Genomic DNA, 113,152 nt, shown 5'->3' on the forward strand with positions numbered 1-113,152 from the left:
CCACCAGGGTTCCGCGACCGGCACCCCCGCCACATCGCCCACCGGGCCAGACCTCGCATCCACCGATCGGTGGATGCGGCCATCATCCTCAGCCGGTGGCTACACGGCTGCCCGCAGCAGCCCCGGCAGCTTCCGCATGTCCTCGAACACCACGGTGCCGGCTCCCGCCAGCCACGCTGCCGGGGTCAGCCCGCCCGCGTACCCGAAGGACCGCATCCCGGCCGACCGCGCCGCCCGCACCCCGTACTGGCTGTCCTCCACCACCACGCAGCGCGCCGGATCCACCCCCAGCCGCGCCGCCGCGTGCAGGAACAGATCCGGCTCCGGCTTGCCCCGCGCCACCTCGGAGGCGCTGAAGATCCGCCCCTCGAACCGCTCCCACAGCCCGGTACAGCCCAGCGTGCGCCGCATCTTCTCGTGCGAGCCGCTGGAGGCGACGCAGGACGGCAGGACGATCCCGTCCAGGGCCTCCCGGACGCCCGGCACCGCCGTCAGCTCCGCGTCGATCGACTCCGTCAGCCGGGACCGGTACAGCGCGTTCCACCGCGCCGCCGCCTCCTCGCCAAGACGCTCCGCGACCTGTGCCGACACCGAGCGCTCCGAACGCCCCAGGAACCGGTCGATGATCTCCCGCTCGGTCAGCGGCCAGCCCAGCTCCGCGCCGAGCGCGACACACACCCGCAGCGCCAGCGGCTCGCTGTCCACCAGCACCCCGTCGCAGTCGAAAATCACCAGTTCGATATCAGAAGACACCCCCGCACCCTAACCCCGCGCACCACGGCGGCCCCCGGCCCCGGCCGCGTCCGGTAGGTTACGCACCGTGGAGGAACTGGATCGCCGGATCGTGGAGTTGCTCGTCAAGGACGGGCGGATGAGCTATACCGACCTCGGAAAGGCCACCGGGCTTTCCACCTCGGCGGTGCACCAGCGGGTACGGCGCCTGGAGCAGCGCGGCGTCATCCGCGGCTACAGCGCCATCGTCGACCCGCAGGCCATCGATCTGGCGCTGACCGCGTTCATCTCCGTCAAACCGTTCGACCCCAGCGCCCCCGACGACATCGCCGAACGGCTCGCCGAGGTCCCCGAGATCGAGGCGTGCCACAGCGTCGCCGGCGACGAGAACTACATCCTGAAGGTCCGGGTGGCCACCCCCATCGAGCTGGAGCACCTGCTGGCCCGGGTCCGTTCGCTGGCCGGCGTCTCCACCCGCACCACCGTCGTACTGTCCACCCCGTACGAGGCCCGCCCGCCCCGGATCTGAACCGGCCCCCCGCACCGGGGAGACTGGGCCCATGACCGACAGCACCACCGGCTTCACCGACGCCACCGGCACCACCCCCGGCCGGCCCCGTACCGTCCTGCTGCGCCGCGGCGAGGTGCACAGCCCCGCCGACCCCTTCGCGACCGCGATGGCCGTGGAGGGCGACCGCATCGCCTGGGTCGGCTCCGAGGGTGCCGCCGACTCGCTCGCCGCCACCGCCGACGAGGTGATCGACCTCGACGGGGCCCTCGTCACCCCCGCCTTCACCGACGCCCATGTGCACACCACCGCCACCGGGCTCACCCTCACCGGCCTCGACCTCACCGGGTCCGCCACTCCCGCCGAGGCGCTGGGCCGGATCCGCGCGTACGTCGAGGGCCGCCCGGCCGGGGCGGCGCTGCTCGGCCACGGCTGGGACGCGTCGATCTGGCCCGGCGGACGCCCGCCCACCCGCGCCGAACTCGACGCCGCCGCCGGCCACCGCCCGCTCTACCTCAGCCGCGTCGACGCGCACTCGGCGCTGGCCACCACCGCCCTGCTCGACCTGGTGCCCGGGGTCACCGCCCTGACCGGCTACCGGCCGGACGGCCCGCTCACCGGCGACGCCCACCACGCGGTGCGGCACGCCGCCGACGACGCCCTCACCGCCGCGCAGCGCGCCGACGCCCAGCGCGCCACGCTGGCCCGCGCCGCCGCGCTCGGCATCGGCACCCTCCACGAGTGCGCGGGCCCCGACATCTCCAGCGAGGACGACCTCACCGCGCTGCTCGCGCTCGCCGCCGCCGAGCCCGGGCCGCGCGTCGTCGGCTACTGGGGCGAACTGGTCACCGGCGCCAAGGACGCCGCCCGGGTGCGCGAACTCGGCGCGATCGGCGCCGGCGGCGATCTCTTCGCCGACGGCTCGCTCGGCTCCCACACCGCCCACCTGCACGCCCCTTACCACGACGCGGAGCACACCGGCACCGCCCACCTCGACGCGCACACCATCGCCACCCATGTGGCCGCCTGCACCGAGGCCGGCCTCCAGGCGGGCTTCCACGCCATCGGTGACGCCGCGATCGGCTCGGTGACGCGGGGGATGCGCGCCGCCGCCGAGCAGGTCGGCCGCACGCGGGTACGGGCCATGCGGCACCGCGTCGAACACGCCATGGTGCTGACGGACGAGCACATCGCGGCCTTCGCGGAGTTCGCGCTGACCGCCTCCGTACAGCCCGCCTTCGACGCCGCGTGGGGCGGCGAAGAGGGCATGTACGCGCAGCGGCTGGGCGCCGCCCGGGCCCGCACCCTCAACCCCTACGCCGCCCTGCTGCGCGCCGGGGTGCCGCTGGCACTCGGGTCCGACGCCCCGGTCACCCCGCTCGACCCGTGGGGCACGCTGCGCGCCGCCGCCTTCCACCGCACCCCCGAGCACCGGATCTCGGTGCGGGCCGCCTTCGCCGCGCACACCCGGGGCGGCTGGCGGGCGATCGGCCGGGACGACGCGGGCGCCCTGGTGCCCGGCGCGCCCGCCGACTACGCGCTGTGGCGCACCGGGGAGCTGATCGTGCAGACGCCGGACGACCGCATCGCGCGCTGGTCCACCGATCCGCGGGCCGCCACGCCGGGGCTGCCGGATCTGACCCCGGGCGGCCCGGTACCCGAATGTCTGCGCACGGTGGTGGCCGGACGGACGGTGTATGACCGGCTGAACGAGTGATACCGGGCCCCGGGCATACCGCCGAACGATGTGTGCTGGGTCTGTCGGGTCAGCCTGCCGGGTTGGCACTGACCTGGAGTTTTGATCAGAAAGCCCAGGTCAGAAGAGTGTTGACAGGCGGCGGGCGGCGGGCGGTAGGTTCGGCCGGGTCCACCACAGGACGTCCGGCCGACGCTCTTTCCGCGCAGTCGTCGAACGCTGCTGGGCCAGAGGGTGGGGCGCCGCTGAACCGGTGCCCCGTCACTGGGAGCCAGGTCCAGCGCCCGCGGCACGGGGGCGGATGGTTCGTCCGGCCGGCTGGTGCGACCCGGGTGGGGCCCGGATGCTCAGTAGACAACGGCTCTCGGTCGACCCGCAGCCAGCGGGTCCCAGGTCGGCCCGAAGGGCACCCGGGCCCCGATCCCGCAGCGTGATGAGGTCCGCCGGGGGTGCCGTCGAAGCAGCGGCGTCCGCCGTGCGATGTACCGCACCACAGGCCCCGGGCCCAACGGGCGCTATCCATCGGACAGGCACTCGGCACCCTGTCGGGCGGGGTATTCGAGGTACCGTCACCTCAGTACCGCTCGATTCCAGGAAGGCCACGACTGTGCCATCGGGCCCTGAGACCACCGCCGCCGTGACTGTTCCCCGGCCCTCGGGCAGTGGGCGCGCCCAGGACGGCGAAGACCTCACCCCGCGCCCCGGGGTGCCCGCCCGGCGCCCGGGGAGGCTGCGCAGACTGGCCGCGGCCGGGCGCGCGCTGTGGCCGGCCTCGCTGGCCGCGGCGATCGCCGGGGTGGCGCTCGCGCTGGCCTTCCCGCCGTACGACCTGTGGCCGCTGTCGGTCCTGGCGGTCGCCACGCTGTCGCTGCTCACCCGGGGGCGCACCGGCCGGCAGGGCGGGTGGCTGGGGTTCGCGTTCGGCTTCCCGTTCTTCCTGGTGCTGCTGAAGTGGCTCAACACCATCGGCTGGGACGTGGTCGTCGGCCTGTCCCTGTTCCAGGCGCTGTACGTGACGCTGATGGGCGCCGGTCTCGCCGTCACCTCCCGGCTGCGGCTGTGGCCGCTGTGGGCCGCCTGCCTGTGGGTGGCCCAGGAACTGGTCCGGGACCGGCTGCCGCTGGGCGGCTTCCCGTGGGGGCGGCTCGCGTTCGCCAACACCCAGACCCCGTACACCCCGCTGGCGGCGCTCGGTGGGGCGCCGCTGGTGACGTTCGCGGTGGCGCTCAGCGGCGCGCTGCTGGCCTGGGCCGCGTGGACGGGCCGGCGGCTGGTCGCCGAGCACCGCGCGCGGCGGGCCGGTACGGAGCAGGCCGCCGCCCCGCTCGCCCGGCGCGCGCTGCCGGCCGCCGGGGCCGCCGCCCTGGCCGCCGCCGTGGGTCTGTCCGGCTACGCCGTGCCGGTGGGCACCGACGCCGCCGACACCGTCAGGATCGCCGTGGTGCAGGGCAATGTGCAGCAGCCCGGCATGGACTTCCTGGGCCGCCCGATGCTGATCCTCAACAACCATGTCGAGGCCACCGAGCAGCTCGCGGCCGATGTCGCGGCCGGCCGGGTCGAGCAGCCCGACCTGGTGATCTGGCCGGAGAACGCCTCCGACCTCGACCCGTACAAGTACCCCGAGGCGCGGCAGGCCATCGAGCGCGCGGTGGCGGCGGTCGGGGTGCCGGTCCTGGTGGGCGCGCTGGTCGACCACCCCACCAAGGAGGGGTACGTCGAGAACCAGGGCATCGTGTGGGACCCGGTCACCGGCCCCGGTGCCTCGTACACCAAGCAGCACCCGGTGCCGTTCGGCGAGTACGTGCCCTTCCGGGACCAGCTGAGCACCTTCATCTCCCGGCTGGAGCGGGTGCCCCGGGACTTCTACCCCGGCGACCACACCGGGGTGCTTGAGGTCGGCCCGGCCCGGCTCGGCGATGTGATCTGCTTCGAGGTCGCCTACGACGGGATCGTCCGGGACACGGTCAACGCGGGCGCCCGGGCGCTGGTCATCCAGACCAACAACGCCACCTATGGCAACACCGGGCAGCCCGAGCAGCAGCTGGCGATGTCCTCGCTGCGCGCGGTCGAGCACGGCCGGGCGATCGTCACCGCCGCGCCGAGCGGGCTGAGCGCGATCGTGGCCCCGGACGGGACGGTGGAGCAGGTGACCAAGGAGTTCACCCAGGATGTGCTGGTCGGCGAGCTGCCGCTGCGGGACGCCCGTACGGTCGCGGACCGGGTCGGCGCGGCCCCCGAGTGGGCGCTGGCCGGGCTGGGGGCGCTGGCGTGGCTGGCGGTCCCGGTACGGGCCAGGTGGCGCCGCCGGGAGGGCGCGGCCGGTGCCGTGGTGGAGCGTGACCGGGGGGACGGAGCGGCGGCAGCCGGGGCGACCCCGTGACCGGGGGCCCGGCGGACGGCCGGGTGCTGGTGATCATCCCGACGTACAACGAGGCGGACAGTCTCCCGCCGCTGCTGGAGCGGCTGCGGGCCGCCGTCCCGGACTGCGACATCCTGGTCGCCGATGACAACAGCCCGGACGGCACCGGCAGGATCGCCGACGCCGCCGCCGCCCGGGACGAGCGGATCCGGGTGCTGCACCGGGCCGGCAAGGAGGGCCTGGGCGCCGCCTATCTGGCGGGCTTCCAGTGGGGCCTGGCGCGCGGCTACGGCGTGCTGGTGGAGATGGACGGGGACGGCTCGCACCAGCCGGAGGAGCTGCCCCGGCTGCTGCGGGCGGTACGGGCCGGCGCGGATGTGGTGATCGGCTCGCGGTGGGTGCCGGGCGGCCGGATCGTGCACTGGCCCAAGTACCGGGAGCTGCTGTCCCGGGGCGGCAGTACGTACTCGCGGCTGCTGCTGGGGCTGCCGATCCGGGATGTCACCGGGGGTTTCCGGGCGTTCCGTGCCCATGTGCTGGATGCCGGGCTGCTGGCGGACGTGGCCTCGCAGGGGTACTGCTTCCAGGTGGACCTCGCCCATCGGGCGGTGCGGGCCGGGCACCGGGTGGCCGAGGTGCCCATCACCTTCGTGGAGCGGTCGCACGGTGACAGCAAGATGAGCCGGGACATCGTGGTGGAGGCGCTGTGGCGGGTGACGGCGTGGGGGGTGGCGTCCAGGTTCAGGAAACTGACCGGGACCGGCACACTGGAAGCATGACGAGCGGTATCCCGAACCCGTACGAAGGCGCCCGTGGGCGTCCCGCAGGCGCGCACTCGGTGGCCACCCGGCGCCGGTCCCGGCCTCTGCTGCCCTTGGGGGTGGCGGTCTGGGCGGTGCTGGAGATCTGGCTGCTGACGCTGGTCGGGCAGGCGTGGGGCGGGCTCACCGTCTTTCTGCTGCTGGCCGGCGGGCTGCTGGTGGGCGCCCTGATGATCAAGGGGGCCGGCCGGCGGGCCTGGCAGCAGCTGACGGCGAGCGTGCGGGCCGCGCAGCAGCCCGGGGCGGAGCAGCGGCCGGAGTCCGGGCCGGGCCGGCGGCGCAGCAACGCGCTGACCATGCTCGGCGGTCTGATGATCATGGTGCCGGGGTTGCTCTCGGACGTCCTGGGGCTGCTGCTGGTCTTTCCGCCGACGGCCGCGCTGCTCACCCGGCTCGGCGGGCGCTGGCTGCGGCGCAGCACGGGGCCGGTGGGCTCGGTGTTCCAGGACTTCCAGGCCGCGAACCAGCAGATGCGGATGCGGCGCCCGGACGGCAAGGTGGTCCAGGGCGAGGTCATCGACGACGACGATGACGACGGGCGTCGCCCGTAGCCGGCTCGGCCCGCCGGCGGCCCGCCGGCGCCGTACCCAGCGCGAGGGCCCGGGTCACCGATCAGGTGACCCGGGCCCTTCCGCGATCTGTGCGTCGGTCCGTCAGGCGGACTTGCGGCTGTCGCGCGGATGCACGGCGATGTTCATGGCGCCGGAGCGCAGGACCGCCAGCCGTTCGGCCAGCACCTCCTCCAACTCCTCACGCGTGCGCCGTTCCATCAGCATGTCCCAGTGCGTACGCGCGGGCTTGCCCTTCTTCTCCTCGGGGCTTTCGCCGTCCACGAGCAGGGCCTGCGCGCCACAGACCTTGCACTCCCACTCCGGCGGGATCTCTGCCTCGACCGAGAACGGCATCTCGAATTGATGTCCGTTCTGGCATGCGTACTCCACGGCCTGGCGAGGTGCCAGGTCGATGCCGCGGTCGGTCTCGTAGCTGGTCACCACGAGCCGCGTGCCGCGAAGAGCTCGCTCACTCATGAATCGTGCCTCCCGGGCTCATCGCCCACAGGACAGGTGTCGCTGTCGTCATCGGTCAGGTCAACGTCCGGTCGGCGGTAAAGATTCCCGTGTGGGTCATGCGTCGCCCGTCGTGCCGCCTCTTCTTGTACCCACCGACGTCCGGTTTGTCACATCAGGGCTGAGATGTCACCCGGCGTCCGCACGGGATGGCTCGCGGTTACGGTCCGCCCGATGGGATCGAACGCGTAGAATACCCGCCCGCCGCCCCTGCGTCGAAATCCGGTCGGACATCCGCTCGGATGGCGACGGGAACATTCTGCCGAAAAGCCGCAGGAAATACTGTGCCACCGGGCCGATGGTCAGCGCGAAAACCGCCGTGCCGACCCCGACCGTGCCGCCCAGTACGAAGCCGGCCGCCAGCACCGCCAGCTCGATGCAGGTCCGCACCAGCCGCACCGAGCGGCCGGTACGCCGGTGCAGCCCCGTCATCAGGCCGTCCCGGGGCCCGGGGCCGAGCCGCGCGGTGATGTACAGGCCGGTCGCCGCCCCCAGCGCGACGATCCCGCCGGCCAGCAGCCCCACCCGGGCCGGCCACCCGGCCACCTCCGGGATGACCGCCAGCGCGGCGTCCAGGGACAGCCCGACCAGCACCACATTGGCCACCGTGCCCACCCCGGGCCGCTCCCGCAGCGGAATCCACAGCAGCAGCACCGCCGCGCCCACGGTGATCGACACCGTTCCCATGGTCGCCCCGGTCTGCCGGGAAATGCCCTGATGGAGTACGTCCCAGGGGCTGGTGCCCAGCTCGGAGCGGACCAGCAGGGCGCACGCCGTGCCGTACAGCACGAGTCCCACCAGTAGTTGGAGGAGGCGGCGGGCCCGGTGCATCTGGACTCCTGGGGTGGGTGCGGGATTCCGGAAGTGGACTGACTCGTGGCATTGTGGAGGCCGGTTGGATCACCGAACCATGGCCAATCGAGGAAAGGTGGCCCGCTCGCGATGCCTCAGTGGACCTCAACCGTGGGCGCCGCCCAGCTGGCCCGGCTGCTCGGCTCCCAGCACGACACCCCCGCCGCCGCACCGGGCCGCCGGCCCCCCGCGTACCGCACCCTGGCCGACGGCGTACGCCTGCTGGTGCTGGAGGGCCGGGTGCCGGTCGCCGCCCGGCTGCCCGCCGAGCGGGAGCTGGCCGCCGCGCTGTCGGTCAGCCGCACCACCGTGGCCGCCGCCTTCGACGCGCTGCGCACCGACGGCTTCCTCCAGTCCCGGCGCGGGGCCGGCAGTTGGACGGCGGTGCCGCCCGGCAAGCCACTGCCCACCCGCTCCCTCGATCCGCTGCCGCCCGAATCGGCGGCCGGGATCATCGACCTGGGGTTCGCCGCGCTGCCCGCCCCCGAGCCGTGGCTGACCCGCGGTTTCCAGCGCGCGCTCGCCGCGCTCGGGCCGGCCGCGGGCACCCACGGCGACTTCCCGGCCGGGCTGCCCGCGCTGCGGCAGGCGCTGGCCGACCGGTACACCGCGCGCGGAGTGCCGACGATGTCCGAGCAGATCATGGTGACCACCGGGGCGATGGGCGCGGTCGCCGCGATCTGCCGGATGTTCACCCCGGCCGGCGAACGGGTCGCGGTGGAACACCCCAGCTACTCCAACGTCCTTCAGCTGATGCGGGAGGCCGGGGCGCGGCTCGTACCGGTGCCCATGCGGGACAACGGCCTCGGCGGCTGGGACCTGCCCGGCTGGCGCCGGGTGCTGCGCGAGGCGGCCCCCCGGATGGCGTACGTGGTGGCCGACTTCCACAACCCGACCGGCGCGCTGGCGAGCGAGGAACAGCGCCGCGAGCTGGTGGCTGCGGCGCGGGCGGCCGGCACCGTGCTGGTGGTCGACGAGACCATGGCGGAGCTGGCCCTGGACCGGCCGGCCGGCGAGCCGGGCCCGCGCCCGGTGAGCGGCTTCGACCCGGGCGGCTCGACGGTGATCACGGTCGGCTCGGCCAGCAAGTCGTTCTGGGCCGGCATGCGGATCGGCTGGGTACGGGCCACCCCCGATGTGATCCGCGAGCTGGTGGCACGGCGCGCCTACGCCGATCTGGGCACACCCGTGCTGGAGCAGCTGGCGATCGCCGCGCTGATGACGGAGGGCGGCTGGGAGGCGGCCGTCGAGCAGCGCCGGGAGATGATCCGCGCGCACCGGGCGGCGATCGTACCGGCGCTGCGGGAGCGGCTGCCGCAGTGGGAGTTCGCGGTGCCCGGCGGCGGGCTGACCCTGTGGGTGCGTACCGGGGGGCTGTCCGGATCGCGGATCGCCGACGCGGGGGAGCGGTTCGGGGTGCGAGTGGCGTCCGGGCCGCGGTTCGGGGTGGACGGGGCGTTCGAGGGCTATGTGCGGATCCCCTTTACGGTGGGGGAGCCCACCGCCTCGGAGGCGGCGGCGCGACTGGCCGCGGCGGCGCGGTTCGTGGCCGAGGGGGCGCCGCAGGGCGCGCAGACACCGAGGGGGTACATCGCATGACGGATGCCGTGCGGATCAGGGCCGGCGCGGCGGGAGAGCTGGCGCGGCTGCGGGAGATCGAACGGGCGGCGGGCGAGGGGTTCCGCGCCCTGGGCATGGCGGCGATCGCGGACGACGAGCCACCGTCGCTCGCCGCGCTCGACGGGTACCGCCGCGCGGGCCGGCTGTGGGTGGCGGTGCCGGAGGGTGGCGGGGAGGTGGCCGGGTATCTGCTGGCCGACGCGGTGGACGGCGCCGTGCATGTGGAGCAGGTGTCGGTGCACCCCGACTGGTCGCGGCGCGGCATCGGCCGCGCCCTGATCGACGCGGCGGCCACCCCCGGCGTCCCGCAGACCCTGACCACCTTCGCGGACGTCCCGTGGAACGCCCCGTACTACGCCCGGCTCGGCTTCCAGCAGCTGCCGGAAGCGGACCTCACCCCGGGTCTGCGGGCGATCCGCGCGCACGAACACGAACTGGGCCTGGACCGCTGGCCACGGGTGTGCATGCGGCGACCTGCCGGCGGGCCGGCGGCCATGACGGACGGCGCGGCCGACCGGGCGGCCCGGTAGCCGGCCCCCGCGGACTACTTGGCGTCCGCGTAGCACTGGGCCACCGCCGTGGTGAAGGGAAAGCGGACCGGGGTGGGGCCGAAGGTGGTGGTGGCCGCGGTGGCCGATGCCTGGATCAGGGCGGCGCGGACCCGTTCCGTTTCCTCTTCGGGGCAGTGCACGATCACCTCGTCGTGCTGGAAGAACACCAGCTCGGCCCGCATGCCGCGCAGCGCCCCGCGCAGTGCGGCGAGCAGCAGCAGGGCCCAGTCGGCGGCGCTGCCCTGCACCACGAAGTTGCGGGTGAAGCGGCCCCGGGCGCGGGCCGCGGGTGAGGTGTCGGACCAGTCGTCGGTGTTCAGCTCCGGCGGGCAGGTGCGGCCCAGCCAGGTACGGACCAGGCCGCCGCTCTCCCCGGTGCGGGCCGCCTCGTCCACATAGGCGACCGCCGCGGGGAAGCGTCGCCGCAGATCCGCCAGGTGTTTCAGGCCGTCTCCCGAGGTCTGGCCGTAGATCGCGCCCAGCAGGGCCAGTTTGGCCTGTTCCCGGTCGCCGGAGAACGCCCGGTGCGACAGCGCCGTGTACAGGTCCGTCGCGCCGCTCGCCGCTTCCATCAGGCCCCGGTCGCCGGAGATCACCGCCAGTACCCGCGGCTCCAGCTGGTCGGCGTCCGCCACCACCAGCCGCCACCCGGGGTCGGCGACCACCGCGCGGCGCACCACCCGGGGGATCTGGAGCGCGCCGCCGCCGTTGGAGGTCCAGCGCCCGGAGGGGGCGCCGCCGGGGATGTACTCGGTGCGGAAGCGGCCGTCCCGTACCCAGGTGCGCAGCCAGGACCAGCCGTGCGCGGTGTGGATGCGGTACAGCTTCTTGTACTCCAGCAGCGGGGCCACCGCCGGATGGTCGATCTCCCGCAGCTGCCAGGCCCGGGTGGAGGTGAGTTTGATGCCGGCCTGTCCGAAGGCGCGGATGATGTCGGCCGGCAGGTCGGGCCTCACCCGCTGCCCGGGGCCGAACGCGCGCGAGATCTCCTCGGCCAGCTCGGCGAGCCGCCGGGTCTCCTGGCCGCCGGGGTAGCGCTCGCCCAGGAGTTCGTCGAGCATCGCCCGGTGGATGTCGGCGCGCCAGGGCAGTCCGGCGCGGGTCAGTTCGGCCGCGACGAGGGCGCCGGCCGATTCGGCGGCCAGCAGCAGCCGCATCCGGCCCGGGTGTCCGGCCTGCCCGGTGCGCTCCAGCTGGTCCGCGTACACCTCCACCAGCGCGGTGAGCGGGTCGGTGTCCGGCGGCAGTGGTGGTGGTCCGGTGTCGAAGAGGGAGGGCTGGCCCGAGTCGGCGGCGGCCGTCCTGGGGTCCTCGGGGACGGGGCGGCCGTGCAGCCGTGCCCAGGCGGCGGGCAGGGAACGCGGCAGCCCGTAGCCGCCGTCGTGTCCGAGCAGCAGCGCCTCGGCCACCTCCACGTCGTAGCAGCGCTCCACCCGCACCCCGGCGGCCAGCAGTCGTGGGTACAGCGCCGCCGTGGAGCGCCACACCCAGCGGGTGACGCGCGGCCGGGCGGTGATCGCGGTGGCCGGGTCCGGCTCGTGTGCCACCGGCCCGGCGATCCGCCCGCGCTCGTCGAGGGCGCACACCAGGGCCGAACCGTCCGGCTGCTCCGCCAGGGCCCAGCGACCCCCGTATTCGTACACGCTCTCGATTCTGGCAGGTGGTACCGACAACGGCCGCCGGACTCGCCGTGCCCGGCGCGGATCCGTGCGGCCTATGATCGCGGCGTGAACAGCAGCGCGCCGACCGGGGACACCGACCGCACCGACCCGGCGTACCGGGCCTGGCTCAAGGAAGCCGTGCGCAAGGTCCAGGCGGACGCCAACCGCAGCGCCGACACCCATCTGCTGCGCTTCCCGCTGCCCGAGTCCTGGGGCATCGACCTCTACCTGAAGGACGAGTCCACCCACCCCACCGGCTCCCTCAAGCACCGGCTGGCCCGCTCGCTGTTCCTCTACGGCCTGTGCAACGGCTGGATCCGCCCCGGCCGGCCGGTGATCGAGGCGTCCAGCGGCTCGACCGCCGTCTCCGAGGCATACTTCGCGAGCCTGATCGGCGTGCCGTTCATCGCCGTCATGCCGCGCACCACCAGCCGGGCCAAGACGGAACTCATCGAGTTCCACGGCGGGCGATGTCATCTGGTGGACGACCCGGCCACCGTGTACGAGGTCTCCGCCGCGCTCGCCGCCGAGCACGGCGGGCACTACATGGACCAGTTCACCTATGCCGAGCGGGCCACCGACTGGCGCGGCAACAACAACATCGCCGAGTCGATCTACCAGCAACTGCGCCTGGAGCGCTACCCCGAACCGGCCTGGATCGTGGCCACCGCCGGCACCGGCGGCACCTCGGCGACGCTGGCCCGCTACGTCCACTACATGCAGTACGACACCCGGATCTGTGTCGCCGACCCGGAGAACTCCTGCTTCTACGACGGCTGGCTGACCGGCGACCCGGACGCGGTCAGCGACTGCGCCTCCCGCATCGAGGGCATCGGCCGGCCCCGGATGGAGCCCAGCTTCCTGCCCGGCGCCATCGACCGGATGATGAAGGTGCCGGACGCCGCCAGCGTGGCCGCCGTACGGGCCCTGGAGGCGGCGATCGGCCGCAAGGCGGGCGGCTCCACCGGCACCGGACTGTGGAGCGCGCTGAAGATCATCGCCGAGATGGTGGCGGAGGGCCGCACCGGCTCGGTGGTCACCCTGCTCTGCGACCCGGGCGACCGCTACCTCGACAAGTACTACTCGGACGACTGGCTGGCCCGGCAGGGACTTGACGTGACCCCGTACCGGCGCGCCATCGACGGCTTTCTGCGCACCGGCCGCTGGACCTGCTGAGCGGGCGGGACGACCGGATCAGCCCGCGCCGCCCGGCGCCTCCGGGCCCGCGATGATCAGCTCGGCGAACTGCTCCTCGATCTCCTCCCGGTCCGCCGCCGCGAGACCCGCGTCCATCACCAGGGTGTCCACCTCGTCCAGCGAGGCGAAGGAACTCAGCCCCGTGGTACCCCACTTGGTGTGGTCCGCGACCACCACCACCCGGCGCGCCGAGCGGATGAAGTGCCGGTTGGTCTCCGCCTCGGCCAGATTGGGCGTGGAACACCCCGCCTCCACCGAGATGCCGTGCGTGCCCAGGAAGAGCACATCGAAGTGCAGCGAGCTGATCGCCGCGTCCGCCACCGGGCCGACCAGCGTCTCCGAGGGCGTACGCACCCCGCCGGTCAGCACCACGGTGGCCGCGCCGCTCTCCACGCCGCGCCCCTCCGCCGGGCGGCGTGCCGCGTGGAAGACGTCCGCGACCCGTACCGAGTTGGTGACCACGGTGAGATCGGGGATGTCGACCAGCTGCTGGGCCACGGCGAAGGTGGTGGTGCCGCCGGCGAGCGCGACCGCCGTACCCGGGACCACCAGGGCCGCCGCCGCGCGGGCGATGTCGCTCTTCGCGGTCAGCTCCAGCTCGGACTTCGCCTCGAAGCCCGGCTCGTGGGCGCGGGCCTGATCGACCGGCACCGCCCCGCCGTGCACCTTCTCCAGGGTGCCCTGCCGGGCGAGTACGTCCAGGTCACGCCGCACCGTCATGTCCGAGACCTGGAGCATCCGCGTCAACTCGCTGACCCGGATTCCGCCTCGGCGGCGAACTTCCTCCAGGATCAGGGCGCGTCGCTGCCCAGCCAGCAGATTCTGGTTGTCGGCCACGGGATCCTCTCCGAAGTGGCGGGGTGCCGGGGGCGTCCGCGGGTGCGCGGGGAGCGTTTCACCGGCGTTCGCCCCATTGGCTGATGAAGGAGTCATCTTCGCATGTTCGAACCACCGCCGATGCGGAGAAGCCTCTAGTCATGAGCACCTCACCGGAACCCGCGGTGGAGCTGCTGGTACACGGGGTCGGCGGAACCACGCCCCAGAAGATGCTCGAAGACCCCCGTACCACCCGCATCACCGGCGACAACACCGCCTGCGTGCACCGGCGTACCGACGACGCGGCCGACCGGCCCTGGGACGACGCCACCCCGCTCCGCGAGGCGTACACCTGGTCCAACCTGACCTCGGGCAACGGCGCCCGGGCCCTGTGGCTGCTGTTATTGCCCTTCATGGTCGTCAACCTCGCGCACTGGATGCGGCCCGACGTACGGGGCACCCGGCGCACCCAGCGGCTCTACGACATCCTGGTGCGCCTCATCGCGCTCTCGCTGACCGTGCTGCTGGTCGCCGGGGCCTGCTCGGTGGCGCTCGACCTGCTCGCCTGGCAGTGCGGCGCCTCACCGGCCTGCACCGCCGGGGTCTCCTGGCTGGGCTTCTGGGGCCCGGACGGCGGCTGGTGGGCGCAGCCCGGCCGCCGGCTCGCGCTGGCCACCGCGCTGCCGCTGGCGCTGACCGCGCTGCTGTGGTGGCTCTCGCACCGCACCTGGAGCGCGTACGAGTCGGCCTCGCCCCCGGTACGCACCCTGCCGGACGGCCCGGGCCGCCCGCTGCTGAGCCTGCCCGGCTTCTGGTACGGGCGCACCCTGGTCAGCCGGCTGCGGGCGGCGCACACCTCGGTCGCGCTGCTGACGATCGCGGCGCTGCTGCTGACCGCGACGGGAACCTATGAACGCACGGTGTGGTGGTGGGCGCTGACCGCGGCGACCGCCGCCGGCTGGGTGGCGGTGGCGGCGATGGAGGCGGGGCACGGCCGCAGCGAGGAGGAGCCGGACGAGTCGGGGGCGCCGGCCGTGGTGAGCGGGCTGCCGTGGGCGGCGCTGGCGCTGCTGGCGGTGACGGTGGTGCACACCGGGTGGAGCCGCCCGGAGTGGCGGGCGGAGGGCGCGCTGCCGGCCGGGGACGCCTTCTATCCGGTGCTGGCCATCGTTCAGGGGGCGCTGGTCCTGGGCCTGGCGCTGACCGCGTTCTGGCTGCACCGGCACGCGCCACGGATGGACCGGGGCGCGCTGCTGGGGCTCGGCGGGGCGTCGGTGGCGATGATCGCCTGCGCGCTGGCCGGGATGCTGACGGGGGCGGTGGTGCAGTGGCTGGGCGCCTGGCTGGAGCCCGGGTCCGCCTCGACAGGCGCGCCGGAGGCGGTGATTCCGGGGCCGCCGGTGCAGCTGAGCTGGCAGTCCAGCGCGATTCCGGCACTGCTGGTGGTGCTGCTGGTGCTGGCCGTGGCGGCGGTACGGACGGTGCTGCGGCGGCGCGGCGAACTGGAACCGGGTATCCGGGAGCGCTACCCGGACGAGAGCTGCGCGCCGGACCACGAACGCAGCCGGGCCATCGCCGGGGCGATCGCCCGGGCCGGCCTCACCGACGCGGCGCCGAAGCTGGTCGGCGCGCTGACGGCGGCCTCCGTGGTGCTGGGGCTCGCGGTGATCGCCGGGACGCTGAGCGGGGACCCGCCGGCGGTCGCGGCGGCCCACGGCCCGGCGGCGGTGGCGGCGTTCGCGGAGTTCTCCCAGACCCTGGGGTCGTGGCTGGCGGGGATACTCGTGGTGGCGCTGCTGGCGGTGGGCCGGCGCGCGTACCGGGACGCGGGGGCGCGGCGCACCATCGGCATCCTGTGGGACGTGGGCACCTTCTGGCCGCGCGCGGCACATCCGTTCGCGCCGCCCTGTTACGCCGAGCGGGCGGTGCCCGATCTGTCGTGGCGGATGGGCACCTGGATCGACGCGACCGGCGGCCGGGTGATCATCTCCGGGCATTCGCAGGGCAGTGTGCTGGCGGCGGCGGCCGTGTGGCAGCTGGACCCGGCGACCCGCAGCAGGGTGGCGCTGCTCACGTACGGCTCGCCGCTGGAGCGGCTGTACAGCCGCTGGTTCCCGGCGTACTTCGGGGCCCGCCGGCTGGCCGCGCTGCGGGCCGAGGTGCCGTGCTGGGGCAATCTGTGGCGGGAGACGGACCCGATCGGCGGCCCCGTGGGGCAGCGGCCGGTGGACGTGGGCCCGCTGCCCGACCCGTTGTACTACGGCCGCAATCTGCGCCGGCCGCTGCCGGAGCCGATCCTGGGCCACGCCGACTACGCCGAGGACCCGGCGTTCGCACGGACCAGGGCGGCGCTCTTCGCCCGGCTGACGGGCGGCCGGGCGAGTCAGCGGCTGCCGCGTCAGCAGCCGGGGGAGGGCGCCGTGGAACTGGAGAAGTAGCGGGCGGCGGGAGGGGCACCGCCCTCGGTCAAGACGCGCCCTCCCCGGTCAGGGCGGCCCGGGGGCCCCGGCCGTCCGCCGGGTGGGGCATCCGGGCGACCGGGTCGCGACCCCGGGCCGGGGCGGGCTACTGCGCGGGCAGGTCCTCCGGGTAGAGCAGGGTCAGGTCCTCGGTGCTGGGGTCGGTCAGCTGGGCCACCCGGCCCGCGTGGCGTTCCACCATGGCCTCGAAGGTCTGCCGCGCCGTGCGGCCGTTGCCGAAGGTGGGGCCCTTGGGGAGGTCCGTGAAGTGCTTGAGCAGCGCCTCCCGGGTCCCCTCGCCCAGTTCGTACTCCTGGTCGCCCGCCTGCCGGCCGACGATGCTCAGCAGTTCCTCCGCGTTGTAGTCGCCGAAGGTGATGGTGCGGGAGAAGCGGGAAGCCACCCCGGGGTTGACGGCCAGGAAGCGGTCCATCTCCGCCGTGTAGCCGGCGACGATGACCACGACCGCCTCCCGGTGGTCCTCCATGAGCTTCACCAGGGTGTCGATCGCCTCCCGGCCGAAGTCGCGCCCGGCGTCCTCGGGGGACAGGGCGTACGCCTCGTCGATGAACAGCACCCCGCCGCGCGCCCGGTCGAACGCCTCCTGGGTACGGATCGCCGTGGAGCCGATGTGCTCGCCCACCAGATCCACCCGGGAGACCTCCACCAGATGGCCGCGCTCCAGCACGCCGAGCGAGTGCAGGATCTCGCCGTACAGCCGGGCCACCGTGGTCTTCCCGGTGCCGGGCGATCCGGTGAACACCAGATGGCGGCGGACCGAGGCGGCTTTGAGCCCGGCCGCCTGGCGGCGCCGGCCCACCTCGATCATGTCGATGAGCGCCTTGACCTCCAGCTTGACGCTGTCCAGGCCGACCAGGGACTCCAGTTCGGCCAGTACTTCGTCCGAGGGACGGCTCTCGGTGGCCGGTTCGGCCTGCGCAGCGGTCGCCGTGTCGGTGGCGGCCGGCCGCTCCTTGGCCTTCGCCGTCGCGGTGGCCCTGACCTCCACGGGCGGCGTCACCACCGCCGGCTCCGGCACCGCGCTCTCGCCCGGGGCGACCGCCTCATCGCTGTGACAGTCCGTCAGCACCGGGCCGTTCTCCGCGAACACATAGCCGCCGCGCGAACACCGCTCGGTGCGGCAGCGGATGAGTTCGCTGCGGCAGCCGTCGATGATGTGGAAGCCGTAGCCGCGCGAACCGGTCACCCGGCACCGGGTGAAGGTGCCCTTGCCGCGCGCCGAGACATAGAACCCGGCCTGGGCGGGCGAGGTGATCACACAGTCCTCGACCGCGGGGTCGGCGTCCTTGCTGACGATGACCCCGGTGGTGGCCTGGTCGATGGTGCAGCCGGTGACCGTACCGCCGCTGCCCCGGTCCCGGAACCACGCGCCGGTGCCCACCCGGTGCATCCGGGTGGCGTCCACCCGGGCGGTGGCGCCGTCGCTCACCGAGATCGCCGAGCCGCGCACGTGCTCGATCTCGCTGTCCACCACGTCCGCGCGCGAGCCCGCGTCCAGCACGAACAGCGCGTCGGGCACATGGTCGACGGTGCAGGACTCCAGTACGGTCGTGGCGCCGTCGCTGACCCACACCGCCGGATACTCCCCGGTCGACTCGTGAATCCGGGTGTGATGGGCGTCCACATGGGTGCCCGGGTCCCACACCGACACCCCGTTGCGGCCGAACCGCCGCACCGTGGAGCGCACCAGGGTCAGCACCGAACGCGACCGCAGATCAAGGGCGTTCTCCGGGATGTCGTGGATCTCGGAGTCGGTCAGGGTCAGGACGGCGTCCGACTCCAGGGTGATGCCGTCGCCGGTGGTGGCGCTCACCCGGCAGTCCGTCAGATGGGCCGTGGCCCGCTCGGACAGCCGTACCCCCGCGCCCTTGATGTCATGGAAGTCGCAGTCCACCGCGTCCACCGCGCTGTCCCCGCCCACCACCGAGAGGCCGGCGCCCTGGCCGCGCCGTACCCGGCAGCGTTCGAGCCGCAGATGGGCCGGACCGCGTACCGAGACTCCGCTCTGCCCCGACTCCTCGATCTCGCACTCCTCGAACAGACCGCCCGCACCGTCGGAGATGCCGATCCCGGTGCCGGTCGGGTTGCTGACCGCGCAGCGTCGCACGGTGGGCCGGGCGCCGCCGCGCACCTCTATGCCCGAGGCGGAGGAGGTGCGGATGAGCAATTCGGTCAGTTCGGGGGTGCTGTTCTCGATGAGGACGGCGGGGGCGGCGATGTCCTGGCCCTCGATGCGCAGGCGCTGCACGATGGCGGAGCCGCGTACGGTCAGCGCCACACCCTCGGCCGGCGCGATCCGGGCCGCGCCCTCCTTCTCCTCGGGGCCGCGTACCGTGACGGACTGTTCGATCACCAGGTTCTCGCGGTAGGTGCCGGGGCCCAGGACCAGGATGTCGCCGTCCGCGGCGGCGGCCAGGGCTTCGGTGACGGTGCCATAGACGGCGGTCCGGCGCCGCCAGCGGGAAGTTCCGGTGTGCGTGACCTGGACCGAGCCTTCTGCCATGGACTTGTGTGCCCCAACCTGATGCGATGACGGAGCGCGTTGACACGCGTACGAGGACCCACCGTAGCGTGCTGCGGGCTGATGGGATGACCGCAGCGGCCTGCGCAAACCCTATCTCGCACATCCGATCGCCCCCACCCGGACAGGTGACGGATTGTGGCGGTAACGGGGCTCAGGGTAATCGGCGAGGTGGAATTGCCGACCGGATACCCCTGATGATTTTACGAGAATCCTCAAATGGCCCTCTCTTTTGAGTGATTGCCGTTGGTCTTTCCTTCCTCTTACCGTCTCGCACCATGACGACTTCGACGGAACCGTCCTCCGCCAACAACCCCGCCCACCCCCAGCTCAGCCTGGCGACAGCGGCGGCCCGCAATCTCGCCACCACCACCAAGACGCCCCCGCAGATGCAGGGCATCACCTCCCGCTGGCTTCTCAAAGTCCTGCCCTGGGTACAGGTTTCCGGCGGTACGTTCCGCGTCAACCGCCGGCTCAGCCACACCCTGGGAAACGGCCGGGTGGAATTCATCTCCACCGGCGCCGAGGTACGGGTCATCCCCGCCGAACTCGGCGAACTCCCCACCCTGGCCGGCTTCACCGACCCCGACACCCTCGCGGAACTCGCCGACGCCTGCGTACAGCGGGACTTCTCTCCCGGAGAAACGATCCTTGAACCCGGCGCCCCCGCCGACACCGTGGTCCTCATCGCGCACGGCAAACTCAGCGAACGCGGCGCCGGACTCTACGACGCCGAAACCGAGTTCCGGGTGCTCGCCGACGGCGACTTCTACGGCGACGCCGCCCTCGCCGACGACGACCCCGGCGTCCTCGAACACGGCCTCAAGGCACTCACCAGCGGCACCGTACTCACCCTGGACCGGGCCGCGTTCGAACGAGTGAGGGAGCGTTCCGCCGCCCTGCGCACCCACCTCGCCGAAGCCGGAACCCGCGAGGCCGCCGCCCGGCAGCACAACGCCCACGGCGAATCCGCCATCGAACTCGCCTCGGGACACGAGGGCGAACCCGAACTCCCCGGCACCTTCGCCGACTACGACCTCAGCCCGCGCGAGTACGAACTGAGCGTCGCCCAGACCGTGCTGCGCGTCCACTCCCGGGTCGCCGACCTCTACAACGAACCCATGAACCAGGTCGAGGAACAACTCCGGCTCACCATCGAGGCACTGCGCGAACGACAGGAGCACGAACTGGTCAACAACCGCGAGTTCGGCCTCCTCCACAACGCCGACCTGCGCCAGCGCATCCACACCCGCTCGGGACCGCCCACCCCCGACGACCTCGACGAACTCCTCGCCTCCGTCTGGAAGGAACCCAGCGTCATCCTGGCCCACCCCAAGGCCATCGCCGCCTTCGGCCGGGAACTCAGCCACCGCGGCCTCTACCCCGGCAACGCCGACCTCGACGGCCACGCCGTACCCGCCTGGCGCGGCGTCCCCGTGCTGCCCTGCGACAAGATCCCGGTCAGCGAACAGGGCACCACCTCCATTCTCGCCCTGCGCACCGGCGAGAAGTCCCAGGGCGTCGTCGGGCTGCACCGCACCGGCATTCCCGACGAGTACCAGCCCAGCCTCTCCGTGCGCTTCATGGGCATCAACGACAAGGCCGTCATCTCCTATCTGGTGAGCGCCTACTACTCGGTGGCCGTGCTGGTGCCCGACGCGCTCGGCATCCTTGAGGACGTGGAGATCGGGCACTGACCATGACGACCTCCCTCGATCCGGCCGCCGCCGTACCACCCGCCGCCGGGCCCTCCAGCCTCGACACCGCCGCCGCCCGCAACCTCGCCGGCACCACCAAGACGCCCCCGCAGATGCAGGGCATCACCTCGCGGTGGCTGCTCAAAGTGCTGCCCTGGGTCCAGGTCTCGGCCGGCACCTTCCGCGTCAACCGCCGGCTCAGCCACACCGTCGGCAACGGCCGGGTGGAGTTCATCAGCTCCGGCGCCCAGGTCCGGGTGATTCCCGCCCAGCTCACCGAACTGCCCGCGCTGCACGGCATCACCGACCACGAACTGCTCACCACCCTGGCCGGCCACTGCGAACAGCGCGAGTACGGGCCCGGCGACACCATCGCCACCCTCGGCGAACCCGTCGCCGAAGTCCTGCTCATCGCCCACGGCAAGATCAGAAGACTCGGCCCCGCCGCCTACGACGACGCCGCCGAACTCGGCACCCTCGCCGACGGCGACTACACCGGTGACCAGGCCCTGGCCGCCACCGAACCCGGCGCCTGGCCGCACACCCTCAAGGCCGTCACCCGCGCCACCGTCCTCGCCCTCCCCCTCGCCCGGGTCCGGGCCGTCGCCGACGTGGCACCCGCGCTCCGGGCCCACCTCGACGAGGTGGCCGCCGCCGCGCGCACCGCACCCGCCCGCAACAAACGCGGCGAGGCCGACATCGCGCTGGCCGCCGGCCACGTGGGCGAACCCGAACTGCCCGGCACCTTCGCCGAATACGACCTGCACCCGCGCGAGTACGAACTGAGCGTCGCCCAGACCGTGCTGCGCGTCCACACCCGGGTCGCCGACCTCTACAGCGAACCTATGGACCAGGTCGAGCAGCAGCTGCGGCTCACCGTGCAGGCGCTGCGCGAACGGCAGGAGCACGAACTGGTCAACAACCGCGAGTTCGGCCTCCTCCACAACGCCGACCTGCGCCAGCGCATCCACACCCGCACCGGCCCGCCCACCCCCGACGACCTCGACGACCTCATCTCACGGCGCCGCAAGACCCAGTACCTGCTGGCCCATCCGCGCACCATCGCCGCCTTCGGGCGCCAGTGCAGCGCCCGCGGCATCTATCCGCAGGACACCCACATCGACGGGGTACGGCTGCGGTCCTGGCGCGGCATCCCGCTGCTGCCCTGCGACAAGATCCCGGTCACCGCGGCCGGCACCAGCTCCGTACTGGCGCTGCGCACCGGCCAGGAGAACCAGGGCGTCGTCGGACTGCACCAGACCGGAATTCCCGATGAATACGAACCCAGCCTCAACGTCCGCTTCATGGGCATCAACGACAAGGCGGTGATCTCCTACCTCGTCAGCGCCTACTACTCCGCCGCCGTTCTGGTGCCCGACGCCCTCGGCATTCTGGAGGACGTCGAAATCTGACCGCTTTCCACCGCCGCTTTTCGGACAGCTGCCCGAGTGCCGCCCGCCGCGGGGGTTTCGCCCTGAGCCCCCGCGGACCGGCCGGAAAACGGAAAAGCACGACCGGATGAACGGCCGGGATGACCGAATCCTCCCGCCCCTCCCTACTGTTCACTCCAGTAGCCGCCCTGATAACCCTGCCCCTGCGGCTGCCCCTGCTGCCCCTGCTGCCCGGCACCGGGATACGGGTGCTGCTGCTGATGCTGCTGCTGCGCCGCGGGGTACTGACCCTGGTACCCCTGACCCTGGCCCTGCTGGGCGGCCTGCGCGTAGTTCTGGCCCTGCCCCTGACTGTGCCCCTGGTTCGGATAGCCGTACCCGCCGGGCTGCGCCGGGCGCGGCGCGGCGGGCCGGGGCGCCGCGGCCGGACGCATCTGCTGCGGCGCCGGGGCCGGCATCCCCTGCTGGCCCGGATACGGCCGCTGGACCGGAGCCTGCTGCGGTATGTAGGCGGCCGGGGCCTGCGGCGCGGGCGCCGGAAGCTGCTGGCGCACCGGCATCGCCGACTGGTAGTCCGAGTAGCCGTTCGACTGATAGCCGTGCTGCGCCGGAGCCGGGGCGGGAGAAGCGGCCGAGGGCAGGGCGGGCAGCGCGGGCAGCGCCGGCTGGGAACTCGGCACATGGCCGCCACCGGAAGGGAAGCCGTGCAGCTGATCGTAGGGCAGCGAGACCCGGATGGGGGCGATCTGCGGGGTTCCCCGCTCGGCCACCAACCTGTCGTAGATGGGCGTGTCAGGGAATGACGGTGAGGAGTAGCCACCGCCGTAGGGGCGCGGGGAGGTCATGCTCCATAAGTTAAGCCCACCGTGAGGTGGTTGGGGAGAGCGATTAGCGGGCTTTTACGGTCCCTGGGCGGAGACCGAGCGCGCGATACCCGTGAATATCGGGAAAACCGGAGAAAAGTGTCCGATGAGTGATCACATACCGGCCGCCCGGACCCGGCGGCGCGGACGTCCCCCGGGGCAGTTGGCGCGGTGATGGCATAGTTGACGGAGCGCCCCAGGACCACGGCGCCGGCCCGGCCATCCGACGCGAAGGAAGCCAAAGATGCTCAAAGGTGCGAATGTCCCGGTGACGGCGCGGTCGGTCCGTGTCGAGATCGGCTGGCAGACCGCCTCCGGAGCCCCCGACGTGGACGCCTCGGCGCTGCTGCTCGCCGACCGCAAGGTCCGCTCGGACGCCGACTTCATCTTCTACAACCAGCCCCGGCACGCCTCCGGCGCCGTCCGGCACGACGGCAAGCAGCCCACCGGCTCCACCGTCACCGACCGGCTCAGCGTGGACCTGGGCACCGTGGAGCCCGGCATCGAGACCGTGGTGCTGGCCGCCTCCGCCGATGGCGGCGCCTTCGGCCAGGTCCCCGGACTGCATATCCGGTTGCTGGACGGGGACTCCGGCGCCGAACTCGCCCGCTTCGACAGCGAGGACGCCAGCACCGAGACCGCGTTCGTGCTCGGCGAGCTGTACCGGCGGGCCGGCGGCTGGAAGTTCCGTGCGGTGGGGCAGGGCTACGACAGCGGTCTGGCCGGCCTCGCCACCGACTTCGGCATCTCGGTGGACGACACTCCGCCCCCGCCGGCCTCGCCAGCCCCCTCCGTACCGGTCCAGGCGCCCCCGCCGCCGGCCGCACCGCCCACCACCCCCGTACGGCTGAGCAAGGTCACCCTCACCAAAAGCGCCCCCACCATCTCCCTCGCCAAACAGGGCGCCACCACCGGCACCATCCGCGTCAACCTCAACTGGCAGGAACGCGCCCAGGAGCACCAGAGCTGGAAGCAGAAGTTCAGCAAGGCCATGGGCGGCGCCCTCGACCTCGACCTGTGCGCCCTGTTCGAGCTGTCGGACGGCCGCAAGGGCGTCGTCCAGGCCCTCGGCAACGCCTTCGGGGCGCTGCACCAGCCTCCGTACATCCACCTCGACGGTGACGACCGCACCGGCGCGGTGGCCGCCGGGGAGAACCTCACCATCAACCTCGATCACGTACGTGAGCTGCGTCGCATCGTGATCTTCGTAACCATCTACGCCGGCGCCGCCGGCTTCAAGGACATCGCCGCCACCGTCACCCTCACCCCGCAGCACGGCGCCCCGGTCGAGTTCACCCTCGACGAGTGCACCGTCGACTCCCCGGTGTGCGCCCTGGCGCTGCTCACCAACAACAACGGCGAGCTGGTCGTCCAGCGCGAGGCCCGCTACCTGGTGCCCGAGCCGAGGGTCAGCCCGCAGCGCACCGTCGACCACGCGTACGGCTGGGGCATGCAGTGGACCCCCGGCAGCAAGTGAACCCCGCACCGCGCCCGCACGTAGGCTGGCGAGTGTGAAGATCGCACTCGTCGACTCCGGCCTCGGGCTGCTGGCCGCCGCCGCCTCGGTACGCCGGCAGCGGCCCGACGCCACCCTGGTGCTCTCCGGCGACCCCGAGGGCATGCCCTGGGGCCCCAGGGCCCCGCAGGACATCACCGCCCGGGCGCTGGACTGCGCCCGGGCGGCGGCCAGGCACCGCCCCGACGCGCTGATCGTCGCCTGCAACACCGCCTCCGTCCACGCGCTGGACGCGCTGCGGGCCGAGCTGGAACCCGGCATCCCCGTCATCGGCACCGTGCCCGCCATCAAGCCGGCCGCCGCGGCGGGCGCCCCGTTCGCGATCTGGGCCACCCCCGCCACCACCGGCAGCCCCTACCAGCGCCGGCTGATCGCCGAGTTCGCCGGCGGGGCGACGGCCACCGAGGTGCCCTGCCACGGGCTCGCCGACGCCGTCGAGCGCGCCGACCGTACCGCCGTCGACGCGGCGGTGGCCGCAGCCGCCGAGCTCACCCCGCCCGGCACCACGGCGCTCGTGCTCGGCTGCACCCACTACGAACTCGTCGCGGACCTCATCCGGGACCGGCTCGCCCACCTCGGCCCGATCCCGCTGTACGGCTCCGCCGACGCGGTCGCCGCCCAGGCCCTGCGCCGGATCGGCGCCGCGCCCGCCCCGGCCGCCCCGGCCACCGGCGGACTGCTGGTGCTGGCCGGCGGCCGGGAGGCGCCGCTGCCGGCCGCCGCTCTCGCCTACCCGGAGGCCCGCGGGCTCACCGGCGGCTCGAACCAGGCCGCCCCTTCGCGGGACCGGGCCCGCGCGATCCGGTCCAGCTGAAGCCCGGTCAGCGGCGGCAGCGCGTCGAGCGCGAACCAGCCGACCTCCGAGGACTCGTCGTCATTGACCCGCGCGGTGCCCCCGACCGGCCGGCAGCGGAAGCAGATGTCCATGAACTGGCAGCGGTCACCGTTCGGATACTCCGTGACCTCGGTCGGCGCCACCGACACCACCCGCTCGACCTCGACCTCCACCGCGGTCTCCTCGTACACCTCACGCACCGCCGTCAGCGCCGGCTCCTCACCGGGTTCCGGGATCCCGCCGACCACGGTCCAGATCCCGGTGTCCGCGCGGCGCACCAGCAGCACCCGCTCCCGGTCATCCAGCACCACGGCGCTCACCCCCGGCAGCCACAGCAACTGCTGCCCGGCGGACCGCCGAAGGGCACGAATGAAATCTGGGGTAGCCATGCCCCGACCCTAGCCGGGGCCGGCGGAGCGACGGAAAGGACGGAGCGACGGGGCGCCGGTGCGGCCGGGCGAGCGAAGGCTCTCGCCCGGCAGGCTGGGGCCTGTCTGACAAATCCTGCCTGGCCCGCGTCGCCTGGCACCGGGGGCACCTCCCAGGCCCTCAAGGGCCTGGGGGCGCCTCGCCGCACTCCGCTTCGCTCCGTCTCTGCTCTCTTGAGACACCTGGGAAGCAGAGCTGCCGAGACGTCCGGGTAGCCCCTCCCCAAGCTCTTCGAGCAGGGGATACCCCATGGCCGGCAGGCGCCCCCTGCACCAGACGCCGCGGGCCCAACCGGCGCTGTCCCTCAGACCGGCCCTAGATCTTGCGGTAGGTGTACGCCTCCCCGGCCGCCGCCGCGACCGCCTGGAGGTCCGCGCCGGCCGACGCGGTGACCACCGCCGCCACCGCGCCCTCCACGAACGGCGCGTCCACCAGCTGGGTACGGGGCGGAAGCTCGTCCCCCTCGGCCAGCAGCGCCTGCACCGTGAGCACCGCGCTGCCCAGATCCGCCAGCACCGCCACCCCCACGCCCTGGTCCACCCGCCACACCGCCCGGGTGATCAGCTCCGCGCTGGTGCCCAGACCGCCGTCCGGATCGCCGCCGGCCGCCGCCACCGGAGCCCGCCGCCCGCCGCCCGCGAGACCGGCCGCCAGGCGTACCACCGACTCCGCGACCTCCTTGCTGTGCGACACCAGCACCACCCCCACAAGGGACTGCTCCGCCGATTCAGGCATCGCCGGCCACCTCCGCGAGCGTCGCGAACAGCAGCGCCGAGGACGTCGCCCCCGGATCCTGGTGCCCGACGCTGCGCTCACCCAGATAGCTGGCCCGCCCGCGCCGCGCCCGCAGCGGCACGGTCGCCTCCGCCCCGCGCTCCGCCGCGTCCCGCGCCGCCGGATAGGACTCCGCCAGCGCCTCGACGCCCGGGATGAGTGCGTCCAGCATCGTCTTGTCACCCGCCTCCGACTTGCCCAGCGTTCCCACCGCCCGCACCCCTTCGTCGAGCGCGGCCCGCAACTCCGCGTCGGACACCTCGGGCGCGTCCCCCAGCGCCTTGCCGGTACGCCGCAGCAGCGTCCCGTACAGCGGCCCCGACGCCCCGCCGACCTTGGACACCAGCGTCCGGCCGGCCAGCATGAGCACCGCGCCGGGGGTGGCGGGGGCGTCAGGGCCCTCCGCTGCCAGCGCCTCGGACACCGCCCGGAAGCCGCGCCGCATGTTGACGCCGTGGTCGGCGTCGCCGATCGCCGAATCCAGCTCGGTGAGCCGGTCCGCCTCCCGCTCCACGGCCGCGGCCGTCGCGGTGAGCCAGCGGCGGAAGAAATCCGCGTCCATCCTCGTCCTCACCCTCCCTGGCTCAACGGCCCCAGCGCAGCCCCGGCGTGGCCACCGGCGCGTCCCACAGCCGCAGCAGTTCCTCGTCCACCTGGCACAGCGTCACCGAGGCGCCCGCCATGTCGAGCGAGGTGACGTAATTGCCGACGAGGGTACGCGCCACCGCCACCCCGCGCTGCTCAAGCACACGCTGCACCTCGGCGTTGAAGCCGTACAGCTCCAGCAGCGGGGTGCCGCCCATGCCGTTCACCAGTGCCAGCACCGGGCCGTCCGGGCGCAGATCGTCCAGCAGCGCCTCCACCGCCACCTCGGCGATCTCGCCCGAGGTCATCATGGCGCGCCGCTCGCGGCCCGGTTCGCCGTGGATGCCGATGCCCAGCTCCAGCTCGCCGGGCGGCAGATCGAAGGTCGGGCCGCCCTTGGCCGGGGTGGAACAGGCGCTGAGCGCCACCCCGAAGCTGCGCGAGGAATCGGCGACCTGGCGGGCGATGGCGGCCACCCGGTCGAGGTCCGCGCCGCCCTCGGCGGCGGCCCCGGCCAGCTTCTCCACGAACAGGGTGCCGCCGGTGCCCCGGCGGCCGGCCGTGTAGGTGCTGTCGGTGACGGCCACATCGTCCTGGACCAGGACCTTGGCGATCTGTACGCCCTCGTCCTCGGCCAGCTCGGCGGCCATGTCGAAGTTGAGGACGTCGCCCGTGTAGTTCTTGACGATCAGCAGCACCCCGGCGCCGCTGTCCACGGCGGCGGCAGCTCGTACCATCTGATCGGGAACGGGGGAGGTGAAGACCTCCCCGGGACAGGCGGCGTCCAGCATGCCGGGGCCGACGAAGCCGCCGTGCAGCGGCTCGTGCCCGGAGCCGCCGCCGGACACCAGACCCACCTTGCCGGCCACCGGGGCGTCCCGCCGCACGATCACCCGGTTGTCGACGTCGACGACCAACTCCGGGTGGGCCAGGGCCATTCCGCGCAGCGCGTCGGCGACCACCCGTTCCGGGACGTTCATCAGCATCTTCATTCGGCCAGCCTACGGACGCGGGCCCGGTACGGCACCCGGGCGGACGGCGTCCGGGGGAGCGGGCGGACGCCGGCGGATGCGGGGCGGCGGGGCGACGGACAGGGTGAGGGGGAAGCACACCCGGCGGACGCGGAGGAGGACCAGGTGGCGCGGAGCGGGCTGCCGGTGGGGCTGCTCATCGCGCTGACCTTCGCGACCGGCTCGGTCGACGCCGTCAGCTATCTGACCCTCGACCGGGTGTTCACGGCGAACATGACCGGCAATGTGGCGCTGCTGGGCTTCGCCGCCGCCGGGCACGGACAGATCCCGCTGCTGCGGACCGGGATCGCGCTGGCGGCGTTCGTGGCCGGCGCGGTGGTGGCGGGCCGGGCCGTACCGGAGGCGGAGGCGGAGGAGGGGGCGGGTGGTGGCCGGCCGGGGCGGGTCACGGCGGCGCTGGGCGGCAGCGCGCTGATCCTGGCGCTGGCCATGGCCCTGTGGCCGATCGCCACCCGCGACGTACTGGCCGGGATGCTCGGCTTCGCCATGGGGCTCCAGGGCGGCGCCGTCCGGCGGCTGGCCGTGGCCGACCTGCCGACCACGGTCATCACCAGCACCCTGACGGCGCTGGCCGTCGCCGAGTCCCCCTGGCGGTGGCGCCGGCCGGCCGCCCCGGCGGCCCTGCTGCTTGGCGCCGTCGCCGGGGCGCTGCTCATCCGCTGGCACCCGGTGCTCGGCCTGCTGCCGGCGCTGCTCACCCAGCTGGCGGTACTGGCCCTGGCCTGCGCCTGGCAAAGGAGTGGCGTCCCGCGCGAGTGATGCGGGAAGGTTGGCGCCATGGTTTCGACACTGGAAAACGTGGCGATCGACTGCGCCAACGCCTACGAGCTGGCCGAATTCTGGAGCAAGGTCACCGGCCACCCGCAGCACGCCGAGGACGGGCCGGGCGCCGTGGAGACCCAGGTGCTGCTGCCGTCCGGGCCGGCCCTGTACTTCAACCAGGTGCCGGAGCCCAAGACGGTCAAGAACCGGATTCATCTGTGTCTGCGCCCGGACACCACCCGCGAGGAGGAGACCGCACGGCTGCTGGCACTGGGCGCCACCTTCGTCGCCGACCACCGGCGGCCCGACGGCAGCGGTTGGGTCGTCATGGCAGATCCCGAGGACAACGAGTTCTGTGTCCTGCGCGGCGCCGCCGAGCGCGCCGCCGACCGACCCGCGAGCTGACGGGTCAGTTCCGCATCAGGTCCGCCAGCAACTCCAACTGCTCCGGATCCTCCAGCGCCGAGCCCACCGCCACCGCCCGGCAGCCGGCCGCCAGGAAGTCCTGCGCGTTGTACGCGTCGATGCCGCCGGTCGCCACCAGCGGCACCCCCGGGAACGGGCCGTGCTGGGCCCGGATCCAGCCCGGGGAGAGCTGAGCGGCGGGGAACGCCTTGAGCCAGCTCAGCCCCAGCGCCAGGGCCTGCGAGATCTCGGTCGCGGTGGCGACACCGGGCAGATGCGGCAACCCGTGCTCGCCGCACGCCCCGACCACCTCGGGCAGCAGCCCCGGCGACACGGTGAACGCCGCGCCCGCCACCGCCACCTCCCGTACCTGTGCCGCCGTCAGCACCGTCCCGGCACCGACCGGCAGCCCGCGCTCCCGCCCGGCGGCGATCGCGGCCCGCAGGGACGGCAGGGCGGACGGGTCCTGAATGGGCACCTCGACCATCCGGATGCCCAGATCCCAGGCCCGCCCGCACATCTCCACGGTGCTCGCCGGGTCGTACCCCCGGAAGATCCCCATCACCGGGCAGCCGGCGAACGCCTCGTCGAAGAACTCGGCGGGGAGGAAGGGAAGGTCCGTCATCGGGCTACTCCTGTGTGGCGGTACGGCGGTACGGCGGTACGGCGGTACGGTGCGGGGCGGTCGGTTCGCTCCCGCCCCCGCATCATCCGTCACCGGTCAGCCGATCGCGAGCGCCGCCGCGTGCAGCGCGCCCGGCCGCTGGAGCAGATCGGTGCTGTCCGTCCACTGGTCAACGCCCCCCACCAGCGGCAACGCGCGCAGCTCCGGGTCCGTGAGGGTGTCGGCGAGCGCCTGCGCGAAGCGGTCGGCGCGCAGCACCAGGAACGGCCGCTCGTGGTAGGGCCGGCATCCTGGATCACGGCGGGCGGCGAGCCCGGACGCGTTCTGCAAGGCGGCCACCGACTCGTAGGCGTCGCACAGGGCCGCCTGCCGGCTCGGGAAGTCCGTGGCGGCGAGCACCGCGCGCAGCGCCGGGGTGAGTGTCCCGGCCACCGGCAGCAGGCCGAAGGCGCTGCCCAGCCACTTGCCGTACGGGGCGTACCGGCGCTCCAGCAGCAGGCACAGCCGCATGAGGTCCCGTACCAGCCGGGCCGCCACGACGGCGGAGCCGAGATCGTCCCCGACCTCCGCGCAGCGCCCCACGAACGCCTCCTCCTGTGCGACGCGCTGCCACTGACAGGCCAGCAGATACCGCCACACCTGCTCCGGGTACCAGGACAGCCGGTGCCTGATCGTGGTGAGGGTGCCGGGGGCGTCGTGGAACACCGCGCCGCCGGTGAACTCGGCGAGCCGCTGCTGGGGCAGCGCCAGCCACTGCCGGACGCCCATCGCCCGGGCGTCGCCCACCGGCGTTCCGAGCCGCTCGGTGAGCCAGTCGTGGAGGTGGTGGACGCCCACCCGGTGGTTGACCGGGCCGCCGTCTGCCAACGCCATGTGGCCGACCGGGTCCAGCGGATCCGTGCTCTCCCTGAAGTGGGTGGGCCAGCCGCGCACCAGCGGCGGCAGCCGCTCGGCCAGGAGGCGGTGGAGGTCGGCGGCGTACCGGGCGTGGTCCTCGGCGGTCAGGAAGAGATCCAGCCGCGGGCCCCATTCGTGATCCGCCGACCGGGGGGTGTCGAACCCCAGTACCTCGGAGCCGGAGCCGACCCGGGCGGCGGCGTACGGGAGTTGGGGAAAGGCATCCCGCAGCAGCGGCCGGACCGCCTCCTCGTACAGGGCCTGGGACAGCTCGATACCGGGCAGGAACGGGGCGCCGGAGAAGAACGTCATGCCCCCACCGTGCGGTACGCGCTCGTGGCGGAGCCAGCGGATTTCGGTGCGGGGAACGCCGACCCGGGCTCGGATCCAGCCGTGGCGGCGAGCCGCGTGTGCCGGGCCTGCCGCCGCTGAGCGATGTGCCGGTACCGGGGGCGGTCGGCTCCGCCACCGCCCGTCGTCGGGGGTGTGATCGATCCGAGTTCGTGATCGGTTCCGATGACAAATCGTCGCTGGACGGATCGGGGCGAAGCCCGTCATGCTGAGTGGCATGTTGCGCACCCCGCCGGGTGCGGCCCTCATGGCGCCGCGCTCCCACGACACCGTACGGCGGCCACTGGCCGGCCGCGTGGTGCGGGGTGCCGCCGTGGGTCGGGGCGTGCGCCTCACCCAGCGCCGGGTGGTCGACTTCGGTCTGGCCGGCGCCACCCGCTGTCGCCTCGGCTGAGCGCCCGTCACCCCCGGTCCCGCCGCTCTCAGCCGTCCCTCTCCTTCCCCTTCTTCATCTCCCCTTTTTCCTTTCTTTCCCGCTGTCCGGCGCGTCCGCCTGCCCGGGCGGTGTGCGCCGCCCGCTGCCCTGCCGTTGGCCGCCCCCACCGAAACGAGGTCCCCCGTGACCAGCCAGCCACCCGTCCACCGCTGGGACGAACCCGAAGGACTCGCCGCCCGGGGCACGGTGATCGTGCTGCCCGGGCGCGGCGAGCACGGCGGAGTGTACGAACGGCTCGGCCGCCGGCTGGCGTTCGACGCCTACCGGGTGCGGGCCCTGGCCGACCCGGCCACCGCCGCCGACGAGGTGCCCAGACTGCTCGCCGACGCGGGCGCCGTCCCGGCCGGACCGCGCGTGCTGCTCGGGTCCGACACCGGCGCGCTGGCGGCGATCTCCCTCGTGGCGGACGGGGTGGCCGCACCGGACGCACTCGTGCTGGCCGGGCTGCCCACGGTGGCGGGCACACGACCCGCGGCCGATGTGGACTTCGGAGCCGAACTCGAACTGCGCACCGGCTGCCCCACCCACCGGGGTCGGCTGACCGCCGACGCCGCGTTCCGGCGCGGCTCGCTCACCGGGGAACACCGCGCACCCGCGCTGGACCGGGTGACCGTGCCCGTACTCGCCCTGCACGGCGCGGATGACGCGGTGAGCCCGCTGACCGAGGCCCGGCGGGCGTACAGCGGCTTCCCGGACGTGCACCTGGTCTCCTTGACCGGTACCCGCCACGACGCGCTGAACGATCTGACCCACCGCACGGCCGCCGCCACGATCGTGCTGTTCCTGGAACGGCTGCGGCTCGCCGCCGAACTCCCGCCGATCGCCGTCGCCGAGAGCGCGGCCCTGCGGGAGGTCGCCGCATAACCGCCGCGCCCGGTCCGCTGCCCGGCTGACCCCGACCGAGAGAGGACCCGCCGATGTCCGTCCAGGAGCATCCACCCCCCGCCGTTGCGCCCGCCCCGCCGCCGGCGGATCCCGCACCCGCCCCCACCCCGGCCGCCGGGCACCGGATCACCATCCGGCCCACCTCCCGGGGCCACCGCGGGCCCCGCGTCCCCCGGGGCATCCGCCGCACCGCGGGCCCCCTCGGCCTGTTGCTCGCCTGGTATCTCGCCAGCGTCACCGGCCTGCTGCCGACCGAGGTCCTGACCTCACCCGTCGACGTGCTCCGCCGCGCCGTCGAACTGACCTCCACCGGCGAACTCCCCAGCGCCATCGGCACCTCGGCGGTCCGCGCCGGCACCGGCTTCGCCATCGGCGCCACCGTCGCGATCACCCTCGCCCTCACCGCCGGCCTGTTCCGGATCGGCGAGGACGTCGTGGACTCCTCCATGGGCATGCTGCGCGCCATCCCCTGGGTCGGTCTCATCCCGCTGTTCATCATCTGGTTCGGCATCGACGAGACCCCCAAGATCGCCCTGGTCGCGCTCGCCGTCACCTACCCGCTGTACTTCAACATCTACGGCGGCATCCGCTCCACCGACTCCCAACTGGTGGAGGCCGCCCGGATGCTGGGGCTGGGACGGCTCGGACTGATCCGGTACGTGATCCTGCCGTCCGCCCTGCCCGGCGCCCTGGTCGGACTGCGTTACGCCCTGTCCACCGCCTGGCTGGCCCTGGTCTTCGCCGAACAGGTCAACGCCACCGAGGGCATCGGCTATTTGATGATCAACGCCCAGCAGTACTTCCGCACCGATGTGATCGTGCTCTGCCTCGCCGTCTACGCCGTTCTCGGTCTGCTCGGCGACTTCATCGTCCGGCTGCTGTCCCGCTGGCTGCTGTCCTGGCGGGCCTCCTTCGACGGAGAGGGTGCGTGACACACCCCATGACCGACACCACCACCGACACCACCACCGAAACCACCATCGGCACCCGCACCGAAACCGCCGCCGGCGTCGAGATCCGCGGGCTCAGCCGCGCCTTCGACGGCCGCACCGTCCTCGACGGACTCGATCTCACCATTGAACAGGGCGAGTTCGTCGCTCTGCTCGGCCACAGCGGCTGCGGCAAGAGCACCCTGCTGCGCATCCTCGCCGGACTCGACGACGACATCAGCGGCCACGTGACCGTGCCCGCCCGCCGCGCCGTCGCCTTCCAGTCGCCCCGGCTGCTGCCCTGGCTGCGGGTGTGGCGCAACGTCGTCCTCGGCCTGCCCGGCCGCGCCGACCGCGCCGACCGCGAACTCGCCACCCGCTACCTCGACGAGGTCGGCATCGCCTCCCGGGCCGGCGTCTGGCCCAAGACGCTCTCCGGCGGCGAGGCCCAGCGGGTCTCCCTCGCCCGCGCCCTCGTCCGGGAGCCCGAACTCCTCCTCCTGGACGAGCCCTTCGGCGCCCTCGACGCCCTCACCCGGGGCAAGGCCCAGCGCCTGGTCGGCGAACTGTGGCGGCGGCACGGCTGCTCCATCCTCCTGGTCACCCACGACGTCGAGGAGTCCCTGCTGCTCGCCGACCGGGTCCTGGTGATGGACGGCGGCGGCATCGCCCACGAGGTCACCGTCGACATCCCGCGCCCCCGCGCCATCGACAGTCCGGAGTTCATCGCCCTGCGCGGCCGACTGCTGACCTGGCTCGGCGTCACCGACAACACCCCCTGACCCCCGTCCGCGACCCGCCGCCCCCCGCACCGGAAGTCACCATGAGACGCATCGCCCGTATCTTCACCACCGCACTCACCGCCACCACGCTGCTGCTCACCGCCACCGGCTGCGGCTCCGGCTCCGGCTCCGGTCCCGGCGACGGCGGCCCGGTCACCCTCACCCTCGGCGACCAGGCCGGCGTGCTCCAGACCCTCACCACCGCGGCCGGCGTCCTGACGGACACCGACTACACCGTCAAATGGGCCGAGTTCGAGGGCGCCGCCCCACTCTTCCAAGCCGTCCAGGGCGGCGCCGTGGACACCGGCTACGCCGCCGACCTGCCCACCCTCCAGGCGCTCAGCGGCGGCGTCCCGCTCCAGGCCGTCGCCGCCCTGCGCAACGACGGCAGCCACACCGCGATCCTCGTCCAGCCCGACTCGGACGTCACCACCGTCGCCGATCTCGCCGGCCGGACCGTGGTGGTCTCCTCCGCCCGGGGCAGCATCGCCGAACTGCTCCTGGCCAACGCCCTGGCGCAGGCCGGCCTGTCCTACGACGACGTCGAGGTGCAGTATCTGCTGCCCACCGACGCCCAGGCCGCCTTCGCCGCCGGCCGGATCGACACCTGGGCCATCTTCGGTGCCTACCAGCACGGCGCCATCGAGCAGGGCGCCCGCGTCCTCGTCAACGGGGAGAACGGACTCACCAGCGGCTACGGCCTCATCACCGCCACCGAGAACACCCTCGCCGACGACGCCAAGCGCGCGGCCCTCGCCGATGTCCTGGAACGCCTGGGCCGGGCCTACGCCTGGGCCGCCGAACACCCCGACGCGTACGCCCAGGTCATCCAGGACGAGAACGGCGCCTCCCCGTACGTCGCCAACGCCCTCGCCCACTCCTCCTACCTCGGCTCGGGACCGGTGACCGACGAGGTGATCGCCGCCATCCAGGCCACCGCCGACACCATGAACGGCATCGGTGTCCTGGACCCCGGTGTCGACTTCGCCGGGCACGTGGACAACTCCCTGCACGGTTCGGCCGGCTGACCCACCCCCTCCCACGGAGCATCGCCATGGCCCAGCGCCCCCGCCCCACCCCCGCCCGACCACTCGCCGCCGTCGCCCTCGCCGCGCTGCTGTGCTGGGTGCTCACCGCCTGCGGCGGCACCGCGTCCGGCTCCGGCTCCGGCAGCGGCTCCGGCAGCGGCGCGGACGACGGCGGACTCTCAAACGTCACCCTGCGGATCGGCGCCACCGGCTGGTCCACCGAGGAGGCCATCCTCGAACTGGCCGGCCTCGACGACACCCCCTACACCGTCGAATGGAGCGTCTTCACCGGCGGCGACCTCCAACTCCAGGCGCTGCGCGGCGGCGCCCTCGACGCCGCCTCCTCCAGCGAGATCCCCCCGCTGTTCGTGGCCGCCGAGAGCGACCCCAACTTCAAGGTCGTCGCCGTCCGCCAGGGCGCCACCCTGCTCCAGGAAGTCGTCGCCCCCGAAGGCTCCGCCCTCACCCGCATCGACCAACTGGCCGGCCACACCGTGGGCTACGTCCAGAACACCACCGCCCACTACTTCCTGTACGAACTCCTCAAGGACGCCGGCCTCACCTGGTCCGACATCGACGCCGCCCCACTCAGCCCCGACCAGGCCATGGCCGCCCTGCGCGGCGGCTCGGTCGACGCCTTCGCCGGCTACGGCAACGCCATCATCACCGCGCACCAGTCCGGCGCCCACACCATCGGCTCCGGCGCGGACATCCTCTCCGGCAACTTCCTGTGGACCGCCACCGACCAGGTCATCGAGGACCCGGACCGGCGCGCCGCCCTCACCGATCTGCTGGCCCGGCTCGACCAGGGATACGACTATCTGCGCGCACACCCCCAGGAGTACGCCGAGGTGGTCGCCGAGGCCACCCACCAGCCCGTCGAACTCGCCCTGGGGCAGTTCACCGACGCCGAGGCGCAGCGCCCCTCCCGGATCACCCCCGTCGACGACGCGCGCATCGCCTCCCAACAGCAGGTCGCCGACGCTTTCGAGGAACTGGGCGCGCTGCGCCGCCCGCTGGAGGTCGGCACCTTCTGGAGTGACGCCCTCACCCCCGCACTGAGCGCCGCTCTCGAAGCGAAGGACCCCGCATGAGCCCCATCGCGCTGGAGGGCCTCCGCGAACTCACCCGCACCCTGGCCGGCACCGCCGCCGAGTACGACCGCACCGCCGCCTTCCCCGGTCAGGGCATCCGGGCCGTCCACGACGCCGGGCTGCTGACCGCGACCGTCGGCACCGCGTACGGCGGCCCCGGAGCCGGGCTCGCCGACACGGTCCGCATCCTGGGCGCGCTCGGCGCCGGCGACCCCTCCGTCGCGCTGATCAGCGTGATGACCCTCAACATCCACGCCGCGCAGGCCCGCCGCGCGTACTGGCCCACCGAACTGTACGAGCGGGTGGTACGGACCTCCGCCGCCCGCCCCGTGCTGCTGAACTCCGCCCGGGTGGAACCCGAGCTGGGCTCCCCGGCCCGCGGCGGACTGCCCGCCACCCGTGCCCGGCGCACCGCCACCGGCTGGGCCATCGACGGCGCCAAGCGCTTCGTCACCGGCGCCGAGGGCTTGAGCTGGTATCTGGTGTGGGCCACCACTGACGAACCCCGGCCCCGGGTCGGCACGTTCGCGGTCCCCGGGGACGCGCCCGGCATCACCGTCACCCACCGCTGGGACCAGCTCGGCCTGCGCGCCAGCGGCAGCCACGACATCCGCTTCGACGATGTGCGGATCCCGGCCGGCCACCTCCTGGAGGCCACCGCGCACGGACCCGCCGCCGAACAGGACAACCTGGCCGGCGCCTACCACCAACTCCCCATGGCCGCCCTCTACCTGGGTGTCGCCCGCGCCGCCCAGGACCACTTCCACCACTTCGCCCACCACCGGACCCCCGCCAACCTCGGCCACCCGGTGGCCCGCACCGAACGCTTCCGGCACGCCGCCGGCGAGATCGAACTCCTGCTCAGCGGCGCGGAACGCCTGGTCCACACCCTCGCCGAGCGCATCGACGCCGGCGAGAGCGGCGGCACGCTGCCCCGTGAGGCGCTGGCCGCCAAGGTCCTCGGCGCCCGGCACGCCACCGCCGCCGTCCAGCTCGCGGTGCGGCTGCTCGGCAACCCGGGCCTGGCCAGGGACAACCCGCTGGAGCGGCACTTCCGGGACATCCAGTGCGCCCCCGTCCACGCACCCCAGGAGGACACCGCCCTGCTGACCATCGGCGGCGATGTGCTGGCCGCCGCAGAACCCACCGAAGGCACCGCGTAACCGGAAGGAACCCGCCATGCCCCGTGTCCTCCTCGTCAGTGGCAGCCCGTCCGCCGACTCCCGTACCGCCGCCGCCGTCCAGCTCGCCGGGCAGAGCCTGACCGCCGCCGGGCACCGTACCGACACCCTCGCCGTCCGCGACCTGCCGCCCGAGGCCCTGCTGCGTGCCGACTTCGGCGACCCGCTGCTGCGCGCCGCCGCCGCCCGGGTGGCCGCCGCCGACGCGCTGGTCATCGGCACCCCCGTGTACAAGGCGTCGTTCTCCGGGCTGCTGAAGTCGTGGCTGGATCTGCTGCCGCAGCACGCCCTGGCCGGCAAGGCCGTGCTGCCGCTGGCTACCGGCGGCAGCCTGGCGCACGCCCTGGTGCTGGACTACGCGCTGCGCCCGGTGCTGGCCACCATGGGCGCCGCACACATCACGCAGGGCTGCTTCGTCCTGGACCAGGCGCTCACCAAGCCGGCGGACGGGGTGCCGGCCGGGCTCGACGCGGAGGCCGCCGCCCGGCTGGCGAAGGCGGTCACCTCCTTGGGTGACGCCCTGCCGGACCCGGTTGCCGCCGTGGCCGCCGCCTGAGCCGCACCCCGTCAGCCCCTGGTGCTGGCGGTCACCGTCCAGGGCAGGTCCATCGCCGAGGTCTCGGCCATGTCCATCAGGCCGTCCCCCGGCCACCCGGCACCTTCGCCCGCCGTTACGGGAGCGGGCGGGACCGTCATACTGGCCCCGGCGGACGGCGACGTCTCCGCCCGGGTCGGGAATGGCGGAAGAAGGGGGACATGACGGAGCGTCCGGTGATTCACGGCCGGTATCAGCTGCTGGAGCTGATCGGCCGGGGCGGCATGGGGGAGGTCTGGAGCGCCCGGGACGAGGCGCTGGACCGCAAGGTGGCGGTCAAATGCCTCAAGCCGCTCGGATCGGGGCGCGAAGAGTCGTTCCTGCGGGTGCTGCGGCAGCGCTTCCGGCGCGAGGCGCGGGTGGCGGCCGGGCTCCAGCACCGGGGGATCACCGTCGTGCACGACTTCGGCGAGGACGACGGGCTGCTCTATCTCGTCATGGAGCTGCTGGTCGGCCGCAACCTCAGCCAGCTGCTGAGCGAGCGGCGTGGTGCCCCGCTGCCCGTCGCCGAGGTCACCGACATCGCCGCGCAGACCGCCGCCGCCCTCGCCTACACCCACGAACAGGGCGTGGTGCACCGCGATCTCAAGCCCGCCAATGTGATGCGGCTGACCGACGGCACCGTGAAGATCTGCGACTTCGGCATCGCCCGGCTCGCCCACGACATCGGGTTCTCCACCAAACTCACCGGCTTCGGCATGGCCATGGGCACCCCGCACTACATGTCGCCCGAGCAGATCGCCGGGCTGCCCGTGGACCACCGCAGCGATCTGTACTCGCTGGGCTGTGTGCTGTACGAGCTGGCCACCGGCGCCCCGCCGTTCGACCTCGGCGACCCCTGGGCCATCCTGGTCGGCCACCGCGACGAACCGCCCGCCCCGCCCCGTACCCATCGCCCCGAACTCCCCGACCCGCTGGACCGGCTCATCCTCGCGCTGCTCGCCAAGCGCCCCGAGGACCGGCCGGCGGACGCCGCCGTGCTGGTCCGGGAACTGGGTGCCGGGAACGCCTCCGGCACCTCCGGCACCTCCGGCACCTCCGGGACCCCCGGCACGCCCGGCAGCGAGCCGCCACTGCCCGAGTGGAGCCGCGGCATGCGGGCCGGCTCCCGCGCCAGCGGCTCGTGGTCCCTGCGGCTGCCACCCCCCGACCGTACGGCCGGACTCACCGGCCCCTGGACCGGACCGGTCGCCACGACGCTGCTCACCCGGCGCCCCGCGCCCGAGTATCTCGCCGTGCTCGCGGGCCGGCACCGCGCCGCCCTCGGCCTGGGCCGGCTCGGCCGCTGGCCCGAGGCGTACGAGGCGCACCGCGCGCTGGCCGCCGAACGTGAACGCGCCCTGGGAGCCGGTCACCGCGACACCCTCGCCAGCCAGTACCAGCTCGCCCACGCGCTGCGCCGCCTCGCCCGCTGGGCAGAAGCGCTCGCCGCCTACCGCCCGGTGGCCGCCGCCGGCGCCGACGCCCCCGAGGCGCTGGACGCCCGCTTCGAGATGGGCCTGTGCCTGGGCCGGCTCGGCCACCCCGACCGGGCGCTCGACCTCTACCAGGAGCTGATCGCCGAGTGCGCCCGGGCGTTCGGGGACCGGCATCCGCGCACGCTGCGCGCCCGGCACGGCCGGGGCATCAGCCTGGGGCGGCTCGGCCGCTGGCCGCAGGCGCTGGCCGAGGCGCGCCAGGTGTGGTCACTGCGCGCCCGGGTGCTGGGCCCGGACGATCCGGACACCCTGGTCAGCCGGCGGGAGATCGCCATCGCGCTGGGCTGGCTGGGTCGCTGGGAGGAGGCGCTGGCGGAGTACGGGACGGTGCGCCGGACCCGGGAGAAGGTGCTCGGGGCGGCCCATCCGGACACCGTCACCAGCCGCAACGACGAGGCGCACTGCCTGGAACAGCTGGGCCGTCCGCAGGACGCGGCGCGGCTGTACCGGCGGCCGGTGGACGGGTGGCGCAGCGGTGGCCATGGCGGTGCGCCCGGCGGTGCGCCTGGGGGTGGGCAGGGCGGTGAGCACGGCGCTGGGCACGGCGGTTGGGAGAGTGGTGCCGGTCCCGGTGGATGACCTGCCGGGGCCACGTACCATTGCGGGTATGTCCTTTCTCCGCCGCCGCAGCGCCGCGTCCCCCGCGGGCCCGGACTTCGACGTACTGGCCATGGATCCCGGTGACTGGCCGGGAGTTCTGGGCGCCGGCCTGCTGCCCGCGCCCGACGGCAGCTGCCAGGGTGTGGTGCTGCGCTACGACCTGTTCGGCGGGCGCGGCCCGGCGATGGTCATCGGCAATCTCCCCGAGGGGTCCCCGGCCCGCGACATCGATGAGGACGATGTGCCGTTCGAGGTGCATCAGCTGCTCGCGGCGCTGGAGATCGAGGAGGAGGTGCGGGTCACCGGCTCCGAGGACATCCCCGTGATGCATGAGGACAATCTGCTGATCGTGCACCGGATCACCTGCTCGGAGAGCCGGGTGTCGTGCGTGCAGTTCGACCGCAGCGACGGGGTGCTCGTCACCATCGCCAGCTGGGAGCGGCCGATCACCGATGAGCTGTATCAGCTGCTGAAGCCGCTGCCGGCGGAGATGTTCCAGCAGTAGCGGCCCGGGCGGCGGGCGCCAGCAGGCGGACGTCCGCCGCGCGTACGTACCCGATCCGGTGCCCGAGCTGGATCTGGTGGTACTCCTCACCCCTGATCACCCGGTGGGTCGCCGGATCGAAGGAACGCGCCGCGAGGAACTCGCTGCGGGTGGTGAGCCCCAGCGCGTACTCCTGGTCGGCCGGGACCTGGGCGATCGGCACCACCTTCTCGGGCGGCAGCCCGGCCGGATAGGCGGCGGCCTCCGGGTAGGCGCGGCCGTACACCGGGATCGTGTCGGCCTTGCCGGTGCCGGTGCCGGTGCCGGTGCCTGTGCCGCTCGCGCCGGTCACCCGCCAGCCGTCCGTACGGTGCGCGGTGGGGGCGCCCGGCGGGCTGTGGAACCAGCCCTTGCGGCCGTCGAACCAGATCGCCAGCCACTCGCCGCGCCGCTCCGCGAGCGCGAAGGTCTGGCCGGTGGCGGCGCGGGCACCGGTGTCCCCGATGTCCAGCGAGGAGTTGCCCAGCAGCGGCGCCTTGGGGTCGGGGGAGGAGCGCAGCGCCACCCCGGAGAAGGCGGTGCCGGTGCTGCCGCGCTGGTACGGCGGGTCGATGACCACCAGCGGCCCGTCCGGTACGGTGTCCCGCTCCGTCCCGAAGGGCGCGCCGAGCAGTTCGAAGTAGTGCGCCCAGTCCCAGTACGGGCCCGGGTCGTTGTGCATCGCCGAGGCGTTCTCGGGCAGTGTGGGCGGCACATTGTGGTGACCGATGATGTGCTGCCGGTCCAGCGGGATGTCGTACACGGCGGCCAGATGGCGGACCAGGCGGGCCGAGGCCCGGTACATCGCCTCCGTGTACCAGGTCTTGGGGTCCTTCAGGAAGCCCTCGTGCTCGATGCCGATCGACTTGCTGTTGACGTACCAGTTCCCGGCGTGCCAGGCGACGTCCGAGGTGGGTACGTGCTGGGCGATCAGGCCGTCCGAGGAGCGCAGGGTGTAGTGCCAGGACACATAGCGCGGGTCCTTGATCAGGCCGGTCATGCTGTCGAAGTAGCCTTCGATGTCGTGGATGACGATGTACTCCACGCGCTGCGAGGCGGGCCGGTCGGACTTGTCGTGGTTGCCGTAGTCGGGCTTGCCGTCCGTGCCCCGGTACTCCTGGTACGCGGCGGGCTGCCAGACGCAGCTGACGTCGGCCGGGCACTCGGTGGGGGCCGGGTCGCCGGCCGCGTTGTCCGGGTGGCCCGCCGCGTGCGGCAGGCCGAGCAGCGCCAGTTGCGCGGTGGCGGTGGCGGTGGCGGGGGACAGGGCACCGGGGTCGGCGGGCAGTTCGAGGTGGTCGCCGTCGGTGGTACGGCGGGAGGGGCCCTCCGCGAGGACGGCGTACAGCTCGTCGGCGTAGGCGGCGGCGCCCTCGGCGGTGTCGGCGCCGGAGTAACGGGCCACCGCCCCGTACCAGTCGGCGGGGTCGGCGGTGGCCGGCAGCCCCAGCTCGCGCTGGGCGTGTGCGAGCAGCGCGGCGCCGCCCGCCGCGTTGGCCGCCGGGTCGGTGCGCAACGCGTCGGCCGGCAGCCCGGTCAGCTCGGCGGCGCGGTCCACGGTGGCCCAGCCGGGGCCGTCCAGCAGATGCATCGGGCCGTGGCCGCCGGTGACGCTGGGGGCGCCGTCGTGGTGTTCCCAGCGGGAGTGGAGATAGCCGAGGCCGAGCAGCAGCGGTTCCGGGACGCCGTACCGCTGGGCCGCCGCGCCGAACGCCCGGGGGAGGGCGGTGGAGCGGGGCGCGGGCGGTGCCGGCGCGTCCTGCGCGGCCCGGGGTGCCTGCGGCGTCTGCGGTGCTGCGGCCTGCGCGGTGACCGGGATCAGCAGGGCCGCCGCCGTGGCGAGGCCGAGGGCGGCGCGGGCGGCGCGCCGGGCGGTGATGCGTACGGACTCCACGCCCGTATGACTATATGTCCGCAATGAGGGAGTCAATGACCCCACACCCGCGCGCCGCCCGGCCCCCTCGCACCCGCGCCCGTACCACCCTCAGCGCGTCCCCACCGCCGCCCGCACCGCCCGCCGCGCCAGCCCCCAGTCCTCGTGCAGCCGTCGCAGTAACAGTCGCTGCTCCTCCCCGTACGCCATCCCGCCCGCCGTCGCCGGCCCCGGCGCCGCCCGCATCGCGCGGTGCACCGCCTCCTCACAGATCCGGATCTCCCGGGTCAGGATCAGCATCAGATTCACCAGAAAGGCGTCCCGCCCGGCCGGCCCCGACGCCTGCGCCGTCTGGCTGATCTGCCGCCGCGCCCCCGGCGCGTCCCCCAGACACGCCCACAGCGTCGCCAGGTCGTACCCCGGCAGATACCAGCCCGCCGCGTCCCAGCCCACCAGCACCGGGCCGGTCGGCGACAGCACCATGCTGCTCACCAGTGCCTCACCGTGACAGAACTGCCGGGGCAGCTCCTGCCCCGGATCCCGCAGCCCGCGCAACCCGTGCAGCAGCGCCTGGAGATCGTCGATGTCGCGATCGGTCAGCAACCCCAGCGCGTGATAACGGGCCAGCTGCGCCGGATAGTTGACCGCGTCGTCGAACGCCCCGGCCGGTGGCCGCCACTGGCCGAGCCGCACCAGCGCGCCGATCATCGCCCGCTGATCCGTCACACTCGGCGCCGACAGCGGATGCCGCACCGTCCCGGCCGGCCGGCCCGGAATGAACTCGGTGATCAGCGTGCAGCTGTGCGGATCGGCGGCCACCAGCTTCGGCACCCGGACCGGCGGCCGGTGCCGTACGAAGCTGCGGTACGCCGCTATCTCCTGCCGCATCCGCTCGGCCCGCGCCGGCTGACCCGGCGCCTCCAGCAGATACTTGGCGACGGCCGCGCGCCGCCCGGTCATCCCGGCGATCACCAGGGACGGGCCGCGCTCGCGCAGCACCTGGACGGCGCTGAACTCGGGGCAGATCTCCTGCACGGCGGCCAGAGCCGTACGCAGCCGGGCCCCGCGTGCGCCCGAAAGGTCCAGCCGGGCGCCGCCGGGAAGCGGTACGGCACGGCCGCCGGCCCGGCCCGGGCGCTCCGCCGGGCGAGTGGGCTCCACGGGACGCGGCCGGTTGAACACGGGGGAGGGTGCTGAGTACATGGGCGGGCAGGGTCCCTTCGTACGCCGGTACGTATCAGGGCGCCCCCGACCCGGGCCCGCACTGGCATCCTGGGGAATGCCCGCCGGAGACCGGACCGGGGTGGCGCGGTTCTACATCACTCCCGTGGACGGGTGGCGTACCACCGGGCGGACCCTGGCGAACCCTGGCGAATGGGCATCGCGACCCCCCTCGGCGGTTAGTGTCAACTCAGCCGAGATCCTGGGGGCTTGACGTGAACAGTCGATCCAACACCCGCCTCGCCGACCTGTTCAGGCTGGCGGGATGGTCCAAGGGCGAACTCGCCCGGCTGGTGAACCGCCAGGCAGCCGCCCAGGGCCATCCCCAACTGGCCACGGACACCTCACGGGTACGGCGCTGGATCGAGGTGGGGGAGACCCCCCGCGATCCGGTACCGGGCGTGCTGGCCACGCTGTTCACCGAGCGACTCGGCCGTGTCGTGACCATCGAGGATCTCGGGTTGCGCCGGCCAGGGGAAGCGGGGACACGCCAGTCCATCGACGGGCTGCCGTGGGCTCCCCGGCGGACAGCCGAGGTTCTCACCGAATTCACGGGAATGGACCTCATGCTCAACCGACGCGGCATGGTGGGCGCGGGAGCCGCGCTCGCCGCGGGATCCGCCATCACCGACGCCATGCACGACTGGCTCCTCACCCCCCCGGGTACGGGCGCCTCCTCCCCCTCGGACCACACCCGCAGCAGTACCGATTCGCCCGGCCTCGACCGCTACGAAGCGGCACCGGTCGGCTCCGAGGAAATCGACGCCTTGGAGACATCGGTCGACATCTTCCGCGCCTGGGACGCCAAAAGAGGCGGCGGACTGCAACGCAAGGCGGTGGTCGGCCAGCTCAACGAAGTGGGCGGCATACTCGCCTACCGCCACCCCCCGCATCTGCAACGGCGGCTGTGGGGCGTGGCGGCCAACCTGGCCGTCCTGGCCGGGTGGATGTCCCACGACGTGGGCATGGAACCCACCGCGCAGAAGTACTTCGTGATAGCCGCCCACGCCGCCAAGGAGGGCGGCGACCGGCCCCGGGCGGGGGAGGCCCTGTCGCGCGCGGCACGCCAGATGGTGCATCTGGGCCGGCCCGACGAGGCCCTTGACCTGATGCAACTGGCCAAGCGCGGCGCCGGGGACGAGGCGCTGCCGCGCACCCGCGCCATGCTGTGCACCATCGAGGCGTGGGCCCAGGCGTCGCTGGGGCGCGGGCAGGCGATGCGGCGCACGCTGGGGGAGGCCGAGGAGCTGTTCGTCTCCGACCGCGGCGATGTGCCGCCGCCCAGCTGGATGCAGATGTTCGACGAGGCGGATCTGCACGGGATGCAGGCGCTGGCGTACCGCACGCTGGCCGAACACGACCCGGGCGCCGCCCGGATCGCCGAACGGCACGCCACCGAGGCGCTGGACCTGCGGCTCGGCGAACGGCAGCGGTCGATGGTATTCGACCGGATCTCGCTGGCCTCGGCGCACTTCATCGCCGACGAACCCGACCAGGGCACGAACACCGCGCGGCTGGCCCTGCTCGGCATCCGCGAGAACTCGTCGCTGCGGACCTGGGACCGGCTGCGGCAGATGTACCGGCTGACCGGCTACTACAAGGGGTACGGCACGGTGGACGAGCTGCGGGAGGAGCTGGAGGCGGCGATGCCCAAGGCGCTGCCGGGCCCGACGGTCAGCGCCCGGATCTAGGGGATCGCGGGACCCGGGACCCGGGAATCGGGATTCGGGATTCGGGATTCGGGCGGGTACCACCCCGGGTGGGCCCGGTCCGGTACGGCGATGGCTGGCTGCCGGGCCGGGCCCGCCGGGGCGATGACGGCTACGTCACCTTCTGGGGCTCGCCCTCGTCGGAAGGGTGAGATTCCGATCGCCGTGCCGGGTGCGAAACGGGCAACTGCCATGGACATCCGGCCGGTGGTTGGTGGCCGGTGGTTGGTGGCCGCCGGCTGGTGGTCGGCGGTCAGGGCCGGACCCGTAGGACCAGCACGCACGCGTCGTCCTCGCGCCCGGCGCCGCCCCCGGCCCGCTCCGCCGCCGCCCGCACGATGATCCGCAGACACTCCCCGGCACTGCCCGCCGCCGCCAGCTGGCCGGCCAGCGCGAGCAGCCGGTGGTTCCCCTCGTGATCGTCCGCCCGGCTGTCCGAAAATAGCCCGTCGGTGTGCAGCACCAGCACATCCCCGGGCTCAAGCCGCTCCATCCGCTCCTCGTACCCCGCCCCCGACAGCGCGCCCAGCAGCGGCCCCACCGGCCGCGAAAGCGCCCGCCCCGCCCCGCCCCGGCACAGCAGCGGCGCCGGATGGCCCGCCTGCGCCCACGTCAGCAGCCGCTCACCCGGCTGATAACGGCAGCACACCGCGCTCGCCAGCAACGGCTGACTGCCCCGGTCCAGCAACTCGTTGAGATGCCCCAGTACCCCCCCGGGGCCGGCCCCCGTCAGCGCGATGCCGCGGATCGCCCCCAGCGCCGTCGCCGTACCCGCCGTGGCCGCCGCCCCCCGGCCCGGCAGATCGCCCAGACTCAGCACGCTGCCGCCGTCCACCAGCTCCAGCGAGTCGTACCACTTCCCGCCAGGCGCGCCGCCGCCCAGAGCGGGCAGATAACGGGCGGCGATCTCCAGCGAACCGGACGGGCCGCGCTGCGCCGGCACCGTCTCCGCCCGCGCCGGCAGCTCCACCGTCAGCCGGCGCTGCCCCCGCACCGCGTCCGAGGGGCGGTCCGCTTCCGCCGCGCCTTCCGCCGCGCCTTCCGCCGTGCCTTCCGCGCCCCCGGCGTCCGCAGCGGCCAGCTCACTCACGTCGCGGATCACCGCCCACATCGCGACCGTACCGCCGGCCTCGTCCAGCACAGGCTCACCCGTCATCCGCACCGTGCGCCGCGAACCGTCGGGGCGGACGACCCGGAACCGGCAGTCCATCGCCCGCCCGTCCACCAGACAGCCGGTCATCGCCGCCGCCAGCACCGGCTGATCCTCCCCGACCAGGCACGACGGCAACTGATCGAGGGTGAGCGGACCCTCCCGCACCGACCGGCCGAAGATCGCGAACAACTCGTCCGACCACACCACCCCATCGGTCAGCAGGCTCCACTCCGCACTGCCGACCCGCGCCCCCAGCCGTACCCGCCCGGCCTCGTCCGCCTCCCGTACACCCGCCGCGCCCGCCGCACCCGGCAGCAGGGCCCCCGCGCCCGGCGCCGGCCGCAGCTCCGCCACCTGCCGGTCGAACTCCTCCAGCCGCGCCGTCGCCGCGTCCCAGGCCGCCCGGCGCAGTGGAGAGCGCTCCGCGTGCCGCAGCGACCGCGCGTCCTCGCGCAGCCGGCGTGCTCGCGCCAGCAGGTCGTCGAACTCGTCCAACTCGTCGAAGCCGTGGATGTCGTCGAACGCGTCACTCCCTGCTGGCAGATCGTTCGCGGAGGATTCCGGAGAGGGGGAGGAGAGCATGTCTGATCCCTGATACCTGGTACGGCGCGGTTCGTGCCGGATACCGCCGCCGGTCGGAACCGGGCGCGGTTGACTACTGACTGTGCCATGCCTCGCGCCGCTCCGTAAGAGATTCGGCCGCTTGCCGCCGACCATGGTCGAAGACACTTCGACAGCGGGCCGATTCCAGGTGTAGACAGGCTCCCAACGGCAAGGATGACCGGCGTCCCACTGCTCGATCCGGAAATCCCGTTGCCACCGGACTTCCCCAACCGGATGCTGACTCATATGTTCGCCAGTCCCATCGAAACAGACATAGCGCCCAGCGGAACCCTTCTCGGGCTTCTCCAGCGAGGGCGCGGCGACGGATGGCTGCACGCCCTCGCGGCGCCACGGCCGGACGCCGTCGCCGCGCTGAACCACTGCGTCCTGCGCGACCCACGCCCCGACTGGCAACTCGAACACCGATCGCTCTACTACGCCCGCCTCTACCGCGAGCTGGACGCGCCCCTGGACGCCATAAGCGATCACCTCTTCGACCCCGAGGACGCCCTGGAGGACTGCGAGCAGCGCACCGGACTCGCCCTGTCCGTCCTGGGCCACCTGGTGACCGCCGGACGGCCGGACGCCCTGGCCCTGCTGCGCCGGTACGCGGTGGCCGGCGCCAACTGGCGCTGGGCCCTCGACGAGCTGGCCGTCCGCGAGGACGACAGCGAACTGCGCGATCTCGGCCCCGCGATCCTGGCCCGCTTCCCCGCCACGGAGGCGGGCGAACGCGCCCTCATCGAAGCCGTCCGGGACTCCTTCGAACCCCGCCCCTGGCATGTGTGGGCCGAAGACCCCGCCCGCCCCGGTCAGCGGGCCCGGCTGGCGCGAGCACTGGAGATCGGCGACTTCGACCGCTGGCAGCGACAGCTGCGCCCGCCGACCCCGCAGCCCGGCTGGAGCGTGCGGGCCGTCCTGGACTGGGCCCGCGACGGGTACGAGCAGACCCCGCGACAGTGGCGGGAAGCCGCGGCGGCCCGCTGCCTGAGCGCGGTCGCCGGGCCCGGCGACCGCGGCACCCTGCTGCGGGCCGCCGCTGAGGGCCCCAGCCCGGTGGTCCGCGCCGCCGCCCTGCGGCACCTGGCGGAACGCGGCGACCCCGCCGTCTTCGAGCTGATCCAGCGCGCGGCCGAGGAGCCGGACGAGGAACTGGCCCAGGCGGCGGTCACCGCGTACGCCCGGATGAACGACGACGGCGCGCTGCGGCAGGCCCGCCGCTGGCTGGAGCGATCGGACGAGCTGGGCTGTACCGCCGCCGTGATGCTCGCCCGCCGCGGCTCCGCCCCGGACGCCCCGGGCGTGCTCGCCGCGCTGCGCCGGGTGGTGCGCACCCGAGGCACCGACGCCAAGGAGTTGCGGGCCCTGGTGGAGGGCGCCGCCCGGCTGACGATCGGCCCCGCCGTCCCGGTACTGCGGCACATCTACCGGCAGACCACCTCCTCCCAGCTGCGCGGCCACACCGCGCGGGCGCTGGCCGCCACCGACCCGACCTTCGCCTCCGGATTCGCGGTCGAGTGCCTGTGGGACTGCGAGGAGGACACCAGGGAGGTCGCCGCCCGCCACGCGGCCACGGCGGACGCCCGCGTCCTGGACCGGCTCCGCTCGCTGGCCGCCGACCCGGCCGAGCAGGAGGGCGTCCAGACGGCGGTCAGAGGCCGCCTGGCCCCGTCGTGAGCGGCAGGAGCGGCAGGAGCGGCGCCCACTCCCGTACCGAACGGATCCGCACCCCCGGCGTGCGGTAGTACGGATCGGCGGCCACGATCACGTCCAGCTCCGCCCGCCCGACACCGTCGGCGAACACCAGCAGCGCCCCACTGTCGTCACCCCACGGCCCGGCGGCCAGCAGCCGCCCCTCGGTGTGCAGCCGGGTCAGCACCGCTCGGTGCGCGGGGCGGGCCGCCAGCCGCTCGGGGGTGGGGGCGGGCTCCACGGTGAACTCAAGCTCAAGCACCAGCATGACGATCTCTCCTCGCTGCTCTTGGTCGTATGCGGGAGCCGGCACCGTATTCCGGCGGACCGGAGGAGGTCTGTATCAGCCGATACACGCCCGGGATACACGCCGGCGGCGCGCTAGCCTGGGCGGGGCTGAGACCGGGACCGAAACCGGGACTGAAACCGGGACTGACGCCGGGGCTTGAGGTACGTAGCGGCGGAGCGGACATGAGCTGGCGGGACTGGCGGGAACTGCGAGCGGTGCCACTGCTGGCCACCCTTCCCGAGGCCCGGCTGCGGCACCTGTGGGAATGCTCGCTCTCGCGCCGGTACCCCCAGGGCGCCACCCTGCGTACGGCGGGCGACACCGCCACCCATCTCCTGCTGCTGCTCAGCGGCACGGTGACCGCACACCGTACGACGCCGGACGGCCGGACCGTGCGCTTCGGCCGCTGGGACGCCCCGTGCGCGCTGGACAAGGTGGCGCTGCTCGACGGCCGGGGCCATACCGCGACCCTCGGTGCGCTGACCGACTGCGTGATACGTGCCCTGCCGCGAGCCGTCTTCCTGCGGACGATGGAGGACACGGCCACCGTAAGGGCACACGTTCTGAGGCTCCTGGCCGCCGAGGCCAGGGCGGGGCAGGACCAGTATCTGGCGGCGCTCGCCCTCCCCACGGTGGCGCGGCTGGCGGCCTTGCTGCTCGCCGGTGATGGCTTCACCGGAAGCCAGCAGGAACTGGGCGAAGTCCTCGGCGTGACCCGGGTCACCGCCAACCGGGCCGCCTCACGGCTGCGCATCGAGGGACTGATCCGGGTCACCCCCGGCCGGATCGACATCCTGGCACCGGAACTCCTGGCGCTCCGCTCGCGTGCGTAGACGGGGAGTCGGGGCGGGGCCCCGCCACCGTCGCGACCCGCTGCCGCGGACTCTCACCCGCAGTCGAGCGAGTGCAGCGCGGGATAGACGGGATCGGTCGTCGTGCCGCTGACCACCAGGACGCCCTCGGTCTGGCCCCAGCGCAGGCTGTACGTCCCCCCGGCAATGGGCCGGTAGCCATCATCGGCGAACCAGGAGCCCGACGCCCGCCAAGCGATTCCCAAGGGTCCTACCGCGTACACATCGCCATGGCCGGCCAGGAGGAACGATGTTTCCCGCACGATGGCGGTGCAGCCTCCGGGGCCCACGGGCTCAAGAACGTGGTACTTCGCACCGGCACCCAGGTCGCTGACCGCGCTCCAGATGCTGCCCAGGCCGGCCACCACCGCCAGTAGTCGCAGGGCGAGCCGCAGCCTGGGCCGGTACCTCTTGGCGACGATCACCATGAGGACCAGTCCCACGAGGAACAGGGCGGTCCCCACCTGCCAGCCGGGGATCACCTGCCCCATGACGACGAACAGCAGGTCGCCCCAGGCCAGGGGCACGGCCAGAATCAGACAAGCCGCCGCAACGACCATGCACGTGCCTATCCACGTGATCCGGTCCTGCCAGCGCCGCACGGTATCCATCGCCGCAGCCTACGGGGCTGCGCCGCTGGAATTATCGGACGATACGCCCTGCCCCCCACATGGGCCGCCGGCCAAGCCTGCTGACGGCGGTGGACCGACTGTGAGCCTTGTGGGGACATCCAACGCATTACGGCAACGAGCGTGTGAGCCAGAACACTTCACCGTTCTCCTCCGTGGAAACGTGATCCCGCTCGAACCCGAGCTTCTCAAGGACACGGAGTGACGGTGTGTTCCAGGTGCCGACGGTCGACCAGAGCCGTTTCCGCCCGGTCGCGACAGCGGCATCGAGCACTGCCCGGGCCGCCTCGGTGGCGTAGCCACGTCCATGCACGCGCTGGAACAGCTCATACGCGATTTCAGGCTCGTCCAGGTTGGAACGGCCGATGATCAGCCCGCAGTAGCCGATGAAGTCGCCTTCATCACGGCGCTGGATGGGCAACAGAGCGATCCCCGTGGTCGACGTCGCGGTGAGCAACTCCGCGATGGACTTCCGGATGTGCTCAACCTCGGGGGTTCCCTTGCCACGTTCGGAGAGGAGGGCGCAGAACTCAGCGGCGTCCGACTCGGCCCACGGCCGCAGTATCAGCCGCTCGGTCTCCAGGTGGAACGGCATCGTCTTGTACGCAGACATGCCCCTACTCTGGCCCACGGATCATCGCGGGCGCTATCCGAGCCGGTCGAAGGTGCCGGCCTTGATGCGCTTCAGGAGGGAGCGGGTTCGTACGTGGTCGGTGTCCAGCACGACGGCTGGGAGTTCGTCGCTCTCCCGAACCAGGAGGCCGTCGCCGAGTGTTGCCAACTCGACGCATCCTGCGGCCTCGTTGGAGAAGGAAGACTTCTGCCATCGGATCGCCTGCATGTCTGTGTCCCTTGTCATTGCTTCCTCGCGCTGCGGATAAGATCGCGTGAATCCTCCGGGGAGAGCGCGACCTCTTGCATGCGGCCAAGCGTAGAGCGGTGCTTGATCAGTTTGAACTCGGCATCCACGAATTCAGGCCCGTGCGAGTTCTCAAGTTCTACGGTGTCGAGTCGCGGTGCCGGTCCTGCGGCGTAGATGATGGCACTGCCTGCCCCGGCGTAGCCCTCGGCCCAGAAGGGGATGACCCGGAGGGTGATGTGGTCCTGTTCGGAGGTTTCCAGCAGCCGGTCCAGCTGTCGCATGTGGACGTCCACGCCGCTGAGCCTCACTCGCAGGGCCGCTTCGTGCACGATGAAGAGGCAAGGCGTCGGCGTGTCCCGCTCGAAGATGGTCTTGCGCTTCATCCGATGGGTCAGCAGGCGCAGCAGCGCCACCTCTGACAGTCGCGGGATTGCCAAGCGGAAGATGGCGCGGGCGTGCTCCTCGGTTTGCAGCAGTCCGGGGATGTGCAGGTGCTCCACGTTCGTCAGGTGCTTGGCGTGGTATTCCATCTCGGCCAAGTCGACCATTCCGTCCGAGAGCACGCCTCGGTACTCTTCCCACCAGCCCTTCACCTTCGTCTCGGCCATCGTGGCCAACCCCTCGACGTAGGTGGGGTCGGGGCAGTCGTAGAGACGACCGAGTTCACGTACCCGGTCGCCGCTCACGCCGAAGCGGCCTCCCTCCATGTTGGAGATGTTGGTCCGGTCCGTGCCGGTCAGTGCCGCGCCGTCCGCGATGGACAGGCCGGCACTCTCGCGCATGCGGCGGAGTTCGAGGCCGAAGCGGCGCTGTCGTGTGGTGGGTGCCTTCCTGGAAGCCATGGTTGCTCTCCAAACCTCGGCGGCGCTGAGTCCTCATCATGTTCCCTGGCGTGACCTTGAGTCCATCGCGTCACTCGATCTAGTGAATGGGCCTCACTTATGAGGCGTGATGCCCTATGGTGGCATCGAGCCTGACAGCGGGTAGTTCTGCGAACGCGCAGAGCGGTTGCGAGATGACCCGGGACGAGGCATTCCGCCAGCGTTGGGAGATCGCTGATGACCACCACCACCGCACCCACCATCACCAAACCGCCGCCGAACGCCCGCCGTTACCGGCTCACCGCGCCCAACGCCGCCGAGACGGCGAAGGTTGCGCGGGATCATGTGGCAGGACTGTTGGCCCTGCTGGGGTTTGCGGAAGAGGAGGTCGAGACCGCTCGGTTGCTCGTCTCCGAGATCGTCACCAACGTCTTCGACCACACCTCCGTCCCGCTGGTCGTCGTCGAGACGGCCGTGCAGCCGCACCGGGTGCTGGTCGCCGTGCACGATGCCTCGGCCCGGCTGCCCAGGCGGCGCAGGGCCCCGCGGGACAGTGTGTGCGGTCGGGGGCTTCAGTTGGTGGAACTCCTCAGTTCCGCCTGGGGGGGGTTCAGCAATGTCCTTCGGGGACGAAGTGGACCTGGTTCGAGTTGCGTGTTCTTCCGTCGGCGTAGGGGAGTGGCCAGCGTGACCGTCTGGAACAGTGAGCCCGACCGGCGGGCCGACGCGCCGCCGATGACGCATCGGATGCGATGCGACGAGTGCCGCAGGAAGTCGCAGATCAGTGTCGACTTCGGGCATGTGCAGGACTGGCAGCGCAAGCACGCCGCCCACTATCCGAACCACCGCTCGTACACCGCGACCCTCGCCCGGCCCTGGCTGGCCGTTCCGCAGCCGCCCCGGCCGGTGGTCACCACCACGCGTGCCCTCGTTCTGGAACTGGACGGCGCCCCCTCGGGGTGGCGGGACGGGGCCTGCTGGGTGTGTTCCGCGGCGGACCGGCAGGTCGCCTGGATCGGGTCGGCGCGGGTGCTCGGGCGGTCGGCGCATGTGTTCGCCTGCGGGCCGTGCCTTGAGCGGTTGCACCACCAAGTGCGGCTGCGCGGCTGAGCGCACGGCGCCGATGGTCCGCTTTGCGGTGCACAGGTGCGTATGGTCGCCGGGACAAACGGGATGTCTTCGGGCGAGGAGCGCGGGTGAGCGGACGCTGGGAGTTCTGGGTCGACCGGGGTGGCACCTTCACCGATGTCGTCGGGCGGCGGCCCGATGGGGCGCTGGTGACGGGCAAGCTGCTGTCGCACGATCCCGGGCGGTACCGTGACGCCGCCGTCGCCGGAATCCGGCGGATGCTGGGGCTCGCGCCCGGCGAGGCCGTACCGGCCGAGCGGGTGTCCGTCGTGAAGATGGGGACCACCGTGGCGACCAACGCGCTGCTGGAGCGGCGCGGGGAGCCGACCGTACTGCTCATCAGCGCCGGGTTCCGGGACGCCCTGCGGATCGCGTACCAGAACCGGCCCCGGCTGTTCGACCGGCGGATCGTGCTGCCGGAGGCGCTGTACGAGCGGGTCATCGAGGTTCCCGAGCGGGTGGGTGCGGATGGGGAGATCGTCCGTCCGCTCGATCGCGACGTTCTCGGCGTCCAGTTGCGTGACGCCTACGACGCCGGCTGTCGCAGTGCCGCCGTCGTCCTCATGCACGGGTACCGGTATCCCGCGCACGAACGGGCCGTCGCGGAGCTGGCGCGGGCCGCCGGGTTCGCGCAGGTGTCGGCGTCCCACGAAGTCGCCCCGCTGATCCGGCTGGTGTCGCGCGGCGACACGACGGTCGTCGACGCGTACCTCTCGCCGGTGCTGCGCCGGTACGTCGAGCAGGTGGCGGCTGAACTGCGCGGCGTACGGCTGATGTTCATGCAGTCCAGTGGCGGGCTGCGGGAGGCCGGGCACTTCCGGGGGAAGGACGCCGTGCTCTCCGGGCCGGCCGGTGGGGTGGTGGGTATGGCCCGCAGGTGTGCCGAGGCGGGGTACGAGCGGGTGATCGGGTTCGACATGGGCGGGACCTCCACGGATGTCTCCCACTACGCGGGGGAACTGGAGCGGGTCTTCGGTACCCAGGTGGCGGGCGTACGGATGAGCGCGCCCATGATGGACATTCATACGGTCGCGGCGGGCGGCGGATCACTGCTGCGGTTCGACGGGGCCCGCTACCGGGTCGGGCCGGAGTCGGCCGGAGCCGTGCCGGGCCCGGCCTGCTACCGGCGCGGCGGGCCACTGGCGGTGACCGATGCCAATGTGATGCTGGGGCGGGTGCAGCCCGCGCACTTTCCGGCGGTGTTCGGGGCTGACGGGGATCAGCCGCTCGACGCCGACGCGGTGCGCGAGGGGTTCGAGCGGCTTGCCGGCGAGATCGCCCGGGCGACCGGCGACACCCGCGGCCCCGAACAGGTCGCGGCCGGGTTTCTGGAGATCGCCGTGCTCAACATGGCCAACGCGGTGAAGAAGATCTCCGTGCAGCGCGGCCACGATGTGACCCGCTACGCCCTGGCCAGCTTCGGCGGTGCCGGCGGGCAGCACGCCTGCGCCGTCGCCGACGCGCTGGGCATCGACACCGTCATCGTCCCGCCGCTGGCCGGAGTGCTCTCCGCCTACGGGATCGGTGTCGCCGACGCCACCGCCCTGCGGGAGCAGTCCATCGAGCGGGAACTGGACGGCGACGAGCTGCCCGCCATCCAGCGGTTGTGCCGGGAGCTTGCCGGGCAGGCCCGGGCGGAGTTGCTGTCGGACGGGATTGCGGACGGTGCCATCCGCACCGTCGCCCGGCTGCATCTGCGGTACGCGGGGACCGATGCCGTTCTGCCCGTCGACCTGGCCGAAGTTCCCGGCATGGCTGCCGAGTTCACGCGTGCTCACCGGGCGCGGTACGGGTTCGCCATGGACAAGCCGCTCGTCGCCGCGCTCGCCGTCGCCGAGGCCGTGGGGGCGGCCGGCCCGGGTGCGCCGGCCGAGGCCGCGCCCACGCGGGGTGCCGGGGAGGCGGTGGCCGGGCCCGTCGACCGGGTACGGATGTACGCCGCCGGCCGCTGGTATCCCGACGCGCCGCTGTTCCGCCGGGAGGAGCTGCGCGCCGGGGACACCGTCGACGGGCCCGCCATCATCGCCGAGGCCGATGCCACCACCGTTGTCGATCCCGGCTGGCGGGTCACGGTCGGTGCTCGTGGCCATCTCCTTGTCGAGCGGGTGACCGCCCGGCCCCGTACCACCGCGGTCGGCACCGAGGTGGACCCGGTCAAGCTGGAGGTCTTCAACAATCTCTTCATGGCGATCGCCGAACAGATGGGCGTCCGGCTGGAGAACACCGCGCACTCCGTCAACATCAAGGAGCGGCTTGACTTCTCCTGCGCGCTCTTCGACGCCGGGGGCAATCTGATCGCCAACGCCCCGCACATCCCCGTGCATCTGGGCTCCATGGGGGAGTCCATCAAGGAGGTGCTGCGCCGCAACGCCGGCCGGATGCGGCCCGGGGATGTGTACGCGATCAACGATCCCTATCACGGGGGGACGCATCTGCCTGATGTCACCGTCGTGACACCGGTGTTCGACGACTCCGGACGGGAACTGCTCTTCCTCGTCGCTTCCCGTGGGCACCACGCCGAGATCGGCGGCATCACCCCCGGTTCCATGCCCGCCTTCAGCCGCACCATCGACGAGGAGGGCGTGCTCTTCGACAACTGGCTGCTGGTGCGCGACGGCGCGCTGCGCGAGGCGGAGACCCGGGAACTGCTCTCCGGGGCCCGCTACCCCTCCCGTTCCCCGGACGCCAATCTCGCCGATCTGCGCGCCCAGATCGCCGCCAACGAGAAGGGCATCGCCGAACTGCGCTCCATGATCGACCAGTTCGGGCTCGATGTGGTGCACGCGTACATGCGGCACGTGCAGGACAACGCCGAGGAGTCGGTGCGCCGGGTCATCGGGGCGCTGCACGACGGGTCCTGCCGTTACGAGACCGACGACGGCGCCGTCATCCAGGTGGCCGTCACCGTGGACCGGGGGAAGCGGTCCGCTCTCCTCGACTTCGCCGGGACCTCGCCCCAGCGGCCGGGCAACACCAATGCCCCGTCCTCCGTCGTCATGGCCGCCGTGCTGTATGTCTTCCGCACCCTCGTCGCCGATGAGATCCCGCTCAACAGCGGGTGCCTGAAACCGCTGGAGGTACGTATCCCGCCCGGTTCGATGCTCGCGCCCGCCTACCCGGCCGCCACCGTGGCCGGGAACGTCGAGACCTCGCAGGCCGTCACCGGTGCCCTGTACGCGGCGCTCGGCGTGCAGGCCGAGGGCTCCGGCACCATGAACAACCTCACCTTCGGCAACGACCACGTCCAGTACTACGAGACGATCGCCAGTGGTTCCGGCGCGGGGGACGGGTTCGCCGGGGCCGACGCCGTCCAGACCCATATGACCAACTCGCGGCTCACCGACCCCGAGGTCCTGGAGTGGCGCTACCCGGTCCGGGTCGAGGACTTCCACATCCGCGCGGGCAGCGGCGGCGCCGGGCACTGGCGGGGCGGGGACGGGGTGCGGCGGCGGCTCCGGTTTCTGGAACCGATGACCGTCACCGTGCTGACCGGCCACCGCCGGGTGCCCCCGTACGGCATGGCGGGCGGGCGGCCCGGGGCGCTGGGCCGCAACGTGGTGCGGCGCGCCGACGGGCGGATCGAGCCGCTCGCCGGGGCCGACACCGCCGAGGTCGCGGCCGGCGATGAGCTGATCATCGACACGCCCGGGGGCGGGGGGTACGGGCCGGCGTAGCCGCTACGGCATGCCCGGGCCGTACCGTCCCGCGTGCGGCGCGAACAGGTCCAGCAGCCGGGTACGGGCCGCCCGTACCCGGTAGGCCAGGATCTCGGCGATCACCCGCAGCAGCGCGTACCCGAAGTCCGGATCGTCGTCGCACACCGCCTGCACCTGCGCCCCGTCGAACTCGTACGCCCGCACCGGGCTCAGCGCCTCCGCGCCGAAATCCCACTCGTACGGTGGAAACAGCCACGACCAGCCCAGCAGATCGCCGGTCTCCAGGGAGGAGACCGGCGTCGGGCGTGGCCCCGACAGCCGCAGATCCAGGGTGACCGTTCCCGAGCGCAGCACCCAGAACCGGTCCGCGCGGCCCTTCTCCTCGAAGATCCGCTCACCCTGCTCGAAGGACACCTCCTGCGCCAGTGCCATCAGCCGCTCACGGTGCATGGGCGGCAGCACCCGCAGCAGGCGCTTGGAAGCCGTCATCGCGCCCCGCCTCCTCCCGTGCCGTGCCGTCCCCTCCATGGCAACCCATTCGGGCGAATCCCGCATCCCCAGCCCGCCCGCCGCGCGCCCGCCCGGCGCCCGGCGTTCAATGGGAGACGTGACCGCCAGCCCCGATCCGCTCCCCTTGGACGCCGCCGTGGTGCTGGTGCTGGACGCGCGCGGCGAGGTGCTGACCTGTACCCCGGACGCCGAGGAACTGCTCGGGCGGCCCGCCGCGCAGATCGCCGGGCAGCGCCTGGACCAGCTCATGGAGCTGCGGGACCGCTGCGCCGCCACCCTGATCCGGCCCGGCCGTCCCGGCGCGGACCGGCTGCGGCTGCGGCTGGCCACCGTCGAGCTGCCCGGCGGTGGCGGCGAGGCGCGGCAACTGGTCACCCTCACCCCCGAGGACGCCGCGCACCGCCACGAGGAGGACCAGGCGCTGGTCCGCGCCCTGTTCTCGCAGCGGCGCGTCGGCATCGCCATCCACCGCACCGATCTGCTGATCACCCGGCTCAACCTCACCCCCGACGTGCTGCTGCGCGCCGCCGAGGCGCACGATCAGGGGGCGCCGCTGCCCGCCTGGCTCGCCGACATGCTGGTGCCGGAGGACGCCGACGCCGTCAGCGGCCGGCTGCGGCAGGTCATCGACAGCGGCGAGTCCGTCATCGACTGGGAGCACTCGGCGCGGCTGCGCGACGCGCCCGACAGCGAGCGGGTGCTCAGCATCCAGATGTTCCAGCTGCGCGACCCGGGCGACCGCGTCCAGGGCGCGGTCAGCATCTTCACCGACGTCACCGAGCAGTACATCGCCCGCCGCCGGATGGCCCTGCTGCACGCCGTCGCCGAACGCATCGGCGCCACCTTGGACATCACCCGCAACGCCCAGGAACTCGCCCGGGTGCTGGTGCCCGGCTTCGCCGACCTCGCCGCCGTCGACATCTCCCACCTCATGCTGAGCGGCGACGAGCCCGTGTGGACCGTACCCGGCGCCCAGTTGCGGCGGCTCGGAGGCGAAGCCGCGGACGGTACGTGGCCGGCCGAGGTCTACCCGCCCGGGGCGCGCTTCGTCGTCGAGGAGTTCGCCGACCCCCGGCTGTCCGAGACCCGCGCCGTACGCGAGCCGTGGCCCGACGCGGTACGCACCCGGCGCATCGGGCTGCCCGGCGGCGAACCGGGACCGGCCGCCCACCAACTGCCGCCAGGGCCCGGTTCCCGGATGATCGTGCCGCTCAGCGCCCGAGGTCAGGTGCTCGGCGCGCTGCACCTGTGGCGCGCCCCCGGCAGGCTCACCTTCACCCGGCAGGACGCCTGGCTCGGCGAGGAGATCTGTTCCCGGGCCGCCCTCAGCCTCGACAACGCCCGCCGCTACACCCGCGAACACCGCACCGTGGAAACCCTCCAGCGCAGCCTGCTGCCACAGCCCGTCGTCGAGCTGACCGCCGCCCGCACGGCCGGCAGCTACGTCGCCGCGCGCACCGCGGCCGGCACCGGCGGCACCTGGTACGACGTGATCCCGCTGTCCTCGGCGCGGGTCGCGTTCGTCATCGGCGACATCGCCGGACACGGCCTCAACGCCACCGCCACCATGGGGCGGCTGCGCACCGCCGTACAGACCCTCGCCGACCTCGATCTCGCCCCCGAAGAACTGCTGACCCGGCTCGATGATCTGGCGATCCGGCTGGCCGACGCCGAGCGCGAACCCCGCGACGGTACGGGGGCGGTCGGGGCGACCTGCCTGTACTGCGTGTACGACCCGGTCACCGGCGTCTGCGCGATGGCCGGCGCCGGCCGGGTGCCCCCGGTCATCGCCCGGCCGGGGCAGCCGCCCGAGATCGTGCCGCTGAAGGCCGGGCCGCCGCTGGGCGTCGGCGGCACCCCCTTCGAAGCCGTCCACGTCCGACTGGACCCCGGCAGCTGGCTGCTGCTGTTCAGCGACGAACTGGTGGCGGCCCGGGCGGGGGACGGCGACACCCTCGAACCGGTGGAGCACACCCCCGAGGAACGGATGGAGCTGCTGCGCGCCGAGGTGGCGGCGGCCGGCGACCGTACCCCCGCCGAGCTGGGCCAGGCCGTCCTGGACGCCCTGCTGCCGCGCCGCGCCCCGGACAGCGAGGTGGCGCTGCTGGTCGCCCGGGTCCGTACGCTGCCCGAGGACGCCACCGCGCACTGGAGCTTCCCGGCCGATCCGGCCGTGGTGGGGCAGGCGCGGAACGCCATCGTGGAGCGGCTGACACGGTGGGGCCTGGATGCCAACGTCTTCGCCACCGAACTGATCGTCAGCGAACTCGTCACCAACGCCATCCGGTACGCGGGCGGGCCCGTCGAACTGCGGCTCATCCGGGACGATTCACTGATCTGCGAGGTCTCCGACCCCAGCGAGACGCAGCCGCATCTGCGCCGTGCCCGGCCCACCGACGAGGGCGGCCGGGGGCTGTTCCTGGTCGCGCAGCTGGCGCACCGCTGGGGCAGCCGCTACACCGCCCGCGGCAAGACCATCTGGACCGAACAACTCCTGGACGCCGATGGGGACCCTGGCCCGGGCATCGGCCTGGCCCTGGGACTCGGCCTGGACCCGGGCGCGGGCGCGGACCCGGGCGCGGACCCGGACGTGGGGTAGCGGTGGCCGGCGGCGGAGCCGAGGGGACGTCCGGGGCCATGGCCGGCGACATGCCGGACCGGTCGACCGGCGCGCTGACCGATCTGATGCGGCAGGCCGTGTTCGTCCAGGACGAGAACGGCGCCATCGTGCTGTGGGGCCCGGAGGCCGAGCTGCTGTTCGGCTACCTGGCCGACCGGGCGCTCGGCCGCGACGCCGGCGCCCTGCTGCTGCCCGAGGCCCCGCCCGGGCTGGCCCAGGACTGGCTGCGGCGGGCCCGGGCCGGCCCCGAGTGGGCCGGCACGCTGCCCGTCCGGCACGCCGACGGCCACACCCGGCTCGTGGAGATCCGCAGCCGGCCCGCGCCGGCCGCAGGCGGTGCCCGGCGGATCATCAGCCAGGCCGCCGACGCCGGAACGCTGCGCGAACTCGCCGCCGACCTCGCCCTGTCCACCGGGCTGATCAACCAGTCCCCGGTGGCACTCGGCCTGTTCGACACCGACCTGCGCTGGCGGCGGGTCAACCCCGCCCTCGCCCGGCTGCACGGCGTACCGGCCGCCGATCTCATCGGCCGCCCGTTCGGCGAGGTGCTGACCGAGACCGATGTCAGCGGGGTCGGCGAAGTGCTGCGCCGGGTCCTGGAAACCGGCCGGCCCGTCATCGATCACCGCACCACAGGACGGACCCCCGCCGACCCCGACCGCGACCACGTGTGGTCCACCTCCTTCTACCGGCTCGACGAACCCGAAGGCCGCACCCTGGGGGTGGCCATCTCCGCCATCGACGTGACCGAGCGGGTCCGCGCCAACACCGAGGTGGCCAGGGCCCGGATCCGGCTCGCGCTGATCGCCGAGGCCGGTACCCGGATCGGCACCACCCTCGATCTGCGCCAGACCGCCCGCGAGCTGGCCCAGGCCGCCGTGCCCCGCTACGCCGACCTGGCCGGCGTCGACATCCTCGACGCGGTGCTCGGCGGCGGCGCGGCCCCGCCCGTACAGCCGGACGGCTCGGCGGTCTTCCGGCTGCTGGCCGTGGCCGGCACCGAGGGCACCGGCCTCGAATGGGACCCGCAGGAGATGGGCGGGCCGGTGACGTTCGGCCCGTCCCGGATCAACACCCAGGCGGTACGGCACGCCCAGGGCATCCTGCTGACCGACGCCGTCCCGTACGGGGTACGGCGGCTGGCCCGCGACGAGCGGGGGGCGCGGGCGCTGGAGGCGGCCGGGGTGCACTCGATCCTGGTCACCCCGCTCATCGCGCGCGGCGAGGTGCTCGGCACCATCACCTTGATGCGGACCACCGGCAGCCGGCCGTTCGACGAGGAGGACCGCGAACTCGCCGGCGAACTGGCCGCCCGCGCGGCGATCAGTGTCGACAACGCCCGGCTGTACACCAGGGAACGGAACACCGCGCTCACGCTCCAGCGCAGCCTGCTGCCGCAACTGCCCGAAGGCCGCACGGACATCGACATCGCCTACCGCTACCGGCCGGCCGTCTCCGAGGTGGGCGGCGACTGGATCGATGTGCTGCGGCTGTCGGGGGACCGGTGGGGCCTGGTGGTCGGCGATGTGATGGGCAAGGGGGTACGGGCCGCCGCCATCATGGGGCAACTGCGCTCCACCATCCGGGCGCTGGCCCGCATGGATCTCCCCCCGGCCGAACTGCTCGGCCAGCTGGACGGCATCGCGGAGTTCCTCGGCGACTCCATCGCGACCTGTCTGTACGCGGTGTGCGATCCGCGCGCGGGCTGGTGCGAGATGGCCAGCGCCGGACATCTGCCGCCGGTGCTGGTGGAGCCGGACGGGCGGGGCGAACTGCTGGAGCTGCCCCGGGCGGTGCCGCTGGGGGTGGGCGGGGTGCCGTTCCGCGGGGCGCGGCTGCGGCTGGCCCCCGGGGCAACATTGGCGCTGTTCACGGACGGTCTGGTGGAGGAGCGGCGGCACTCGATCGACGAGGGGCTGCGGGCGGTGCTGCGGCTGCTGGAGGGGCCGCCCGGATCACTGGAGGAAACCTGCGACACTGTGCTGGGCACCCGGGCGCACAGCACTCCGCAGGACGATGTCGCTCTGCTGCTGGCGCGGGTGCACCGGGGCGGGGCCGACAGCGACTGAGCGCGTCGCGGTACGCGTGGCCCGGTCGCGCCGCCTTCCGCCGTGTCCGCATGCACCACCGTATCCGCACCAACCGAACCATCCACACCATCCACACCATCCGAACGATCTGGGTCATCCGTACCGTCCGTGCCGAATCCATCAATGTCAGTGTCACCACTTACTGTGGGCTCCGTGACCGCACCAGCAGGAACGACCCGTGCCACCCCGGCCCTGGGCCTGGGCCCCGCCGCCGACGAGGGGCTGGCCCGGCGGCTGCGCGCGCTGGCCTGCACCGCGCCACTGCACGACCTGGACGCCCGCAAGGCCAACCTCGCCGGTGAGTACGGCATATACACCATGGCCGAGGTGGCGCTGGCCGCCATCGACCTGGTCACCCTCAGCATGGACTTCGACACCGGGGCCGACCACGAGGACGTCATCGTGCGCCTGCTGCCCCGGGTCGCCGCCCAGGCGCCGGGCCGGCCCGCCGCCGAGCACGAGCGGGTGGCCCGCTGGGTGCTCGACAACCTCATCAACGTCGGCAGCGTGGACCGCGGCTTCCGCACCGTCTACGGCACCTTCGGGCCCGACGGCGCCTACGTCCGCCGCGATTACGACTTCAAGCTGATCGAGGAAGTGCCCGGCCCCGGCGGCGGGGTGTATCTGCGCACCACCGACGAGGCCGTCAACGTCCTGGTCGGCGCCCTGGACACCGATGTCACCAGCGCCCAGATCGCCGCCGAGGTCAAGCTGGAGGTGCTGATCAGCCGGGGCCGCCTGGCCGACGCCCAACTCGCCGCCGAGGCCGCCCGCTACCGCACCGTCCAGTACGCCGAGACGCTGCGCCGCGCCCTGGAGGCCACCCGGCGCAATGTCCGGGCCGTCGACTGGCTGCGCACCGTCCCCGATCTGATCGGCGAGGCACTTGACCACATCGCCGACCGCTACCGGCACGAGAACGCCATCCTCACCAACATCCGCCGGGCCAGGGACGAGGCGATAGAGCCCGACCACAAGCTGCGCGCCGCCGAGCTCGTCGACATCGTCAAGGACTGCATCCGCCGGCACACCCAGCTCCAGTCCCGGCTGCTGGAGGCCGGGCCGCTCTTCCGCGCCGAGCAGGACCGGCAGGCGTTCGCCCCGCCCGCCGCCCGCGCCGGGGTCGACCTGTACGGGCAGCTGCTCGCCCCGCTGCTGCCCGAACCGCTGGAGCGCGCCGCCCGGGTGACCGACGCGTTCTTCGCCAAGGGCACCGGACCCCGTACCCCCGGCGCGGTACGGCTCGCCGATCTGGCCGAACTGCTGCTGACCCCGCCCGCGCCCCGCGAACACCTGGGCGCCGAGCTGCCCGAGCCGGATCTCGTCGCCACCCCCGACGACTCCCGGTTCAGCGAGGAACAGCTGGCCACCGCGCTGGAGATACTGGATCTGCCCCCCGACGCCCCGCGCCGGCTGTCCGGGCTGCTGGAGCAGGCCCGCCGCAAGGACCCCGCAGACCCCGAACTGCCCTATCTGCTGACCCTGCTGGCCGTGCACGCCGCCAGCCCCCCGGTGGGCACCGCCTACCGGCAGGGCGAACGGCGGCTGCTGTTCGCCGTCGACGACGGCACGGTGCTGCGGGACCCGGAGTTCGGCGGCGCCGATCTGATCGTCGGCACCGCACTGCTGGACGCGGCCTCGATGGCCGCCGATCGCTCGGAGAGCACGTCATGACCACCGCAGCCGACGCCCTGGGGACCGACGCCGAGGACGAGGGCGCCGCCGCGCCGGCCTCCCCGTCGGGGCCCGCCACGGTGACCCCCGCGGACGCCGCCGACGCCGCCCGGCTGGTGTCCTTCGGCATCCAGCCCAAGCTGCTGCCGGCCCGCGACGCCGAGTACGCCGCCCTGCTGCGCCGCTACCAGGAGGAGCCGGCCTTCGCCCGGCTCGCCGACGCCGTCGCCACCGGGCTCGGGCTGATCGTCCTGGAGGTCTCCACCCGCGCCGGGATGGCCATGACGGCGGCCGAGGACTCGGTGTTCGCGGTGCGGATGAGCGAGTACGCCCGCCGTACCACCGCCGACTCCGCCGACCGGTTCCTGCACGGCCTGGCCCATCTCGCCGTGGCCGCCCTCGCCTTCCCCCGCCCGCAGGACCTCGCCGACGACGGCTACATCGGCCGGATCACCATCAACGGCGTGGACGCCTTCGTACGGCAGGCATGCCGGCGGCTGGAGGAGCGGGCGGCGCAGGACGGCGAGAACACCGACCCGGCCTCCGGCAACCCGGGACTTGAGGCCGCCTGGCGGGTGTACGCGCGGCGCAGCGCCACCGGGGCGACGAAGGACGCGCGGCGGCTGTCCGGTTCGACCACCGGCATCATCGGCAAGGCGGTCGCGTTCCTCACCGACTCCGGCTTCCTCCAGCGCACCGGCGACGACGCGGGCGGCACGTACCGCACCACCGCCCGCTACCAGCTCCAGGTCCGCGACATGGCCGCCGGTGCCGCCATGGGCGAGCTGCTGGAGCTGGGCATCGTGCCCGTCAGCGACGGCACCGCCACGCTGCTGCCGCCCGACACCACCGACGACCTCGACCTGGTGGACGGCGCCGGACTGCCGTTCCACAGCTGACCCGTCAGCCCTGACATCCCCCCGCGAACGACGAACGACGAGAGCCCAGCCACATGTACGAGTTGTCCCGGGTCCGCCTCTACTCGATCGGACCGGCCGGCGCGCGCTACGCCGACACCGTCCTCGATCTGCGTGGAGTCGGTGCGGTGGTGCCCCAGCCGGCTCCCGCCCAGGCCGACTTCTTCGAGGAGGAGCCCACCGGGCCGCCGCGCCGCCCGGCGCCGGCCGGGGTGCTCTTCCTGGAGAACGGCGGCGGCAAGTCCGTGCTGCTGAAACTCATCTTCTCGGTGATGCTGCCAGGCCACCGCAACACCCTGGGCGGCGCCAGCTCCGGCGTGCTGCGGAAGTTCCTGCTCGCGGACGACTGCGGGCACGTCGCCCTGGAGTGGCAGCACACGCTCACCGGGGAGAGCGTGGTGGTCGGCAAGGTGAGCGAGTGGCGCGGGCGCCAGGTGTCCGGCGACCCGAGGAAGTTCGCCGAGGCGTGGTACTCCTTCCGGCCGGGCCCCGGGATGAACCTGGACTCGCTGCCGGTCGCCGAGTCCACCGCGCTGCGCCCGCGCGGGGAGCAGGCCGAGGGCACCTCGGGGGCGCGCGGGCGGCGCCGCACCATGAAGGGGTTCCGGGACGTCCTGACCGAGACCGGCAAGGCGTACCCCAACCTGGACGTGGTGTGGGAGGAGACCCACGAACGCTGGATCGAACACCTGGGCAGGCTGAGCCTGGACCCGGAACTCTTCCGCTACCAGCGGGAGATGAACGCCGACGAGGGCGAGGCGGCCGGGCTCTTCGCCGTCAAGAACGACTCCGACTTCACCGATCTGCTGCTGCGCGCGGTGACCGACACCCGGGACACCGACGGGCTCGCCGACCTGGTGCACGGCTTCGCCCACAAGCTGGGCCGGCGGGCCGAGCTGACCGCCGAGCGGGACTTCACGGCCGGCTCGCTCGACCTGCTCGGCCGGATCGCGGAGGCGGCGGCCGAACGGGACCAGGCCCGTACGGTGCACGGGGCGGCCGAGCGGCGGGTACGCGCCCTGGCCGGGCGGCTCTTCGCGCGCGGGCGCACCGAGCGGGACCGGGCGGCGGAGCTGGCCGCCGGGGTCGAATCGGCGCAGGCGGCGGTCGCGGGCGCGGAGCGGGAGCGGGCGGACGCCTCGCTGATCGCCGCCGAACTGGCCTACCGCAACGCGTCGCTTGCGCTGGCGGCTGCCGAGAAGGGGGCGGCGGCGCAGCGCCGGGAGCTGACCGACGCGCGGACGCTGCACGCGGCGTGGCAGGCGGCGGAGACGGTGCTGGCGCACCGGGCGGCGGCGGACCGCGCGGCGCGGGTGGCCGCGGCGATCCAGGAGGCGGAACGCGACGCGGCGCCTGCCCTGGCGGCGCGCGGTGCGGCGGCCGGCGAACTGGTGCGGGCGCTGCACGCCGCGGCGCAGGACAGCGAACGCGCGGCGGGCGAACAGGAGGAGCGGTCGGCCGCCTTGCAGCGCGAGTCGGAGGCCGCGCACCGCGACGCCACGGCGGCGGCCACGGGGGCGCAGCGGGCGCGCAGTGAGTCGGAGCATCTGCGGCAGCGGCTGGCGGAGGTCGAGGCGGAGACCGCCGAGGCGGTCCGCAACGGCTGGCTGGAGGGCGCGGACCCGGCCCGCGCGGCGCTGTCCGCGTCCGACGCGGAGAAGTCCGCGACGGCATCGTGGGAAACGGCCCGCGAGGCGGCGGTCCGCGCCACGGAATCGCTGCGCGACGCAACAGCGGCCCACTCCGGGGCGGACCTGCTGGCGGCCCGCGCCATGGACGCGGCGAAGGCGGCCGAAGCCGCCTGGCAAGCCGAACACGCCACAGCCACCGCCCTGGCCTCCGCCCCCCGGCTGGCGGAACTCCTCAGCCTGGCCCCGGCGGGCGGCCCGGCCACGGACCGCGCCGATCGGCCCGACACCGGCACCCGGGTCCTCCCCGCTTCGTCCGGCCCCGGGGCCGGACGGCGGGGAGTAACCCTCCGCGTCCCGGACGGCGACCCGCGGCCGGACGGGAGGCACCCGGGGCGTACCGCCGTGCACACGCCGGCGGGCGATGCCCGGCGCGGAGCGGCGGCCGGACTGCCGGGGGACGGCCGCGCGACGGCAGGCCGGGGGGCTGCTTCGTCGGGGGCCGAAGCGGCGGGGGCAGGTGGGGAATCCGGCGGTAGCCCCGCGCTCGGCTCGCCGGGGGACGACGCCCGTCGCGGAGCGTCCGGGCGGGCGGCCGGTGCGGCGAAGGCCGGGCCGGTGGTTGCCGCGTCCGGGGCTGAGGCCGCGCGGCCGGACGGGACGCCCGCCGGGCGTTCGGGCGCGCGCGTCACGCCCGGCCGGGTGTTGGCGGCCTCGGCCCAAGGCCGGAAGGTGACGGTCCGGATCACCGACGGGGGCCCGGAGGCGGCTGCCGCTGCCGAGGCGGGCGGCGGGGGCCGGAAGCGGCGGCGGCCCAAGGCCGCCGGGCGGGTCGTTGCCGCCGAGGCCGGTGCGGTGCGCGGGGTCTCGGCCGTGGTGCGCGACGGCGGGGATCTCACCGCCGAGGAGCTGGACCGCAACGCCGAAGCGCTCGCCGCTCTGCTGGAGGAACGCGTCTCCGGCGCCGAACGGCTGTTGTTCGAGCTGCGGACCGCCGCCGCCGACGACGCGCGGATTCTTGGAGCGCTCGGGGACGGTGGACTGCTGCCGCCGGGGCCCGATGTGCTGGCCACCGTCGAATTTCTCGGCGAGCACGGCATCCCCGCCCTCCCCGGCTGGCGCTATCTCGCGCAGGCCGTCGACCCCGCCGATCACGCCGCCGTGCTGGCCGCCAGGCCCGAGCTGGTCGACGGGGTGATCATCACCGACCCCGGCAGCCACGCCCGCGCCCGCGAAGCGCTCGCCGGCGCGGCCCTGTTGCCCCGGTCCACCGTCGCGGTCGGCACCGCCGCCGCGCTGCTCGCGCCCACCCCGCCGCCCGGCGGCCCGGACAGCGGCGTGTTCCTCGTCCCGCCCAACCCGGCCATGCACGACGAGCGCGCCGCCGACGACGAGCGGCAGACCCTGCGACAGCGCGCCACCGAGCGCGACACCGAGATCCGTACACTGGCCGCCCGGCTGGCCGGCGACCGTACGCTGGCCGCCCGCCTCGCCTCCTGGCGGGCCGGCTGCCCCGCCGGGCGGCTCGCCGAGCTGGCCGCCGCCGCGACGGAGGCCAAGGACCGCGCCGCCACCGCCCGGCAGCGGCTCACCGAGGCGAGCGCCACCCGCGCCGAGGCCGAGGAGATCGCCGCCGAGGCGACCCGGATCCGCGACGAGGCCCAGGACCGGGTCCAGCGCGCCCGCCGCTCCGCCGACGCCCTCGCCGGACTCGCCTTCCGGCTGCGCGAACGCGCCAACTGGCAGGTGCGGGTGCGGGAGCTGGCCGTCGAGGCGGCCGAGGCCGAGGCCGCCGCCACCGAGTGCCTGGACCGCGCCCGCGCCGCCGACGAGGACCGGCGCGCCGCCCAGCGCACCGCCGACGACACCCGCCGCACCGCCCGCGCGCTGCGCGCCGAGCGGGCCCAGGTCACCGGCGCCCCCGACGAGCTCCCCGCCGAGCCGCCCGCCGCCGCGCTGCCCGATCTGCGCGAGGCGTACCGTACGGCCTCCCAGCTGTACGAGAAGGTCGGTGTCGGCGCCGACCTGCGCGCCGAACAGGCCCGCGCCGAGGGCGACGAGAGCGCGGCCGGCGCCGCGCTGGAGCGGCTCACCAACAAGGTCCGCACCCGGGCGGCCAAGCTCCTCGCCGAGCTGGACGGCGCCGACGGCCCGTCCCGGCAGGCCGCCGCCGCCCGCGCCGAGTCGCTGGTGCAATTGCTGGAGACCCGATCCTCCACCGCCAGCGAGCAACTGGGCCGGCTGCGCGGCGAGGCCGAGCGGCTCGCCCCCGCCGACGGCGAGGCCCACACCGAGCTGCCCGCCGAACGGGTCCCGGCCGACGCCGAGGCCGCCCGCGAACTGCTGCGCACCGCCACCGCCGAACTCGCCGCCCGCGAGGACACCCTGCACGCCGCCCGCGCCGCCCACGAGGATCTGCTGCGCGAGCACCACACCGCCCGGGACGGCGCCGGCGGCTTCGAGGAGACCGCCGCGCTGCTGCGCGATCTGCTGCGCGACCCGCAGGCCGAACCGCCGGCCGACGCCGAGCCGGACACCGCCTACCCCGGCACCCTCCCCGAGGCCCGGCAGTCCGCCACCGACGCCCGCCGCGCGCTCCGTTCGTGCGCCACCGCCCTGACGGCCGCCGACGGTGCGGTCCGCGAGGCGGGCGACCTTCTCGTACGGCACGCCAACGCCGCCCGCTACGAGCAGGTACGCACCCCCGCCCGGCAGCAGATCCGCGAACTGCCCGCCGCCGCGCTGCCCGAGCACGCCACCGCCTGGGCGCAGGCGTTCGCGCCGAGGCTGCGCGTCCTCACCGACGAGCTCGCCCAGCTGGAACGCAACCGCGACTCCATCGTGGACCGGCTGCGCGGCCTGGTGGAGTCGTCCCTGGCCACCCTGCGTTCCGCCCAGCGGCTGTCCCGGCTGCCCGAGGGCCTGGGGGAGTGGTCGGGGCAGGAGTTCCTGCGCATCCGCTTCGAGGACCCCGACCAGGCCACCCTCAGCGAACGGCTCGGCGAGGTCATCGACGAGACCACCCGCGCCGCCGTCAAGAAGAATTCCGACCTGCGCCGCGACGGCATGTCCCTGCTGCTGCGCGGCACCCACGCCGCTCTGCGCCCCAGCGGCGTGGCCGTGGAAATCCTCAAGCCGGACGCCGTACTGCGCGCCGAGCGGGTGCCGGTCGGCCAGATGGGCGACGTGTTCTCCGGCGGCCAGCTGCTCACCGCCGCCATCGCCCTGTACTGCACCATGGCCGCGCTGCGCAGCAACGACCGGGGCCGCGACAAGCACCGGCACGCCGGCACCCTCTTCCTCGACAACCCCATCGGGCGTGCCAACGCCACCTATCTGCTGGAGCTCCAGCGCGCGGTGGCCGACGCCCTGGGCGTGCAACTGCTGTACACCACGGGCCTGTTCGACACCACCGCGCTGGCCGAGTTCCCGCTGGTGATCCGGCTGCGCAACGACGCCGATCTGCGGGCCGGCCTGAAGTACATCAGCGTCGAGGAGCATCTGCGGCCCGGGCTGCCGCAGCAGCGCACCGGTGAACCCGACGCCGTCCACGGGGAGATCACCGCCACCCGGGTGTTCCGCAAGCCGGCCGAGGAGGCCGGGCCGGGGGAGGAGGCGGGGCTCGCTCAGTGACCGTCCTCGCGCCACAGCGGCTGGCGGCGGCGGGCCGCGCTGCTCGGCACGGACACCACCCCGTGCCGCTGCCGCCACGCCTGCCGGGTGATCCAGATGTCCAGCACCGCCCAGGTCGCCACCACCGTGGAGGCGACCGAGGAGATCGTCATCGGCAGCGCCAGCCATGACCCGGCCAGGGTGCACAGCAGCACCACCACCACCTGACTGAGCGTCAGCGCGATGATGATGACCGCCCGCACCGCCGCCGCGCGTACCGGATCGGGCATCCGGGGTCTCGCATACACTCCGCCGTCCTCCGGTGCGGTGAGATGTGCTGGTATGTCCTGCCGCTCCATGGTAAGACCCCGGCCCGGGTACGCCCTCACCAAGTCCTCACGCCCAGCCGCTATCAGCGGTAGTAGGCTCGCGCTGTCGCAGCACGCAGCAGCACGGACACACCCGGGGAGGGCCCGCACGTGCGAGGGAAGTCGATCCGACGGAAGATAGGGGCCCTGCTGCTGGTGCCGCTGCTGTCGCTCGTGTCGATCTGGGCGTTCGCCACGGCCATCACCGTCGCCGAGGCCCGGTCGCTGCTCGCCGTCGCCTCCGTCTCCGACAAACTCGGCACCCCCGCCGAGGGCGTCATCCACGCCATCCAGCAAGAGCGCCGCCAGACCCTGGTGTTCCTCGCCGACCCGCGCCGCTCGGACGCCCTCGCCGACCTCGGCGCCACCCAGGAGGCCACCGACACGGCCGTCACCGAGGTACGCGAACAGGCCGCCGGCGGCGCCCGCGACGACCTCAACGGCAGCGCCAAGGACCGGCTCGACGCCTTCCTCTCCGGGCTCGACGGGCTTGCCGCACTGCGCGATCAGGTCCACAGCAACACCATCTCCCGCACGGCCGCCCTCGATGCCTACACCGTCGTCATCGATCCCGGATTCCGCTTCCTCGGCGCCCTGCACCTCGTCGAGAACGTGGACCTCGACCGGCACGGCCGCGCCGTCGTCGGCATCGCCCAGGCCCGCGAATACCTCTCCCGCGAGGACGCCCTGGTGGCCGGCGCGCTCGCCGCCGGCCGCGTCACCGACACCGAACTGCGCCAGCTCGGCGACCGCATCACCGAACGCGCCCTCGCCTACACCACCTACCTCCCCGACCTCCCCGCCAAGGACCAGCAGGCCCACGCAGCCTTCTGGGACACCGGCCCCGGCCACGTCCTCACCGTCGTCGAGGGCCGGCTGCTGGACGCCGGCACCCGCTCCGCCCGCGCCGACCAGTGGGTGGACACCGGCGGCAACGCCCTGGAGCAGCTGCGCACCCTCGGCGACAGCGCCCAGGAGCGCTACCAGGACGCCGTCGACCCCGAGGCCACCGCCGTACTCGTACGAGCCGGGGCGGCCGGCCTGCTCGGCGCCGTCGCCGTGATCATCTCGCTGGTCGTCTCGCTGCGCATCGGCCGGGCCCTGATCCGCGACCTGATGACGCTGTCCAAGGAGGCCAAGGACGCCGCCGAGGTACGGCTGCCCGGCGTGCTGCGCCGGCTCGCCACCGGCGAGCGGGTCGATGTGGAGACCGAGGCCCCGCACCTGGAGTACGGCCGCGACGAGGTCGGCCAGGTCGGTCAGTCCCTCAACACCCTCCAGCGCGCCGCGGTGGCCGCCGCCGTCGAACAGGCCACCGTACGGCGCGGGATCTCCGACATCCTCGTCAATCTCGCCCGCCGCAACCAGGTGCTGCTGCACCGCCAGCTGGGCCTGCTGGACGCGATGGAACGGCGCACCGACGACGCCGACGAACTCGCCGACCTGTTCCGCCTCGACCACCTCACCACCCGCATGCGCCGGCACGCCGAGGGCCTGGTGATCCTGTCCGGCGCGGCCCCCGCCCGGCAGTGGCGCAAGCCGGTCCAGCTCATGGACGTGGTCCGCGCCTCGGTCGCCGAGGTCGAGGACTACGAGCGGGTCGAGCTGCGCCGCATGCCGCAACTGGCGGTGGCCGGCGGCGCGGTCGCCGACCTGACGCATCTGATCGCCGAACTCCTGGAGAACGCCACCGTCTTCTCCCCACCGCACACCGCGGTCCAGGTCTCCGGCGAACGGGTCCCGCACGGCTACACCCTGGAGATCCACGACCGGGGCCTCGGCATGAACCCCGACGCACTCCGCGAGGCCAACGAACGTCTCGCCCACAGCCCCGAGTTCGATCTGTCCGACACCGACCGGCTCGGCCTGTTCGTGGTCTCCCGGCTGGCGGAGCGGCACGGGGTGCGGGTGTCACTGCGGGAGTCCCCGTACGGCGGCACCACCGCCGTGGTGCTGCTGCCCGGCGAACTGCTCACCGAGAGCGCCGGGGACAGCCCTGAGGAGCGCAACCCGCTGCCCGAACGCCCCGCCCCGCCCGAGCTGCTGAACGGCCCGGTGGACGGCCCCGTGGAGCTGGAGGCCCCGGTCGGCTTCCGGACCCTGGAGCGGGCCCGGGACAGCCTGCGCGGCTTCGGCCCGTATCCCGACCGGTATCCCCGGCCACCCGCGCCACCGCGCCCCGAAGAACCCGCGGCGCCGGCCGAGCACACCACCTCGGCCGCGCCCGTACCCCCGATCCCGCTGCCGCAGCGGCGCCGCACCCCGGTGCTGGTCGCCGACCACGGGCGGCCGGTCGGTGAACCCCCGGGCGAGGCCGATCCCGCGCCCGGCCACCAGGAGGAGGACGGCGGCGCCACCACCACCATCGCCGGGCTGCCGCGCCGGCAGCGCCGCACCCGGCCCGAGCCCGCCCCGCGCCATGAGGAGTGGGACGAGCCGGAGCCCGGCGGCCCCGGCCCCGGCACCGATCCCGGTGAGCAGGACGCCGACGAGGTACGCGCCAGGATGGCCGCACTGCAACTCGGCTGGCGGCGCGGCCGGCAGTACACCGACCGCGACCGCGACCGCGATCGCGACCACGGCACCGACATCAGGCGGGGCGATGACCCGCAGGCACCGACACCGTAAGGGGCAGACCCATGACTGCACCGGGGGCCGACGCCCAGGACGGAACACCTCATCAGGACGGCGAGCGGCTGGACGTGCTGCTCGACGAACTCGTCGGCAGAGTGGCGGGAATCCGCCATGCGCTGATACTCTCCGCCGACGGTCTGGCGCGCGGCGCCTCCCGGGCGCTGAGCCGCGAGGACAGTGAACAACTGGCGGCGGTGGCCTCCGGGTTCCACTCACTGGCCAGGGGCGTGGGACGGCACTTCGCGACCGGCGGGGTCCGCCAGACCCTGGTGGAGCTGGACGACGCGTTTCTCTTCGTGGCCGCGGCGGGCCAGGGCAGCGCGCTCGCCGTCTTCGCCGAAATCGAGGCGGACATCGGACAGATCGGCTACGAGATGACGCTGCTGATCAAGCGGGTCGGCGCACAGTTGGGCACCGCGCCGCGCGGTGGCCCGGCCGGCGAGAGCTGACCGGCCGGCCGATGAGCCACGGCTGGTTCGACGAGGAGGCGGGACCCATCGTGCGGCCCTACGCGATGACGCGTGGCCGCACCCGGGGTACCGTCGGTCATCCCCTCGACCTGATCGCCCTGGTGACGGCGGAGACCGGCGATCCGGAGGGCGGTACGGGCGGTGGCACCGATCTCACCGACCGGGAACTGGCCCCGGAGCACGCCGAGATCATGCGCCGCTGCCGCCGTACGACCGAGTCGGTGGCCGAGCTCGCCACCGGGCTCGATCTGCCGGTCGGGGTGGTGCGGGTGCTCATCAGTGATCTGCTGGACGCCGGTCTGGTACGGGTCAGCCGTCCGGTCCCCGCCTCCCAGTTGCAGGACGACAGCACACTCCGTGAGGTGATCGATGGTCTCCGGGCCCTTTGAACGCGGTGCCGGCAGGTCCGCGGATCCCACGGCACTGAAGATCCTCGTCGCGGGGGCCTTCGGCGTCGGGAAGACGACGCTGGTCGGCGCCGTCAGCGACATCAAGACCCTTCAGACGGAGGAGTCGCTGACGGAGGCCGGGCGGCCGGTGGACGACATCCGGGGGGTTGCCGGGAAGCGGTCCACGACGGTGGCCATGGACTTCGGGCGGATCACGATCAGCGATTCGGTGATCGTGTATCTCTTCGGCACGCCGGGGCAGGAACGGTTCCGCTTTCTGTGGGACGAGCTGGCGCGCGGGGCGCTGGGGGCGCTGATCCTGGTGGACACCCGGCGGCTGGCGGACAGTTTCTCGGTGGTGGACTTCTTCGAGACCCGGGGGCTGCCGTTCGCGGTGGCGGTCAACTGCTTCGACGGAGCGGTCCGTTATCCGCCGGAGCAGGTGCGGCGCGCGCTGGACCTCGATGAGGACGTGCCGGTGCTGCTGTGCGACGCGCGCGAACGGACCTCGGCCAGGGACGCGCTGGTGGCGGTGGTGGAGCACGCGCTGCACCGGTCAGCGCGGCAGCGTTCCGCCGTGTCCTGAACGGGAGTTGCGCCCGTGACGTCCTGGGGTTGCTGCGGTCGTGTCGCGAAAAGGTGACAACGTCGAGGACGGCGAAACCAAATGCCGCCCTCGACGCGTCGGTGATCAGTGACTGCGGCGGACATCGGGACCCACGGGGGTGGCTCCGGTGCCCGCCGCGGTTGCATTGGCTAACGGCGCAGCGAGTTGGTGCTCACCGGGAAGTCGAAGAGGGTGTCGGGGTAAGGCTCGGCCCGGTGGCCGAAGTGCCACCACTCGGTGTCCACCGGCGCGAAACCCTCCGCGCCCAGGGTGGTGGCCAGCAGGGTACGGGCGGCCCGCGCCTCGGCGGGGACGTCGGTGGCGTCGCCGTGCGAGCGCGGATCGAAGAAGTCGAAGCCGGTGCCCATGTCCACGGGGGCGCCGTCCGCCGTCCGCACCAGGGTCACATCGACCGTACTGCCCCGGCTGTGGCCGGACTTCACGGCCAGATAGCCCTCGGCCACCAGCCGGTCCTTGGCGACGCGCGGGTAGAACTCGGCCCGGGTGCGGCCGTCCTCGGGCCGCTCCATCCAGCGCATGAAGTGGTCCACGGCGCGCTGCGGGCGGTAGCAGTCGTACACCCGCAGCCCGTAGCCCTGCGGGCCGAGGGCGGCGGCGGCCCGTCGCAGGGCGTCGGCCGCGTCCCGGGTGAGCAGGCATTCGGGCTGCTCGTAGCCGTCGACGGGCTCGCCGGTGAAGTTGTGCGGACCGGCGTACCGCATCTCCTGCTGGATGTCCGGCGCGACCGCGCGCAGCGCCACGAAGTCGGCGGGCGCGGTGTCCGTCACCTCCGGGGGTGCCTGGGAACCGGCCAGCGGCAGCACCAGTGCGCCGGTGACCGCGACGGCGGCCAGGGCGGCGGCGGACGAACGGTACATAACCGGTTCCTATCAGGGGCCGGGCGGGCCCGCGCGAGATGTGCGGCCAAGGTGATGACGGTGTGCTGGTTTCTTCACGGACGGGACGGTAGGCGGCTGGGTTACCCGCTCGTAACGTGAGGGGTACTCAGCAGTAACTGTGGTCCGGACCCAGCTTCTGCCGCGGTGTCACCCCCCATGTGAGATCAGCGAGGAGCCGCCCCATGAAGCTGCCCCGGATCCGTACCCGAACCCGTCCCGGACGACTGCGCACCGGCCTGCTGCTGGCCGCCGTGCTCACCCTGCTGCCCGCCCCGGCCCTCGCCGCCGTCGCGCCCGACGAGGTGGTGGCGACCGCCGCCACCGGTGGCTGGAACAAGGAACAGTGCACCCCCGCCGCCGCCCACCCCCGCCCCGTCGTCCTGGTGCACGGCACCCTGGCCGACGGCACCACCAACTGGCTCGGTCTGGCCCCCTACCTGGTGGCCCGCGGCTACTGCGTCTACTCCTTCGACTACGGCCGGCTGCCCGGCGTCCCGCTCCTGGGCGGCCTGGCCCCGATCGAGGACTCGGCCGGCGAACTCGCCGCCCAGATCGACCGGGTGCTGGCCCGTACCGGCGCCCGCGAGGTCGACCTGGTCGGCCACTCGCAGGGCGGGCTCATGCCCCGCTACTACCTCAAGCACCACCCGGGCGCGGCCGGCAAGGTCAACGCGTTCGTGGCGATCGCGCCCAGCACCAACGGCACCACGCTGCTGGGGCTCACCAGGCTGCTCGACCTGATCCCCGGCCTGGACCGGGCCGTCGCCGAGGGAGCGCCCGCGCTGTCCCAGCAGGTGGCCGGCTCCGCGTTCCTGCGGGAGCTGAACGCGGGCGGCTACACCGTGCCGGGCGTCACGTACACGGTGATCTCGACCCGCTACGACGAGGTGGTCACCCCGTACCGCTCGCAGTTCATCCATGAGCCGGGGGTGCGCAACGTCCTGCTCCAGGACCTGTGCCCGCTCAACATCTCCGAGCACGCCACGATCGGGCTGATCGACCGCATGGCCTTCCACGAGACGGCCAACGCCCTGGACCCGGCGAACGCCAGGCCGACCACCTGCTGGTCGTTCTTCTCCTAGGCCGTCTCGTACAACTTCTCGGCGTAGCCAGGGCCGTAGTGGTCCTCCAGCAGCGCCAGGGAGTCGTCAGGACGATCCAGCGCCTTGGCGATCCGGGCCCGGCTGGGCAGCGCCTCCGGCTGCCAGCTGTCCGGATCCCAGGTGTGGGAGCGCAGAAACGCCTTGGAGCAGTGGTGGAAGATCTCCTCGATCTCCACCACCAGGGCGAGCCTGGGACGACTGCGCCGCACGATCATCTCGTCGAGGAACGGCGCCTCGCGCACCAGCCGGGCGCGGCCGTTGATCCGCAGGGTGTCGCCGCGCCCGGGCAGCAGATAGATCAGGCCGACCCGCGGGTTGCTGAGGATGTTGCGGAAGCCGTCCATGCGCTTGTTGCCGGGGCGCTCGGGGATGGCGAGGGTGCGGTCGTCCAGGACGAGCGTGAAGCCGGCCGGGTCGCCCTTGGGCGAGACATCGCAGCTGCCGTCGGCCGCGCTGGTGGCGATCAGGCACAGCGGTGAGCGGGCCAGCCATTCGCGGTCCAGGGCGTGCAGTTCGGTGCGGACCTTGTCGCGGGTGTACGGGGCGGGTTCGCCGATCAGCTCGCGCAGTTCACTCTCGGAGCCGACCTCCACGTACCTGTCGGGCGGGTACCTGCCGGGTGCGGTCGTCATCGCTGTCGCTGTCCCCATTTCCGGGTCGGGCCCCCCAGATGCTGACAGCACGAAGCGTACGGCGGTGCCGCCGTCTCCCCTGAAGGTGGGGGCCGGGAGACGGCGGCACCGGTGAGTGGGCCGCGCCGGTCAGGCGCGGCGGGTGGCGGCCCGGCGGCGGGCGGCGAGGAGCACCGTGGAGGTGCCGATGAGCAGGGCGGCGGCGCCGCCGAGGGCGAGCGCGGCGGTGGCGGAGTCGCCACCGGTGGCGGCCAGTGACGGGTCGTTCGCGGCGGCGTCGGGGTCCGCCTCGGTGACGGTCTCACTGGTGCCGCCGGCCGGGGCGGGCCGGTTGGCTTCGGGGGCGGCGGCCTCGTCCCGGTGATCGGTGTGGTCGCCGTGCGCACCGTCGTCGTGCTGGTGGTCGTGGCCGGAGTCCGGCTGCTGGAGCTCCGGCTCCGGGGCGGGGTCCGGCTCGGGCTCGGGCGCCGGGTCGCGCTCCGGCTCGGTGGCGGGCGGCGCCGGCTGGGTACCCTGGCCACCGCTTCCCGCACCGCCGAACACCACGTCCGAGCAGGTGTAGAACGCCTCCGGGCTGTCGCTGCGCTGCCAGACGCTGTAGATCAGATGCCGTCCGGAGCGCTCGGGCACCGTCATGTCGAAGACGTACGCGCCGCTCTCCAGCGCCGGATCGTCGACCTTTCCGAAGGACTCCAGGTCCGACCAGCGCAGCGGGGTGGTGGGGTCGTACCCGTTCTTGGTGATGAACAGTTCGAAGCCCCCGCGGTGCGGCGCGGTGGCCGCGTAGCGGAAGGTGTGCGGGCCGGCGGACAGGGTGGAGGCCGGCCAGTCGGCGCGCGCCTGGTCCAGCCCGGCGTACTTGTCGCGGCCCGCACTGCACAGCTTGCCGTCCGGGATCAGCTCCCGGTGCCGGCCGGCGGCGTCCGCGATGTTGACCTCGTTCCAGTCGTACAGCGGCTGGGTGCCGCCGGTCGCCACCAGGTCGCGGCAGGCGGCGCTCTGCGGATTCTCCGGGCCCTCCGCGTGACATGCCTTCACCCGGCTGACGGGGTCCTCCATGGAGCCGTGGGCGGCGGCGGGGGTGGCCGTGGCAACGACGATGGCCAGTGGGGCGGCCACCGTCAGGGCGGCGACCGTGGCGGCGGTGCGCAGCGCAGTCATCGGAAGGGTCTCCTTGTGGCGGGGCGGATGATGCGGGGTGGGGTGTGTGGGGGGTGATGCGTGGGGGGACTTGTGGGGGTGGTGAGTGGGGGGACTTGTGGGGGGACTTGTGGGGGTTCCCCGGACCGTGACGGGGGATCAGCGGCCCGGGGAATGAGCACGTTAGCCGTCGCCGGGGGCCGTTTCGGGGCGCGACGGGGCCCTCCACCGATCTTTAAGACCCCACTAAGGACGCGGACAAGGCCGGGTTAAGCACGGATGGGAACGCCCGGGACGCGTCGGTGCGCAGGGGTGAATTTCGGTCATAGGCCCCGGGTGGGGACAGGCGTGGTTGACATGGTTAGGTATGCCTAACCTAAATTGATCGGCGGCCGAGCCGCACTCGACCACCGAGCACCACCCGTACCACCACGCACGACTGAGCACCCACCGTCAACGCAAGGGACCGTACAGAGCCCATGAGCATGCCCGGCCACGCACCAACCGTGCCCGTGCCCCCCACCCTGCTGGAGCCCGATCTGCTGGCCGCCGACCCGGCCGGTCTGGCCGATGTCGGCAGACTCGTCACGGAACTGACCCGCGAAGCGGCCGGCGCCCTGCGCCGCCGGTCGGGGCCGCTGCCCGCACAGACCCCGCGGCAGCTGTCCGCCCTCGTCGACCGGCAGTTGCCGGACGGCCCGATACCGCGGCACGGCGGCGGCAGGGAAGCCGTCCTCGCCCTGGCCCGGGCATATGCCGCAGGCATGGTGGATCTCGCCGATCCACGCGCCGCCGCCCACCTCCAGCCCCCCTCGCTCAGCGTCGCCGCCGCCGCCGACGTCCTCGCCTCCGTCTTCAACGCCTCCGTCGACACCTGGGACTCCGGCCCCTACGCCGTCGAACTCGAACGCCGCCTCATCGCCGCCCTCACCGACCTGGCCGGCTACGGCCCGGCCGCCGGCGGCGTCCTCACCCCCGGCGGCAGCGCCTCCAACCTCCAGGCCCTGCTCATCGCCCGCGACACCGCCCTGCGCCCCGGCCGCGACGTCCGCGCCGTGGGCCTGAGCGGGCTGACCGTGCGCCCCCTCATCTACTGCTCCGAACTCGCCCACTTCTCCATGGCCCGCGCCGCCGCCCTGCTCGGACTCGGCGAGAGCGCCGTACGATCCGTCCCGGCCGACGAACACCACCGGATGCGCCCCGAGGAACTCGACCGCGCGATACGCAGCCGCGCCGCCGACGAACTCCCCATCGCCATCGTCGCCACCGCCGGCACCACCGACTACGGCTCCATCGACCCGCTGCCCCAACTCGCCGCCATCGCCCGCGACCACGGCATCCGGCTGCACGTGGACGCGGCGTACGGCGGCGGCGCCCTGTTCTCCGACCGGCTGCGACCCCTGCTGGACGGCATCGAGCACGCCGACAGCATCACCATCGACCTGCACAAAACAGCCTGGCAACCCGCCGCCGCCAGCGCGCTGCTGCTGCGCGACCGGTCCGGCTTCGCCACCACCACCGGGCTGCGCGTCGCCTACCTCAACCCCGAGGACGACGGCGAGGCCGGCTACGACGGACTGCTCGGCCACTCCCTCCAGACCACCCGGCGCGCCGACGCGCTCAAAGTCGCCGCCACCTTCCTCGCGCTGGGCCGGGAGGGCGTCGGCGCGATGCTGGACGCCTGCCACGACCTGGCCCGGCACGCGGCCCGCGCGGTGGCCGCCCACCCGCACCTGGAACTCACCACCGAACCCGTCCTCACCACCGTCGTCTTCCGCTACCTGCCCCGTACGACCACCGACCCGGCCACCGTGGACGCCATCAACGGCGCCCTGCGCCGCCGACTGCTGCGCGAGGGCAGCGCGCTGATCGGCCGCACCGAGACGGCCGGCGCCGTACAGCTGAAACTCACCCTGCTCAACCCGCAGGCCAGGGCGAGCGACATCGAGGAAATGCTGGCCGCCGTGGACGCGGCCGGGGCGGCCGTGGAGGCCGAGGAGGAGCACCACCATGTCTGAGCACACCGAGAAAACCGCCGTCCTCGACCTGGCGGCGGTCGGCATCGGCCCCTTCAACCTGTCGCTGTCGGCACTGGCCGACGACGTACCCGGGCTGACGTACGCGGCGTACGACCAGCGCCCCGCGTACGACTGGCACCCCGGCCTGATGTTCGACTGGGCGAAACTCCAGGTCGGTTTCCTCGCCGACCTGGTCTCCCTCATCCGGCCCACCAGCCGCTGGTCGTTCCTCAACTACCTCGTCGAGCACGACCGGATGTACCCCTTCTACATCTCCGAACGCTTCCACATACCGAGGCGTGAGTACGCCGACTACTGCGCCTGGGCGGCGGCCCGGATTCCCGGGCTGCACTTCGGCACCTCGGTGGACGCCGTGGAGTGGGACGCCGAACACGACCTGTGGCAACTGACCCTGCGGGACGTCGCCACCGGCACGACCCGCATCCAGCCGGCCCGGAACATCACCCTGGGCATCGGCACGGAAGCGGCGCTCCCCGGCCCGCTGAAGAACCTGGCCGACCACCCCGGCGTGCTGCACTCGGGCGAGTACCTCCACCGGATCGACGCCCTCGCGGCGGCCGGGGTACGGGACATCACCGTGCTCGGCTCCGGTCAGTCCGGGGCCGAGGTCTTCCTGGACCTGATCCGCCGGCAGAAGGAGACCGGCTGGGCCGTCAACTGGCTCACCCGGTCATGGGGGTTCGCGCCGCTCGACTACTCCAAGCTGGTGCTGGAGTACACCACCCCGGAGTACATGCGCTACTTCCACGCGCTGGAGCCGGACGTACGCGACCGGCTGATCGCCTCGCAGTGGCAGCTGTACAAGGGGATCGACACGGAGACCATCGACCTCATCCAGGAGGAGCTGTACGACCACCTGCTGGACGGCGACCGGGCGCCGATCACCCTGCGGCCGGCAACCGCACTGGAGGCGGCCGGCACCGGACCCGGAGAAACGATCACCCTGACCACCCGGCACGCCGACACGGACAGCTCCGCCGTCCGTTCGACGGACGCGGTGATCGCGGCCACCGGCTACACCCCGCGCCGCCCCGAGTGCCTGGCCCCGGTGGAGAAACTGATCGCCTGGGACGGCAAGGGCCGGTACGACATCACCGAGGGCCACCGCATCCGCACCGTCCCCGAGGTGACGGCCGGCCTGTACGTCCAGAACGCCGAACTCCACACCCACGGCGCGGCCTCACCCGACCTCGGCATCGGCGCCTACCGGGGTGCGCTTATCCTCAACGCGGTGAGCGGAAGGGCGACCTTCCCCATCCCGCGCAGGACGGCGTTCCAGACGTTCGACCCGCGCTGAACCAGCGGGCCCGGCCGCCCGGGGCGGCCGGGCCCACTCGCAGCGGGGCGGAGGTCGAGGGGCGAGTGACGGACACCGAACGACGCGGGCGGCACGCGCGGATCGCCACCGAGCTGGCGCTGCTGAGCGACGCGCGACTCACCGCACTGCTGACCGGCGGGGCCGGGAGCGGGGCCGGGGGCATCGGCGGCCGGTCGGCGATCCTCGATGTGGCCGGCACCCGGGTGTTCGCGAAGCGCGTCCCGCTCACCGCGCATGAACTGCGCCCCGAACACCTCCACTCGACCGCCAACCTCTTCCACCTCCCCGCCTTCTACCACTACGGCGTGGGCTCGGCCGGCTTCGGGGCGTGGCGCGAGCTGGCGGCCCAGGTGATGACCACGAACTGGGTGCTGGCCGGCCAGTACGACGGCTTCCCGCTGCTGCACCACTGGCGGGTGCTGCGGGACACGGCGCCGGAGGGGTTCGCCGAGGAGTTCGGCCGCTTCGACTGGGAGGGATCGGCGGCGGTACGGGACCGGCTGGCCGCGATCGGCCGGTCCGAACACAGCCTGGTGCTGTTCCTGGAGTACATCCCGCACACCCTGACCCAATGGCTGACGGACGAGACGCACGACGGCTTCCTGGACCAACTGGTACGCGGGGCACGGTTCATGGGCGAGCGGGGCTTCGTCCACTTCGACGCCCACTTCCGCAACATCCTGACGGACGGCCGGCGGATCTACTTCGCTGACCTGGGGCTGGCGCTGAGCGAGCGGTTCGAACTCGCCCCGGAAGAAGCCACCTTCCTCACGGCCCACCGCACCTACGACCTGGCCTATCTGCCCGCCCACCTCCGCCGCTTCCACCGCCCGGCGGCGGACCTGGGGCGGTACGCTGCGGCAGCGAAGGTCATCGACGCCTTCCACGACCGCCTGGTGAACGACAGCAAGCACACCCCCTACCCGGCGGCAGAGATCGAACGAGCCCTGGAGCACTCCGGTGACTGACACCTACTGGGACGACGCCGCCGCGACCTTCGACGAGGAACCCGACCACGGCCTGCGCGACCCGGCGGTCCGCGCCGCCTGGGACGCGCGACTGCGCGACTGGCTCCCGGGCAGGCCGAGCCGGGTCTTGGACCTCGGCTGCGGCACCGGCAGTATGGCGGCCCTGGCCGCCGGCCAGGGCCACACGGTGACGGCGATGGACCGCTCGGCCCCGATGATCCGGATCGCCCGCACGAAGCTGGGCCGCGACCGCGCCACGCTGGCCGTGGCCGACGCCACCCACCCGCCGGTACGCGCCGGATCGTTCGACGCGGTGCTGGTACGGCACGTGCTGTGGGCCCTGCCCGACCCCGAGTCGGTCCTGGCCCGCTGGGCAGCACTGCTGCGCCCCGGCGGCCGCCTGATCCTGGTGGAGGGCCGCTGGGGCGAATCCACCCCCACGGGCATCGGGGCAGCCGAACTCCGAACCATGCTCCACACCTTGCCGGCGATCAACCCCAACCAAACCCGCCACGAAGACCTGACCGAAGCCCCCACCCTGTGGGGCCGCCCGGTACGGGACGAACGCTACGCGCTGATCGCACTGACGACGACCAACTGAGGGGCCGTCTGGGCGACCCCTGGGGCCGGAGGATCCCCGCCCTGCGGGGAAGCCGCTCGCCGCGCTCAATCTTTGGAGCACCCCCGCGCCTGCGGGGAAGACCCTTGTTGACCTGGGGCTCAGCGAGGGCTTTGGTTTTTCTTTGCCTTGGTTTCGTGCCTCACCAGGTGAGGGTAGCGGTTGCCGCGCCCACCCGTCCCCGGGGTGGGGTGGGTGGGCGGGGGTAGCCGTCTCGTTGGCCTCAAGCGGCCGTCAGGCCGGGCTCATTGCCGTGGCAAGGCGGAGGTGGGGGGCCGCCTCCGCCTGGCGGCCCAGGCGCTCCAGCGTGCGGCCCAGCAGCAGGTGCAGGTACGCGTCGTCCGGGGTCTCCTCTGTCAGTCGCTCCAGCACGCCACGCGCCCGGTCCAGTTGGGCCGAGTGGTAGTAGGCGCGGGCCGCCGCCACCCGGACCGTGCGGTCCGTTCCGTGGTCGGCCAGCAGCGGCCCGAGCAGGGTCAGCGCGCCCAGTGGGTCGCTCTTGTCCAGCAGGGATTCCGCCAGCCGCAGGCGTTCCACCTCCGCCGGGAGGTCGCGTACCGCCGGCGCGTTCCGCAGGAACGCGGCGATCGCGTCGGGGTGTTGGGCGCCCGCCAAGGCGTGGGTGCCGACGACCAGGGTGGGGGAGGTGCGTACGCCGATCGCCTTGCCGCGCAGCAGCAATTCCCGGACCTGGTCCTCGGCGGCCCCCGCCGCCACCAGCGCTCCGCCCGCCTCGAAGCCGGCCGCGCGGGCGGCCCGGTCCAGGACGGCGGGGTCGCTGATGTCGAGGGCGGACACGAAGTGGGCCTTGAGGATCTCCTCGACCACCGCGTTCTGGAGCGCGGATCCGCCGGCCTCGTACGCGAGCGCGATCAGCTGGTGGGCCGGCCCGCTGTCCGTTCGCCATACCGCGCCGAACGGGGTGTCGATGCCTTCGTCGGCCGCGATCTCCGAGACCCGGATCCGGGTCTCGTTCGCGCCGGGCGCGCCCGCTTCCAGCGCCTCGCTCACCAGCGGGTCGATCAGCCACTCCGCCAGCGGCTCGGCCTTCGCCGGCGCCATGGGGTCGATGCGGAACGGCCGCCACACCACCTCGGCCGACTCGTCGCCGAGTTCGCCGAACGTGGCGAGGGCCGCCTCAAGCCGCCGCTTGCCGACGTACGCCCAGGGACACACCATGTCGGCCCAGATCTCGATACGCATACCCGGCACTATAAGCAACAGATGTTGGTTATGCAACACCTGCCGTACACTGCCTCCCGTGAACCCCGACGACCCCCGCGCCCGCCGTACCCGTGAACGGTTGCGTGCCGCCGCGCTCGAACTGGCCGGTGAGCGCGAGCTGAGCGCCATCACCATGTCGCTCATCGCCCAGCGCGCCGCGATCAACCGCGCCACCGTCTACGCCCACTACCCCGACCTCGACGCCCTCGTCGCCGACGCCATGGACGACGCCATCGGCCGGCTCGCCCGCGCCGCCGCGCTCTGTCCGCTCCAGGCGCCCCGCGACGCGCCGCCCCAGCCGCTCCTCGACCTCTTCGAGGAGGTCGCGTCGGGTGCCGTTCTCTACCGCCGGATGCTCTCCGAGGGCGGCAGCGCCCGCTTCGCCCGCCGGATGCAGCAGCGCCTCGCCGCCGGCCTCGCCGACCGCTTCGCGGCGCACGGCCGCCGCCCGCCCGCAGCCGCCGACATCCCGCTGGAGTTGCACGCCGGCTATCTCGCCGGCGCGCTGTGCGGGGTGATCACCACCTGGATCTGCGCCGACCACCCCGCGCCCGCCCCGGACGCCGCCCTCGCCACCTGGCGCCTGCTGCGCGCCTGACCGCGCCAGTGCCCCCCGGCCCGCCGGGCCTCCGTCAGCCCAGCTGGATGGAGCGCTTGGCCAGGCCGCCCCAGAAGCCGTCGATCACCGAGCGCTGGGTGGCGAGTTCCGACTCGCCCGCGCCCAGCGTGACGAACAGCGGGGCGAAGTGTTCCGTACGGGGGTGGGCGATCCGGCCGGCCGGTGCGGCGTGTTCGAAGTCGAGCAGCGCGTCGATGTCCCCGGCGCCCAGCGCCTCCGCGCCCCAGGCGTCGAACTCCCTGGACCACCCGGGCGCCTCGCTCGGCGCGCTGCCCCACGCGAACCCGCTCAGATTGTGGGTGAAGAAGCCGCTGCCCACGATCAGTACCCCTTCGTCCCGCAGCGGCGCCAGCCGCCGGCCCAGCGCCAGCAGCCGCTGCGGGTCGAGGGTGGGCAGGGACACCTGGAGCACCGGGATGTCCGCGTCCGGGTACATCTCCTTCAGTGGTACGTACGCCCCGTGGTCGAGGCCGCGGGTCGCGTCCTCGTGCACGGGGGTGCCGGGGCCGCCGACCAGGGCCCGTACCCGCGCGGCGAGTCCGGGGGCCCCGGGGGCCGGATACGTCACCCGGTAGTAGTGCTCGGGGAAGCCGCCGAAGTCGTACACCAGCGGCACGGTGCGGGTGGCGCCGACGGTGAGCGGGGCGGATTCCCAGTGCGCGGAGACCATGAGGACCGCCCGGGGCCGCGGGAGTGCGGCGGACCACTCCGCCAGCTGCCGGGTCCACAGGGCGTCATCGGCCAGCGGCGGTGCTCCGTGGCTGAGGTACAGCACGGGCATCCGGTCGGCGGCGGGGGCGGTCATCACGGTCTCCTTGTCGGTTGTTCGTTCGGTCTGTTCCGGATCAGTTCCGGATCAGCAGGGTGATGCCCGCGACCACCAGCGCCAGCGCCAGCGCGGCGACGCCGTGCACCAGCCGGTGCTCGCGCACCCGCTCGGGCAGCGGGAGGATGTGGTCGAGGGCGTACCGGCCGGGGCCGGCCAGGGCCAGCGCGGCGGCTGCCACGCCGAGCAGCAGCGGCAGTTCGTAGCCGCCGAGGAACGGGTCGTCCCAGTGTGCGGAGACGATGGCGTTGAGCATGGTGCCGACGATGGCGGCGCCCGCCAGCGGGGTCAGCAGCCCGAGGGCGAGGCCGAGGCCGCCCAGGGTTTCGGAGAGCCCGGCGATGAGGGCCATGGTGCGGCCGGAGGGGAAGCCGAGGAACTCGAAGAACTGGCCGGTGCCGTCCAGGCCGCCGCCGTTGAACCAGCCGAACAGCTTCTGCGTGCCGTGCGCGGCCATGGTCAGCCCGACCGCCAGGCGCAGCACGAGCAGGCCCAGGTCGGTGCCGGTGGGTGCGGTGCTGTCGCCGCCGGCGAGGGCGGCGCGGGACGTCAGAGTCGTGGGGGAGGTCATGGGTGAGGGTCTCCATGTCGACGGTGTCGTCGTTCAAATTCGAACCACGTTTCCAGGAGCGTACAGGGACGGTTCGAATTTGAACAACGGCGTACGATGGAGATATGGCGAAGACGCGATGGCTGGATGAGCAGGAGATGGCCGCCTGGATGGCCTTCCTGGACGCGACCCATCGGGTGTTCCGCGCCGTGGAGGCCCAGCTCAGGGAGGACGAGGGCCTCTCCCACCCCCAGTACGAGATCCTGGTGAAGCTCTCCGCCGCGGGCGAGGCCGGGCTGCGGATGACGGCGCTCGCCGATTCGCTCATCACCCCCAAGAGCGGCCTCACCTACCAGGTCGGCCAGCTGGAGAAGAGCGGCCTGGTCACCCGGCGGGCCTGCGACTCGGACGTACGCGGGGTCACCGCCCGGATCACCCCCGCGGGCCTGGACGTCCTGCGGGCGGCGGCCCCCGGGCATGTGGCGCGGGTGCGCGAGGTGCTCATCGATCTGCTGGACCGCCGCCAGCTGGCCGCCCTCGCCGAGGCGCTGGGTACGGTCAACGCCCGGCTGCGCGAGAACACCGCAACCGGCGCACAGCGAGGAGAATGACCGGCGTGAAGATCGTCATCGACGCCGCCTCCGCCACCGCGCCCTTCGAACAGCTGCGCGCCCAGCTCGCCGACCAGGCCCGCACCGGAACCCTGCCCGCCGGCTACCGGCTGCCGACCGTACGCGGCCTCGCCGAACGGCTCGGTCTCGCCGCCAACACCGTCGCCAAGGCATATCGCGCCCTGGAGAGCGACGGCGTCATCGAGACCCGGGGCCGCAACGGCACCTTCATCGCCGCCGCCGGGGACGCCGCCGCCAGGGAGGCAGCGGCGGCGGCCCTCGACTTCGCGCGGCGCGCCCAGCGGCTCGGCCTGGACCACGACGCGGCGCGCGCCGCCGCACACGACGCTCTGCGCGCCACGTACCGGCCCTGACCCCCCGGGCTCCGATCTCCGGCGCCGCTAAACCGCCCGGGCACCCCCGCCCCACAGCCACACCGTGGTGTCCGGCGGCAGCTTGCCGCCCTCGATCCGGTCACTGGACAGCAGCACGCCCCAGTTCTTGGGCAGCGGAAACGGCTCGGAGGAGAAGTTCACCGCGCACCGCAGCACCGCCGCCCGCTCGAACGACAGCACCCCCGGCGGCGCCTCCAGCCAGCGCAGCGACTCCGCCGCGAAGCCGCGCTGCCCACGCCGCAGCCGCAGCGCCGACCGGTACAGCTCCAGCATCGACCCGGGCGTCCCCGACTGGGTCTGCGCGGTGCGCCCGTGCCACTCCCCGGGCTGCGGCAGCCACGGCTTGCTGCCGCGCGGCCCGAAGCCGAACGGCGCCTCCCCGCCCGACCACGGCATCGGCACCCGGCAGCCGTCCCGGCCCCGCACGGTACGCCCGGTACGCTCCCAGGTCGGATCGCGCAGCAGCTCCTCCGGGATGTCCTCGACCTCCCACAGGCCCAGCTCCTCGCCCTGGTAGAGGTACGCGTTCCCCGGCAGCGCCAGCATCAGCAGCGCCGCCGCCCGCGCCCGCCGGGTGCCGAGCTCGCGGTCGCACGGCCCCTCCGCGCCGGTGTCGTACCCGTGCTCCCCGACCAGCGTCTCCTTGCGGCCGAACCGGGTCACCTGCCGGGTGACATCGTGATTGGCCAGCACCCAGGTGGCGGGCGCGCCCACCGCGCCGTGCGAGGAGAGATTGCGGTCGATGACGGACCGCATCACCTCCGGCTCCCAGGGCGCCGTCAGGAAGGGGAAGTTGAACGCGGTGTGCAGTTCGTCGGCGCGCAGATAGTTCGCCAGCCGCTCCTCGCGGACATGCGCCTCGGCCACGAACACCCGGTCCCCGGCGTAGCTGTCGGCGATCTTCCGCCACGTCTGGTAGATCTCGTGCACCCCGTCGTGGTCCCAGTGCGGATGCCCCTCGCGGTGCCGCTCGTGCTCGAACAGCAGTTCCTCCGGGATGCCCAGGTCCGGCAGCGCCGGATCCTTGGCCAGACCGTGCGCCACGTCGATGCGGAAGCCGTCCACACCCCGGTCGAACCAGAACCGCAGTATCGACTCGAACTCGGCGCGCACCTCCCGGCTGGCCCAGTTGAGATCGGGCTGCTCGGACGCGAACAGATGCAGATACCACTGCCCGGGGGTACCGTCCGGATCGGTGGTACGGGTCCAGGCCCGGCCGCCGAACCTGCTGCGCCAGTCGTTGGGCGGCAGTGAGCCGTCCGGGCCGCGCCCGTCCCGGAAGAGATAGCGGTCGCGCTCGGGCGAGCCGGGCGGGGCGGCCAGTGCCTCGCTGAACCAGGCGTGCTGGTCGGAGGTGTGGTTGGGGACGATGTCCAGCAGGACCCGGATGCCGTGCGCGTGTGCCTCGGCGATCATCTCCTCCGCCTCGGCGAGCGTGCCGAAGGACGGATCGATGGCCCGGTAGTCGGCGACGTCGTAGCCGCCGTCCTTCATGGGGGAGGGGTACCAGGGGGTGACCCAGATGGCGTCGACGCCCAGTTCCTTGAGGTAGGGGAGCCGGGCCCGCAGTCCGGCGATGTCGCCGATCCCGTCGCCGTTGCCGTCGGCGAAGCTGCGGATGTAGACCTGATAGCTGACGGCCGTACGCCACCAGGGCGTGGCCGGTGTCTGGTGAATACGGGTGCGGGGCACGTATCTTCCATTCCTCTTGCGAGTTGACCCTGGGAGATGCGCGGTCTCAGCGGCTCACCGCGCAGTGGTGCGGGTGTGCTGATCCGGGTGCCGGCCGGGCGCTGTACCCGGGTACGGGAGGGGGCCCGCCGGGGAACCGGCCGGGGCATCCGCCGTACGCCCGGGGGCATGTTCGGGACTGGTCCGGGGTCTGACCACGCGGGCCGCTCCGGTGGTGCCCCGGACCACGAGCCGGGTGGGCACCACCACCTCGGTGGGCTCCTCGCTCGCCCCGGACAGCGCGTCCAGGATCTGGCGGGCCAGCAGCTCCCCTTGGTGGGCTACGGGTTGAGCGATGGTGGTGAGGTCGAGCAACTCGGCCGTCTCGTGGTCGTCAAACCCGATGACCGAGACATCGTCGGGGGCCCGCAGGCCCATCCTGGTCAGGGTGCGCAGCGCGCCGTACGCCATCTGGTCGGATTCGGCGAACACCGCGGTCGGCGGATCGGGGAGGCTCAGCAGCCGGGCCATCGCGGAGGCGCCCTCCTCGATGCCGAAGTTGCCCGGCGCCTCCAGATCCGGTTCGTAGGGGATGCCGGCCTCGGCCAGCACCGAACGGTAGGCGTGCTCACGGACGATGGGCGTGGTGAAGCCCCTCGGGTCGCCGAGCGAGCCGGTGATCATGCCGATCCGCCGGTGCCCGAGGTTGATCAGATGGCGCACCGCCGTGGTGGCGCCCTGGGCGTTGTCGATGGAGACATGCCAGCAGCCGGGCACCCGGGTGCCGAGAACGGCCACCGGTACCTCCATGGAGACCAGCGCCTCGGACTCCGCCTCGGACAGCGGGAGGTTGAGGACGATCAGCGCGTCCACCCGGCGGCGCAGCGGCATCCGGGCGAAGAATCGTTCATGGACGCGGGCGTCGCCCAGGTTGTACAGCAGCAGATCCAGGTCGTTGGCGCGCAGCACCGAGTCGATGCCGGAGAGCACCTGGCTGTAGAACCACCGGTTGACGAACGGCAGTACGACGCCGATGGTGCCGGTCCGGCCCGAGGCGAGGCTGGAGGCGTGCGGGGAGATCGCGTACGACAGCTCCTCGGCGGCCCGCAGCACCCGCTCCCTGGTGGCCTCCGAGACGTTCGGCAGACCGCGCAGCGCGCGCGAGACGGTGGCGGTGGACACCTTCGCGCGTCTGGCGACATCGATGATGCTGGCGGCCATACGCTCTGCTGACCCTCCGTCCGTTCGCTGCGACGAGCCCGAACGTACTGCCGATGACCGAGGGAATGCAATCGTTTACATGAAAAGATCTTGAATATGCGCCATGTTGGGCCGCTGTTGCCTGCTGAAGCAGCAAAACCCCAGGTGGGTGGCGTGAAAGGTAATGTAAACGTGTACATGCGGGGTTGGGCGCGCAGGGGGACAGCGGCAGGGCCGCCCCGGCCGGCCGGCGGATGAGTGGCCGGAATCGTACGGTCGTCCGTACGAGCCGGAGCCGGAGCCGGCCGGGGCGGTGGCGGAGGAGGGTCAGCCGCCGAGCTTGCGCAGGGCGGTGACGGTGGTGTCCTTGAACATGTCCACCGGGGCGTGGGTCAGCTGGCCCATCTCGCCCCAGCTGACGACGGTCACGAGGTCGCCGTCGCGGCCTATGCCGAACAGGTGCACGCCGGTGCCGGCGTTCGGCGGCGCGGTGTGCACCCCGAAGACGCGCGCGCCGTCGGCGGCGTCCACGGTGCCGTAGTCGTCCCAGGCGGCGCCCGCGCCCGGGTTCTCCCGCAGCCAGTCGGCGGCGCAGCCCGCAGCGGCCTCGGCCAGCTCGGCGGCCAGCGCCCTGGCCTCGACGGTGCCGCCGGTCTCCACGACGAGCTGGCGCGCCGAGGTGTCCATCTCGGTGTGGTAATCGCGGATCCAGGTCCAGTCGGCCGGCAGCTCCACGGCGTCGAAGCAGAACAGCGGCGGCTCCGGCAGCCCCCGTACCGGGTCCTGCGCGTACCAGTCCGAGGAGGCGTGCGGCGGCAGTTCGCCGGGCTCCAGGAACGCGGGCGGCCGGTCCGGGCCGCCCGCCGCCGTCGCGGCGCCGCCGGTCAGCGCGCACGCCACGACGGCGGCGACGGCGCCGACCGCCATGGTCTTACGGGTACGGGTACGGGTACGGGTGAGTCGCATGGGAGTGCCCCCTCCAGTTGGTGCTCGGTGTGACAGCCGCAACCCTGGGCGCCCCGCGTCCCGGCCGGCAACGCTTCCACCCGGAGCCGGGACGCCGGAACCATTCCACCCCCGGCTGACGTGGGACGATGCGAACGGTGGAATGGTGGAACGGGACGGCACACAGGCAGGGGGGACGGCCATGGGGGACGACACACCGGCACGTGCGTTCGCCGACGGACTGCGGGAGCTGAAGGACCGCTCCGGGCTGAGCTTCGGCACCCTGTCCAAACGGCTGCATCTGAGCACCTCGACCCTGCACCGTTACTGCTCCGGCGCGGCCCTGCCCCAGGAGTTCGCGCCGGCCGACCGCCTGGCCCGGCTGTGCGGGGCCACCCCGGAAGAACTGCGCCGGCTGCGCCGCCTGTGGCTGCTGGCGGACGCCCAACGGGCCGGCGCCCCCACCCCCACCCCGGCCGCGGCCCCTTCGCCCGCCCCCGCTCCCGTACCCGCTCCCGTACCCGCGGCCGAACCCGCCCGGCCACGGCGCGGATTTCGCCATGGGCGGCTGACCGTGGGCCTGGCCGCCCTGCTGCTGGCGGCCGGGCTCACCCTCGACGCGGCGGGCGGCGTGAAGGCGGACCCGGCCACGGACGACGCGGCCCCCGTCCAGTGGACCGTCCGCTCCCACATCTGGGCCTTCGGCTGCGGCCACCGCTACCTGATCGACGCCGCACCCGACCAGGTCCCGGCACCGCCCCTCGCGCAGGACGCGGAACGCTGGTCCGCCGACCGGCACGCGGTGCACGGCGACTCGGCGATCGTCGAGATCACCCTCACCGCCGCGCCCGGCAGCGCCCCGACCCCGGTCGTCATCGACGCGGCGCACATCCGGGTCGCCGAGCGCCGTACCCCGCTGCCCTGGCCCGCCTACCGCATGGACAACGGCTGCGGTGGCTCCCTCACCCCCGCCGCCTTCACCGTCGACCTCGACGCCGACCGGCCCCTCGCCCACCCGCTGGCCGGCGGCGACGCCGCCACCGGTGAGGAATTCCCCGCCCCCGGCCTCCCCTTCGCCCTCGGCCCCACCGAACCCCTGCCGCTGCGCTTCGAGGCGCGCACCGCCACCGGGGACATCGACTGGTACATCGAGCTCGACTGGAGCAGCGGCGACCGCACCGGCACCGTACGCGTCGACGACCACGGGCACCCCTTCCGCACCAGCGCAACCACCGGCCCGGTCCATACCCATGACACCGGAACAGGCGGCTGGCTGCCCGAGTGAGGCAGGATCGGGACCATGAGCAACCTCGACCAGCGCCCCGCCCCCACCCCGTGCGGCGCCGCCCCGCGCACCGGCCCGGTCCACGAACTACGCCCCGGGCGCGAGGTGCCGCTCGGTGAGAGCACCGTGGTGCGCCGGCTGCTGCCCAACCTCGGCCGCCGCATGGTCGGCGCGTGGGTGTTCGTCGACCACTACGGCCCGGACGACATCGCGGACGAACCCGGCATGCAGGTACCCCCGCACCCGCACATCGGACTCCAGACCGTCAGCTGGCTGCACGCCGGCGAGGTGCTGCACCGCGACAGCCTCGGCAGCCTCCAGACCGTCCGCCCCCGCGAACTGGGCCTGATGACCGCCGGCCGGGCCATCGCGCACTCCGAGGAATCCCCGAGCCCGCACCGTAACGCCCCGATCCTGCACGGTGCCCAGCTGTGGGTCGCGCTCCCCGGCGAACACCGGCACACCACGCCCGCGTTCGAGCACCACGCCACCCTGCCGGTGCTGCGCGGCGGCGGCGGGCTCTCGGCCACCGTCATCCTGGGCGAACTCGACGGCGCGGCGTCCCCCGGCACCACCTTCAGCCCGCTGGTCGGCGCCGACCTCACGCTGGCGGCCGGCACCGACACCCGGCTGCCGCTGACCGAGGACTTCGAGTACGCGGCCCTGTCGATGTCCGGCGCTCCCGAGATCGACGGCGTACCGCTGCCCCCGGGCTCCCTCCTCTACCTGGGCGAGGGCCGGCGTGAACTCCCGCTGCGCTCCGACCACGACGCGTCGGTGATGCTGCTGGGCGGCGTTCCGTTCGAGGAGGAGATCGTCATGTGGTGGAACTTCGTGGCCCGCAGCGGAGAGGAGATCGCCCAGGCGCGCGCCGACTGGACGGCCGGCCGGCACTTCGGCGAGGTCACGGGGTACGCCGCCGCCCGCCTTGAGGCCCCCGCCCTCCCCCCGGTCCCGCTGAAACCCCGGGGCCGCACCCGCTGATCCGGGCTCCCCCGCACCGGGTCCGCCGACGGCGCGGATCCCGGAGCGGGGCACCTGTCCCGGCTCAGTAACCGGGGCGCCTGTTGTCCACGGTGAGGTTCTCGATCGGCCTGATCATGGTCCGGGCGTTCTCCATGTTGGCCAGCACATTGGCCCACAGCGTCTCTTCCGCACGGCTGATCTGGCCCCTGTCGTTGCGTCTCATGTACATGTCGCGAATCGCGGTGCGCCCGACCAGGGAGGCGGTGCAGAACAGATACCTCGAAATGCGGTTTCCGGGATAGTTGTTGTTCGACCAGGCACGATCCGGACCACTGGTGACGAGGCTCACCTGCACGCCGAGATAAATTCCCTCGATGCGGACATAAAGCCGGCTGAGGTCCTCGTACACCTGATTGATGTAATAGAGCGCGTCCCGCACCCCGTTGTCGAACGCCCGGTGCTGGGCGTTCGCCTCGGGGGTCAGGATCGTCAGGTTGGCCGCGTCGTTGCCCGGGCCGCCGAAGTTGCAGTTGAGCATGTGGCCGGCGACGAACGGGATACCGTAGCGCCGCCGGGCGTCATCGATGGCGCCGGGCAGTCGGGGATCCGCGTCATTCGCCCGTGGCGAGTACGCGAGAGGGCCCAGGATGGCGGTCACCGATGAGGAGCCGGCGTGCCGGTCCTGCAAGACTTAACTCGGCGGCGCGACGTAATACCGGTGGGGGATCTCCCTCACCTGGACGCGCTGTCGCCGCGGGATCCGGTAGGCGCGCTGGACCGCCGGCGCGTGTCCGGCGTGACCTGCGTGACCGTGCGCGGCGCGCTGCACCGGCGCTTGCTCGGGGGCCGGTCCCGACATCACCCGGCGGGCGGTGTTCTCGGCCTCGATCTCGAAGCGGTCGGAGGGGTCGGAGACGTTGACCCCGTCGCCCCGGTCACTTCCCGCGACCGGGCCCTGGCGTTGCTGGAGAACATGGGTGAGTTCGTGGGACAGGGTGTGCGCGTCGATTCCGCCCTGGCCGACGGAAATGTGGTTTCCGGAGGTCCAGGCGATCGCGCCCATCTCCTGGTTCGATGCCTGCGCCGTCGCGTCGTCGTGAATGCGGACCGCGCTGAAGTCGGCGCCCCCGAACCGCGCCTCCATGTCCCGCTGCACCGGCCCGGACAGCGGCTTGCCCGGCGAGCTCAGCACCTGGTGGACCGCCGAACGCTGGACGGGCAGTTCGTCTTCCTCCTCCTCGTGGAGGTGAGCGTCCGCACCGTGGGCCGCCGAACGCTGCACCGGCCCGCCCTCCAACTCCTCCTCGTCCTCGTGCGAGGGAGCGCTCGCCTGCCGCTGGGCGGCCAGGGCCCGGGTGACGCCGGCGTTTCCGGCACTCCGCTGGAGGGTCTTGACGGTGGATCCGCCCACGAACCCGGCCAGCTGCGAGGGGACGGAATGCGCTGCCTTGCGTCGCGCCCCGGTCTGCTTCGGGGTTTGCGCACCGGGCCGCTCTTTGCGTTCTGGCATCTGGTTGCTTCCTCGACGGATGGATCTGGTGCTACCGGTTCTACGACACCGGGCCCGCGAATTGAAGGTGCTCAAGGGCGCCGTGGATGCTTCATCGGGCAATCCGGGGCCGTCCGGGTGGGCAAGCCGGCCCGGCATCACCCACTCCCGCCGATGTTGTCAACAACACCGGGGTGGTGCGTCGTTGAAGAAGCGCCCCCTGGCTGCCTCCGCACGCCGTCCCGTATGGGATGACGCCGGAGTGGGGCGCGCCGGACACTTCTTGTGCTGAGCCAATAGCTCAGGAACCTCTTTTCGGGAGGAGTCATACACGTGGTCATCGATGACGGAAGCTTCGAATACCCGGCCGCGCCGGCCAACGGGTTCGACACGATCCAGGCCGGTGGGACCATCGGCCCGTGGACGGTCGACAGCGGGAACGTGGATCTGATCGGTCCCGGATTCTGGCAGGCGGCGGACGGGGGGCAGTCGGTCGACCTCAACGGGATCCAGCCCGGCAGCGTGTCGCAGGTGCTGCGCACCACACCGGGCAAGACGTACACCGTGACGTACGCCCTCGCCGGCAACCCCGACGGCCCCCAGGGCCCGAAGACCGGCCGGGTTCTGATCAACGGGCAGAACTTCCAGGACTTCTCGTTCGACACCACCGGCAAGTCCTTCACCAACATGGGTTATGTGGGCCGGCAGGTGACCTTCGTGGCCACCGGCACCACCACCCGGCTCACCTTCGCCAGCACCACCGCGGTGGGCCCCTACGGCCCCGTGCTCGACGACGTAAAGGTCAAGTCCAGCAGCTCCTGCTGCTGTTGAGCCGTCCCGTCGAAGGCCCCGGCCGCGTCCTCCACAGGGGGGCGGCCGGGGCCGCCGTGCGCAGACTGTAGACGAAAGACGATTCATCTCGGCCTGCCCGCTGTTGTGCCCCGTCCCCCAGGGAGCGACCGCGATGCTGTCGTCAAGACTGCCACCGGGCGCGGTGCCCCGGCCGGAGCGCGCCGGGCCGCTGCGCGATCGCGGCTCCGAGACCCTGCTCCACCTCATCACCGCCCGCGCCCTGCCGCCCGGCCAGCACCTCGTCGAGAGCGAGCCGGCCGGGCAGCTCGGCTTCTCCCGGCAGCCGGTGCGCGAGGCGCCGCAACGGCTCAACACCGAGGGATGGGTGGATCTGCGCCCGGCCCAGGGCGCGTGCGTCCACGAGCCGACCGAGGCGGAGGCCGACCAGCTGCTGACCGTCCGTACGCTGCTGGAGGCGGAGGCCGCACGACTGGCCGCCGCGAGCGCCGGCCCCGAGGGGGCCGCCGCGCCGGCCGGGCTGTGCGCGCTGTGCTCCGCCTGTGGCACCCTCGCCGCGAGCATGCCTCTGCACGTCCGCACCTGAACGTGCGAGGGCTGTGGCGCGTCCCATGACGGGGACGTGAACGCGGCGCGTGACCTCAAGGCCGCCGGGCCGGCGGCATCGGTCTGTGGAGCCGGTGCAAGACCTCAACGGAGCACTCCGGGCGGGCAACCGGCGTCGAAGCGGAAAACCCCACGGCGCGAGCCGTGGGACCCCCCTCGAACACGAGGGGGAGGAAGCCAAGGAGGAGTTGTCGCCGATGATGCCGACGCAGGGCAGGTCGTAGCGGACCATGGTCTCGAAGTCCCAGCCAGTGAGGGAGAAGGCACTGTCGCCGGCGATGGCCACCACTTCCTGGTCGGGGCGGGCCTGACCTCGATGCCCTCCGGAGATGGGCCGGTCGTTCCGGTCACCCCGCACCACAGGGGCGGTGTCCGGGGGTGCGCCACTTTCGGACAGTGCCGGGCGGGGCCAACTCCGCGGCCTTCGTTATGCTTCCGTAATAACCGATGATGACCGAGCGGGGTCTATGGGGCGTGGACAGGGAAGCTGAGGAGTTCTTCACCGACTTCTACCCGCGGCTCGCCGGCTGGTGCCGGGGGCTGGTGGACGACGACGGCGTGGCGCATGACATCGCGTCAGAGGCGTTCACCCGCCTGTGGGCGAGATGGCGCACCGTCGAGCGGCCGGAGTCGTACCTCTTCAGCGTCGCCGCCAACCTGGTCAAGGACTACTGGCGCGCCCGGGAGAACGAGCGCGGCGCCGTACGGCGGCTGCTCGCCGGGCGGCGGGAGCACGCGCCGGCCGCCGACCAGGGATTCGATCTGCGCAGCCTCGTGGAGGCGCTGCCCGCCCGGCTGCGGGTGCCGGTGCTCCTGTACTACTACGCCGGTTTGCCGATCAGTGAGATCGCGACCGTACTGCACCGGCGCCCGGGCACCGTGAAGGGCGATCTGCACCAGGCACGCGAACGGCTGCGCACGGCCTTGAGGGGACTTCATGAGATCAGCACCTGATTCCGACCGGCCGCACGAGCCCTCGGAGATCGCCGAGGCGTTCACCACGGGCGACGTACGGCTCAGCCCGCCGCCGGGCACGTACGAGGAGCTGCGGCGGCGGGCCACCGCGCGGCGCCGGCGCCGGCTGGTCGCGGTGACCGCGGCCGTCGCGCTGTCGGCCGGCGGTACGACGGTGGTCGCGGCGATGGCGCGCTCCGACGGGGAGCAGCAGATCCCGGTGGCGGCAGGACCGTCCCAGGACGAGCAGCGCGCCGAGCCCTCCGACGAGCCGGCCGCGCTTCCCACCCCGGACCAGGACCAGGACCCGGACTCCGAGACCGAGGACGGGACCGCGCCGGAGGACAGGACCGCGCCGGAACGGGACACCCCGCCCGCCGACGAGGGCCGCGCCGCGTCGACGGTGTGTCGCACCGACGCCCTGTCGCTGGCGATCGAGGACCCCAACGCCGGCGCCGGATCCGTGATGTACACCCTGGCCTTCACCAACACCGGCGACACCAGCTGCACGATGACCGGCTTCCCCGGCGTGTCCCTGGTGACCGCCGAGAACGGCACCCAGGTCGGCGCCCCCGCCGTCCGCGGCCCGGAGGCCGGCCAGGCGGCCCGGGTGGAGCTGGCGCCGGGCGGGACCGCCCGCGCCGATCTGCGACTGGGCCGGGCGGAGAACTACCCGGCCGAGGAGTGCGGCCCCACGCCGGCCGCCGGTCTGCTCATCTACCCGCCGGACGAGACAGCGGCGCTGTTCCTGCCCCAGGAGGATGTGACCGGCTGCACCGACGAGGCCGTCAGTCTGCTGTCGGTGACGGTGGTGTACTGACCGTGGTCACCGGGTCAGCCCAGCGCCGCCGCCACCTCGGTACGCAGCCGGGGCAGCATGTCGTGCAGCACCCCGGGACACAGGGTGGCGTTGAAATCCTTGTGCCCGTACAGCTGGGTGGGCGCGATGCCGTACTGCTGGCAGGTGTACGCGCACAGGCTGACCAGGACCTCCCACTGGGCAGTCGGCGGGATCGCCCCGTCGTGGTAGGACCCCTCGTTGCAGATCCCGATGGCGTCGTAGTTCTGCCCGGAGGTGTGGGCGCCGAGCACCAGGCCGCGCCCGGCGCGCAGGGTCCGCAGGCTCTGGTGCCGGCCCTCGGTGATCCAGCCGCCCCGGCTGACCACGAAGTGGTATCCGGTGTCCGCCCACTTGTTGTCGTCCAGGTGGATGTTCTGCACCCATCTGGCGTGCGCGTGGGCCTGGGCGCGGGAGTAGTCGGTGGTGTTGGGGCCTGCCGCGTGATGGACGATGATCTTGTTCGGCCGGCTGTCCAGCACCGTGATGGTGCCCGACGCCGGCCGGGCGCCCCAGACGGCCGTGCTGTCGATGTCGGGTTCCACGGCTGCCGCGCGGGCGGCGGCGCTCGCGGTTCCGGACAGCGCGATGGCGGCTCCGCCGGCCGCCAGGCCGGCCGAGCCGGCCAGCAGAAGACGACGCCGCGTCAGATCGGCACCGGACATGTGGGCTCCTTCGTGCTGGGCGAGCGGGGGGTGGGGGAGCGCGCACCCGGGGAGCCGGCCGTACGGGCCGGCTCCCCGGGGCGGGTGTTACGGGGTGTTGTTGGCCAGCGCCAGCAGCCGGTCGCGCGACCCGTTGAACTGGTCACGGTCCACGGCGCCGGAGATTCCGCTCACCGAGCCGGAGTCGGTGTACTGCCAGACCGTGTGCACCGAGAATCCGCCGGGCAGCGTCGGGCTGTTGGCGGTCGTCCAGTGCGCCACCCACAGCGGGCTCTGGCTCGCCATGCCGCTCCAGCTGCCGGTGCAGGTGTTCCACCAGCCCGGCGAGGTGTAGATCACCACATCGCGGCCGGTCCTGGCTTTGTACCGGTTGTAGAAGTCCTGGATCCAGGTGCGCATCTGGGTGGTGGACAGGCCGTAGCACTGGGCACCGTACGGGTTGGACTCGATGTCCAGCACCCCCGGCAGGGTCAGATTGTCGGCCGACCAGGCGCCGCCGTTGGAGGCGAAGTAGTCGGCCTGGACGGTGCCGCTGGAGCTGTTGGGCAGCGCGAAGTGGTACGCGCCCCGGATGACTCCGGCGCCGTGCGCGGCCGGGTAGTTGGCGTTGAAGTTGGGGTCCTTGTACGTGGTCCCCTCGGTGGCCTTCATCCAGGCGAACTGGATGCCGGAGTTGCGCACCGAGGTCCAGTTGATGGTGCCCTGCCAGCGGGACACATCGATGCCCTGGACCCCGTCGGTGGGCGCGAACGGGGTGTACTGCGGGGCGTCGTCCACGGTCCCGTCGCTGTGCGCCAGCTCACCGGCGCCCATGAAGGCGTGACCGGGGGTCAGCTCACCCACCTCCAGGGTGGTGGGCTCGCCGGCCGGCTCGTACGCCCCGGCGTCGGCGGCGGTGGCGGAGGAGGCGCCCAGCGGGGCGACCAGCAGGGCGGCGAGGGAAGCGGCGATCACTCCACTGAGGGTGAGCCGGCGCCGACGGGATCCGGCGGTCCGGGAACGTCGGATGGACATGAACTACCTCCTGGCACAGAAATGTGGGGGTGAGTGCCACAGAGCGAATCAAACAGTCCGGCGGTCGTGGGACAGGGCACGCCGGGCCGCCGCGTCGTCATGTGGGGGACGTGGTGGTGTGCGTTCCAGTGTCTTGAAGTGTGCGCGCCAACAGTCACGCACACCAACCCGCCATGCGTAAAGGGAGTTTGGTATCCCTCCGTGGACCAGTCCAGTGAAAACGGCGCTGACCTGGTGCAATGGGCGTAGACTCCGGGAACTTTCGGGCCCGGAAAGTTGGCGGGAGCCGCATGGCGCGACGGACAATACCGGCCGGACCAGGCAGCGACGGCCCCGGTGACGTACTGTCACCGGGGCCGTCGGGTGCGCGCTGCCGGACGGGGCGTCAGCAGCCGCCGCAGTTGTAGTAGGTCACATCCCAGTGGTTGCCCTCGCGCGCGTAGATGTTGCCCGAGCCCGAGCGGTACTGGGGCGCGCCGTCGCTCCGGTTGCCGATGAAGGTGAAGTTGCCGGTGACGTAGTTGTTGATGCAGGTGTTCAGCCCGTAGTCGAGCTTGTAGCCGTTCCAGTGGCTGTACGTACCGCTCGCGTGCCCGGTCTCCGTACCGCCGGTGATGTTCAGGGCACAGCCGCTGGCCCGCTTGAGGGTCTGGGCGCCCTGGGCCGACTCCAGGTTGAGCTGGTCGAAGGACGTACAGGTGGACACATTGCGGTTGGAGCAGCCGCCCGAGGACGACCAGGTGATGCCGACCGCCGAGAACATCGAGGTGGCCTGCGCGTGAGTGAGCTTGGTCGCGTACGGCGTGACATCCGTCACCTCGGACACGGTCGCGGCCCCGGCCGCCGGGGCGGCGGCCAGTGCGGCACCGGTGAGGGCGAGAGCGGTGAGGACCGAACGGATTCTCATGAGTACGTGAACCCTCCTGCTGTGGGGGGCGCCCGTTCTGGGGGCGCATTTCATCAGATGACGTGCAGGTGGTGCTTGGTCATGCTCCCGCACATCTACGCGCGTTGGCCATGGCCCCGGGTCACTCGGCAGGAAACTGACAGCGGCCGGCCGTCCGGTCCCGCCTCCCAGGGGATCTTGCCGCTCACCGGGGGCGCGTGACAGCCTGATCACGTACCCCCCATACCCGAACATTTCCGCGAGAGGACCTCATGGCCAGCCGGAAGGAGCCCCTGCCGGGCGGCATCCGCCGCTGGCGCGCCGGGCTCTTCGTCCTGTTCGTGATCGTCGGCGTCACCATGTCGTCCTGGGTCACCCGCACCCCCGACATCAGGGACGCCATCGGCGCCTCGACCGCCGGCATGGGGCTGGTCATCTTCGGGCTCTCCGTCGGCGCCATGACCGGGGTGCTCAGCTCCGGGCAGCTCGTCGCCCGGTACGGCGGCCGGCCCGTCACTACCGCCGGCATCAGCCTCATCGTGCTCGGCCCCGTCCTGGTGGGCGCCGGCGCCGCCACCGGCTCCGCCCCCGTGGTGTTCGCCGCGCTCATGATCTTCGGCGCCGGCAGCGGCCTGATGGAGATCGCCGTCAACATCGAGGGCGCCGCCGTGGAACGGGCCCTGTCCCGCCCCGTGCTGCCCGCGCTGCACGGCTGCTTCAGCGCCGGCACCGTCGCCGGCGCCGCCACCGGCATCGCGCTGACCGCCGTGGACTTCGCCGTCGCCTGGCATCTGTGGCTGATCTCCGCCCTGTGCGCCCCGGCCGCCGCCTGGGCGGTGCGGCAGATGCCCGCCGGCACCGGCCGGGAGGGCGCCGGCACCACCGACGAACCACGCCTGACCCGCGCCGAACGCCTCGCCGTGTGGCGCGAACCGCGCACCCTGATGCTCGGCGCGATCGTGCTCGGCATGGCCCTGGCCGAGGGCGCCGCCAACGACTGGCTGCCGCTGATCATGGTCGACGGCTACGAGCTGGACGCCACCACCGGATCGCTCGTCTACACCCTGTTCGCCGCCGCCATGGCCACCGGCCGGTTCGGCGGGGAGTTCGTGCTCGCCCGGCTCGGCCGGGTCACCGTGGTACGCGGCAGCGCCATCCTCGCCGCCGTCGGCATTCTGATCGTGGTCTTCGCCCCGCACCCCGCGCTGGCCGCCGGCGCCGTCGTACTGTGGGGCCTGGGCGCCGCCCTCGGCTTCCCCGTCACCATCTCCGCCGCCGGCGACAGCCCGCACCACGCCGCCGCCCGGGTCAGCGCCGTGGCCACCATCGCCTACCTGGCCTTTCTCGCCGGCCCCCCGCTGCTCGGCCTGCTCGGCGAACACACCGGACTGCGCAACGCCATGCTGGCCGTCGCCGCCGTGGCCCTGCTGGTCAGCACCCTGGCCTCGGCGGCCCGCAAACCGAAGGACCAGGCCGGCCCCGTACCCCCCGCTACAACGCAGCGGCCCGCAGCCGCTCCCGCGCCGCCATCAGCGCGAAACCCAGCAGATTGAGCCCCCGCCACCGAGCCGGATCCCGCGCCGCCTCGTGGGCCGCTCCCATCCCGATGCCCCAGATCCGGTCCCGCGGGCTCGCCTCCACCAGCACCCGGTCCCCGGTGCCCAGCAGATACTCCCGCAGCGCCGCGTCCTGACCGAACTTGTGCACGCCGCCGTCCACCACGATCGCGAACCGCTCCGCGGCCCACCGCTCCTGGTCGAAGCCGCGCACCGTACGCCCCACCGCCTTGGCGTCCCGGGGATGACCGGCCGCCAGCACCCGTACCCGCGCGTCCTCGTCACCGAACAGCCGCGCCTTCTCCGCCATCATCCAGTGCTCCGCCGTGGCATACCTCTCCCCGGCCACCGTGAACGGCGCCGGCCACCACTGGCTCAGACACCCCGCCCCGACACCGCCGTCCTTCTGCGGCCGATGCCCCCAGAAACACAGATACTTCAGCCGTTCCCCCCGCCCGGCCCGATCCACCAGCTCCGCTACCCGCTCCCCGTTCGCCATGCCCGCCACTCTGCCATCCGCCACTGACACTCCCGCCCCGCTACAGATACAGCCCCGCCGCCGACCGGGACGGCAGCGGTGCCACCGCCGTCGGCCCGGTGCCCCGGCGCAGCGCGTACAGCTCCGCCAGCGTCGCCCCCTCGCGCGGCACGCCCTCCTCCGTGCCCAGCCACTCCACCGCCTCGGGGCGGGTCAGCGGACCGACCTCGATCCGGGCCAGACAGCGGCCGGGCCGCACCACCGCCGGATGCAGCCGCTCCAGGTCCTCGTTGGTGGTGATGCCCACCAGCACCCGGCGGCCCTGCCCCAGCAGGCCATCGGTGAGATTCAGCAGCCGGGACAGCGCCTGCCCCGCCGCGTCCTTGGCGCCGCCCCGGATCAACTCGTCGCAGTCCTCCAGGATCAGCAGCCGCCAGCGGTCCTTCGCCCCCGCCGCGTCGGCCGGATCCCGCTCCTCCTCGTAGCTGAGCTGATCCGGGGTGCCGTCCTCGTCGTCCTCCTCGTCGTCGCCGATGACCACATCCATCAGATAGCCGACCTCGGAGAACAGCCGTTCCGGATCCAGCACACAGTCCACCTGGCACCACTCCCGCCACGATCGCGCCAAGGTGCGCAGCGCCGAGGTCTTGCCGGTGCCGGGCGGCCCGTGGAGCAGCAGCAGCCGGCCCGCGACATCGGCGGCCGTGACCCCCATCAGGTCGTCCATGGCCCGCGCCACCGGCGCCGAGTACCCGGGGCGCACCGCCTCCCAGCTCTCCGCCGCGATCTTCCGGGTGGTGCGCACCGCGCCGCGCCCGCCGGGGGAGAAGTGCCAGAAACCCATGGTCACGTTGCCGGGATCCGGGTCCGGCGCCTCCTCGGCACCGGTGACCGTCTGCTTGAGGATCTGCTGGGCCAGTTCATCACTTTCGGCGATCACGGTCACCTGGGCGCCGTACGTCCAGCGCCGGGAGCGCAGCAGCCAGCCGGGGCCGCTCGCCAGCACGGCGTAGGTGTCGTCGCCGCGCACCGTACGGCGGACCTCGGCGCCGTCGGGCAGCAGCGGGTGGTGCTTGCGGACCTTCTCCAGACGGCGGCTGCGGGCGTACGGGAGCCGTCCGGAACCGAATTCGCTGACCAGCAGCATGTCCACGATGTCGGCGGGCGCGGTGGAGTCGGTGACGGTGAGCGGCAGGGCGGGCTCCTCGGCGGGTGAGGTGGGCGGGGGCACGGGAGTCATATCCGCCATGATCGCCGGGGCCGGGCGGTGGCGCATCCGGATTTCTGTCGCAAAAGCGCGCCTCGGTGATGTTCGTCAACACCCTTGTGGGGAAAGGTGAATCCTGGGACCGGGATACCCACGCGCACTCGGGGGGCGTTAGGGTTACTCTGCCCGGACCGGGTGCCCTCGTACGGGTGGGAGAGTCATGGAGCAGATAACACGCGGCAGGCCCCGAGTGCCTGCGATCGATTGCGGGAGCGGCGCAAGCTCTACGCGCCTGGAACGCCATCTGAGCGTGCTGTCCGGACCTGCCGTGCCGGCGCGCGAGACCGAAGAGGCCATCACGCTGATGCGCGAGCTGACAACGCGGGATCGGCAGTCCACCAAGAGCACGCCCACCCGGGGTGCCAGGGTGCGGCTGTTCACCCCGCTGCGGAGGCTGCGGCGCACGCTCTTCGGCAGTCACGGCTGATCCGGAACGTCACTTCCGTTTCAGCCGCCTGATCACTCACGCGTCACTCGGGGGAGGAGTCCACCGATACGGCGAAGGAGAAGCGGTCGCCCCGGTAATGGATGCGCGCGACATCCACGGTGCGTCCCTTCTCGTCGTACACCACCCCCGTGATGTGCAGGATCGGGCTCAGCAGCGGCACCGCGAGCAGCTGCGAGGTGGTCGGGTCAGCCAGCCGAGCCTGAACCGTGTTGGCGATCCGGCCCACCGTCACTCCCGCGACATCCCGCAGCACCCGGGTCATGGGCCAGCGTTCCAGATCCGCGGGTTCGATGCGCGCCGCGACCTCCGGGTGGAGCAAATTCTCCGCCCAGTTGGCCGCTTCTCCGCTCTCCCGGTCATACCGCAGCCGCCGGAAGCTGACCACCTCGGCCAGGCCGGGGAAGTGCGGCGCCACCTCCACGGGGACCGGTACCGGGCCGTGCCCCAGCAGGGTGGTGGCCTCGCCCGACTGCTGGGCCACGATGGTGTCCACCGAGCCGAGCAGCCGTACCGGTGAACCGGGCTTCGCCGCCGGTTCGATGAAGGTGCCGCGCCGCCGGTGCCGGCTGATCAGCCCTTCCAGCTCCAGCTCCTTGAGCGCCTGCCGCATGGTGAGGACGGACACCCCGTAGTGCTCGGCGAGTTGTTCCTCGGTGGGCAGCCGCAGTGGTGCCTGGGGCGGGCGGCCGAGTATGGAGGCGCGCAGCGACTGGGAGACCTGGTACCACAGGGGGAGTTTGCGGTTCAGCTGAAGGGAGTCGGGTGCGAAGACGGTCACGGCGCGCTCCGGGAACTCAAGGGCTCAGGCAGGGAAGTGCCGCTGAAGACCCTCCCACACATTGTCGTATCCATGTTGCGGACGGTGCTCACCGATCGCCGCCGCGGTGAGGGTCAGCGGCCAGCGGGTCTCGAACATGAAGGCCAGCCCGTCGGTCACCTTGGCGGGTACCAGGTCGGCGGCGCTGGCCCGTTCGAAGGTCTCGCGGTCGGGGCCGTGCGCCGACATCATGTTGTGCAGTGAGCCGCCGCCGGGCACGAAGCCCTCGGCCTTGGCGTCGTAGGCGCCCTCGATCAGGCCCATGTACTCGCTCATCACATTGCGGTGGAAGTACGGCGGCCGGAAGGTGTCCTCGCCCACCAGCCAGCGCGGGGCGAACACCACGAAGTCGGCGTTGGCCAGCCCCGGGGTGTCCGAGGGCGAGGTCAGCACGGTGAAGATGGACGGGTCCGGGTGGTCGTAGCTGATCGAGCCGATGACGTTGAAGCGGCGCAGATCGTAGCGGTAGGGCACATGGCTGCCGTGCCAGGCCACCACGTCCAGGGGGGAGTGGTCGTAGACGGCGGCCCACAGATTGCCGCAGAACTTGGTGATCACCTCGACGGGGCGTTCGATGTCCTCGTAGGCGGCCAGCGGCGCCTCGAAGTCCCGGGCGGCGGCGAGGCCGTTGGCGCCGATCGGGCCGAGGTCGGGGAGGGTGAAGGGGCGGCCGTAGTTCTCGCAGACGTAGCCGCGGGCGGTGCCGTCCGGCAGTTCCACCCGGAACCGCACCCCGCGCGGGATGAGCGCGATGTGCCCGGGGGCGGCGCGCAGTACGCCGAACTCGGTGCGCAGCAGCAGCGTGCCGCGCTCGGGCACGATCAGCAGTTCGCCGTCGGCGTCGCTGAACACCCGCTCCCGCATGGAGGTGTTGGCGTGGTACAGGTGCACAGCCATCCCGGTGCGCTGCCGGATGTCGCCGTTGCCGCCCAGTGTCCACAGTCCGGCGACGAAGTCGGTGCCGGGCGGCGGGGCGGGCAGCGGGTCCCACCGCAGCCGGTTGGGGTCGGGCACGGTCTCGTCGAACGGGGTACCGCGCAGCGTGCCCTGGCTGATCCGGGTGAACGGGGGGTGGGCCGCCGAGGGCCGGATCCGGTACAGCCATGAACGGCGGCCGGTGCCGCGTGGCTCGGTGAAGGCGCTGCCGCTCAGCTGCTCCGCGTACAGGCCGAGCGGGGCGCGCTGCGGTGAGTTGCGGCCGATCGGCAGGGCGCCGGGGATCGCCTCGCTGCTGTGCTCGTTGCCGAAGCCGGGGGAGTAGCCGGGTTCGTCGCCGGCCGTCACCGTCGTTCGCTGTCCGCTGCCCATGGCGTGCTCCCGCCCATCGGTCCCGACGATCATTCCTGTGAGCGACCATAGGAATCGATGGGTGGCAAGTCAACGACCCGCGCGACTTCCGGCGGTGAAACCTTTGTTCAGAATCCCCCCTCCCCGGCCGGCCCCCACGAACGGGCGAGCAGCCGCGCCGCCTGCGGACGGCCCCGGTAGGGGCGCAGGGCGCGGCGCATGTCGTGGAGCGCACGCTCCACGTCGCCCGAGCGCAGCCGCTCCCGGCCGGTCAGCAGCGCCTCCCACGCCCCGCACGCCTCCTCCAGCTGCCCTGCGCGCAGCAGCAGTTGGCCATATCTCGCCAGGGTGAGCGCATGGCCCCGGACATCACCGGCCGGCCGCTCGGCCACCGCCCGGCGCAGCACCTCCCGCGCACCCGGCAGATCGCCCAGCGCCTCCAGCGCCAGCGAGGTCTGGTACAGCAGCCCGGCCCCCGAGTAGCTGTCGAAAGGGCCGCCGGCCCCCGGCCCGTACTCCTGCGCGCGCTGCCCCGCGTACTCCGCCCGCGCCAGGGCCCTGAGCGCGCCACGCCGGTCCCCGCAGCGGGCCAGTACGACGCCGAGCTGCGCCTGGACGTACGACTGCGGCGCCGGCGGGGCCCACCGGGCGGCGCGGGCGGCGGCCTCGGCCAGCCGCAGCGCGCAGGGCAGCTGGCCGAGCCGCAGCGCCTGCCCGCTCATCGCCCGCAGCACCACGCTCCAGGTGACGCGGTCGCCCGCCTCGCCGGCCAGCTGGTGCGCACTGGTGAAGTACCGCTGCGCCAGCCCGTGCCGCTGCCCGTCCTCGTACATCCTGGCCAGCAGGAACGCCAGCCGGGCGGCCCCGGTCAGCGGCTCGGGGCGCGCGGTGGCCAGCAGCGGGGTCACATCCTCGGCGAGATGGACCGCGAGCGCGCCGCGCGCGTGCCGCCCGCCGTACGAGCGCATCGCCGCGGCGAAGAACACCGCCGCCTCGTGCAGCGCCCGGGCCGGCTCGGCGCCGGGGCCGGCCGGCGGGGCCGGCCGCGGGATGGGCACCGGCTGCGGTACGGCGGCGTCCGCCAGCCGGTAGGGCCGCTGCCGCAGCAGCGCGGCGCGCCGCCCGCCGTCCGCGTCGGTGCGGCACAGCGCGGCGAACCGGGGTACGGGGCCGGCGGCTTCCGGCGGCGGCCCGCCCGGGAAGCCGGCGGCGCGCACCGTGACGGACCGCCCGGTACGCCGGGACAGCGCCTCGGCGATCAGCTGCGGTACGGGGTGCCGGGGCTGGGTGCCGGAGAGCCAGTGGGCCACGGCGGTGCGGTCGTACCGCAGCGGGGTGCCGGTCTCGGCGCCGAGGGCGTTGACCGCGCGGGCCAGCTCCGCCTGGGTCCAGCCGGCCTCCCGCAGCAGGGCTCGCAGCTGGTCGTTGGGGCCGCGCTGTTCCGTCATGCCTTCTTTGGTCTCACAGCGGGGGCACGGGTGGCAGGGGCGCATCGGCGCGCGGGAACGCCCGGATCTGACCCACTATCACACGATGGGGTAAGAATTTCCGTGCCGGGTCACCCAGGAGAGGGGCGCGCGGCGGTGGACCCGTGCGGGCCACTGATCAACTGATCAGAGGAAATATCTGCTGACCGTCTCCGCCACACACACCGGCTTGTGCCCGCCCTCCCGCTCCACCGTCACCGTGAGCGTCAGCTGCACCCCGCCCCCGGGCACCTCCACCACCTCATGGATCCCGGCCGTGCCCCGCACCCGCGAGCCCACCGGCACCGGGGCCGGGAACCGCACCCGGTTCACCCCGTAGTTGACGGCGAGCCGGGCGCCGTCCACCCGGATCAGCCGGCGGACGAACTCGGGCAGCAGCGCGAGGGTGAGATAGCCGTGCGCCACGGTCGAGCCGAACGGGCCGTCCGCTGCCCGCGCCGGATCCACATGGATCCACTGATGATCGCCGGTCGCCTCGGCGAACAGATCGATCCGCCGTTGGTCGATTTCCAGCCAGTCGCTGGTGCCCAAGTGGGCGCCGACCGCCGCCCGCAGTTCACCCACCGACGCAAAGATCCGCGGCTCCGCCATCCGCCCAGCATGCTGACCGGCGCACGGCACTGTCAACGGCCCGGCCCCATTGACGCCCCCGCAACCCGGTGATCTGATCGAAAGCGCTGTGGGGGTGGTTCAACCGACACTGTTCTCAAAGGACATGGGAGATTCCATGCGTGCTGAGCGCGCCCGGACCACCATCGCCGCCACAGCCGTCACGGCGCTCGCCGCCGCGCTGCTGAGCACCGGCACCGCCTGCGCCACCGACACCCCCGACACCGCACCCGGGCCCGGCCCGGCACCCGTCACCAGCACCCCCGCCGCCACCCCGGCCGCGCAGAGCACGCCCGCCGGCCTGGAGCAGCTGTCCACCGGCTGGTCACTGCCCTGGGGCGCCGACTGGCTCCCGGACGGCTCCGCCCTCTACACCGAACGCGACACCCACCGCATCGTGCACCTCACCCCCGACGGCACCCGTACCGTCCTGGGCACCGTCCCGAACGTGGTGCACGGCGGCGAGGGCGGGCTGCTCGGCCTCGCCGTCTCCCCGGGCTTCGCCACCGACCGCACCCTGTACGTCTTCCACACCGCCGCCACCGACAACCGCATCGCCCGCCTCACCTGGGACGGCACCACCCTCGGCGGCTACCGGCCCCTCCTCACCGGCATCGCCAAGGCCGCCATCCACAACGGCGGCCGGCTCGCCTTCGGACCCGACGGCCACCTCTACGCCACCACCGGCGACGCCGCCAACCCGCAGCTCGCCCAGAACCCGGACGCCCTCGAAGGCAAGATCCTGCGGATCACCACCACCGGCGCCCCCGCCCCCGGCAACCCCTTCGGCACCCCCGTCTACAGCCTCGGCCACCGCAACCCGCAGGGCCTGGCCTGGGACGACGAGGGACGGCTGTGGTCGGCCGAACTCGGCCAGAACACCTGGGACGAACTCAACCTCATCGAACCCGGCAACAACTACGGCTGGCCCGCGTGCGAAGGCGCCTGCGGACGCCCCGGATTCACCGACCCCAAGGAGACGTGGAGCACCGCCGAGGCATCACCCAGCGGCCTCGCCCACGCCGACGGCGCCCTCTACATGGCCGCCCTGCGCGGCCAGCGGCTGTGGCGCATCCCGCTGGACGGCACCGACACCGGCACCCCCCAGGCGTACTACCAGGGGCAGCTCGGCCGGCTCCGCACCGTCCTCACCACCCCCACCGGCGACGCCCTGTGGCTGTCCGGCTCCAACGGCCCCGGCGCCGACGCCGTCCACCGCGTCACCCTCCGGTAGAGCGGCGCGACGAAGGTTGACGGCGGCCCGCCCGGCACCCAAGATCTGAGGGCAGGACAACGCCGAGGCGATGGGGCGGGGCAGGCATGGCGTACGACGCCGATGTGATCGTGATCGGAGCCGGCCTCGCCGGACTGGTCGCCACCGCCGAACTGGCCTCGGCCGGCCGCACCGTGATCCTCCTCGACCAGGAACCCGAGGCATCCCTGGGCGGCCAGGCCCACTGGTCCTTCGGCGGCCTCTTCCTCGTCAACTCCCCCGAGCAGCGCCGGCTGCGCATCCGCGACAGCCGCGAACTCGCCTGGCAGGACTGGCAGGGCACGGCCGGCTTCGACCGCCCCGAGGACGCGTGGCCCCGCCGCTGGGCCCGGGCCTACACCGAGTTCGCCGCGGGGGAGAAGCGCGCCTGGCTGCACGGGCACGGGGTGCGCTTCTTCCCCGTCGTCGGCTGGGCCGAACGCGGCGGCGGCGACGCCGGCGGACCCGGCAACTCCGTACCCCGCTTCCACCTCACCTGGGGCACCGGACCCGGGCTGGTCGCCCCCTTCGAACGCCGCGTCAGGGACGCCGTCGCCGCCGGCCGCGTCGAGCTGCGCTTCCGGCACCGGGTCACCGGGCTGGCCACCACCGACCGCACCGTGGACACCGTCACCGGCGAGGTCCTCACCCCCGACACCGCCCCGCGCGGCGTCGCCAGCAGCCGCGAGGTGGCCGGCGCCTTCGAACTGCGCGCCCAGGCCGTGATCATCACCACCGGCGGCATCGGCGGCAACCCCGAACTGGTACGCGCCCACTGGCCGCAGCGGCTCGGCACCGCCCCGCGCCGGATGCTCACCGGCGTGCCCGCCCACGTCGACGGCCTGATGCTCGGCATCGCCGAACGCGCCGGTGCCCGCCTCATCAACCGCGACCGGATGTGGCACTACACCGAAGGCATCCACAACTGGAGCCCGGTGTGGGCGCGACACGGCATCCGCATCCTGCCGGGACCCTCCTCGCTGTGGCTGGACGCCACCGGCAAACGGCTGCCGGTGCCGCTCTTCCCCGGCTTCGACACCCTCGGCACCCTCGAACACATCATGCGCACCGGGCACGAACACACCTGGTTCGTACTCACCCAGCGCATCATCGAGAAGGAATTCGCCCTCTCCGGCTCCGAACAGAACCCGGACCTCACGGGCAAGAGCGTCCGCCAGGTGCTCGGCCGCGCCCGCTCCGGGGCCCCCGCCCCGGTCCGCGCCTTCCTGGAGCACGGCGCCGACTTCGTCGTCGAACGCGACCCGGCGGCCCTGGCCCGTGGCATGAACGCCGTCACCGGCGACGGGCTGATCGACGAGGCCCTGCTGCGCCGCGAAATCGAGGCCCGGGACCGGGAGATCGGCAACCCGTTCAGCAAGGACCTCCAGCTCACCGCCGTTCGCGGGGCCCGCCGCTATCTCGGCGACAAACTGATCCGAGTGGCCGCCCCGCACCGGCTGCTCGACCCCAAGGCCGGACCGCTGATCGCCGTCCGGCTCAACCTGCTCACCCGCAAGACCCTCGGCGGACTGCTCACCGACCTCGGCGGCCGGGTGCTCGGCGCGGACGGCGAGCCACTGCCGGGGCTCTACGCGGCGGGCGAGGCGGCCGGCTTCGGCGGCGGCGGGATGCACGGCTACCGCTCCCTGGAGGGGACGTTCCTGGGCGGCTGCCTGTTCTCCGGCCGCGCGGCCGGCCGCGCGGCGGCCCGCAGCCTGTAGCCATCCACCCAGGGGGGAACGATGCGCGTCACGGCCCGTAAGCCGACCCTGCCGGTCCTGCTGCTGCTCCTGCTGGTGACACAACTCGCCGCCCTCTCCTGGCCCGCGTACGCCTGCGGCTGCGGCGGCATGGTCACCGGACCCGGGCAGCGACTCACCGTCCAGCGCGAGACCTCGGCGGTGCGCTGGGACGGCGCGACCGAACAGATCGTCATGAGCCTGACCGTGGGCGGCGACGCCGCCGAGGCCGCCTGGATCATGCCGGTGCCCAGCCGCGCCGAGGTCACCCTCGGCGACCCGGCACTCTTCGACGAACTGTGGTCCGCCGCCGCACCCGAGTACCGCGACCGGCACTACTTCTGGCCGCGCCCCGGCGACTGGCCGCGCGGCGACGACGGGCGCGACGCGGCGGCCGGCACCGGCGCAGGTCCGGGAACGCCTTCCGTACCACCCGTGGCGGTGATCAGCAGGGAGCGGCTCGGCCCCTTCGACGTGGCCCGGCTGACCGCCACCGACCCCGGCGCCCTGGAGGACTGGCTGCACGCCAACGGTTTCGCCCTCCCCGAGGACATGGCCGCCGAACTCACCCCCTACACCGAGCTGAACTGGGAGTACGTGGCGCTCCGGCTCGCCCCGGACGCCGCCGCCCAGGGCGCGGACCCGGACGCGGACGTGGTGCTGGGCGGGACGCTCGACCCCATCAGCCTCACCTTCGCCTCCGACGAACTCGTCTACCCCATGCGGCTGTCCCGGCTCGCCGCCACCGAACAACTCCTCACCCTCTACGTGCTGTCCGACCACCGCATGGAGCCGCAGTCCACCATCGGCGGCGACCAGCCGGAGATCATCTTCGCCGGCCCGCTCACCCCCGCCCCCGGACCGCTGCGCGACCTGGCCGGCCAGGACGCCTTTCTCACCGCCATCCGCCAGGAGTTCCCGCAGCCCGGCCTGATCGAGGGCGACCATCTGCTGCGCCGCACGGCCGAGGACACCGAGTTCCGCCGCGTCCACCACACCGACCGGCTGCTGCACTGGTTCGGCGTCCCCGCCTGGCAGCTGACCGCCGCCGCCGTGGCGCTCCTGGCCCTGGCCCCGGCGGCGGTGGCCGTGCGAAGGTGGCGGCGGCGGAAGGAGCCGTGGTGGACCTGATTCTGTTCATGACCCTGCCAGGACTGGTCATCGTGCTGACCGGGGTGGCGTTCGCCGACCACCTGCTGCTGCGCGCCGGCCGCGCGGGGCTGCTGCCCTGGCGCACCGGCACCCGCACCGGCCGGGTCTCGGCCACCGGCTTCGAGATGCTGCATGTCTCGCTGCTGCCCGGAAAGGAACACGAGCTGTCCCAGCGCCAGACGATGGCCCTGCTGCGCGACGAGGCCGGG

101 protein-coding genes and 3 pseudogenes (1 of these 104 only partly in view) are annotated in these 113,152 nt (G+C 73.2%); 60 read left to right on the forward strand and 44 right to left on the reverse strand.

Annotation, left to right across the window (positions count from 1 at the left end; all coding sequences use genetic code 11):
* Positions 1-99 precede the first annotated feature (99 nt).
* The gene (locus AC5WRL_RS00270) at positions 100-753 is read right to left on the reverse strand and encodes an HAD family hydrolase (RefSeq protein WP_496086148.1); all 654 of its coding nucleotides are present in this window, start codon (positions 751-753) and stop codon (positions 100-102) included.
* A 67-nt stretch (positions 754-820) separates the two neighbouring features.
* Between AC5WRL_RS00270 and AC5WRL_RS00275 the strand changes: the two genes are divergently transcribed.
* The 5 genes from AC5WRL_RS00275 to fxsA all read left to right on the forward strand — a co-directional run bounded on the left by AC5WRL_RS00275 (position 821) and on the right by fxsA (position 6,667).
* A complete protein-coding gene (locus tag AC5WRL_RS00275) occupies positions 821-1,261 on the forward strand; it encodes an Lrp/AsnC family transcriptional regulator (protein WP_385602355.1) in 441 nt (146 codons plus the stop codon).
* A 31-nt stretch (positions 1,262-1,292) separates the two neighbouring features.
* On the forward strand, positions 1,293-2,957 hold the full coding sequence (locus AC5WRL_RS00280) for an amidohydrolase (RefSeq protein WP_496086149.1): 1,665 nt from the start codon (positions 1,293-1,295) through the stop codon (positions 2,955-2,957).
* 586 nt (positions 2,958-3,543) lie between these two features.
* Positions 3,544-5,316, forward strand: coding sequence for an apolipoprotein N-acyltransferase (gene lnt, locus AC5WRL_RS00285; protein ID WP_496086150.1), 1,773 nt, complete (start codon positions 3,544-3,546; stop codon positions 5,314-5,316).
* Positions 5,313-6,074, forward strand: coding sequence for a polyprenol monophosphomannose synthase (locus tag AC5WRL_RS00290; RefSeq protein ID WP_496086151.1), 762 nt, complete (start codon positions 5,313-5,315; stop codon positions 6,072-6,074). The genes lnt and AC5WRL_RS00290 overlap by 4 nt, the downstream gene beginning before the upstream one ends.
* Complete coding sequence (gene fxsA / locus AC5WRL_RS00295; protein WP_496086152.1) at positions 6,071-6,667, forward strand: FxsA family membrane protein; 597 nt, start codon at positions 6,071-6,073, stop codon at positions 6,665-6,667. The genes AC5WRL_RS00290 and fxsA overlap by 4 nt, the downstream gene beginning before the upstream one ends.
* 102 nt (positions 6,668-6,769) lie before the next feature.
* Here fxsA and AC5WRL_RS00300 read toward each other — a convergent pair whose 3' ends face one another.
* Together AC5WRL_RS00300 and yczE are read right to left on the reverse strand one after the other, a co-directional pair.
* Positions 6,770-7,144 carry an RNA polymerase-binding protein RbpA gene (locus tag AC5WRL_RS00300; RefSeq protein WP_026047558.1) on the reverse strand — a complete coding sequence of 125 codons (375 nt, stop codon included), beginning with the start codon at positions 7,142-7,144 and terminating at the stop codon, positions 6,770-6,772.
* A 168-nt stretch (positions 7,145-7,312) separates the two neighbouring features.
* Positions 7,313-8,014: a membrane protein YczE gene (yczE, locus tag AC5WRL_RS00305; protein ID WP_496086153.1), complete on the reverse strand. Its 702-nt coding sequence runs from the start codon at positions 8,012-8,014 to the stop codon at positions 7,313-7,315.
* Between the two features lie 111 nt (positions 8,015-8,125).
* On the opposite strand from yczE, the gene yczR reads away from it, so the two are divergent.
* On the forward strand, positions 8,126-9,634 hold the full coding sequence (yczR, locus tag AC5WRL_RS00310; protein ID WP_496086154.1) for a MocR-like transcription factor YczR: 1,509 nt from the start codon (positions 8,126-8,128) through the stop codon (positions 9,632-9,634).
* Positions 9,631-10,185 carry a GNAT family N-acetyltransferase gene (locus tag AC5WRL_RS00315; protein WP_496086155.1) on the forward strand — a complete coding sequence of 185 codons (555 nt, stop codon included), beginning with the start codon at positions 9,631-9,633 and terminating at the stop codon, positions 10,183-10,185. Before yczR ends, AC5WRL_RS00315 begins: the two co-directional genes overlap by 4 nt.
* Positions 10,186-10,199: 14 nt before the next feature.
* On the opposite strand, the gene AC5WRL_RS00320 is transcribed toward AC5WRL_RS00315, so the two are convergent.
* The gene (locus AC5WRL_RS00320; protein ID WP_496086156.1) at positions 10,200-11,849 is read right to left on the reverse strand and encodes a bifunctional 3'-5' exonuclease/DNA polymerase; all 1,650 of its coding nucleotides are present in this window, start codon (positions 11,847-11,849) and stop codon (positions 10,200-10,202) included.
* An 84-nt stretch (positions 11,850-11,933) separates the two neighbouring features.
* Between AC5WRL_RS00320 and cds1 the strand changes: the two genes are divergently transcribed.
* Positions 11,934-13,043 (forward strand): L-cysteine desulfhydrase Cds1, encoded by a 1,110-nt coding sequence (cds1, locus tag AC5WRL_RS00325; RefSeq protein WP_496086157.1) that lies wholly within the window; start codon positions 11,934-11,936, stop codon positions 13,041-13,043.
* An 18-nt stretch (positions 13,044-13,061) separates the two neighbouring features.
* Here cds1 and AC5WRL_RS00330 read toward each other — a convergent pair whose 3' ends face one another.
* A complete protein-coding gene (locus AC5WRL_RS00330) occupies positions 13,062-13,901 on the reverse strand; it encodes a DeoR/GlpR family DNA-binding transcription regulator (protein ID WP_496086158.1) in 840 nt (279 codons plus the stop codon).
* Positions 13,902-14,041: 140 nt separating this feature from the next.
* Here AC5WRL_RS00330 and AC5WRL_RS00335 point away from each other — a divergent pair, with 140 nt between their 5' ends.
* The gene (locus AC5WRL_RS00335) at positions 14,042-16,318 is read left to right on the forward strand and encodes a hypothetical protein (protein WP_496086159.1); all 2,277 of its coding nucleotides are present in this window, start codon (positions 14,042-14,044) and stop codon (positions 16,316-16,318) included.
* 127 nt (positions 16,319-16,445) lie between these two features.
* Here AC5WRL_RS00335 and AC5WRL_RS00340 read toward each other — a convergent pair whose 3' ends face one another.
* Complete coding sequence (locus AC5WRL_RS00340; protein WP_496086160.1) at positions 16,446-18,863, reverse strand: right-handed parallel beta-helix repeat-containing protein; 2,418 nt, start codon at positions 18,861-18,863, stop codon at positions 16,446-16,448.
* 296 nt (positions 18,864-19,159) lie between these two features.
* Between AC5WRL_RS00340 and AC5WRL_RS00345 the strand changes: the two genes are divergently transcribed.
* The gene (locus tag AC5WRL_RS00345) at positions 19,160-20,578 is read left to right on the forward strand and encodes a family 2B encapsulin nanocompartment shell protein (protein WP_496086161.1); all 1,419 of its coding nucleotides are present in this window, start codon (positions 19,160-19,162) and stop codon (positions 20,576-20,578) included.
* Positions 20,579-20,580: 2 nt separating this feature from the next.
* Complete coding sequence (locus AC5WRL_RS00350; RefSeq protein ID WP_496086162.1) at positions 20,581-21,990, forward strand: family 2B encapsulin nanocompartment shell protein; 1,410 nt, start codon at positions 20,581-20,583, stop codon at positions 21,988-21,990.
* Positions 21,991-22,133: 143 nt separating this feature from the next.
* Here the strand turns inward: AC5WRL_RS00350 and AC5WRL_RS00355 are convergent, their stop codons facing one another.
* The gene (locus tag AC5WRL_RS00355; RefSeq protein ID WP_496086163.1) at positions 22,134-22,814 is read right to left on the reverse strand and encodes a DUF6643 family protein; all 681 of its coding nucleotides are present in this window, start codon (positions 22,812-22,814) and stop codon (positions 22,134-22,136) included.
* Positions 22,815-23,076: 262 nt separating this feature from the next.
* On the opposite strand from AC5WRL_RS00355, the gene AC5WRL_RS00360 reads away from it, so the two are divergent.
* Both AC5WRL_RS00360 and AC5WRL_RS00365 read left to right on the forward strand, forming a co-directional pair.
* Complete coding sequence (locus AC5WRL_RS00360; protein ID WP_496086164.1) at positions 23,077-24,309, forward strand: TerD family protein; 1,233 nt, start codon at positions 23,077-23,079, stop codon at positions 24,307-24,309.
* A 34-nt stretch (positions 24,310-24,343) separates the two neighbouring features.
* Positions 24,344-25,162 carry a glutamate racemase gene (locus AC5WRL_RS00365; protein ID WP_496086165.1) on the forward strand — a complete coding sequence of 273 codons (819 nt, stop codon included), beginning with the start codon at positions 24,344-24,346 and terminating at the stop codon, positions 25,160-25,162.
* Here the strand turns inward: AC5WRL_RS00365 and AC5WRL_RS00370 are convergent.
* The 4 genes from AC5WRL_RS00370 to dhaK all read right to left on the reverse strand — a co-directional run bounded on the left by AC5WRL_RS00370 (position 25,078) and on the right by dhaK (position 27,963).
* On the reverse strand, positions 25,078-25,572 hold the full coding sequence (locus tag AC5WRL_RS00370) for an NUDIX hydrolase (protein WP_496086166.1): 495 nt from the start codon (positions 25,570-25,572) through the stop codon (positions 25,078-25,080). The genes AC5WRL_RS00365 and AC5WRL_RS00370 overlap by 85 nt on opposite strands.
* Positions 25,573-25,927: 355 nt before the next feature.
* The gene (locus tag AC5WRL_RS00375; protein WP_496086167.1) at positions 25,928-26,347 is read right to left on the reverse strand and encodes a PTS-dependent dihydroxyacetone kinase phosphotransferase subunit DhaM; all 420 of its coding nucleotides are present in this window, start codon (positions 26,345-26,347) and stop codon (positions 25,928-25,930) included.
* Entirely contained in the window at positions 26,340-26,948 is a 609-nt protein-coding gene (gene dhaL, locus AC5WRL_RS00380; protein ID WP_496086168.1) for a dihydroxyacetone kinase subunit DhaL, read from the reverse strand. Before dhaL ends, AC5WRL_RS00375 begins: the two co-directional genes overlap by 8 nt.
* A gap of 22 nt (positions 26,949-26,970) precedes the next feature.
* A complete protein-coding gene (gene dhaK, locus AC5WRL_RS00385) occupies positions 26,971-27,963 on the reverse strand; it encodes a dihydroxyacetone kinase subunit DhaK (RefSeq protein ID WP_496086169.1) in 993 nt (330 codons plus the stop codon).
* A 144-nt stretch (positions 27,964-28,107) separates the two neighbouring features.
* Here dhaK and AC5WRL_RS00390 point away from each other — a divergent pair, with 144 nt between their 5' ends.
* Complete coding sequence (locus AC5WRL_RS00390) at positions 28,108-28,761, forward strand: YoaK family protein (RefSeq protein ID WP_496086170.1); 654 nt, start codon at positions 28,108-28,110, stop codon at positions 28,759-28,761.
* Between the two features lie 18 nt (positions 28,762-28,779).
* The gene (locus tag AC5WRL_RS00395; protein ID WP_496086171.1) at positions 28,780-29,169 is read left to right on the forward strand and encodes a VOC family protein; all 390 of its coding nucleotides are present in this window, start codon (positions 28,780-28,782) and stop codon (positions 29,167-29,169) included.
* Positions 29,170-29,173: 4 nt separating this feature from the next.
* Here AC5WRL_RS00395 and AC5WRL_RS00400 read toward each other — a convergent pair whose 3' ends face one another.
* Positions 29,174-29,794 carry a bifunctional 4-hydroxy-2-oxoglutarate aldolase/2-dehydro-3-deoxy-phosphogluconate aldolase gene (locus tag AC5WRL_RS00400; RefSeq protein WP_496086172.1) on the reverse strand — a complete coding sequence of 207 codons (621 nt, stop codon included), beginning with the start codon at positions 29,792-29,794 and terminating at the stop codon, positions 29,174-29,176.
* 96 nt (positions 29,795-29,890) lie between these two features.
* A complete protein-coding gene (locus AC5WRL_RS00405; RefSeq protein WP_496086173.1) occupies positions 29,891-31,003 on the reverse strand; it encodes a DUF4037 domain-containing protein in 1,113 nt (370 codons plus the stop codon).
* 256 nt (positions 31,004-31,259) lie between these two features.
* Between AC5WRL_RS00405 and AC5WRL_RS00410 the strand changes: the two genes are divergently transcribed.
* The 10 genes from AC5WRL_RS00410 (at position 31,260) to AC5WRL_RS00455 (ending at position 40,555) form a co-directional block, all read left to right on the forward strand.
* Positions 31,260-31,436: a hypothetical protein gene (locus AC5WRL_RS00410; protein ID WP_496086174.1), complete on the forward strand. Its 177-nt coding sequence runs from the start codon at positions 31,260-31,262 to the stop codon at positions 31,434-31,436.
* Between the two features lie 165 nt (positions 31,437-31,601).
* Positions 31,602-32,342, forward strand: a complete 741-nt coding sequence (locus AC5WRL_RS00415) for an alpha/beta hydrolase (protein ID WP_496086175.1) — start codon at positions 31,602-31,604, stop codon at positions 32,340-32,342.
* A 53-nt stretch (positions 32,343-32,395) separates the two neighbouring features.
* The gene (locus AC5WRL_RS00420; protein ID WP_496086176.1) at positions 32,396-33,295 is read left to right on the forward strand and encodes an ABC transporter permease; all 900 of its coding nucleotides are present in this window, start codon (positions 32,396-32,398) and stop codon (positions 33,293-33,295) included.
* 8 nt (positions 33,296-33,303) lie between these two features.
* Entirely contained in the window at positions 33,304-34,074 is a 771-nt protein-coding gene (locus AC5WRL_RS00425; protein ID WP_496086779.1) for an ABC transporter ATP-binding protein, read from the forward strand.
* A gap of 41 nt (positions 34,075-34,115) precedes the next feature.
* Complete coding sequence (locus AC5WRL_RS00430; RefSeq protein WP_496086177.1) at positions 34,116-35,102, forward strand: aliphatic sulfonate ABC transporter substrate-binding protein; 987 nt, start codon at positions 34,116-34,118, stop codon at positions 35,100-35,102.
* A 26-nt stretch (positions 35,103-35,128) separates the two neighbouring features.
* Positions 35,129-36,196, forward strand: coding sequence for an ABC transporter substrate-binding protein (locus AC5WRL_RS00435; protein ID WP_496086178.1), 1,068 nt, complete (start codon positions 35,129-35,131; stop codon positions 36,194-36,196).
* Positions 36,193-37,359 carry an acyl-CoA dehydrogenase family protein gene (locus tag AC5WRL_RS00440; protein WP_496086179.1) on the forward strand — a complete coding sequence of 389 codons (1,167 nt, stop codon included), beginning with the start codon at positions 36,193-36,195 and terminating at the stop codon, positions 37,357-37,359. The genes AC5WRL_RS00435 and AC5WRL_RS00440 overlap by 4 nt, the downstream gene beginning before the upstream one ends.
* A gap of 16 nt (positions 37,360-37,375) precedes the next feature.
* Positions 37,376-37,933: an NADPH-dependent FMN reductase gene (ssuE, locus tag AC5WRL_RS00445; protein WP_496086180.1), complete on the forward strand. Its 558-nt coding sequence runs from the start codon at positions 37,376-37,378 to the stop codon at positions 37,931-37,933.
* Positions 37,934-38,133: 200 nt separating this feature from the next.
* Entirely contained in the window at positions 38,134-40,029 is a 1,896-nt protein-coding gene (locus tag AC5WRL_RS00450; protein WP_496086181.1) for a serine/threonine-protein kinase, read from the forward strand.
* 28 nt (positions 40,030-40,057) lie between these two features.
* Complete coding sequence (locus AC5WRL_RS00455) at positions 40,058-40,555, forward strand: hypothetical protein (protein WP_496086182.1); 498 nt, start codon at positions 40,058-40,060, stop codon at positions 40,553-40,555.
* Here AC5WRL_RS00455 and AC5WRL_RS00460 read toward each other — a convergent pair.
* Together AC5WRL_RS00460 and AC5WRL_RS00465 are read right to left on the reverse strand one after the other, a co-directional pair.
* Entirely contained in the window at positions 40,497-42,467 is a 1,971-nt protein-coding gene (locus AC5WRL_RS00460; RefSeq protein WP_496086183.1) for an N-acetylmuramoyl-L-alanine amidase, read from the reverse strand. The two genes, AC5WRL_RS00455 and AC5WRL_RS00460, sit on opposite strands and share 59 nt — an antisense overlap.
* A gap of 90 nt (positions 42,468-42,557) precedes the next feature.
* A complete protein-coding gene (locus AC5WRL_RS00465; RefSeq protein WP_496086184.1) occupies positions 42,558-43,649 on the reverse strand; it encodes an aminoglycoside phosphotransferase family protein in 1,092 nt (363 codons plus the stop codon).
* A 233-nt stretch (positions 43,650-43,882) separates the two neighbouring features.
* On the opposite strand from AC5WRL_RS00465, the gene AC5WRL_RS00470 reads away from it, so the two are divergent.
* Positions 43,883-45,358 (forward strand): DNA-binding protein NsdB, encoded by a 1,476-nt coding sequence (locus tag AC5WRL_RS00470; protein ID WP_496086185.1) that lies wholly within the window; start codon positions 43,883-43,885, stop codon positions 45,356-45,358.
* 271 nt (positions 45,359-45,629) lie between these two features.
* Here the strand turns inward: AC5WRL_RS00470 and AC5WRL_RS00475 are convergent, their stop codons facing one another.
* On the reverse strand, positions 45,630-47,111 hold the full coding sequence (locus AC5WRL_RS00475; protein WP_496086186.1) for a SpoIIE family protein phosphatase: 1,482 nt from the start codon (positions 47,109-47,111) through the stop codon (positions 45,630-45,632).
* Between the two features lie 267 nt (positions 47,112-47,378).
* On the opposite strand from AC5WRL_RS00475, the gene AC5WRL_RS00480 reads away from it, so the two are divergent.
* The gene (locus AC5WRL_RS00480) at positions 47,379-48,809 is read left to right on the forward strand and encodes a HEAT repeat domain-containing protein (protein WP_496086780.1); all 1,431 of its coding nucleotides are present in this window, start codon (positions 47,379-47,381) and stop codon (positions 48,807-48,809) included.
* On the opposite strand, the gene AC5WRL_RS00485 is transcribed toward AC5WRL_RS00480, so the two are convergent.
* Positions 48,784-49,092, reverse strand: coding sequence for a YciI family protein (locus AC5WRL_RS00485; RefSeq protein WP_496086187.1), 309 nt, complete (start codon positions 49,090-49,092; stop codon positions 48,784-48,786). The genes AC5WRL_RS00480 and AC5WRL_RS00485 overlap by 26 nt on opposite strands.
* A gap of 203 nt (positions 49,093-49,295) precedes the next feature.
* Here AC5WRL_RS00485 and AC5WRL_RS00490 point away from each other — a divergent pair, with 203 nt between their 5' ends.
* On the forward strand, positions 49,296-49,946 hold the full coding sequence (locus AC5WRL_RS00490; protein WP_496086188.1) for a Crp/Fnr family transcriptional regulator: 651 nt from the start codon (positions 49,296-49,298) through the stop codon (positions 49,944-49,946).
* A 53-nt stretch (positions 49,947-49,999) separates the two neighbouring features.
* Here the strand turns inward: AC5WRL_RS00490 and AC5WRL_RS00495 are convergent, their stop codons facing one another.
* From AC5WRL_RS00495 to AC5WRL_RS00510, 4 genes are all read right to left on the reverse strand, one after another.
* The gene (locus tag AC5WRL_RS00495; protein ID WP_496086189.1) at positions 50,000-50,575 is read right to left on the reverse strand and encodes a hypothetical protein; all 576 of its coding nucleotides are present in this window, start codon (positions 50,573-50,575) and stop codon (positions 50,000-50,002) included.
* Between the two features lie 127 nt (positions 50,576-50,702).
* Positions 50,703-51,206: a GNAT family N-acetyltransferase gene (locus AC5WRL_RS00500; protein ID WP_496086190.1), complete on the reverse strand. Its 504-nt coding sequence runs from the start codon at positions 51,204-51,206 to the stop codon at positions 50,703-50,705.
* Positions 51,207-51,239: 33 nt separating this feature from the next.
* On the reverse strand, positions 51,240-51,434 hold the full coding sequence (locus AC5WRL_RS00505; protein WP_496086191.1) for a DUF397 domain-containing protein: 195 nt from the start codon (positions 51,432-51,434) through the stop codon (positions 51,240-51,242).
* Between the two features lie 14 nt (positions 51,435-51,448).
* Complete coding sequence (locus AC5WRL_RS00510) at positions 51,449-52,297, reverse strand: helix-turn-helix domain-containing protein (RefSeq protein ID WP_496086192.1); 849 nt, start codon at positions 52,295-52,297, stop codon at positions 51,449-51,451.
* A gap of 216 nt (positions 52,298-52,513) precedes the next feature.
* On the opposite strand from AC5WRL_RS00510, the gene AC5WRL_RS00515 reads away from it, so the two are divergent.
* Positions 52,514-53,386: an ATP-binding protein gene (locus AC5WRL_RS00515; RefSeq protein WP_496086193.1), complete on the forward strand. Its 873-nt coding sequence runs from the start codon at positions 52,514-52,516 to the stop codon at positions 53,384-53,386.
* 86 nt (positions 53,387-53,472) lie between these two features.
* The gene (locus AC5WRL_RS00520) at positions 53,473-57,078 is read left to right on the forward strand and encodes a hydantoinase B/oxoprolinase family protein (protein WP_496086194.1); all 3,606 of its coding nucleotides are present in this window, start codon (positions 53,473-53,475) and stop codon (positions 57,076-57,078) included.
* A gap of 3 nt (positions 57,079-57,081) precedes the next feature.
* Here AC5WRL_RS00520 and AC5WRL_RS00525 read toward each other — a convergent pair whose 3' ends face one another.
* A complete protein-coding gene (locus AC5WRL_RS00525; RefSeq protein ID WP_496086195.1) occupies positions 57,082-57,549 on the reverse strand; it encodes a Crp/Fnr family transcriptional regulator in 468 nt (155 codons plus the stop codon).
* 118 nt (positions 57,550-57,667) lie between these two features.
* Here AC5WRL_RS00525 and AC5WRL_RS00530 point away from each other — a divergent pair, with 118 nt between their 5' ends.
* From AC5WRL_RS00530 to AC5WRL_RS00550, 5 genes are all read left to right on the forward strand, one after another.
* Positions 57,668-60,169 (forward strand): ATP-binding SpoIIE family protein phosphatase, encoded by a 2,502-nt coding sequence (locus AC5WRL_RS00530; RefSeq protein ID WP_496086196.1) that lies wholly within the window; start codon positions 57,668-57,670, stop codon positions 60,167-60,169.
* Between the two features lie 38 nt (positions 60,170-60,207).
* Positions 60,208-62,259 (forward strand): SpoIIE family protein phosphatase, encoded by a 2,052-nt coding sequence (locus AC5WRL_RS00535; RefSeq protein ID WP_496086197.1) that lies wholly within the window; start codon positions 60,208-60,210, stop codon positions 62,257-62,259.
* Between the two features lie 144 nt (positions 62,260-62,403).
* On the forward strand, positions 62,404-63,954 hold the full coding sequence (locus tag AC5WRL_RS00540; protein WP_496086198.1) for a hypothetical protein: 1,551 nt from the start codon (positions 62,404-62,406) through the stop codon (positions 63,952-63,954).
* Positions 63,951-64,853 carry a hypothetical protein gene (locus AC5WRL_RS00545; RefSeq protein WP_496086199.1) on the forward strand — a complete coding sequence of 301 codons (903 nt, stop codon included), beginning with the start codon at positions 63,951-63,953 and terminating at the stop codon, positions 64,851-64,853. Before AC5WRL_RS00540 ends, AC5WRL_RS00545 begins: the two co-directional genes overlap by 4 nt.
* Positions 64,854-64,906: 53 nt before the next feature.
* Entirely contained in the window at positions 64,907-70,132 is a 5,226-nt protein-coding gene (locus tag AC5WRL_RS00550) for a hypothetical protein (RefSeq protein WP_496086200.1), read from the forward strand.
* Here AC5WRL_RS00550 and AC5WRL_RS00555 read toward each other — a convergent pair.
* The gene (locus AC5WRL_RS00555; RefSeq protein ID WP_496086201.1) at positions 70,126-70,419 is read right to left on the reverse strand and encodes a hypothetical protein; all 294 of its coding nucleotides are present in this window, start codon (positions 70,417-70,419) and stop codon (positions 70,126-70,128) included. The two genes, AC5WRL_RS00550 and AC5WRL_RS00555, sit on opposite strands and share 7 nt — an antisense overlap.
* A gap of 171 nt (positions 70,420-70,590) precedes the next feature.
* On the opposite strand from AC5WRL_RS00555, the gene AC5WRL_RS00560 reads away from it, so the two are divergent.
* The 4 genes from AC5WRL_RS00560 to AC5WRL_RS00575 are packed head-to-tail and all read left to right on the forward strand — an operon-like array spanning position 70,591 to position 74,558.
* Positions 70,591-73,107 carry a sensor histidine kinase gene (locus tag AC5WRL_RS00560; protein WP_496086202.1) on the forward strand — a complete coding sequence of 839 codons (2,517 nt, stop codon included), beginning with the start codon at positions 70,591-70,593 and terminating at the stop codon, positions 73,105-73,107.
* Between the two features lie 11 nt (positions 73,108-73,118).
* Positions 73,119-73,562, forward strand: coding sequence for a roadblock/LC7 domain-containing protein (locus tag AC5WRL_RS00565; protein WP_496086203.1), 444 nt, complete (start codon positions 73,119-73,121; stop codon positions 73,560-73,562).
* 11 nt (positions 73,563-73,573) lie between these two features.
* Positions 73,574-73,972 carry a DUF742 domain-containing protein gene (locus tag AC5WRL_RS00570; RefSeq protein ID WP_496086204.1) on the forward strand — a complete coding sequence of 133 codons (399 nt, stop codon included), beginning with the start codon at positions 73,574-73,576 and terminating at the stop codon, positions 73,970-73,972.
* The gene (locus AC5WRL_RS00575; RefSeq protein WP_496086205.1) at positions 73,953-74,558 is read left to right on the forward strand and encodes a GTP-binding protein; all 606 of its coding nucleotides are present in this window, start codon (positions 73,953-73,955) and stop codon (positions 74,556-74,558) included. The genes AC5WRL_RS00570 and AC5WRL_RS00575 overlap by 20 nt, the downstream gene beginning before the upstream one ends.
* A gap of 170 nt (positions 74,559-74,728) precedes the next feature.
* Here the strand turns inward: AC5WRL_RS00575 and AC5WRL_RS00580 are convergent, their stop codons facing one another.
* Positions 74,729-75,457, reverse strand: a complete 729-nt coding sequence (locus AC5WRL_RS00580) for a M15 family metallopeptidase (RefSeq protein ID WP_496086206.1) — start codon at positions 75,455-75,457, stop codon at positions 74,729-74,731.
* Positions 75,458-75,660: 203 nt separating this feature from the next.
* Here AC5WRL_RS00580 and AC5WRL_RS00585 point away from each other — a divergent pair, with 203 nt between their 5' ends.
* Positions 75,661-76,560 (forward strand): esterase/lipase family protein, encoded by a 900-nt coding sequence (locus AC5WRL_RS00585; RefSeq protein ID WP_496086207.1) that lies wholly within the window; start codon positions 75,661-75,663, stop codon positions 76,558-76,560.
* Here AC5WRL_RS00585 and AC5WRL_RS00590 read toward each other — a convergent pair.
* Positions 76,557-77,213, reverse strand: a complete 657-nt coding sequence (locus AC5WRL_RS00590) for a pyridoxamine 5'-phosphate oxidase family protein (protein ID WP_496086208.1) — start codon at positions 77,211-77,213, stop codon at positions 76,557-76,559. The genes AC5WRL_RS00585 and AC5WRL_RS00590 overlap by 4 nt on opposite strands.
* Positions 77,214-77,342: 129 nt before the next feature.
* Positions 77,343-78,374: a lytic polysaccharide monooxygenase auxiliary activity family 9 protein gene (locus AC5WRL_RS00595; protein ID WP_496086209.1), complete on the reverse strand. Its 1,032-nt coding sequence runs from the start codon at positions 78,372-78,374 to the stop codon at positions 77,343-77,345.
* A 485-nt stretch (positions 78,375-78,859) separates the two neighbouring features.
* Here AC5WRL_RS00595 and AC5WRL_RS00600 point away from each other — a divergent pair, with 485 nt between their 5' ends.
* From AC5WRL_RS00600 to AC5WRL_RS00615, 4 genes are all read left to right on the forward strand, one after another.
* On the forward strand, positions 78,860-80,371 hold the full coding sequence (locus tag AC5WRL_RS00600; RefSeq protein ID WP_496086210.1) for a pyridoxal phosphate-dependent decarboxylase family protein: 1,512 nt from the start codon (positions 78,860-78,862) through the stop codon (positions 80,369-80,371).
* On the forward strand, positions 80,364-81,689 hold the full coding sequence (locus AC5WRL_RS00605; protein WP_496086211.1) for a lysine N(6)-hydroxylase/L-ornithine N(5)-oxygenase family protein: 1,326 nt from the start codon (positions 80,364-80,366) through the stop codon (positions 81,687-81,689). Before AC5WRL_RS00600 ends, AC5WRL_RS00605 begins: the two co-directional genes overlap by 8 nt.
* Before the next feature lie 65 nt (positions 81,690-81,754).
* On the forward strand, positions 81,755-82,678 hold the full coding sequence (locus tag AC5WRL_RS00610) for a protein kinase family protein (protein WP_496086212.1): 924 nt from the start codon (positions 81,755-81,757) through the stop codon (positions 82,676-82,678).
* A complete protein-coding gene (locus tag AC5WRL_RS00615; protein ID WP_496086213.1) occupies positions 82,671-83,279 on the forward strand; it encodes a class I SAM-dependent methyltransferase in 609 nt (202 codons plus the stop codon). The genes AC5WRL_RS00610 and AC5WRL_RS00615 overlap by 8 nt, the downstream gene beginning before the upstream one ends.
* Positions 83,280-83,531: 252 nt before the next feature.
* Here the strand turns inward: AC5WRL_RS00615 and AC5WRL_RS00620 are convergent, their stop codons facing one another.
* Complete coding sequence (locus AC5WRL_RS00620; protein ID WP_496086214.1) at positions 83,532-84,500, reverse strand: DsbA family oxidoreductase; 969 nt, start codon at positions 84,498-84,500, stop codon at positions 83,532-83,534.
* Between the two features lie 58 nt (positions 84,501-84,558).
* On the opposite strand from AC5WRL_RS00620, the gene AC5WRL_RS00625 reads away from it, so the two are divergent.
* Entirely contained in the window at positions 84,559-85,119 is a 561-nt protein-coding gene (locus tag AC5WRL_RS00625; RefSeq protein ID WP_496086215.1) for a TetR/AcrR family transcriptional regulator, read from the forward strand.
* A gap of 34 nt (positions 85,120-85,153) precedes the next feature.
* Here the strand turns inward: AC5WRL_RS00625 and AC5WRL_RS00630 are convergent, their stop codons facing one another.
* Positions 85,154-85,945 (reverse strand): dioxygenase family protein, encoded by a 792-nt coding sequence (locus AC5WRL_RS00630; protein ID WP_496086216.1) that lies wholly within the window; start codon positions 85,943-85,945, stop codon positions 85,154-85,156.
* Positions 85,946-85,985: 40 nt separating this feature from the next.
* Positions 85,986-86,537, reverse strand: coding sequence for a DoxX family protein (locus AC5WRL_RS00635; RefSeq protein WP_496086217.1), 552 nt, complete (start codon positions 86,535-86,537; stop codon positions 85,986-85,988).
* 104 nt (positions 86,538-86,641) lie between these two features.
* On the opposite strand from AC5WRL_RS00635, the gene AC5WRL_RS00640 reads away from it, so the two are divergent.
* Together AC5WRL_RS00640 and AC5WRL_RS00645 are read left to right on the forward strand one after the other, a co-directional pair.
* Positions 86,642-87,127, forward strand: a complete 486-nt coding sequence (locus AC5WRL_RS00640; protein ID WP_496086218.1) for a MarR family winged helix-turn-helix transcriptional regulator — start codon at positions 86,642-86,644, stop codon at positions 87,125-87,127.
* Positions 87,124-87,501, forward strand: coding sequence for a GntR family transcriptional regulator (locus tag AC5WRL_RS00645; RefSeq protein WP_496086219.1), 378 nt, complete (start codon positions 87,124-87,126; stop codon positions 87,499-87,501). The genes AC5WRL_RS00640 and AC5WRL_RS00645 overlap by 4 nt, the downstream gene beginning before the upstream one ends.
* A 27-nt stretch (positions 87,502-87,528) precedes the next feature.
* On the opposite strand, the gene AC5WRL_RS00650 is transcribed toward AC5WRL_RS00645, so the two are convergent.
* The 3 genes from AC5WRL_RS00650 to AC5WRL_RS00660 form a co-directional block, all read right to left on the reverse strand.
* Positions 87,529-89,214, reverse strand: a complete 1,686-nt coding sequence (locus tag AC5WRL_RS00650) for a glycoside hydrolase family 13 protein (protein ID WP_496086220.1) — start codon at positions 89,212-89,214, stop codon at positions 87,529-87,531.
* A gap of 54 nt (positions 89,215-89,268) precedes the next feature.
* A complete protein-coding gene (locus AC5WRL_RS00655; RefSeq protein WP_496086221.1) occupies positions 89,269-90,414 on the reverse strand; it encodes a LacI family DNA-binding transcriptional regulator in 1,146 nt (381 codons plus the stop codon).
* A gap of 306 nt (positions 90,415-90,720) precedes the next feature.
* The gene (locus tag AC5WRL_RS00660; RefSeq protein ID WP_496086222.1) at positions 90,721-91,359 is read right to left on the reverse strand and encodes a hypothetical protein; all 639 of its coding nucleotides are present in this window, start codon (positions 91,357-91,359) and stop codon (positions 90,721-90,723) included.
* 181 nt (positions 91,360-91,540) lie between these two features.
* On the opposite strand from AC5WRL_RS00660, the gene AC5WRL_RS00665 reads away from it, so the two are divergent.
* Complete coding sequence (locus AC5WRL_RS00665; RefSeq protein ID WP_496086223.1) at positions 91,541-92,623, forward strand: helix-turn-helix domain-containing protein; 1,083 nt, start codon at positions 91,541-91,543, stop codon at positions 92,621-92,623.
* Positions 92,624-92,638: 15 nt separating this feature from the next.
* Positions 92,639-93,607, forward strand: a complete 969-nt coding sequence (locus tag AC5WRL_RS00670; protein ID WP_496086224.1) for a pirin family protein — start codon at positions 92,639-92,641, stop codon at positions 93,605-93,607.
* A gap of 64 nt (positions 93,608-93,671) precedes the next feature.
* Here AC5WRL_RS00670 and AC5WRL_RS00675 read toward each other — a convergent pair whose 3' ends face one another.
* Complete coding sequence (locus tag AC5WRL_RS00675; RefSeq protein ID WP_496086225.1) at positions 93,672-94,247, reverse strand: hypothetical protein; 576 nt, start codon at positions 94,245-94,247, stop codon at positions 93,672-93,674.
* Between the two features lie 33 nt (positions 94,248-94,280).
* A complete protein-coding gene (locus tag AC5WRL_RS00680; protein ID WP_496086226.1) occupies positions 94,281-95,099 on the reverse strand; it encodes an eCIS core domain-containing protein in 819 nt (272 codons plus the stop codon).
* 312 nt (positions 95,100-95,411) lie between these two features.
* On the opposite strand from AC5WRL_RS00680, the gene AC5WRL_RS00685 reads away from it, so the two are divergent.
* The 3 genes and pseudogenes from AC5WRL_RS00685 to AC5WRL_RS00695 all read left to right on the forward strand — a co-directional run.
* Positions 95,412-95,909 (forward strand): choice-of-anchor C family protein, encoded by a 498-nt coding sequence (locus AC5WRL_RS00685; RefSeq protein WP_496086227.1) that lies wholly within the window; start codon positions 95,412-95,414, stop codon positions 95,907-95,909.
* A gap of 133 nt (positions 95,910-96,042) precedes the next feature.
* Positions 96,043-96,417, forward strand: a pseudogene (locus tag AC5WRL_RS00690) (GntR family transcriptional regulator); the annotation flags it as partial.
* A pseudogene (locus AC5WRL_RS00695) lies at positions 96,418-96,639 on the forward strand (zinc ribbon domain-containing protein); the annotation flags it as partial.
* Between the two features lie 33 nt (positions 96,640-96,672).
* Here the strand turns inward: AC5WRL_RS00695 and AC5WRL_RS00700 are convergent.
* Positions 96,673-96,804, reverse strand: a pseudogene (locus tag AC5WRL_RS00700) (thiamine pyrophosphate-dependent enzyme); the annotation flags it as partial.
* Positions 96,805-96,944: 140 nt separating this feature from the next.
* Between AC5WRL_RS00700 and AC5WRL_RS00705 the strand changes: the two are divergent.
* Complete coding sequence (locus tag AC5WRL_RS00705) at positions 96,945-97,448, forward strand: RNA polymerase sigma factor (RefSeq protein ID WP_496086781.1); 504 nt, start codon at positions 96,945-96,947, stop codon at positions 97,446-97,448.
* A complete protein-coding gene (locus AC5WRL_RS00710) occupies positions 97,432-98,268 on the forward strand; it encodes a DUF4232 domain-containing protein (protein ID WP_496086228.1) in 837 nt (278 codons plus the stop codon). The genes AC5WRL_RS00705 and AC5WRL_RS00710 overlap by 17 nt, the downstream gene beginning before the upstream one ends.
* Positions 98,269-98,282: 14 nt before the next feature.
* On the opposite strand, the gene AC5WRL_RS00715 is transcribed toward AC5WRL_RS00710, so the two are convergent.
* The 3 genes from AC5WRL_RS00715 to AC5WRL_RS00725 form a co-directional block, all read right to left on the reverse strand.
* Positions 98,283-98,951 (reverse strand): peptidoglycan recognition protein family protein, encoded by a 669-nt coding sequence (locus AC5WRL_RS00715; protein WP_496086229.1) that lies wholly within the window; start codon positions 98,949-98,951, stop codon positions 98,283-98,285.
* 87 nt (positions 98,952-99,038) lie between these two features.
* Positions 99,039-99,965, reverse strand: coding sequence for a lysozyme (locus tag AC5WRL_RS00720; RefSeq protein ID WP_496086230.1), 927 nt, complete (start codon positions 99,963-99,965; stop codon positions 99,039-99,041).
* A gap of 385 nt (positions 99,966-100,350) precedes the next feature.
* On the reverse strand, positions 100,351-100,872 hold the full coding sequence (locus tag AC5WRL_RS00725; protein WP_496086231.1) for a hypothetical protein: 522 nt from the start codon (positions 100,870-100,872) through the stop codon (positions 100,351-100,353).
* A 251-nt stretch (positions 100,873-101,123) separates the two neighbouring features.
* Between AC5WRL_RS00725 and AC5WRL_RS00730 the strand changes: the two genes are divergently transcribed.
* Positions 101,124-102,404: an MFS transporter gene (locus AC5WRL_RS00730; protein WP_496086232.1), complete on the forward strand. Its 1,281-nt coding sequence runs from the start codon at positions 101,124-101,126 to the stop codon at positions 102,402-102,404.
* Here AC5WRL_RS00730 and ybiA read toward each other — a convergent pair.
* On the reverse strand, positions 102,343-102,906 hold the full coding sequence (gene ybiA, locus AC5WRL_RS00735; RefSeq protein ID WP_496086233.1) for a riboflavin biosynthesis intermediates N-glycosidase: 564 nt from the start codon (positions 102,904-102,906) through the stop codon (positions 102,343-102,345). The genes AC5WRL_RS00730 and ybiA overlap by 62 nt on opposite strands.
* A 40-nt stretch (positions 102,907-102,946) precedes the next feature.
* Positions 102,947-104,134 carry a DUF5925 domain-containing protein gene (locus AC5WRL_RS00740; protein ID WP_496086782.1) on the reverse strand — a complete coding sequence of 396 codons (1,188 nt, stop codon included), beginning with the start codon at positions 104,132-104,134 and terminating at the stop codon, positions 102,947-102,949.
* Between the two features lie 178 nt (positions 104,135-104,312).
* On the opposite strand from AC5WRL_RS00740, the gene AC5WRL_RS00745 reads away from it, so the two are divergent.
* Complete coding sequence (locus AC5WRL_RS00745; protein ID WP_496086234.1) at positions 104,313-104,579, forward strand: hypothetical protein; 267 nt, start codon at positions 104,313-104,315, stop codon at positions 104,577-104,579.
* 43 nt (positions 104,580-104,622) lie between these two features.
* On the opposite strand, the gene AC5WRL_RS00750 is transcribed toward AC5WRL_RS00745, so the two are convergent.
* From AC5WRL_RS00750 to AC5WRL_RS00765, 4 genes are all read right to left on the reverse strand, one after another.
* Complete coding sequence (locus tag AC5WRL_RS00750; protein WP_496086235.1) at positions 104,623-105,378, reverse strand: GntR family transcriptional regulator; 756 nt, start codon at positions 105,376-105,378, stop codon at positions 104,623-104,625.
* A gap of 24 nt (positions 105,379-105,402) precedes the next feature.
* Complete coding sequence (gene hmgA / locus AC5WRL_RS00755; RefSeq protein WP_496086783.1) at positions 105,403-106,725, reverse strand: homogentisate 1,2-dioxygenase; 1,323 nt, start codon at positions 106,723-106,725, stop codon at positions 105,403-105,405.
* A gap of 107 nt (positions 106,726-106,832) precedes the next feature.
* Positions 106,833-108,152: an NsdA family TPR-like regulatory protein gene (locus AC5WRL_RS00760; protein ID WP_496086236.1), complete on the reverse strand. Its 1,320-nt coding sequence runs from the start codon at positions 108,150-108,152 to the stop codon at positions 106,833-106,835.
* A gap of 165 nt (positions 108,153-108,317) precedes the next feature.
* Positions 108,318-108,782, reverse strand: coding sequence for a MaoC family dehydratase (locus AC5WRL_RS00765; protein WP_496086237.1), 465 nt, complete (start codon positions 108,780-108,782; stop codon positions 108,318-108,320).
* A gap of 136 nt (positions 108,783-108,918) precedes the next feature.
* On the opposite strand from AC5WRL_RS00765, the gene AC5WRL_RS00770 reads away from it, so the two are divergent.
* The 4 genes from AC5WRL_RS00770 to AC5WRL_RS00785 form a co-directional block, all read left to right on the forward strand.
* Entirely contained in the window at positions 108,919-110,034 is a 1,116-nt protein-coding gene (locus AC5WRL_RS00770; protein ID WP_496086238.1) for a PQQ-dependent sugar dehydrogenase, read from the forward strand.
* 86 nt (positions 110,035-110,120) lie between these two features.
* A complete protein-coding gene (locus tag AC5WRL_RS00775; protein ID WP_496086239.1) occupies positions 110,121-111,773 on the forward strand; it encodes an FAD-binding dehydrogenase in 1,653 nt (550 codons plus the stop codon).
* 21 nt (positions 111,774-111,794) lie between these two features.
* Complete coding sequence (locus AC5WRL_RS00780) at positions 111,795-112,922, forward strand: DUF2330 domain-containing protein (protein ID WP_496086240.1); 1,128 nt, start codon at positions 111,795-111,797, stop codon at positions 112,920-112,922.
* A protein-coding gene (locus AC5WRL_RS00785; RefSeq protein ID WP_496086241.1) for a DUF6191 domain-containing protein crosses the window boundary here: on the forward strand, positions 112,913-113,152 show its 5' portion. Its footprint extends 69 nt past the window's final position; the window shows 240 of its 309 coding nt (coding positions 1-240); the start codon lies at positions 112,913-112,915; its stop codon lies off the right edge, out of view. Before AC5WRL_RS00780 ends, AC5WRL_RS00785 begins: the two co-directional genes overlap by 10 nt.

It is taken from the genome of Streptomyces sp. NTD107 (assembly GCF_059510435.1).

Coding starts and splice junctions, on each gene's coding strand:
- yczE (WP_496086153.1), bottom strand. CDS start 8,014: ATGCACCGGGCCCGCCGCCTCCTCCAACTACTGGTGGGACTCGTGCTG.
- ybiA (WP_496086233.1), bottom strand. CDS start 102,906: ATGGCGAACGGGGAGCGGGTAGCGGAGCTGGTGGATCGGGCCGGGCGG.
- hmgA (WP_496086783.1), bottom strand. CDS start 106,725: ATGGGCAGCGGACAGCGAACGACGGTGACGGCCGGCGACGAACCCGGC.
- AC5WRL_RS00405 (WP_496086173.1), bottom strand. CDS start 31,003: ATGACGTTCTTCTCCGGCGCCCCGTTCCTGCCCGGTATCGAGCTGTCC.
- AC5WRL_RS00280 (WP_496086149.1), top strand. CDS start 1,293: ATGACCGACAGCACCACCGGCTTCACCGACGCCACCGGCACCACCCCC.
- AC5WRL_RS00435 (WP_496086178.1), top strand. CDS start 35,129: ATGGCCCAGCGCCCCCGCCCCACCCCCGCCCGACCACTCGCCGCCGTC.
- AC5WRL_RS00490 (WP_496086188.1), top strand. CDS start 49,296: ATGAGCTGGCGGGACTGGCGGGAACTGCGAGCGGTGCCACTGCTGGCC.
- AC5WRL_RS00510 (WP_496086192.1), bottom strand. CDS start 52,297: ATGGCTTCCAGGAAGGCACCCACCACACGACAGCGCCGCTTCGGCCTC.
- AC5WRL_RS00550 (WP_496086200.1), top strand. CDS start 64,907: ATGTACGAGTTGTCCCGGGTCCGCCTCTACTCGATCGGACCGGCCGGC.
- AC5WRL_RS00455 (WP_496086182.1), top strand. CDS start 40,058: ATGTCCTTTCTCCGCCGCCGCAGCGCCGCGTCCCCCGCGGGCCCGGAC.
- AC5WRL_RS00730 (WP_496086232.1), top strand. CDS start 101,124: ATGGCCAGCCGGAAGGAGCCCCTGCCGGGCGGCATCCGCCGCTGGCGC.
- AC5WRL_RS00545 (WP_496086199.1), top strand. CDS start 63,951: ATGACCACCGCAGCCGACGCCCTGGGGACCGACGCCGAGGACGAGGGC.
- AC5WRL_RS00565 (WP_496086203.1), top strand. CDS start 73,119: ATGACTGCACCGGGGGCCGACGCCCAGGACGGAACACCTCATCAGGAC.
- AC5WRL_RS00480 (WP_496086780.1), top strand. CDS start 47,379: ATGTTCGCCAGTCCCATCGAAACAGACATAGCGCCCAGCGGAACCCTT.
- AC5WRL_RS00400 (WP_496086172.1), bottom strand. CDS start 29,794: ATGACGGACCTTCCCTTCCTCCCCGCCGAGTTCTTCGACGAGGCGTTC.
- AC5WRL_RS00765 (WP_496086237.1), bottom strand. CDS start 108,782: ATGGCGGAGCCGCGGATCTTTGCGTCGGTGGGTGAACTGCGGGCGGCG.
- AC5WRL_RS00375 (WP_496086167.1), bottom strand. CDS start 26,347: ATGCCTGAATCGGCGGAGCAGTCCCTTGTGGGGGTGGTGCTGGTGTCG.
- AC5WRL_RS00335 (WP_496086159.1), top strand. CDS start 14,042: ATGAGCACCTCACCGGAACCCGCGGTGGAGCTGCTGGTACACGGGGTC.
- AC5WRL_RS00575 (WP_496086205.1), top strand. CDS start 73,953: ATGGTCTCCGGGCCCTTTGAACGCGGTGCCGGCAGGTCCGCGGATCCC.
- AC5WRL_RS00410 (WP_496086174.1), top strand. CDS start 31,260: ATGTTGCGCACCCCGCCGGGTGCGGCCCTCATGGCGCCGCGCTCCCAC.
- AC5WRL_RS00585 (WP_496086207.1), top strand. CDS start 75,661: ATGAAGCTGCCCCGGATCCGTACCCGAACCCGTCCCGGACGACTGCGC.
- AC5WRL_RS00360 (WP_496086164.1), top strand. CDS start 23,077: ATGCTCAAAGGTGCGAATGTCCCGGTGACGGCGCGGTCGGTCCGTGTC.
- AC5WRL_RS00535 (WP_496086197.1), top strand. CDS start 60,208: ATGGCCGGCGACATGCCGGACCGGTCGACCGGCGCGCTGACCGATCTG.
- dhaL (WP_496086168.1), bottom strand. CDS start 26,948: ATGGACGCGGATTTCTTCCGCCGCTGGCTCACCGCGACGGCCGCGGCC.
- AC5WRL_RS00620 (WP_496086214.1), bottom strand. CDS start 84,500: ATGCGTATCGAGATCTGGGCCGACATGGTGTGTCCCTGGGCGTACGTC.
- AC5WRL_RS00525 (WP_496086195.1), bottom strand. CDS start 57,549: ATGACGGCTTCCAAGCGCCTGCTGCGGGTGCTGCCGCCCATGCACCGT.
- AC5WRL_RS00440 (WP_496086179.1), top strand. CDS start 36,193: ATGAGCCCCATCGCGCTGGAGGGCCTCCGCGAACTCACCCGCACCCTG.
- AC5WRL_RS00495 (WP_496086189.1), bottom strand. CDS start 50,575: ATGGATACCGTGCGGCGCTGGCAGGACCGGATCACGTGGATAGGCACG.
- AC5WRL_RS00640 (WP_496086218.1), top strand. CDS start 86,642: ATGGCGAAGACGCGATGGCTGGATGAGCAGGAGATGGCCGCCTGGATG.
- dhaK (WP_496086169.1), bottom strand. CDS start 27,963: ATGAAGATGCTGATGAACGTCCCGGAACGGGTGGTCGCCGACGCGCTG.
- AC5WRL_RS00505 (WP_496086191.1), bottom strand. CDS start 51,434: ATGCAGGCGATCCGATGGCAGAAGTCTTCCTTCTCCAACGAGGCCGCA.
- AC5WRL_RS00450 (WP_496086181.1), top strand. CDS start 38,134: ATGACGGAGCGTCCGGTGATTCACGGCCGGTATCAGCTGCTGGAGCTG.
- AC5WRL_RS00775 (WP_496086239.1), top strand. CDS start 110,121: ATGGCGTACGACGCCGATGTGATCGTGATCGGAGCCGGCCTCGCCGGA.
- AC5WRL_RS00420 (WP_496086176.1), top strand. CDS start 32,396: ATGTCCGTCCAGGAGCATCCACCCCCCGCCGTTGCGCCCGCCCCGCCG.
- AC5WRL_RS00370 (WP_496086166.1), bottom strand. CDS start 25,572: ATGGCTACCCCAGATTTCATTCGTGCCCTTCGGCGGTCCGCCGGGCAG.
- AC5WRL_RS00345 (WP_496086161.1), top strand. CDS start 19,160: ATGACGACTTCGACGGAACCGTCCTCCGCCAACAACCCCGCCCACCCC.
- AC5WRL_RS00655 (WP_496086221.1), bottom strand. CDS start 90,414: ATGGCCGCCAGCATCATCGATGTCGCCAGACGCGCGAAGGTGTCCACC.
- AC5WRL_RS00590 (WP_496086208.1), bottom strand. CDS start 77,213: ATGACGACCGCACCCGGCAGGTACCCGCCCGACAGGTACGTGGAGGTC.
- AC5WRL_RS00355 (WP_496086163.1), bottom strand. CDS start 22,814: ATGACCTCCCCGCGCCCCTACGGCGGTGGCTACTCCTCACCGTCATTC.
- AC5WRL_RS00670 (WP_496086224.1), top strand. CDS start 92,639: ATGAGCAACCTCGACCAGCGCCCCGCCCCCACCCCGTGCGGCGCCGCC.
- AC5WRL_RS00500 (WP_496086190.1), bottom strand. CDS start 51,206: ATGTCTGCGTACAAGACGATGCCGTTCCACCTGGAGACCGAGCGGCTG.
- AC5WRL_RS00720 (WP_496086230.1), bottom strand. CDS start 99,965: ATGTCCATCCGACGTTCCCGGACCGCCGGATCCCGTCGGCGCCGGCTC.
- AC5WRL_RS00340 (WP_496086160.1), bottom strand. CDS start 18,863: ATGGCAGAAGGCTCGGTCCAGGTCACGCACACCGGAACTTCCCGCTGG.
- AC5WRL_RS00635 (WP_496086217.1), bottom strand. CDS start 86,537: ATGACCTCCCCCACGACTCTGACGTCCCGCGCCGCCCTCGCCGGCGGC.
- ssuE (WP_496086180.1), top strand. CDS start 37,376: ATGCCCCGTGTCCTCCTCGTCAGTGGCAGCCCGTCCGCCGACTCCCGT.
- fxsA (WP_496086152.1), top strand. CDS start 6,071: ATGACGAGCGGTATCCCGAACCCGTACGAAGGCGCCCGTGGGCGTCCC.
- AC5WRL_RS00350 (WP_496086162.1), top strand. CDS start 20,581: ATGACGACCTCCCTCGATCCGGCCGCCGCCGTACCACCCGCCGCCGGG.
- AC5WRL_RS00645 (WP_496086219.1), top strand. CDS start 87,124: ATGACCGGCGTGAAGATCGTCATCGACGCCGCCTCCGCCACCGCGCCC.
- AC5WRL_RS00485 (WP_496086187.1), bottom strand. CDS start 49,092: ATGCTGGTGCTTGAGCTTGAGTTCACCGTGGAGCCCGCCCCCACCCCC.
- AC5WRL_RS00465 (WP_496086184.1), bottom strand. CDS start 43,649: ATGTACTCAGCACCCTCCCCCGTGTTCAACCGGCCGCGTCCCGTGGAG.
- AC5WRL_RS00660 (WP_496086222.1), bottom strand. CDS start 91,359: ATGCGACTCACCCGTACCCGTACCCGTACCCGTAAGACCATGGCGGTC.
- AC5WRL_RS00770 (WP_496086238.1), top strand. CDS start 108,919: ATGCGTGCTGAGCGCGCCCGGACCACCATCGCCGCCACAGCCGTCACG.
- AC5WRL_RS00630 (WP_496086216.1), bottom strand. CDS start 85,945: ATGACCGCCCCCGCCGCCGACCGGATGCCCGTGCTGTACCTCAGCCAC.
- AC5WRL_RS00425 (WP_496086779.1), top strand. CDS start 33,304: ATGACCGACACCACCACCGACACCACCACCGAAACCACCATCGGCACC.
- AC5WRL_RS00665 (WP_496086223.1), top strand. CDS start 91,541: ATGGGGGACGACACACCGGCACGTGCGTTCGCCGACGGACTGCGGGAG.
- AC5WRL_RS00475 (WP_496086186.1), bottom strand. CDS start 47,111: ATGCTCTCCTCCCCCTCTCCGGAATCCTCCGCGAACGATCTGCCAGCA.
- AC5WRL_RS00315 (WP_496086155.1), top strand. CDS start 9,631: ATGACGGATGCCGTGCGGATCAGGGCCGGCGCGGCGGGAGAGCTGGCG.
- AC5WRL_RS00605 (WP_496086211.1), top strand. CDS start 80,364: ATGTCTGAGCACACCGAGAAAACCGCCGTCCTCGACCTGGCGGCGGTC.
- AC5WRL_RS00780 (WP_496086240.1), top strand. CDS start 111,795: ATGCGCGTCACGGCCCGTAAGCCGACCCTGCCGGTCCTGCTGCTGCTC.
- AC5WRL_RS00715 (WP_496086229.1), bottom strand. CDS start 98,951: ATGTCCGGTGCCGATCTGACGCGGCGTCGTCTTCTGCTGGCCGGCTCG.
- AC5WRL_RS00705 (WP_496086781.1), top strand. CDS start 96,945: ATGACCGAGCGGGGTCTATGGGGCGTGGACAGGGAAGCTGAGGAGTTC.
- yczR (WP_496086154.1), top strand. CDS start 8,126: ATGCCTCAGTGGACCTCAACCGTGGGCGCCGCCCAGCTGGCCCGGCTG.
- AC5WRL_RS00300 (WP_026047558.1), bottom strand. CDS start 7,144: ATGAGTGAGCGAGCTCTTCGCGGCACGCGGCTCGTGGTGACCAGCTAC.
- AC5WRL_RS00740 (WP_496086782.1), bottom strand. CDS start 104,134: ATGGCGGATATGACTCCCGTGCCCCCGCCCACCTCACCCGCCGAGGAG.
- AC5WRL_RS00680 (WP_496086226.1), bottom strand. CDS start 95,099: ATGCCAGAACGCAAAGAGCGGCCCGGTGCGCAAACCCCGAAGCAGACC.
- AC5WRL_RS00570 (WP_496086204.1), top strand. CDS start 73,574: ATGAGCCACGGCTGGTTCGACGAGGAGGCGGGACCCATCGTGCGGCCC.
- AC5WRL_RS00760 (WP_496086236.1), bottom strand. CDS start 108,152: ATGACGGAACAGCGCGGCCCCAACGACCAGCTGCGAGCCCTGCTGCGG.
- AC5WRL_RS00710 (WP_496086228.1), top strand. CDS start 97,432: ATGAGATCAGCACCTGATTCCGACCGGCCGCACGAGCCCTCGGAGATC.
- AC5WRL_RS00725 (WP_496086231.1), bottom strand. CDS start 100,872: ATGAGAATCCGTTCGGTCCTCACCGCTCTCGCCCTCACCGGTGCCGCA.
- AC5WRL_RS00515 (WP_496086193.1), top strand. CDS start 52,514: ATGACCACCACCACCGCACCCACCATCACCAAACCGCCGCCGAACGCC.
- AC5WRL_RS00430 (WP_496086177.1), top strand. CDS start 34,116: ATGAGACGCATCGCCCGTATCTTCACCACCGCACTCACCGCCACCACG.
- AC5WRL_RS00745 (WP_496086234.1), top strand. CDS start 104,313: ATGGAGCAGATAACACGCGGCAGGCCCCGAGTGCCTGCGATCGATTGC.
- AC5WRL_RS00540 (WP_496086198.1), top strand. CDS start 62,404: ATGTCAGTGTCACCACTTACTGTGGGCTCCGTGACCGCACCAGCAGGA.
- AC5WRL_RS00595 (WP_496086209.1), bottom strand. CDS start 78,374: ATGACTGCGCTGCGCACCGCCGCCACGGTCGCCGCCCTGACGGTGGCC.
- AC5WRL_RS00580 (WP_496086206.1), bottom strand. CDS start 75,457: ATGTACCGTTCGTCCGCCGCCGCCCTGGCCGCCGTCGCGGTCACCGGC.
- AC5WRL_RS00395 (WP_496086171.1), top strand. CDS start 28,780: ATGGTTTCGACACTGGAAAACGTGGCGATCGACTGCGCCAACGCCTAC.